A 115,343-nucleotide genomic window follows, 5' to 3' on the forward strand; every position below is an offset into this window, starting at 1 on the left:
TGGAATTCTATTTCTCGATGAGCTGCCCGAGTTTGAGCGCCGCGTGCTGGATGCACTGAGAGAACCTATTGAATCTGGCGAAATACATATCTCGCGCACGCGGGCCAAAATAAGCTATCCCGCGCAGTTTCAGCTGGTCGCGGCGATGAATCCCAGCCCGACGGGCCACTACCAGGGCAACCATAACCGCTGTACGCCGGAGCAAACGTTGCGCTATCTGGGTAAGTTATCCGGCCCGTTCCTTGACCGTTTCGATTTATCCCTCGAAATCCCCCTTCCTCCGCCGGGTCTGCTCAGGCAGACGGGTATCACGGGTGAAAGCTCAGCGGATGTACGCGAGCGGGTGATTGCGGCCCAGACGCGACAGTATGCTCGTCAGAACAGGCTAAATGCCCGGCTGGATAATGCCGGGATCCGGCAGTTTTGTTCCCTTAACAGTGAGGATGCGGGATGGCTTGAGGAGACGTTGACGCGCTTTGGGCTGTCTATACGTGCGTGGCAGCGTTTGCTAAAAGTGGCCAGAACCATTGCTGACGTGGAGGGGTGCACTGACATTGAGAGAAAGCATTTGCAGGAGGCGCTGAGCTACCGCGCTATCGATCGTTTGCTGCTGCATCTGCAGAAGTTGCTGGCATAAAAAAAAGGGGCCGTAGCCCCTTCTCTTCATTTTAATCATCAGACTCGGTGTAGTCTTCTGCACCTTCCATCTGCGGCTTGCCGCCAGACAGCGTATGGAAGCGCTTTGGACGCTTAATGCGTGCCATATACTTGATCCACACACGTTCCGCTTCAGACTGAGGCTCACGCTCACCACGGCAAACGGAAACAAACTGTTTTTCGTCTTCGGTCGCAGGTTCACGCTTACCCAGATCCAGCTCGTTAAAGGCATAACCATGGCGCTCAAGCAGTTGAGCTTCTTTGATGGTGAAATCGCCGTGACGAGAGAACCCGCGCGGATAATGTTTATTGTCGAAAAAACGATTAGTCGTCGTAAAGCTTTCCGCCATCCTACACGCTCCTAATTCTTTGGCCGAGCTATTTATGGCGCGGAGTATTAGTTACGCTTGACAGAGTGTAAAACAAAACATTTAAATCATAACGACAAATAATTTTGCGGAGAAAGATGTGGATACGGAATTGCTTAAAACTTTCCTTGAAGTGAGCAGAACACGCCACTTTGGGCGAGCAGCTGAAGCCCTTTACCTGACGCAGTCAGCAGTCAGTTTTCGTATTCGACAGCTGGAAAATCAACTGGGTGTGAATCTTTTTACTCGCCATCGCAACAATATTCGCTTAACGCCTGCCGGTGAGAAACTGCTGCCGTACGCAGAAACGCTCATGAATACCTGGCAGGCAGCACGTAAAGAGGTGGCGCATACTTCGAGGCATAATGAGTTCTCGATTGGGGCCAGCGCTTCTCTGTGGGAATGTATGCTAAGTCAGTGGCTTACCCGGCTGTATCATTCACACGGCCACCTGCAATTTGAAGCGAGAATTGCGCAACGGCAGTCGCTGGTTAAGCAGCTTCATGAGCGTCAGCTTGATCTTCTGATCACAACTGAAGCCCCCAAGATGGACGAATTTAGCAGCCAGATTGTAGGCCAGTTTGGCCTGGCGCTTTATGCCTCTGAACCTTCGATGATGAAGGCAGATCTGACCTATTTGCGCCTGGAATGGGGGCCAGATTTTCAGCAGCATGAGACTGGATTGATTGCACCTGATGATGTTCCACAGTTAACGACCAGCTCTGCGGAGATCGCCTGTCAGCAACTGCCCTTGCTGAGAGGATGTACCTGGTTACCTGTTCGCTGGGCAGACGCTAAAGCGGGGCTGCATACGGTGATGGATTCCACCACGCTTACCAGACCGCTGTATGCAATTTGGCTGCAAAACAGTGATAAGCAAGCACAGATAAAAGATCTGTTAAAAATCAATGTAATGGATTGATACATCAGCCAGCAGAAATGCTGGCTGAATATTAAGAAGAGGCCTTTTTGCTGGATTTCAGGCAAAAAAAAATCCTTTGCCGAAGCAAAGGATTATATATGGCAGGGGCGGAGAGACTCGAACTCGCGACACCCGGTTTTGGAGACCGGTGCTCTACCAACTGAGCTACGCCCCTAAAGTTTTTTGCCATTAAGCCTGCCAAAAAGGCAGGCTTAATGTCTTAATAAGTGGCGGAACGGACGGGACTCGAACCCGCGACCCCCTGCGTGACAGGCAGGTATTCTAACCGACTGAACTACCGCTCCACCGAAGACTGCTGTAACCACCGGATTTATGCACCGGCTTACTACTTAATTTGATGCCTGGCAGTTCCCTACTCTCACATGGGGAGACCCCACACTACCATCGGCGCTACGGCGTTTCACTTCTGAGTTCGGCATGGGGTCAGGTGGGACCACCGCGCTAAAGCCGCCAGGCAAATTCTGTTAATCTGTATCAGGCTGAAATTTGATTGTTCTGTCTCTTCGCCAAAACACCTTCGGCGTTGTAAGGTTAAGCCTCACGGTTCATTAGTATCGGTTAGCTCAACGCATCGCTGCGCTTACACACCCGACCTATCAACGTCATAGTCTTTAACGTTCCTTCAGGAGACTTAAAGTCTCAGGGAGAACTCATCTCGGGGCAAGTTTCGTGCTTAGATGCTTTCAGCACTTATCTTTTCCGCATTTAGCTACCGGGCAGTGCCATTGGCATGACAACCCGAACACCAGTGATGCGTCCACTCCGGTCCTCTCGTACTAGGAGCAGCCCCCCTCAATTCTCCAGCGCCCACGGCAGATAGGGACCGAACTGTCTCACGACGTTCTAAACCCAGCTCGCGTACCACTTTAAATGGCGAACAGCCATACCCTTGGGACCTACTTCAGCCCCAGGATGTGATGAGCCGACATCGAGGTGCCAAACACCGCCGTCGATATGAACTCTTGGGCGGTATCAGCCTGTTATCCCCGGAGTACCTTTTATCCGTTGAGCGATGGCCCTTCCATTCAGAACCACCGGATCACTATGACCTGCTTTCGCACCTGCTCGAGCCGTCACTCTCGCAGTCAAGCTAGCTTATGCCATTGCACTAACCTCCTGATGTCCGACCAGGATTAGCTAACCTTCGTGCTCCTCCGTTACTCTTTGGGAGGAGACCGCCCCAGTCAAACTACCCACCAGACACTGTCCGCAACCCGGATCACGGGTCTACGTTAGAACACCAGCCATTAAAGGGTGGTATTTCAAGGACGGCTCCACGCAGACTGGCGTCCACGCTTCAAAGCCTCCCACCTATCCTACACATCAAGGACCAGTGTTCAGTGTCAAGCTATAGTAAAGGTTCACGGGGTCTTTCCGTCTTGCCGCGGGTACACTGCATCTTCACAGCGAGTTCAATTTCACTGAGTCTCGGGTGGAGACAGCCTGGCCATCATTACGCCATTCGTGCAGGTCGGAACTTACCCGACAAGGAATTTCGCTACCTTAGGACCGTTATAGTTACGGCCGCCGTTTACCGGGGCTTCGATCAAGAGCTTCGCGTTGCCGCTAACCCCATCAATTAACCTTCCGGCACCGGGCAGGCGTCACACCGTATACGTCCACTTTCGTGTTTGCACAGTGCTGTGTTTTTAATAAACAGTTGCAGCCAGCTGGTATCTTCGACTGATTTCAGCTCCACCCGCAGGGGCTTCACCTACATATCAGCGTGCCTTCTCCCGAAGTTACGGCACCATTTTGCCTAGTTCCTTCACCCGAGTTCTCTCAAGCGCCTTGGTATTCTCTACCTGACCACCTGTGTCGGTTTGGGGTACGATTTCGTGTTACCTGATGCTTAGAGGCTTTTCCTGGAAGCAGGGCATTTGTTACTTCAGCACCGTAGTGCCTCGTCATCACACCTCAGCGTTAATAAACGACCGGATTTACCTGGTCGTTCCGCCTACATGCTTAAACCGGGACAACCGTCGCCCGGCTAACATAGCCTTCTCCGTCCCCCCTTCGCAGTAACACCAAGTACAGGAATATTAACCTGTTTCCCATCGACTACGCCTTTCGGCCTCGCCTTAGGGGTCGACTCACCCTGCCCCGATTAACGTTGGACAGGAACCCTTGGTCTTCCGGCGAGCGGGCTTTTCACCCGCTTTATCGTTACTTATGTCAGCATTCGCACTTCTGATACCTCCAGCATGCCTCACAGCACACCTTCAACGGCTTACAGAACGCTCCCCTACCCAACAACGCATAAGCGTCGCTGCCGCAGCTTCGGTGCATGGTTTAGCCCCGTTACATCTTCCGCGCAGGCCGACTCGACCAGTGAGCTATTACGCTTTCTTTAAATGATGGCTGCTTCTAAGCCAACATCCTGGCTGTCTGTGCCTTCCCACATCGTTTCCCACTTAACCATGACTTTGGGACCTTAGCTGGCGGTCTGGGTTGTTTCCCTCTTCACGACGGACGTTAGCACCCGCCGTGTGTCTCCCGTGATAACATTCTTCGGTATTCGTAGTTTGCATCGGGTTGGTAAGCCGGGATGGCCCCCTAGCCGAAACAGTGCTCTACCCCCGAAGATGAATTCACGAGGCGCTACCTAAATAGCTTTCGGGGAGAACCAGCTATCTCCCGGTTTGATTGGCCTTTCACCCCCAGCCACAAGTCATCCGCTAATTTTTCAACATTAGTCGGTTCGGTCCTCCAGTTAGTGTTACCCAACCTTCAACCTGCCCATGGCTAGATCACCGGGTTTCGGGTCTATACCCTGCAACTTAACGCCCAGTTAAGACTCGGTTTCCCTTCGGCTCCCCTATACGGTTAACCTTGCTACAGAATATAAGTCGCTGACCCATTATACAAAAGGTACGCAGTCACACCACGAAGGTGCTCCCACTGCTTGTACGTACACGGTTTCAGGTTCTTTTTCACTCCCCTCGCCGGGGTTCTTTTCGCCTTTCCCTCACGGTACTGGTTCACTATCGGTCAGTCAGGAGTATTTAGCCTTGGAGGATGGTCCCCCCATATTCAGACAGGATACCACGTGTCCCGCCCTACTCTTCGAGTTCACAGCCTGTGTGCTTTCGTGTACGGGACTGTCACCCTGTACCGTGCGACTTTCCAGACGCTTCCACTAACACACAAGCTGATTCAGACTCTGGGCTGCTCCCCGTTCGCTCGCCGCTACTGGGGGAATCTCGGTTGATTTCTTTTCCTCGGGGTACTTAGATGTTTCAGTTCCCCCGGTTCGCCTCGTTAACCTATGTATTCAGTTAACGATAGTGCAACGAATTGCACTGGGTTTCCCCATTCGGACATCGCCGGGTCAAAGGTTCATATCACCTCGCCGGCGCTTTTCGCAGATTAGCACGTCCTTCATCGCCTCTGACTGCCAGGGCATCCACCGTGTACGCTTAGTCGCTTAACCTCACAACCCGAAGATGTTTCACTTCAAGATTGCGAAAATTTGAGAGACTCGAACACACCATTAAAGATGTGTCGTTTCAATTTTCAGCTTGATCCAGATTTTTAAAGAGCAAAACTTCGCAGTGCACCTTTTCAGGTTCACTCTGAAGTTTTCTTGTGTTTGCAGTAAAAGATGGTGGAGCTATGCGGGATCGAACCGCAGACCTCCTGCGTGCAAAGCAGGCGCTCTCCCAGCTGAGCTATAGCCCCATCGTTTTGCAATCTCTGTACCGGTAATTTTTCCTGAGACAAGGCGTGGTAACGCGAAGCATACATCAGTATGTGAGCGTTGCCGCAACGCAGTATCAGGGAAAATTTGGTAGGCCTGAGTGGACTTGAACCACCGACCTCACCCTTATCAGGGGTGCGCTCTAACCACCTGAGCTACAAGCCTGCAGAGATTTTTACTGCTGTTTTTCATCAGACAATCTGTGTGAGCACTACAAAGGCAGGTTCTTTAAGGTAAGGAGGTGATCCAACCGCAGGTTCCCCTACGGTTACCTTGTTACGACTTCACCCCAGTCATGAATCACAAAGTGGTAAGCGCCCTCCCGAAGGTTAAGCTACCTACTTCTTTTGCAACCCACTCCCATGGTGTGACGGGCGGTGTGTACAAGGCCCGGGAACGTATTCACCGTAGCATTCTGATCTACGATTACTAGCGATTCCGACTTCATGGAGTCGAGTTGCAGACTCCAATCCGGACTACGACGCACTTTATGAGGTCCGCTTGCTCTCGCGAGGTCGCTTCTCTTTGTATGCGCCATTGTAGCACGTGTGTAGCCCTACTCGTAAGGGCCATGATGACTTGACGTCATCCCCACCTTCCTCCAGTTTATCACTGGCAGTCTCCTTTGAGTTCCCGGCCTAACCGCTGGCAACAAAGGATAAGGGTTGCGCTCGTTGCGGGACTTAACCCAACATTTCACAACACGAGCTGACGACAGCCATGCAGCACCTGTCTCAGAGTTCCCGAAGGCACCAATCCATCTCTGGAAAGTTCTCTGGATGTCAAGAGTAGGTAAGGTTCTTCGCGTTGCATCGAATTAAACCACATGCTCCACCGCTTGTGCGGGCCCCCGTCAATTCATTTGAGTTTTAACCTTGCGGCCGTACTCCCCAGGCGGTCGACTTAACGCGTTAGCTCCGGAAGCCACGCCTCAAGGGCACAACCTCCAAGTCGACATCGTTTACGGCGTGGACTACCAGGGTATCTAATCCTGTTTGCTCCCCACGCTTTCGCACCTGAGCGTCAGTCTTTGTCCAGGGGGCCGCCTTCGCCACCGGTATTCCTCCAGATCTCTACGCATTTCACCGCTACACCTGGAATTCTACCCCCCTCTACAAGACTCTAGCCTGCCAGTTTCGAATGCAGTTCCCAGGTTGAGCCCGGGGATTTCACATCCGACTTGACAGACCGCCTGCGTGCGCTTTACGCCCAGTAATTCCGATTAACGCTTGCACCCTCCGTATTACCGCGGCTGCTGGCACGGAGTTAGCCGGTGCTTCTTCTGCGGGTAACGTCAATCGATGAGGTTATTAACCTCACCGCCTTCCTCCCCGCTGAAAGTACTTTACAACCCGAAGGCCTTCTTCATACACGCGGCATGGCTGCATCAGGCTTGCGCCCATTGTGCAATATTCCCCACTGCTGCCTCCCGTAGGAGTCTGGACCGTGTCTCAGTTCCAGTGTGGCTGGTCATCCTCTCAGACCAGCTAGGGATCGTCGCCTAGGTGAGCCGTTACCCCACCTACTAGCTAATCCCATCTGGGCACATCTGATGGCAAGAGGCCCGAAGGTCCCCCTCTTTGGTCTTGCGACGTTATGCGGTATTAGCTACCGTTTCCAGTAGTTATCCCCCTCCATCAGGCAGTTTCCCAGACATTACTCACCCGTCCGCCGCTCGCCGGCAAAGTAGCAAGCTACTTTCCGCTGCCGCTCGACTTGCATGTGTTAGGCCTGCCGCCAGCGTTCAATCTGAGCCATGATCAAACTCTTCAATTTAAGTTTGATGCTCGTGAATTAAACTTCGTAATGAATTACGCATGTTCACTCAGAGACTTGGTATTCATTTATTGTCCGAAGACATTAAGAATCCATGTCACTTTGAGTGCCCACACAGATTGTCTGATAAATTGTTAAAGAGCAGTGCAACGCGGCTTTCGCTCACCGTTGCGAGGTCCCGTATATTACGTTTTCCTCGTTCAGAGTCAAGTGATTATTTTCACTTTTCTCTGCTGGCGTTCATCTCTGAACCCCGCTAACCCGGCGGCCTGTAAGCCGTTGTTCCGTGTCAGTGGAGGCGCATTATAGGGAGTTCTCAGACGTTGACAACCCCTCTTTTAAAAAAAACTTTCAACCGTCTCTTTTTTGCTCAAAACCGTGCTATAGCGCCAGTTTTTCGAGCGTTTCAAAGCCATAACGGCGTAAAACGGGTAAAAGTTGCTCAGTCTCTTTCGTGATAGCCATACAAAACGCGATATTCGCATCGGTAGATTTCGCATCCGGCGCTTCGTGTTCCAGCAGCCAGGCAGTACGACGAGCGATAGCCGCACCCGAATCCACCAGGCGCGTCCCCTCCGGTAACACCTCCAATAACTCTTCCTGTAATAGCGGGAAGTGGGTACAGCCCAGCACAACGGTATCCGGAGGTTCGGGCATCCGCAGCCACGGACGAAGAATACGACGCAGCTCGTCGAGTGATACCGCCTTTCCATGCAGCTTCGCTTCGGCCATCTCCACCAGCTCGGCCGAGCCCAGCATCGCAATCTGACATTCGTTAGCAAAACGGTCGATCAACTCGCGGGTATAAGGACGCTTTACCGTGCCTCGCGTTGCCAGCAAACCCACTATGCCGTTCGCCGTCAGACGCGCGGCAGGCTTTATTGCAGGGACAACGCCCACAACCGGGAACTGGAATTTTTCACGCAGGGCGGGAAGAGAAACGGTGCTCGCCGTATTACAGGCGATGACGGCCAGCGCAAGGGGATAGCGTTTTTGTACCGCAGTGACGATTTCAACCACACGCTCAACAATAAAATCTTCGCTCTTTTCCCCATACGGGAAAGCGACGTTATCGAAGGCGTAGATGTAATGGAGATCCGGCAGGAGATGCCGAATCTCATCATAGACCGAAAGCCCACCGACGCCGGAATCAAACACCAGCACGGTGGGACGCGGATTAGAAGGTGTAGCTGCCAGACAAGGTGTATTCCCGTCCTGCAGTTTGGTAGCCATAAACTGTCTCGTAATCTTTATCGAACAGGTTGGCTATTTTACCACGAACTGTGAGATGTGAGGTGACAGGATACGAAACTGCGACATCCCAAAGGCTGACACCGCCCATTTTCACGCGTTCTGACGAATAGGTGTCAGGATCAATCGCGACATCATAGCGGGTGCCCAGATAACGGTAGGCAAGGTTCCAGTCGAGATCCCATACCTGCCAGTCAAGCTGGTACTTAACCTGCTGCTTAGAACGGCGGGCCAGTACTTCGTTGGTTTTGGCATTACGCGGGTCGACGTAATCATATGAAATCTGATGTCCGACCGGGCCAGTATCGAACTGTGCCGTCGCTTCCACACCTTTAATACGTGCTTCGTCAACGTTGTAGTAACGATACGTATGCGGATCGCTGTTAATAAGATTATCAATGTCATTTCGATAGCCGGTGATACGCCAGTTGACCGGTCCCGTCAGACCTTCAAAGCCCCCTTCCCACTGCTTACTCTCTTCCGGTTTGAGGTCCGGGTTACCATAAGAAGCGCTGTGGATCTGGCTCATGGTTGGTGCTTTAAATGCGGTACCGTAGGAGGCAATCACGCGATAGCCATCCACAAACTCCCACGCCGCGCTGGTTTGCCATGTGCCATGGTTACCAAAGTTGGAGTTGTCGTCATTACGCGCCGCCGCTTCCAGCGTCACGCTGCTGAACAGCTGCATTGCCGAAACAAACACGCCGGTATTGCGTTGCTCGTAACCTTTATCGAGGTAGCCCGTTCCGGCCTGCGTCTTCTGCTTTTGCCAGTCCAAACCTGCGCCAATGTTGCCGTGACCGACTTCCACGGTGTTGAGCCATTGGGTGGTGTACTGCTTCACGTCATCCATGGTGGCGGAATCAGCGTAACGCCCTTTCTTCGGATCATAGTTCTGATCTTTACTGCGACCGTAACCCGCGACCAGCTGCGACTGGAAAATCCCCTGGTTGTAACGCAGACCGGTATCCCAGTTCTGGCTATAGAGCTGGCGAGTATCAGGTCGTCCATCCACCATAAAGTTGTCGTCGTAGTGATCGTAACCGTCGTACGCGGTGCGGTTGTCATAACCAAAGCCACGGAAGAAGCCGCTCACGCTGTCGGTAATCTGCTGTTCCACAGAGCCGTACAGCGATTTACTCATAAAGCCATCGCGGTCCGGCTGGCGCGGAGCATCTTTGGCATCAATATCAAAACCACGGGTATAGGTGTAGTTACCCGCCATGGTGATTTTGGTTTTATCCAGCACCTGCTGGAAAGCGCCGTCATAGGTCTGATAACCCTTAGAGCCGACGCCCGCTGAGATTTCCGCACCCGGCTTGTCACGTCCGGTGATGATGTTGATCACGCCGCCAATCGCATCGGAGCCATACAGGGCCGAACGCGGACCACGGATGTACTCAATACGCTGAATCAGCGAGGTCGGGATTTGGCTTAGATCGGGAACGTTGCTGATCCCGGCGTTATTCAAAGGAATACCGTCAATCAGCACCAGCACATGGCGAGATTCCGTTCCGCGAATAAAAGTCGAAGAGTTCGAGCCCATTCCACCGCTTTGCGCGATATCCACGCCAGGCAGACGTGACATGATTTCCACCACGCTTCTGGCCTGCCAGCGTTCAATATCTTCGCGCGTCACCACGGACGTCGGTGCCAGAACAGTTTTTGCCGGTTGTTCAAAACGATTTGCCGTCACCACCAACGAGTCTGCGCTATCCTGCGCCCAGCCCGAAAATGCCGTGACGGACAACGCCGTCAACAGCGATACTTTTTTAATCATTGTTAAAGCATCCACAATATAAGAAGGATGCCGCAGGCCTCATCGATAGCACGCGATGATGAAACCAAATGCGACGTGATCCCGGCAGGTCTTCGGGCTAGGTGGCTATATAAGGATGAAGACTTCCCATTTTCACAGTGTCTACAACGCTCATCCCGCCAGTCTTTACCGCTGCGCGTCAGCTCCAGATTTACACTGGATTCCCTTTTCACTCTCAGGAGACCGGAAACAGAATGCTACAATTAGACACGTATGGATGTCCAGACAGCTATTGGCCATTAAATCTGGACATCCCCTGAACAATGCCTACAATCGCCGCGTAATTCTTTATCACTCAGGACGCATCATGACCCCAGAACACCTCCCGACAGAACAGTACGACGCGCAGCTGGCAGAAAAAGTTGTCCGCCTGCAAAGTATGATGACGCCTTTCAACGCGCCCGTTCCCGAGGTGTTCCGCTCTCCTGTCAGCCACTACCGCATGCGTGCCGAATTCCGCATCTGGCACGACGGTGACGACCTGTACCACATCATTTTCGATCAGCAGACAAAGTCCCGTATCCGCGTGGACAGCTTCCCGGCAGCGAGTGAGCTTATCAACCAGCTGATGACGCTGATAATGGACGGCGTGCGCAACAATCCGATGCTGCGTAACAAGCTGTTCCAGATTGACTACCTGACCACGCAAAGCAATCAGGCGATTGTCTCTCTGCTATACCACAAAGCGCTGAACGACGAGTGGCGCGAGCAGGCAGAAGCGCTGCGCGATGCGCTACGGGCGCAGAACATCAACGTTCACCTGATTGGCCGGGCGACAAAAACCAAAATCATGCTGGATCAGGACTACGTCGACGAGCGCCTGCCTGTGGCGGGTAAAGAGATGGTCTATCGTCAGGTGGAAAACAGCTTCACCCAGCCGAATGCCGCGATGAACGTGCAGATGCTGGAGTGGGCGCTGAAGGCGACGGAAGGGTCAACGGGCGATCTGCTTGAGCTCTACTGCGGTAACGGCAATTTCTCGCTGGCGCTGGCGCGTAATTTCGACCGCGTCCTCGCAACGGAAATCGCCAAGCCGTCGGTAGCCGCCGCGCAGTACAATATTGCCGCTAACCATATCGACAACGTGCAGATCATTCGTATGGCCGCGGAAGAATTCACGCAGGCGATGAACGGCGTACGCCAGTTTAACCGCCTGGAAGGGATCGATCTGAAGAGCTACCAGTGTGAGACGATTTTTGTAGACCCGCCGCGCAGTGGCCTGGACAGCGAAACCGAGAAGATGGTGCAGGCGTACCCGCGTATTTTGTACATCTCCTGTAATCCGGAGACCCTGTGCAAGAACCTGGAAACGTTAGGCCAGACGCACAAGGTTGAACGTCTGGCACTGTTCGATCAGTTCCCGTATACGCACCATATGGAGTGCGGCGTACTTCTGACGGCTAAGTAAATATCCGGCATTTTGGCAGGTGGCGCTTCGCTTACCTGCCCTACAAAATTCTCTACTCCGGTAACTGGCTCTTGCGGCTACGCATGCGCGAGCCAATCCAGAACACCAGCGCCACAGACAGTACCGCAGGGAAGAAGTTAGAGCCGATATCCGGATACTCCGCGCGAACCACGGTGCTATACAGCAATACGCCCAGAATAAAGCAGGCAGCGGCCAGCCCCGGTAACCCCACCGGCATGGTGCGGTTCAGGTAACGTTGATGCAGGCAGTAAACCGTCAGCACCAGCGCTATAAGCGGGAAAATCGAAAATGGAACGATTGAGCTAAAAATAGCGGCAAACGTACCATTAATGGATAAGCCAGCGATCAATGCCAGCAACAGCGTCCCTTTATCCTGACCTGACTGTTTCATTACTCACCTTCACTCTTCAGTTTGATGTGCCAGTTTCTCTTGTTCACGGCGATACCAGTAGTACGCGCCTTTGGAGATCATCCTGAGCTGCAATACCAGTCGCTCTTCGAGCTGCTTGCGTTGTTCAATGCTGACGTCCAGCGCTTCGGCACCCGCGCTGAACACTATCGTCACCATCGCCTCAGCCTGTGCTTCAGTAAAGGCACGCGGCATATGGTTTTCGAGTTCAAGATAGTCGGCAAGTTCCGCGATGAAATGCTGAATTTCACGCGCGACGGCGGCACGAAACGCCGCCGATGTGCCCGAACGCTCGCGCAGAAGCAGACGAAACGCGTTGGGGTTATTGCCGATAAATTCCATAAAGGTCGATACGGAGGTGCGGATCACGCTGCCCCCTTTGGCGATACGCTGACGCGCCTGGCGCATCAGCTGGCGCAGCATCAGACCGCTCTCGTCGACCATAGTCAGGCCCAGTTCATCCACATCACGGAAATGACGATAGAAGGACGTTGGCGCAATCCCGGCCTCGCGTGCGACTTCGCGCAGGCTCAAACTGGCAAAACTCCGCTCAGCACTCAGTTGACTGAATGCGGCTTCCACCAGCGAACGCCGGGTTTTCTCTTTTTGTTGTGCTCTTACGCCCATCACGATAGTTGAATCCTTCCAAAGGCCTGATGGCACTATACCAGAGAATAAAATTAATCTGTTTGTCTGGCTTTGTGAATGATTGTTTACGTGCGGTTTGTGCTCCACTGCCGGAAAAAAGCACAACGATAATTGGGTTACTCCGGCAATGATGTTATGATTCTGTTGCTTTTATGTATAAGAACAGGTAAGCCTTACCATGCCACATTCCTACGATTACGACGCAATAGTTATTGGTTCCGGCCCCGGCGGCGAAGGTGCTGCTATGGGTCTGGTGAAACAGGGAGCCAGAGTAGCGGTCATCGAGCGCTACCATAATGTCGGCGGCGGTTGCACCCACTGGGGCACCATCCCTTCGAAAGCCCTCCGCCACGCCGTTAGCCGCATTATCGAATTTAACCAGAACCCTCTTTACAGCGACCACTCCCGACTTCTTCGTTCCTCTTTTGCTGACATCCTGAATCACGCGGATACCGTTATTAACCAGCAGACACGCATGCGTCAGGGATTTTATGAGCGTAACCACTGTGAAATTTTGCAGGGCAACGCGCATTTTGTGGATGAACACACCCTGGCACTCGAATGCCACGACGGTTCGGTTGAAACCATCACGGCTGAAAAATTTGTGATTGCCTGCGGTTCACGCCCGTACCATCCCGCCGACGTCGATTTCTCGCACCCACGCGTCTACGACAGCGATTCGATTCTGAGCCTGCACCATGAACCCCGCCACGTCATTATCTATGGCGCAGGGGTCATTGGTTGCGAATATGCGTCGATCTTCCGCGGGATGGACGTCAAAGTTGACCTGATCAACACCCGCGACCGCCTGCTGGCTTTCCTCGATCAGGAGATGTCTGACTCCCTCTCCTACCACTTCTGGAACAGCGGCGTGGTGATTCGTCACAACGAAGAGTACGAGAAAATTGAAGGCTGTGACGACGGGGTGATCATGCACCTGAAGTCCGGCAAGAAGCTGAAAGCAGACTGCCTGCTGTACGCCAACGGCCGTACCGGCAACACCGATTCCCTGCAGCTGGAAAATATCGGGCTTGAGACCGACAGCCGTGGTCAGCTCAAGGTCAACAGCATGTATCAGACCGCCCTGCCGCACGTCTACGCGGTTGGTGACGTGATTGGCTACCCGAGCCTGGCCTCTGCCGCCTACGATCAGGGCCGAATTGCCGCTCAGGCGCTGGTGAAGGGTGAAGCAACGGCGCACCTGATTGAAGATATTCCGACGGGCATCTATACCATCCCGGAAATCAGTTCAGTCGGGAAAACCGAGCAGCAGCTAACGTCAATGAAGGTGCCTTACGAGGTGGGTCGTGCGCAGTTTAAACATCTGGCGCGGGCGCAAATCGTGGGGATGAGCGTGGGAACGCTGAAAATTCTTTTCCATCGCGAGACGAAAGAGATCCTCGGGATTCACTGCTTCGGTGAACGCGCCGCGGAAATCATTCATATCGGCCAGGCAATCATGGAGCAGAAAGGTGGTGGTAACACCATTGAGTACTTCGTCAACACCACCTTTAACTACCCGACCATGGCGGAAGCCTATCGGGTAGCCGCGCTGAACGGCTTAAACCGCCTGTTTTAACGCGCTGTCAAAATGGCCATCCATTGCACCGCGGATGGCCTCTGCCAGCTGCTCATAGCGGCTGCGCAGCGGTGAACCCGGACGATAAACCAGGCCAATCGTACGACGCGGTTCCGGCTTAATGCACGGCAGATAGACCACGCCATCACGTTTACGCTCGTGCGGCACCGCCAGCGCAGGCAGAAGCGTAATACCGCTTCCCGCCGCCACCATATTACGCAGCGTTTCCAGACTGGTTGCCCGGAAATGGGTATCTTCATCGGCACCCGCTTCGAAGCAGAAGCCCATAGCCTGGTCGCGCAGGCAGTGGCCGTCTTCCAGCATCAGCAGCTTTTCACCGGCCAGATCGGCCATCGGCACGCGATCGCGGTTCGCCCACGGGTGATCTTCATAGATCGCCAGCATCATTGGCTCATCGAACAGCGGTACTTCAATAAAGGCTTCACTCTCTTTTACCAGTGCCAGAATAGCGCAGTCGAGCTTGCCGCTGTCCAGCTGCGCCAGCAGCTGATGCGTCTGAGCTTCGTGCAGGTACATTTCGAGTTTCGGGAACGTCTGGTGCAACATCGGAATGATGTGCGGCAACAGGTACGGGCCAACGGTTGGGATCAGGCCAATATGCAGCGGGCCGGACATGGCCTCCCCCTGCTGGCTTGCCATTTCCTTGAGCACTTTGACCTCGCGCAGCACGGTGCGCGCCTGATCCACCAGCAGAAGACCTGCCTGTGTGAACAGAACCTTACGACTGGTGCGCTCCAGCAGCATCACGCCCAGCTCGTCTTCAAGCTTGCGGATCTGGCCGCTCAGCGTGGGCTGGCTGACGTGGCAGGAATCTGCCGCGCGGCGAAAGTGACGATGCTCGGCTAACGCTACCAGGTATTCAAGATCACGAATATTCATTATTCATCCTCCGTCGCCACGATAGTTCATGGCGATAGATAGCATAGCAACGAACGATTATCCCTATCAAGCATTCTGTTGAATAATACACCACATAGACGAGGCGGCACGTGTTTGACCCTTGACGTCCCCGCTCCGTCAGCGAGTTTCTCTCAAAACTCGAACAACTAAAGCCAACGTGAACTTTTGCGGACCCCGTGGTCCGCTTTTTTTTTGCGTAAAAAAGGCCGGATATAAAAACAAAATGGCAACCGAAGCGATCATTTTTAATATTTACTCCCTTTCCCCCATACATTTTCATAAGCATCTCTTATCTGACGCAATGCGAATTAAATTTCGTAAATTGCCCACATTTATTCGTTTGCTGAACCGTTTTCGCAGCAATTGACGACGGGGGTTTTACGTGGCTTTATAAAGGGAGATGACAAAATAATGTCCAGAAAATTTTTGCCTGGGCATAAACAAAAATGATGGGGTGACTGGGTTTTTATGAACGAACAATATTCCGCGTTGCGTAGTAATGTCAGTATGCTCGGCAAAGTGCTTGGAGATACCATCAAAGATGCGTTAGGGGAGAACATCCTCGACCGCGTTGAAACCATCCGCAAGCTGTCTAAATCTTCCCGTGCCGGTAACGAGGCCAGTCGTCAGGAGCTGCTCACCACCTTGCAGAACCTCTCTAACGATGAGCTGCTGCCCGTTGCGCGCGCATTCAGCCAGTTCCTGAACCTGGCCAATACCGCTGAGCAATACCACAGCATTTCGCCTAATGGCGAAGCGGCAAGCAACCCGGAAGTCATTGCCCGCACCCTTCGTAAACTGAAAGACCAGCCAGACCTCAACGAGGCCACCATCAAAAAAGCGGTGGAGTCACTTTCGCTGGAGCTGGTGCTGACCGCACACCCCACTGAAATTACCCGACGCACCCTGATCCACAAAATGGTGGAAGTGAACAACTGTCTGAAGCAGTTGGATAACAAAGACATTGCCGACTACGAACGCAACCAGCTGATGCGCCGTCTGCGCCAGCTGATTGCCCAGTCCTGGCACACCGATGAAATTCGTAAGCATCGCCCAAGCCCTGTGGACGAAGCTAAATGGGGCTTTGCGGTGGTGGAAAACAGCCTGTGGGAAGGGGTGCCGAACTACCTGCGCGAGCTGAACGAACAGCTGGAAGAGAACCTTGGCTACCGCCTGCCGGTCGATTTCGTTCCGGTCCGCTTCACCTCCTGGATGGGCGGCGACCGCGACGGCAACCCGAACGTGACCGCGGAAATTACCCGTCACGTCCTGCTGCTGAGCCGCTGGAAAGCGACCGACCTGTTCCTGAAAGACATTCAGGTGCTGATCTCCGAGCTGTCGATGGTTGAAGCGACGCCGGAACTACGCGCGCTGGCAGGTGAAGAGGGTGCCAGCGAACCGTACCGTTTCCTGATGAAAAAACTTCGCGGTCAGCTGATGGCCACTCAGGCGTGGCTGGAAGCGCGTCTGAAAGGTCAGCGCCTGCCAAAACCAGAAGGCCTGCTCAGCCAGAACGAACAGCTCTGGGAGCCGCTGTACGCCTGTTATAAATCACTCCAGGCCTGCGGGATGGGCATCATCGCTAACGGCGAACTGCTCGACACCCTGCGCCGCGTGAAGTGTTTCGGCGTGCCGCTGGTGCGTATCGACGTCCGTCAGGAAAGTACCCGCCATACCGAAGCGCTGGGCGAGCTGACCCGCTATCTCGGCATCGGCGACTATGAAAGCTGGTCCGAAGCCGACAAACAGGCCTTCCTGATCCGCGAGCTGAACTCGAAGCGCCCTCTGCTGCCGCGCAACTGGGAGCCAAGCAACGAAACCCGCGAAGTGCTCAACACCTGTAAAGCGATCGTGGACGCGCCGAAAGGATCGGTGGCCGCCTATGTGATCTCTATGGCGAAGACCCCTTCCGACGTGCTGGGCGTTCACCTTCTGCTGAAAGAAGCGGGAATCGACTACGCCCTGCCGGTCGCCCCGCTGTTTGAGACCCTCGACGACCTGAATAACGCCAACGACGTCATGACCCAGCTGCTGAATATCGACTGGTACCGCGGCTTTATCCAGGGCAAACAGATGGTGATGATTGGCTATTCCGATTCCGCGAAAGATGCAGGCGTGATGGCGGCATCCTGGGCGCAGTATCAGGCGCAGGATGCCCTGATCAAAACCTGCGAGAAAGCCGGTATTGAGCTGACCCTGTTCCACGGACGCGGTGGCTCAATTGGCCGTGGCGGCGCGCCTGCACATGCAGCCCTTCTGTCACAGCCGCCGGGAAGCCTGAAAGGCGGCCTGCGCGTCACCGAGCAGGGCGAGATGATCCGCTTCAAATACGGTCTGCCGGAAGTGACCATCAGCAGCCTGTCGCTTTATACCAGCGCTATCCTGGAAGCAAACCTGCTGCCGCCGCCGGAGCCGAAAGCATCCTGGTGCCATATCATGGACGAGCTGTCTGATATCTCCTGCGATCTGTACCGCGGCTACGTGCGTGAAAACAAAGATTTCGTTCCTTACTTCCGCTCGGCCACGCCTGAGCAGGAGCTGGGTAAACTGCCGCTGGGCTCACGTCCTGCGAAGCGTCGCCCGACCGGTGGCGTAGAGTCTCTGCGCGCGATCCCGTGGATCTTCGCCTGGACGCAAAACCGTTTGATGCTGCCCGCCTGGCTGGGTGCCGGTGCCGCGCTGCAAAAAGTGGTGGAAGACGGTAAACAGAGCGAGCTGGAGACCATGTGTCGCGACTGGCCATTCTTCTCTACCCGTCTGGGCATGCTGGAGATGGTCTTCTCGAAAGCTGACCTGTGGCTGGCGGAATACTACGATCAGCGTCTGGTGAAACCTGAGCTGTGGGCGCTGGGCAAAGAGCTGCGCGAACTGCTGGAAGGCGACATCAAAGTGGTTCTGGACATCGCCAACGACTCACACCTGATGGCGGACCTGCCGTGGATTGCCGAGTCTATTCAACTGCGTAACATCTACACCGACCCGCTGAACGTCCTGCAGGCAGAGCTGCTGCACCGTTCGCGTCTGGCGGAAGAAGAAGGGAAAGAGCCGGATCCGCGTGTTGAACAGGCGCTGATGGTGACGATTGCGGGCGTTGCGGCGGGTATGCGTAACACCGGCTAATGCTTTACGCCCGGCGGCGCTGCGCTTGCACGGGCCTACGATAAGTAGGCCGGGTAAGCGTCGGCGCCACCCGGCAAAATTCGGTAATCTCCTTATGCATTCCGATATCACCCAAATTTTGACTGACCTGGTGAACCGCACGTTACCGCTGGGTCAGATTCATTTCTCAGCGCTGGCTGAACAGCACCCCCGGACCTCTCCCTGCCTCGGCATTACCCTTGATACCCCCTGCGAGGCTATGTTTTCTTTTTTTGGACAAATCACGCCTCCCGCGCCTCACGCCCTGAGCATACATTTCGGTAAGCAGCTACTGACTATCGAGTTACAGCATGACAATACGCTTTTACAGCAGTTCCAGATTGCCCGACGCGGCCCGCGAACGGGGGCTTTTCTTCTTCAAACGCTTACCGAATTACAGATGCAGCCTGAGGAGCAGGACACAGCAAGGCTGGTGGTTTTAAGCTTGCTCAGCCACTGCCGGGATCTGCTTGGCAGCGAAATTCATACCGACAGCCGTAGCCGGGCACTATTCGAAGCCGTTCGGAGCTATATCGAAGAAAATTATGCCTCTTTGTTAACTCGCGAATCCGTGGCACAGGCGTTCTACATCACACCAAACTACCTTTCCCATCTATTCCAGAAAGTCGGCAGCGTCGGATTCAATGAGTATTTAACAAAAACGCGCTTGGAACATGCGCGCCAGCTGCTGAAAGGCTACGATCTCAAAATTAAAGATATCGCCCCACGCTGCGGATTTACGGACAGCAACTACTTTTGCCGTCTCTTTCGCAAGCACACCGAACGTTCCCCTTCCGAATATCGACGTCAGTACCACAGTCAGCTGATCGCCAAAAAATAGCACTGTGATCGCTCTCGCACTTCGTTAAGGACATTACATTTGTCCAGTATTTAGCAAAATTGGCCTGTATCCGCTCTGCCTGCCCACGCCTTATCCTTTATTCAACCTTTCTGACTTAAGGAAAAATAATGGAACTGTACCTGGATACCGCCAACGTGGCGGAAGTTGAACGCCTGGCGCGCATTTTTCCCATAGCGGGCGTCACCACCAATCCGAGCATCATTGCCGCCAGCCGTGAATCCATTTGGGACGTGCTGCCGCGCCTGCAAAAAGCCATCGGGCCAGAAGGCACGCTGTTTGCTCAAACCATGAGCCGCGACGCAGAAGGCATGGTGGAGGAAGCCAAACGTTTAAGTAACGCCATCCCGGAAATTGTGGTGAAAATCCCGGTGACGGCTCAGGGGCTCATCGCGATTAAAGCATTGAAAAAAGACGGGATAACCACGCTGGGAACCGCCGTTTACAGCGCGGCGCAGGGCTTGCTTGCCGCACTGGCAGGCGCGAAGTATGTCGCGCCGTACGTAAACCGCGTTGACGCTCAGGGCGGTGATGGCATTCGCATGGTCCAGGAGCTGCAATCCCTACTGGAACTGCACGCGCCGGAAAGCAAAGTGCTGGCCGCCAGTTTCAAAACGCCGCGTCAGGCGCTGGACTGCCTGTTGGCGGGATGCGAGGCAATCACGCTTCCCTTAGACGTAGCGCAACAAATGCTCGGCACACCGGCGGTAGAGTCAGCCGTAGAGAAGTTCGAGCAAGACTGGAAAAACGCGTTTGGTAACCTCAATCTCTAAGGGAGAACTGTTATGGACCGTATCATTCAATCGCCGGGAAAATATATCCAGGGCGCTGATGTGCTTACCCGTCTCGGCGACTATCTGAAACCCCTGGCCAATCGCTGGCTGGTTGTCGGCGATAAATTTGTGCTGGGTTTTGCCGAAGAGACCCTGCGTCAGAGTTTTAAAAATGCGGAACTCTATGCCGAAATAGCGCCGTTTGGCGGCGAGTGTTCACAAAATGAAATCGATCGGCTGAAAAAACTGGCCGACGGCGCCGACTGCCTGGCAGTCCTGGGCATCGGCGGCGGTAAAACGCTGGATACCGCCAAAGCGCTGGCTCACTTTATGGACGTGCCCGTCGCCATTGCACCGACTATTGCCTCCACCGATGCGCCGTGCAGCGCCCTTTCCGTTATCTACACCGACAGCGGCGAGTTCGATCGCTACCTGATGCTGCCGCACAACCCGAACATGGTCATTGTGGATACCAAAGTGGTAGCAGGTGCGCCGGCACGTCTGCTGGCCGCCGGGATTGGCGATGCGCTGGCGACCTGGTTTGAAGCACGCGCCTGCTCGCGCAGCGGTGCGACCACCATGGCGGGCGGCAAATGTACGCAGGCTGCACTCGCGCTGGCCGAGCTGTGCTACAACACGCTGATTGAAGAGGGTGAAAAGGCCATGCTTGCAGCGGAACAGCATGTAGTAACACCGGCGCTGGAACGCATTATCGAAGCCAACACCTATCTCAGCGGCGTAGGATTTGAAAGCGGCGGACTGGCGGCGGCACACGCTATTCATAACGGTATGACGGCGGTACCGGACGCGCACCACTTCTATCACGGCGAAAAAGTGGCGTTTGGTACGCTGACGCAGCTGGTGCTGGAAAACGCGCCGGTAGAAGAAATAGAGACCGTCGCGGCGCTTTGCCACAGCGTTGGGCTGCCGATTACGCTGGCACAGCTAAATATTAAACAAGATATTCCGGCCAAAATGCGGCTGATCGCAGAGGCGTCCTGTGCGGAAGGAGAAACCATCCACAATATGCCTGGCGGCGTGTCGCCGGATCAGGTTTACGCGGCGCTGCTGGTGGCTGACCAGTATGGGCAGCGGTTCCTGCAGGAGTGGGAGTAACTGGCATGAATAAAAATCCCCGCATCGGCGGGGATTTTTTTGCCCGTAGGCCGGGTAAGGCGTAGCCGCCACCCGGCACAAGGGTTACTTCACGTCAAACCGGTCCAGATCCATTACCCTCGCCCATGCTGCAACGAAGTCGCGGACAAACTTCTCGTGTGCATCATCACTGGCATAAACCTCGGCCAGCGCGCGCAGCACGGCGTTTGAACCGAAGACCAGATCGGCGCGGGTGGCGGTATATTTCACTTCACCGCTGGCGCGATCGCTTCCGGCAAACAGCTCATTTGATTCGTCGGTCGCCTTCCACTGGGTATTCATGTCCAGCAGGTTCACGAAGAAATCATTGCTCAGCACGCCTTCGCGGTTGGTGAACACGCCGTTCTTACTGCCATCAAAGTTGGCACCCAGCACGCGCAGACCGCCGATCAGCACCGTCAGCTCCGGTGCGGTCAGCGTCAGCTGTTGGGCTTTATCAATCAGCAGGGATTCCGTCGTGGACACATCCACCTGCGCACGGTAGTTGCGGAAGCCATCAGCAACCGGTTCGAGCAGGTTAAACATCTCGATATCCGTCTGATCCTGGCGCGCATCCACGCGGCCCGGCGTAAACGGAACGTTGACGTAAACGCCTGCCGCTTTTGCGGCCTGCTCAACGCCTACCACGCCCGCCAGCACGATAATATCGGCCAGAGAGGCTTTGTTGGTGGTGCGCTGGATAGCCTCCAGAGCCGGCAGCGCACGAACCGCTGCGGCGTTCACGTCCCAGTCACGCTGAGGAGCAAGCGCCAGACGCGCACCGTTGGCGCCGCCACGCTTATCGCCACCGCGGAAGGTCGATGCCGACGCCCAGGCCACAGAAACCAGCTCGCTCACGGAGAGGCCAGAGGCCGCAATTTCCGCCTTCAGACTTTCAATGTCCTCTTTGGTCGGATTGAATACCGCCTCCGGCAGCGGGTCCTGCCAGATCAGATCTTCTTTCGGCACTTCCGGGCCGAGGTAACGCGATTTTGGTCCCATATCGCGGTGGGTCAGTTTGAACCACGCGCGCGCGAAGGCTTCGTTAAAGGCCTGCGGGTCGTTCAGGAAACGGCGGGAAATCTTTTCGAATTCCGGGTCAAAACGCAGCGTCAGGTCGGTAACCAGCATCGTTGGCTTACGTTTTTTGGACGGGTCGAACGGGTCAGGCATGATTTCCGGCGCATCCACGGCTTCAAACTGAATCGCTCCCGCCGGGCTGCGGGTCTGCACCCATTCGAATTTAAACAGGTTCTCGAAGAAGTAGTTGCTCCACTGGGTCGGAGTTTGTGACCAGATGACTTCCAGACCGGAGGTAATGGCATCAGCGCCCACGCCCGTACCGTGCGTGCTCGCCCAGCCGAGGCCCTGCGCTTCAATCGGAGAGGCTTCCGGGTCAGTACCCACGTGGGTGGCTTCACCCGCGCCGTGGGTTTTGCCGAGGGTATGGCCGCCTGCAATCAGCGCCACGGTCTCTTCGTCGTTCATACCCATGTTGCCAAAGGTGGCGCGAATCGCTGCCGCCGCTGACAGCGGTTCGCCGCTGGCGTTTGGCCCTTCCGGATTGACGTAGATCAGGCCCATTTCGGTGGCAGCCAGCGGACGCTTCGCCAGCGCTTCCGGGTCACGGTGGGTCAGCCAGGCTTTCTCATCACCCCAGTTCACGTCCAGATCCGGTTCCCAGACGTCTTCACGTCCAGCACCAAAACCAAAGGTGCGGAAACCCGAGTTTTCCAGCGCCACGTTACCCGCGAGGATAAACAGGTCAGCCCAGGAAATTTTTTGACCGTATTTTTTCTTGATGGGCCACAGCAGACGGCGCGCCTTATCCAGGCTTACGTTATCCGGCCAGGAGTTCAGCGGCGCAAAGCGCTGTTGACCGCGTCCAGCCCCACCGCGTCCGTCAACGGAGCGATAGGTACCCGCGCCGTGCCAGGCCATACGGATAAACAGGCCCGCATAGCTGCCCCAGTCGGCAGGCCACCACGGTTGAGAGTCGGTTAAGAGTGCTTTGAGGTCGCCTTTAAGGGCGGAGTAATCAAGTTTGCTGAATTCTTTGCGGTAGTCGAAGTCTTCACCCAGCGGGTTCGAACGATTGGAATGTTGGTTAAGAAGATCGATGCGGAGTTGTTTTGGCCACCAGTCGCGGCTGCCTGTACCTGCGCCCGCGCTGTGATCGACGCCGCCCTGGTGGAACGGGCATTTGCCGACTGATGCCGCTTTATTGGTCTCGTCTGACGTGCTCATCGCTATGCTCCCTTTTACAGTGTTACCGTTACGATATACACCACTAGCAATAAGTTATAGTTGAATTAATCCACAGATTCGATAGCTGATACCTTTTAACTTTTTGCCCTATTAAAAAGCCCTCAATTTAAGAGGGCTTTTGGTGTTTTACGCGGGGCGAACGCCCAGAGTGTGGCAGATGGCGTAGCTCATTTCCGCACGGTTTAGCGTGTAGAAGTGGAAATCTTTCACTCCTTCACGGCTTAAAATTTTCACCATGTCCATCGCGATATTAGCCCCCACCAGCTTGCGGGTTTCCGGGTCATCGTCCAGCCCTTCGTACATTTTGGACATCCACAGCGGAATGCGGACATTGGTCATATCAGCGAATTTCTTCGCCTGCTTGAAGTTAGAGACCGGCAGAATACCCGGGATAATTTCAACGTCGATGCCCGCGGAGACGCAGCGGTCACGGAAGCGCAGATAGCTTTCGACATCGAAGAAGAACTGGGTAATGGCGCGATTCGCGCCGGCGTCCACTTTACGCTTGAGGTTAAGCAGATCGGCCTGGGCGCTTTTCGCTTCCGGATGCACCTCAGGATAAGCGGCAACGGAGATATCAAAATCAGCCACGTCTTTCAGCAGCGCGACCAGATCGGCGGCATACATGTCCGGCTTACCGCTGCCCGGCGGCAGATCACCGCGCAGTGCGACAATATGACGGATGCCGTTATTCCAGTAATCCTGGGCGATAGCCCGTAACTCGTCGCGGGTCGCGTCGATACAGGTGAGGTGCGGCGCCGCTTCCAGACCGGTACGATCTTTGATGCCTTTGATAATGCTGTGCGTACGATCGCGCTCGCCGGAGTTAGCGCCGTAAGTCACGGAAACGAACTTCGGCTTCAGGCTGCTGAGACGATCGATAGAGCTCCACAGGGTTTGCTCCATTTCACTGGTGCGCGGCGGGAAAAATTCAAAAGAGACGTTAATCTGACCGTTTACTTCGGCCAGGCTCTGATTCAGTGCTTCCCGCTGGTTGGCGTGAAAAAAGCTCATACCTTACCTCTATCAATCACATGTCGTTGTCTGTTGTCTTGTGAACTTCTATACGTTTAGACGTCCAGATGTAAAAATGACGGAAAAGCAGAGGGACGTCAACATAAATAATCAACAATAACGGTGAGGTTTGCTCAGACAAGATGAAGAAAGTTCATGATGGGGAGTGAGACATCCCCTGCCCAGGACCTTACTGCCCTTTGGGTAAAGGGGAAAAGACCGCACCAGGCAGTCTTCTCCCTATGGGGTGTACGGTGCGGTTTTAATGCCAGCAGAAGTGATGCACAACCTGAGTAATCAGTTCGCGGGTTGGCTTGATGAAGCGGGTTTCCAGATATTCATCCGGCTGGTGCGCCTGGTTGATGGAGCCGGGGCCAAGGACCAGCGTAGGGCAAAGCGTCTGAATAAACGGCGCTTCGGTGCAGTAGTTCACCACGTCGGTTTTCTCACCGAGCAGCTTTTCCACCACCTCAACCAGCTGATGGTCCGGCGGGCATTCGTAACCCGGGATCGGCGGATGCAGTTCGGAGACAGTCAGGCGGCCCGGCCAGCGCTCGCTCACCGGGGCCAGCGCCTCATTCAGCAGGCCGTCGAGATCGCTGAGGGTCATACCCGGCAGCGGGCGGATGTCCATATGCAGTTCGCAGCAGGCGCATATACGGTTCGAGGCATCGCCGCCGTGCAGGCTGCCGAGGTTCAGGGTCGGATACGGCACGGTGAACGCGTCATAGTGATAGCGCTCTTTCAGATCGTCGCGCAGGGCCATGATGCGCCCGATGGCGTCATGCATCAGCTCAATGGCGTTCACGCCGCGCGCCGGGTCGCTGGAGTGGCCGGACTGGCCGAGCACGCGCACGGCCGTAGAGATATGGCCTTTGTGCGCGCGAATCGGTTGCAACGACGTCGGCTCGCCGATGATCGCGCAATCCGGGCGAATCGACGTGTTTTCAGAGAAGTAGCGCGCGCCAGCCATGCTGGTTTCTTCATCAGCGGTCGCCAGAATGTAGAGCGGTTTTTTCAGCTTCGTCACGTCCACGTCACGCAGCGCGTCGAGGATAAAGGCGAAGAAGCCTTTCATGTCGGCGGTGCCCAAACCGTAGAGCTTGTTGTCGTGCTCGGTCAGGGTGAACGGATCGCGCGTCCAGCGGCCATCGTCAAACGGCACGGTGTCGGTATGACCGGCCAGCAGCAGGCCGCCCGCACCGGTTCCGGTGCTGGCGAGCAGGTTAAATTTGTGGCGGGTTCCGGGAACGGGCTGAACCTCAACGTTAAAACCAAGATCGCTAAACCAACCCGCCAGCAGATTGATTAAAGACTCATTGCTCTGATCCAGCGCTTCTTCCGTTGCGCTGATGGACGGTGTGGCAATCAGGGCGCGGTAGATCTCGATAAATGGCGGTAAGTTCATTTTCATTGTTGACACACCTTAGGTCGTGATAGTATCAATATTCATGCAATAAATGTGAATAAAAATACATTAACGTTGAGCATAAAGGAACCCGATGTTGAATACGCTGATTGTAGGCGCTAGCGGTTATGCGGGCGCAGAGCTTGTAAGCTACGTGAATCGCCATCCACATATGACCATAACCGCTTTGACCGTGTCAGCGCAAAGCAATGATGCAGGAAAGTTAATTTCCGATTTGCATCCGCAGCTTAAGGGCCAGGTCGATCTGCCGCTGCAGCCCATGTCTGACATCAGCGAGTTTACCGACGGCGTCGACGTGGTGTTTTTAGCCACCGCGCACGAGGTCAGCCACGACCTGGCGCCGCAGTTTCTGGCGGCTGGCTGCGTGGTCTTCGACCTCTCCGGCGCGTTCCGCGTTAACGACGGCGCGTTCTACGAAAAATATTACGGTTTCACCCATCAGCATCCGGATCTGCTGGAAAAAGCGGTGTACGGCCTGGCGGAGTGGAGCGCTGACAAACTGAAAGAAGCTGACCTGATTGCCGTTCCGGGCTGCTACCCGACTGCGGCGCAGCTTTCCCTGAAGCCGCTGATCGACGCAGGCCTGCTGGATCTGAGCCAGTGGCCAGTGATCAACGCCACCAGCGGCGTGAGCGGTGCAGGCCGCAAGGCGGCGATCTCCAACAGCTTCTGCGAAGTGAGCCTTCAGCCGTATGGCGTGTTTAATCACCGTCATCACCCTGAAATCACGACGCATCTGGGCGCGGACGTCATTTTCACCCCGCACCTGGGCAGCTTCCCGCGTGGGATCCTCGAAACCATCACCTGCCGCCTGAAACCGGGCGTGACCAAAGAGCAGGTGAACGAGGCCTTCACGCAGGCGTATGCGGACAAACCGCTGGTGCGCCTGTACGACAAAGGCGTGCCGGCGCTGAAAAACGTGGTCGGTCTGCCGTTCTGCGATATCGGCTTTGCCGTTCAGGGTGAGCATCTCATCGTGGTGGCCGCAGAAGATAACTTACTGAAAGGCGCTGCCGCACAGGCAATGCAGTGTGCAAATATTCGTTTCGGTTTCCCGGAAACGCAGGCTCTTATTTAAGGTGTGATGATGAACCCATTAATTATCAAACTCGGTGGTGTACTGCTGGATAGCGAAGAAGCGCTGGAGCGTCTGTTTACCGCGCTGGTGAACTATCGCGAATCACATCAACGCCCGCTGGTGATTGTACACGGCGGCGGCTGCGTGGTGGATGAGCTGATGAAAGGGCTCAACCTGCCGGTGAAAAAGAAAAACGGCCTGCGCGTGACGCCTGCTGACCAGATTGACATCATTACCGGCGCGCTGGCGGGTACGGCGAACAAAACGCTGCTGGCGTGGGCGAAGAAACACCACATCGCGTCCGTTGGCCTCTATCTGGGCGATGGCGACAGCGTAAAAGTGACCCAGCTCGACGAAGAGCTCGGCCACGTTGGACTGGCGCAGCCTGGTTCGCCTAAGCTGATTAATACGCTGCTGGAAGGGGGTTTCCTGCCGGTGGTGAGCTCAATCGGCGTGACCGAAGAGGGCGAGCTGATGAACGTCAACGCTGACCAGGCAGCAACCGCGCTCGCGGCAACGCTGGGCGCGGATCTGATCCTTCTCTCCGACGTGAGCGGCATTCTGGACGGAAAAGGCCAGCGCATCGCAGAAATGACGGCAGAGAAAGCCGAGCAGCTGATTGCGCAGGGCATCATCACCGACGGCATGATCGTCAAAGTGAACGCCGCGCTGGATGCCGCGCGCACGCTGGGCCGCCCGGTGGATATCGCCTCATGGCGTCACGCTGAACAACTGCCTGCGCTGTTCAACGGTACGCCGATTGGCACGCGTATTCTGGCGTAATCGATTTAACGTTTTGTAAGCCCGGTAAGCGCAGCGCCACCGGGCAATGAAATTCAAAGATATTAAGGAAGCATGTTATGGCACTTTGGGGTGGGCGTTTTACACAGGCAGCGGATCAGCGGTTCAAACAGTTCAACGACTCTTTGCGCTTCGACTACCGCCTGGCCGAACAGGATATTGTCGGCTCTGTGGCCTGGTCCAAAGCGCTGGTGACGGTGGGCGTATTGACCGCAGACGAACAATTACAGCTGGAAGAAGCGCTGAATAATCTGCTGGAAGAGGTGCGTCTTAACCCGCAGCAGATCCTCGAAAGCGATGCTGAAGATATTCACAGCTGGGTGGAAGGCAAACTTATCGACAAGGTCGGCCAGCTGGGCAAAAAGCTGCACACCGGACGCAGCCGTAACGACCAGGTCGCCACCGATCTGAAGCTATGGTGTAAAGATACCGTTGGCGAACTGCTGGCGGCTAATCGTCAGCTGCAGAGCGCACTGGTGGAGACCGCGCAGAACAACCAGGACGCGGTGATGCCGGGATATACCCACCTGCAGCGCGCACAGCCGGTGACCTTTGCGCACTGGTGTCTGGCCTACGTCGAGATGCTGGCGCGTGATGAAAGCCGTCTGCAGGACACCCTAAAACGTCTGGACGTCAACCCGCTGGGCAGCGGCGCGCTGGCCGGAACCGCTTACGAAATCGACCGTGAACAGCTGGCAGGCTGGCTGGGCTTTGCCTCCGCCACCCGTAACAGCCTGGACAGCGTGTCTGACCGCGACCACGTGCTGGAGCTGCTCTCCAATGCCTCGATCGGGATGGTGCATCTGTCGCGCTTTGCCGAAGACCTGATCTTCTTTAACTCTGGCGAAGCGGGCTTCGTCGAACTGTCCGACCGCGTGACCTCAGGCTCATCCCTGATGCCGCAGAAGAAAAACCCGGACGCGCTGGAGCTAATTCGCGGTAAATGTGGCCGCGTGCAGGGCGCGCTGACCGGCATGATGATGACCCTGAAAGGGCTGCCTCTGGCGTATAACAAAGACATGCAGGAAGACAAAGAAGGACTGTTCGACGCGCTCGACACCTGGCTGGACTGTCTGCATATGGGCGCGCTGGTGCTGGACGGCATTCAGGTGAAACGTCCACGGTGCCAGGAAGCGGCGCAGCAGGGCTATGCGAACTCTACCGAGCTGGCGGATTATCTGGTGGCGAAAGGCGTACCTTTCCGTGAAGCGCACCATATTGTGGGTGAAGCGGTAGTGGAAGCTATTCGTCAGGGTAAACCGCTGGAAGATCTGGCGCTGGCCGACCTGCAGAAGTTCAGCGCGGTTATCGGAGATGATGTGTATCCGATTCTTGCGCTGCAGTCTTGCCTGGATAAGCGTGCCGCGAAAGGCGGCGTGTCGCCTAAGCAGGTGGCGCAGGCGATAGCGGATGCGAAAAACCGTTTGGTTTAATCTGTCCTGACTGGAGCCCTCTCCCACTGTGCGGGGAGAGGGCCAGGGTGACGAGTTACAGCAGCTTAGCCAGACGGTTGATGTCGGACTGAATTGCTCCAGCGGTAACATCGCGGCCCGCGCCAGGACCGCGGATCACCAGCGGGTTATCGCGGTACCAGCGGCTTTCGATGGCGAAGACGTTATCACACGGCAGCAGCGCCGCCAGAGGATGCTCAGGACGCACCGCCTCGACGCCGACCCGCGCCTTTCCGTTAGCCTCAAAACGCGCCACATAGCGCAGTACCAGCCCCATCTCGTTCGCCGCTTCCAGACGCTGAACCATCTGCTCGTTAAGCTCTTCACCATTTTCAAAGAAATGGTCCACAGAACCTTCTTCACAGCCGGCTGGCACCAGTGATTCGACGCGTACGGAATCCGGTTCGATGTCGTAGCCGGCTTCACGCGCCAGGATTACCAGCTTACGCATCACGTCTTTACCGGAAAGGTCAACGCGCGGATCGGGTTCCGTTAAGCCCTGCTGCCACGCCTGATCCACCAGGTCGGTGAACGGTACGGTGCCGTCAAACTGCAGGAACAGCCAGGAGAGCGTGCCGGAGAAGATACCGCTCAGCGCCAGAATGCTGTCGCCGCTTTCAATCAGGTCACGCACGGTGTGGTTAACCGGCAGGCCCGCGCCCACGGTGGCGTTATACAGCCAGTGACGGCCAGTTTTTTCAAACGCGTCGTGGATCTGACGGTATTTATCGGTGCTGCTCGCCCCCGCCAGCTTGTTGGCGCTGATGACGTGGAAACCGTGGCTGGCGAAATCAAGGTACTGATCGGCAAGCTGTTCGCTGGCGGTAACGTCCAGCACCACCAGATCGTCATACGGGTGCGCGCGCATCCACAGGAACAGCGACTCTTCATCCTGCTCAACCGCTTCATCGTTAAAGAAGGCAAGCGCGCGGCTGGCGTCCAGCCCTTCGTAGTTCAGCAGGCTGCGACGACTGTCTACCACGCCCGCAAGAATAAATTCAAACCCGGTACGCGCCGAGAGCGTCACCTGTTCGCGGGCAAACAGCTCAAGCCAGCGGGAACCGATATTACCTTTCCCGAACAGCACCAGGCCGATGCGTTTTTCCGCGCGGAACAGGGAGGTATGCAGACCCTGAATCAGGCTTTCGGTTGGCCCTTTGCGCAGAACGGCAACCAGGCTGATGCCCTCTTCCGACTGCCAGGTGAACTCCACCGGCTGGCCTTTCAGCTGCTGCCAGAAGCGGTGGCAGTGCAGCGGGTTACGGGTGACGCCCGCGCCCACCATCGCCACCAGAGCCAGCCCCTGACGCAGGCGAAGTTCGCCCGGCAGGCCTGCTTCATCCAGAATTTTCAGCGCGCTGTCCGCCACTTCTGCGGTATAGCAGAACTGCAGCAGCTGGCGGTCATTGTGAACACCCACGGCCAGCGGACGCACCTGAGCACGTTTCAGGATCGTGTCGATCTCTTTATGCGCCAGCTTGAAGTCCTGCCCCGCAGGCACCTGGAACTCAATCAGGCAGATGTCGTCATGACTGGTGACAATACGTGCCCCGGTACCGGACGCCAGCACGCGCTCAATGCGCGTGGAGCCTTGATCCGGGGTGTAACTGCAGCGCAGCTGGAGGTCGATATCGCTGCCGGAAACCGGCTGCAGCGTGCGCGCGTGCAGTACCGGCGCCGCCAGACGGGCCAGCTCACTGGCTTCATCCAGGCGCAGCAGCGGCAGCAGGCAGGCATCCTTAACTTTACGCGGGTCCGCGCTGTAAACACCGGCCACGTCGCTCCAGATGGTGACGCGGGACACGCCCGCCAGGGCACCAATCTGCGTTGCCGAGTAGTCCGATCCGTTACGGCCCAGCAGCACGGTTTCGCCCGCGTTGCTGCGGCTGATAAAGCCGGTGACGACAATACGTTTGCCCGGGTGCTGCACCAGCAGCTGTTGCAGCAGCGGGTAGGACAACCCTTCATCCACCTGCGGCTGCGCGGCGCGTTCGGCGCGCAGGAAATCACGCGCGTCGAGCCAGGCCGCTTCCACGCCCAGGTGTTGCAGCACGGCGGCCATCAGGCGTGCGGACCACACTTCACCGTGGCCCACCACTTCGGCATACACCGCATCGGTAATACCGCTGTCCAGCAGGGCAGCCAGACGCTCAAGGTCATGGGTGAAGGCGCCGATCAGCCCGTCCGCCACGTCCGCAGGCAGCAGGCCGGCAATCAGCTCGCTCTGGTAACGACGTAAGGACTGTTGCACCTGATGCGCAGAAAGGCGATCGGTCTGGCTCAGTTTCAGCCAGCTAATCAACTGGTTGGTGGTGCTGCCCGCTGCCGAGACAACCATCATGTCACCCGGCTGTGAATATTCCGTCATGATCCCTGCAACGCGCAGGTAACATTTCACATCAGCAAGACTACTACCACCAAACTTGTGCAGTTGACGACCCTTCGCCCCTGCCTGCGCTATCACACTCATGATTACCCCTTGGCTGCGATCCGGAAGCCATTTTCCAGATCGGCAATTAAATCTTCAGAATCTTCAATGCCGGTTGAGATACGCAGCAGCGTCTCAGAAATCCCGGCGGCGGCACGTGCTTCCGGTGCCATACCTGCGTGCGTCATGGTTGCGGCGTGGGAGATCAAGCTTTCAACCCCACCTAAGGATTCCGCCAGCGTAAACAATGACAGCCCGCTCAGGAAGCGACGCAGCGTTTGCTCGTCACCATCCAGTTCAAAACTTAACATCGCGCCAAACCCTTTCTGCTGGCGCGCGGCAATCTCATGCCCCTGATTTTCCGGCAGCGACGGGTGATAAAGCTTTTTCACCAGCGGCTGGGTTTTCAGGAAATCGACAATCGCCTGGGCATTGCGCTGCGCCACGTCCATGCGCGGCGAAAGCGTGCGGATGCCGCGCAACAGCAGATAGCTGTCGAAGGCGCCCGCGGTGACGCCAATGTTATTGGCCCACCATGCCAGTTCGGTGACAACATCCGGATCTTTGGCAATTACCACGCCTGCCACTACGTCAGAATGGCCGTTCAGATATTTAGTGCATGAATGCAATACCAGATCGGCACCCAGTGCGAGTGGGTTCTGAAGGGCCGGACTGAGGAACGTATTATCCACTACACTTATCGCTCCCGCATCCCTTGCGAGCTGACAAATTTTCGCAATATCGACAACGCGCAACAATGGATTGCTTGGACTTTCCACCAGAACCAGCTTTGGTTTCTCTGCCAGAGCCTGTTTCAGCGCCTGTTCGTCGTTTTGATCGACAAACAGCACGCGATAGCAGCCGCGTTTTGCCAGGCTGTCAAACAGACGATAGCTACCGCCATAGCAATCGTGTGGGGCAACCAGCAGATCGCCCGGTTTCAGGAACACGGTGGTCACCAGGTGAATGGCGGACATCCCGGTATTGGTTAATACTGCCCCTGCGCCCCCTTCCAGTTCCGCAAGCGCGCGCTGGGTCACGTCACGCGTAGGGTTGCCACGACGCGAGTAGTCATGCGCGCGGGGTTCATTAAATCCGGTGAAGTTGTAGGTACTGGAAAGATGAATCGGCGGGACAACGCAGCCGTACTGCTCGTCATCATTTAATCCGCTACGCACTGCAATAGTGGCCTGTTTACGCGTCATGGTGAGGGCTTCCTGGCGAATGAGGTGAAAAGTCAGGCACCAGAGTAAACATTGAAAGTATGGACGTCAATACATCTGGACATCTAAACTTCTTTGCGTATAGATTGAGCAATGCGCAAATAGCCGTTAAAATTATATGCTTTAGTGCACGCTGCAGCGGCAATATCCGTGCCACGGTATCGTCTCTACGGTAAACTAGACAAGATTGCGGTTCAAAACGGGTGGTTACAGGTTTTGCACCTTTAGATAAATGACTGAGAGGATTAAAGGTATCTCATGGCTGAATGGAGCGGCGAATATATCAGCCCATACGCTGAGCACGGTAAGAAGAGTGAGCAAGTAAAGAAAATTACGGTTTCCATTCCTCTGAAGGTGTTGAAGATCCTCACCGATGAACGTACGCGTCGTCAGGTGAACAACCTGCGCCACGCGACCAACAGCGAACTGCTGTGCGAAGCGTTTCTGCATGCGTTTACCGGTCAACCGTTGCCGAACGATGAAGATCTGCGCAAAGAGCGTAGTGATGAAATCCCGGAAGAGGCGAAGGTGATCATGCGTGAACTGGGTATTGACCCGGAGACGTGGGAATACTGAGAAGCGGATACAAAAAAGGCACCTTGCGGTGCCTTTTTTCTCGGGAAACTTATTTAGCGCCCGGGATGCTGAAACGCTTGTTGAAGCGGTCAACACGGCCACCGGTTGCAACGTCACGCTGCTTACCAGTGTAGAACGGGTGGCATTTGCCGCACACGTCCAGGTTCAGATCGTGACCCACGGTAGAGCGGATCTGGATAGAGTTACCGCAAGAACAGTTTGCAGTAATCATTTCGTATTTCGGGTGAATATCTTTTTTCATGGGAGAACCTCAGTTAAGGCCGCGTCGCTCTTCCAGCCCTAACGCCAGACACCACGCGATGTTGATTGTAAGTTCTTTGGCGTAAAGTACACCAAAGGCGGCGAATCATACAGAATTTGACCAACGTATGCAAACTGATCCGCACGCCGCTTTTACTAATGTGTATACTAACGCGCCACTTTTCAAGTCAGGAAGATTCGATGCCCGTCGCTCACGTTGCCCTGCCCGTTCCGCTTCCCCGCACCTTTGACTATCTGCTGCCCGACAGCATGAGCGCCAAAGCGGGCTGCCGCGTGACCGTGCCGTTTGGCAAACAGCAGCGCGTGGGGATCGTCGTCTCCGTCAGCGATAAAAGCGAGCTACCGCTTAATGAGCTGAAATCAGTCGTTGAGGTGCTGGACAGCGAGCCGGTTTACTCCACCAGCATATGGCGACTGCTGCTGTGGGCGGCGGATTATTATCATCACCCGATCGGCGACGTCCTGTTCCACGCTCTGCCAATTATGCTGCGTCAGGGCAAGAGCGCCAGCCATGCGCCAATGTGGTACTGGTTTGCCACGGAGGAAGGCCAGGCCGTCGACATCAACAGCCTGAAGCGCTCGCAGAAGCAGCAGCAGGCGCTGGCGGCGCTGCGTCAGGGGAAAATCTGGCGGCATCAGGTCGACGAGCTTGAGGTCAGCGAAACGGCGCTACAGGCATTAAGAAAGAAAGGGCTAAGCGAACTGGCCAGCGAAGCGCCTGCTCTGAACGACTGGCGGGAGAGTTTCTCCGTTTCAGGGGATCGCCTGCGTCTGAATACCGAACAGGCCACCGCAGTAGGCGCGATTCATAGCGCCTCCGATCGTTTCTCTACCTGGCTGCTGGCGGGGGTCACCGGTTCCGGCAAGACCGAAGTCTACCTGAGCGTGCTGGAAAACGTGCTCGCTCAGGGGAAACAGGCGCTGGTGATGGTGCCGGAAATTGGCCTGACGCCGCAAACCATCGCCCGATTCCGCGAACGCTTTAACGCGCCGGTTGAGGTGCTGCACTCCGGCCTGAACGACAGCGAACGCCTCAGCGCCTGGCTGAAAGCGAAAAACGGCGAAGCGGCGATTGTGATCGGCACCCGTTCATCGCTGTTTACGCCGTTTAAAAATCTTGGCGTTATCGTGATAGACGAAGAGCACGACAGCTCCTATAAACAGCAGGAAGGCTGGCGCTACCATGCCCGCGATCTGGCGGTCTATCGCGCGCACAGCGAGCAAATTCCCATTATTCTGGGTTCCGCCACGCCGGCGCTCGAAACGCTGCACAACGTGCGCCAGCGTAAATACCACATGCTGCGCCTGACGCGTCGGGCGGGGAATGCCCGTCCAGCCATTCAGCACGTGCTGGATCTGAAAGGTCAGCAGGTTCAGGCGGGGCTAGCGCCCGCGCTGATTACCCGCATGCGCCAGCATTTGCAGGCGGGGAATCAGGTCATTTTGTTTCTGAACCGCCGCGGATTCGCCCCTGCCCTGCTGTGCCACGACTGCGGCTGGATTGCCGAATGCCCGCGCTGCGACCACTACTATACCTTCCACCAGGCCCAGCGGCATTTGCGCTGCCACCACTGCGACAGCCAGCGTCCGGTGCCGCGCCAGTGTCCGTCATGTGGTTCAACGCATATCGTGCCGGTCGGTCTGGGAACGGAACAGCTTGAACAGGCGCTTGGTCCCTTCTTCCCGGACGTGCCGATTTCGCGTATCGACCGGGACACCACCAGCCGCAAAGGCGCGCTCGAACAGCAGCTGGCGGAAGTGCATCGCGGCGGCGAGCGCATCCTGATTGGTACCCAGATGCTGGCTAAAGGTCACCATTTTCCGGACGTGACGCTGGTCGCCCTGCTGGACGTGGACGGCGCGCTGTTCTCGGCAGATTTTCGTTCAGCCGAGCGCTTCGCCCAGCTTTATACCCAGGTAGCCGGACGTGCAGGACGCGCCGGTAAACAGGGCGAAGTGGTGTTGCAAACGCACCATCCGGAGCACCCGCTGCTGCAAACCTTGCTGCACAAAGGCTATGACGCCTTTGCCGAGCAGGCGCTGGCCGAGCGCCAGACTATGCAGCTACCGCCGTGGACCAGTCACGTCATCATCCGCGCGGAAGATCATAACAACCAGCAGGCGCCACTTTTCCTGCAGCAGCTGAGAAACCTTCTGCAGGCCAGCCCGCTGGTGGATAATCAGCTGTGGATTTTGGGCCCGGTGCCCGCCCTCGCGCCAAAACGCGGTGGCCGTTTCCGATGGCAGATTTTGCTCCAGCACCCTTCGCGTATTCGTCTTCAGCATATCGTCAGCGGCGCGCTGGTGCTGATTAACACCCTGCCCGAAGCGCGAAAAGTAAAGTGGGTGCTGGACGTCGACCCCATCGAAGGCTGAAGCTGGATCGAAAAATTTAACTCTCCTCACATTTTTTATGAAAATTCTGTAACCGATTCCATTAACAATCTGTAAAAATGGTGATGTCAGAAGTTCGGTGTTCAGGCGAGGAGAAGACGTTGAAGTCCAGGAAAGAGGTTGCACCGGCGACCATGAAAGACGTTGCCCAGAAAGCACAAGTCTCTACGGCAACGGTATCCCGCGCATTAATGAACCCGGATAAAGTCTCCCAGGCGACCCGTAACCGGGTGGAGCAGGCTGCGCTGGAAGTGGGCTATTTCCCACAGGCGATGGGGCGTAACGTTAAACGCAATGAGTCGCGCACCATTCTGGTGATTGTGCCGGACATCTGTGACCCCTTTTTCAGCGAGATTATCCGCGGTATTGAAGTCACCGCGGCGGAACAAGGTTACCTGGTGCTGATTGGTGACTGTGCTCATCAGAATCAGCAGGAAAAAACCTTCATCGACCTCATTATCACCAAGCAGATCGACGGCATGCTTTTGCTTGGCTCTCGTCTGCCGTTTGATGCCAGCATTGAAGAGCAGCGTAATTTACCGCCGATGGTCATGGCCAACGAGTTTGCGCCAGAGCTGGAGCTGCCGACGGTCCATATCGATAACCTCACCGCCGCGTTCAACGCCGTAAATTATCTCCAGGAGCTGGGGCATAAGCGTATCGGCTGCATCGCCGGACCGGAAGAGATGCCGCTGTGTCACTACCGTCTGCAGGGCTATGTTCAGGCGCTGCGCCGTACCGGCGTTACCGTCGATCCGCACTACATTGCGCGCGGCGATTTTACCTTCGCTGCAGGTGGACAGGCGCTGGAGAAACTTCTGGACCTGCCTGAGCCGCCAACCGCCGTATTTTGTCACAGCGACGTGATGGCGCTGGGCGCATTATCGTATGCCAAACGCCGCGGTCTTCGCATACCGAAAGATTTATCGATCATCGGTTTCGATAATATTTCGCTTTCGGAATTTTGCGATCCGCCGCTCTCAACGGTCGCTCAGCCGCGCTACCAAATCGGCCGCGAAGCGATGCTTCTTCTGCTGGATCAGCTTCACGGTCAAACAGTTAGCAGCGGCTCGCGGTTGCTGGACTGTGAACTGATCGTCCGCGGTACTACCCAGGCATTGACTTAAAGTAAACGTCTTTCGGATACCCTTATCTGGTCAAAGCACCGCCGCTTAAGTAACATGGCGGACTGACGAACGAATAAATACAGCGAAACGATAGTGGCACAACGAGATTATGTACGTCGCGGCCAGCCGGCACCTTCGCGACGCAAAAAGAGTAGCTCAAGGAAAAAGCAACGTAACCTGCCTGCTGTCTCGCCAGCAATGGTCGCTATTGCTGCGGCTGTAGTCGTCGCCTTTATTGGTGGCCTGTACTTTATCACGCACCATAAAAAAGAAGAGTCTGAGGCGCTTCAGGCAAGCAAAGTGGCCGGAAATGGCCTTCCTCCGAAGCCTGAAGAGCGCTGGCGCTATATCAAAGAGCTGGAAAGCCGTCAGCCTGGGGTACGTGCGCCAACTGAACCTTCTGCGGGTGGTGAAGTGCAGAATGCGAATCAGCTAACGGATGAACAGCGTCAGCTGCTGGCACAAATGCAGGCCGATATGCGCCAGCAGCCTACGCAGCTGAACGAAGTGCCGTGGAATGAGCAGACCCCGGCACAGCGCCAGCAAACGCTGCAGCGACGTCAGGCGCAACAGCAGATCCAGCAGCAACAGCAGCAGTGGGCACAAACCCAGCCGGTGCAGCAGCCTAAGGCACAGCCGCGGGTAACGGAACAGCCGTATCAGCAGCCGACGCGTACGGTGCAGTCTCAGCCTGTCCAGCAGCAGCCGAAAACTCAGCCGCAGAAACAGGCGGCTCAGCCTTATCAGGATCTGCTTCAGACGCCAGCGCATACCACCGCGCAGCAGCCGAAAACTCAGCAGGCTGCGCCGGTGACCAAAGAGACCGAAGCGCCGAAGCAGACGGCTGAGAAAAAAGACGAACGCCGCTGGATGGTGCAGTGCGGTTCGTTCAAAGGCGCGGAGCAGGCGGAAACGGTGCGTGCGCAGCTGGCCTTCGAAGGGTTTGATTCGCGTATTACCACCAATAACGGCTGGAATCGCGTGGTGATTGGGCCGGTGAAAGGCAAGGAAAATGCCGATGGCACCATTTCGCGTTTGAAAATCGCCGGTCACACAAACTGCATTCGACTCGCCTCCGGGGGTTGAAACCCCCAAAATCCCCCCCATCTATCATTTAATTCAGCCCTGAGCACAGGCTCAGGGCTTCTGTTTCCCGATTCTGTAACCAGGGGGTCTGCTCGTGACAACAATAGTAAGTGTACGCCGTAACGGCCATGTGGTAATCGCCGGTGATGGCCAGGCCACGCTGGGTAATACCGTCATGAAAGGCAACGTGAAGAAAGTGCGCCGTCTCTACAACGACAAAGTGATCGCCGGTTTTGCTGGCGGCACGGCGGACGCCTTCACGCTGTTTGAACTTTTTGAACGCAAACTGGAAATGCACCAGGGGCATCTGGTGAAAGCAGCCGTTGAGCTGGCAAAAGACTGGCGTACCGACCGCATGCTGCGCAAGCTCGAAGCGCTGCTGGCCGTGGCCGATGAAACCGCTTCGCTTATCATCACCGGTAATGGTGACGTGATTCAGCCGGAAAATGACCTGATTGCCATCGGCTCTGGCGGCCCGTATGCCCAGGCTGCAGCCCGCGCGCTGTTGGAAAATACCGACATGAACGCGCGTGATATCGCGGTGAAGGCGTTGGATATTGCAGGTGATATCTGCATCTATACCAACCACAATCACACCATCGAAGAATTGACCTCCAAAGCGTAAGGATCTCCCATGTCTGAAATGACCCCACGCGAAATTGTCAGCGAACTGAACAAACACATTATCGGCCAGGATAACGCCAAGCGCTCCGTGGCTATCGCTCTGCGTAACCGCTGGCGTCGTATGCAGCTTGACGAAGAGCTGCGCCACGAAGTCACACCGAAAAATATTCTGATGATCGGCCCGACCGGGGTCGGTAAAACCGAAATCGCCCGTCGACTGGCGAAGCTGGCCAACGCGCCGTTCATCAAAGTTGAAGCCACCAAGTTCACCGAAGTGGGCTACGTGGGTAAAGAAGTGGACTCCATCATCCGCGATCTGACCGACTCGGCGATCAAGATGGTGCGCGTCCAGGCGATCGAGAAAAACCGCTATCGCGCGGAAGAGATGGCCGAAGAGCGCATTCTCGACGTGCTGATCCCACCGGCAAAAAACAACTGGGGCCAGGCAGAACAGCAGGCAGAACCGTCTGCTGCACGTCAGGCGTTCCGCAAAAAACTGCGCGAAGGCCAGCTGGATGACAAAGAGATTGAGATCGATCTCGCTGCCGCGCCAATGGGTGTGGAAATCATGGCACCTCCGGGCATGGAAGAGATGACCAGTCAGCTCCAGTCCATGTTCCAGAACCTGGGCGGACAGAAGCAGAAAACGCGTAAGCTGAAAATTAAAGACGCGATGAAGCTGCTGATTGAAGAAGAAGCGGCGAAGCTGGTGAACCCGGAAGAGCTGAAGCAGGATGCTATCGACGCGGTTGAGCAGCACGGTATCGTGTTTATCGACGAAATCGACAAAATTTGTAAGCGCGGCGGCAACAGCTCCGGCCCGGATGTGTCCCGCGAAGGCGTTCAGCGCGACCTGCTGCCGCTGGTAGAAGGTTGCACCGTCTCCACCAAGCACGGCATGGTGAAAACGGACCACATCCTGTTTATCGCATCAGGTGCCTTCCAGGTTGCCAGCCCGTCGGATCTGATCCCGGAGCTGCAGGGCCGTCTGCCTATCCGCGTTGAGCTGCAGGCGCTGACCACCGAAGATTTCGAACGTATCCTGACCGAGCCAAACGCCTCTGCTACAGTACAGTACAAAGCGCTGATGGCGACCGAAGGCGTGAACCTCGAGTTCACCGAAGACGGTATCAAACGTATTGCCCAGGCCGCATGGCAGGTGAACGAAACCACCGAAAACATCGGTGCGCGTCGTCTGCATACCGTGCTGGAACGCCTGGTCGAAGATATCTCTTATGACGCGAGCGACCTGAACGGCCAAACCGTTACCATTGACGCAGAATATGTGAGTAAACATCTGGATGCGTTAGTGGCAGATGAAGATCTGAGCCGTTTTATCCTATAATCGCGGTTACTGGATTCTCATCACGTTTAATGGGGGCTAATGCCCCCATTTTTATTGGCTAAATACTTATGACTGACATCAGCCGTACGCAGGCGTGGCTCGAAAGTCTGCGCCCTAAAACACTTCCTCTGGCCTTTGCCGCGATTATCGTCGGCACCGCCCTTGCCTGGTGGCAGGGTTATTTCGATCCGCTGGTTGCCGCGCTGGCACTGATTACCGCCGGCCTGCTGCAAATCCTCTCCAATCTCGCCAACGACTACGGCGACGCGGTAAAGGGCAGCGACAAGCCTGACCGCATAGGGCCACTGCGCGGAATGCAGAAAGGGGTGATTACCCAGGCGCAGATGAAACGCGCGCTGATTATCACCGTGGTGCTGATCTGCGTTTCCGGACTGGCGCTGGTAACGGTGGCGTCTAAAACCGCCAGCGATTTTATTGGTTTCCTGGTGCTGGGTTTATTAGCCATTATCGCGGCCATCACCTACACCGTCGGCACGCGTCCTTACGGTTATATTGGACTCGGGGATATCTCCGTACTGGTGTTCTTCGGCTGGCTGAGCGTGATGGGAAGCTGGTACCTGCAGGCGCATACGGTGATCCCTGCCCTGTTCCTGCCTGCGACCGCTTGCGGTCTGCTGGCGACAGCTGTGCTCAACATCAACAACCTGCGCGACATCGACAGCGATCGCGAGAACGGCAAAAATACCCTGGCGGTTCGTCTGGGGCCGGTTAATGCCCGCCGCTATCACGCCTGTCTGCTCATTGGCGCGCTGGTTTGCCTGGCGCTGTTTAACCTGATTTCCTTACAGAGCCTGTGGGGCTGGCTGTTTGTGCTTGCCGCGCCGCTGCTGATTAAGCAGGCCCGCTTTGTGATGCGTGAACTCAGCCCGTCCGCCATGCCGCCGATGCTGGAACGTACTGTAAAAGGCGCGTTGCTGACTAACCTGTTGTTCGTCATCGGGATTGTTTTAAGCCAGACGCTGCGTTAGCTGACAAATATCAATTAACAATTGATGATTTTGCCAACAACGCATTTCGCACGATATACTGAACACATTCGCAGCAACTGAGCGTTAAACCTATGAAATACGATACCTCCGAGCTTTGTGACATCTACCAGGAAGATGTCAACGTCGTTGAACCGCTGTTCTCCAACTTTGGTGGGCGGTCATCATTTGGCGGTCAAATCGTCACGGTGAAATGTTTCGAGGACAACGGGTTGCTGTACGATCTGCTCGAACAGAACGGCCGCGGCCGCGTTCTTGTGGTCGACGGCGGCGGTTCCGTGCGCCGGGCATTAATTGATGCTGAACTGGCCGGCATTGCCGTCCAGAACGAGTGGGAAGGCCTTGTGGTGTACGGTTCCGTGCGCCAGGTGGACGATCTGGAAGACCTGGATATCGGGATTCAGGCCATCGCGGCCATACCGGTAGGGGCGGCGGGTGACGGCATCGGCGAAAGCGACGTGCGCGTCAATTTCGGGGGCGTGACCTTCTTCTCCGGGGATCATCTCTACGCCGATAATACCGGCATTATCCTTTCCGAAGATCCGCTGGATATCGAGTAATTAAACCGTCAGCGTGAACCATAAAAAAACCGCCAACAGCAATGTGGCGGTTTTTTTGTCCCTCGGGATTCGCGGTCCGTTGGGGAGTCTTACAGACTAACACCAAGGGACTTCATCATACTCTCGTCTTCGCCTTGGGCAACCCCTCACAACCTTTATAAAATCCTAATTGCCTATGAAAACCTTAACGCCACGGTTGATGCTCTTTATGATACAGCGTCCCTTTCCGCCATCTCGCAAATGGGCATCGGTCCAGGGAAAGGTGTATTCACTACCGTAAAGCAGGCTAACACCAGGGCTTGTGTCCACCGACTTATCACCGGTGGTGAACGGTGGAGCGGTTAGCTGCAGGGACCGCATAATGAAACGCTATTTATGTATCGCGTTCATTGTCGCCAGCGTACTCGTTGTAAAGAGTGATGAACCGAATGTGTTCGTTACTTTTGCTATGACAGCGCAGGACAAGTAGCGTTAAGGCCGCCTCTGGCGGCCTTTTTTATGGTTGGATGTCAGTTAGCAAGAACCATAAAAAAGCCGGGTGGCGGCATCGCCTTACCCGGCCTGTTCAGTTCATCCCAGTGGGGATCAGACTTCTTCCATACGTCCCAGCAGCGCCTGCAGGCGATCCTGCCAGCCGTTCTGCTGTTCGCGCAGCTGGTTGTTTTCGCGCTCCAGTTCTTCGCGGCCGTGCTGCGCGTTCTGAACTTCCTGCGCCAGGCTGTTGTTCTTCTCTTTCAGCTCTTCAATTTCCATCTGCAGCAGGGTGATGGTGTCAATCGCCTGCTGTACTTTCGATTCCAGTTTCTCAAACACTTCTAAAGACATGATGCTACCTCTCCTGAATTGCAAGGCGACGCTTTAACATAAACGCGCACGACATATACCGTCGATTGTATGGAGCGCGGCGCTCTGTGTCCAGCGACACACCGCGCAGATCGCGGTTTGCAACACTTTTAGGTCTGGTCCTGGTGTGTTCGCGTCATATACCCCTAAATTGTTAGCTGATTCGTTAATGAAATGATTCAGCTCACATTCCGGCACTGATCCTGTACTGCTGCAAAGATGTGCTTTATGGCGCGAAAACGCTCATTTTATTGACGCAGACCACACATTTCGATTTCGATATTTCTCGTTTTTGCTCGTTAACGATAAATTAACACTATGTCTACAGGGCATCGTGGCTGTCACGGGCGGTCATGCTAACAATAAACATCAATTTCTTCAGGATTCCGATTATGAGTCAGACATCAACCTTAAAAGGCCAGTGCATTGCCGAGTTCCTTGGTACCGGGTTGTTGATATTCTTCGGAGTGGGCTGTGTCGCTGCACTGAAAGTGGCGGGTGCCAGTTTTGGTCAGTGGGAAATCAGTATCATCTGGGGTCTGGGCGTGGCGATGGCCATCTACCTGACAGCAGGGGTTTCTGGTGCACATCTTAACCCGGCGGTGACAATCGCACTGTGGCTGTTCGCGTGCTTCGACGGACGCAAAGTAGTTCCTTTCATTCTTTCTCAGTTTGCCGGCGCGTTTTGCGCAGCGGCGTTAGTTTACGGGCTTTATTACAATCTTTTCATCGACTTCGAACAGACGCATCATATGGTACGCGGCAGCGTCGAAAGTCTGGATCTGGCAGGCATCTTCTCAACCTACCCTAACCCGCACATCAATTTTGTGCAGGCGTTCGCAGTTGAAATGGTGATTACCGCTATTCTGATGGGCGTTATCCTGGCGCTGACCGACGACGGAAACGGCATTCCGCGCGGCCCGCTGGCACCCCTGCTGATTGGTTTGCTGATTGCGGTAATTGGCGCATCCATGGGCCCGCTGACCGGCTTCGCGATGAACCCGGCACGTGATATCGGACCAAAAGCGTTCGCCTTTATCGCAGGCTGGGGCGACGTCGCCTTCACAGGTGGCAAAGACATTCCTTACTTCCTGGTACCGCTGTTTGCGCCGGTTGTCGGGGCTGCGCTGGGTGCGTTTAGCTACCGCAAATTAATTGGTCGCCACTTACCGTGCGACACCTGTGTGGAAGAGGAGAAGGAAACGACTTCTACCGCACAACAAAAAGCTTCGCTGTAATCTGACTACGGGACACATACCATGACCGAAAAAAAATATATCGTTGCGCTCGACCAGGGCACTACCAGCTCCCGCGCTGTCGTAATGGATCATGACGCGAACATCGTCAGCGTGTCACAGCGCGAATTTGAGCAAATTTATCCTCGTCCAGGCTGGGTAGAACACGACCCGATGGAGATTTGGGCGTCACAAAGCTCCACGCTGGTCGAAGTGCTGGCGAAAGCCGATATCAGTTCCGACGAGATTGCCGCGATTGGTATCACTAACCAGCGTGAAACGACGATCGTCTGGGAACGCGAAACCGGTAAGCCGATTTACAACGCCATCGTCTGGCAGTGCCGCCGTACCTCTGAAATCTGCGAACAGCTGAAGCGCGACGGTATGGAAGAGTACGTGCGCAGCGCCACCGGCCTGGTGGTTGACCCGTACTTCTCCGGCACCAAAGTGAAATGGATCCTCGACCACGTGGAAGGTTCACGCGAGCGTGCTAAACGCGGCGAGCTGCTGTTCGGTACCGTTGACACCTGGCTTATCTGGAAGATGACCCAGGGACGCGTCCACGTCACCGATTACACCAACGCCTCGCGTACCATGCTGTTCAACATCAACACCCTGGAGTGGGATGACAAGATGCTGGACGCGCTGGATATCCCACGCGCGATGCTGCCTGAAGTGCGCAAGTCTTCTGAGGTTTACGGCCAGACCAACATCGGCGGTAAAGGTGGCACCCGTATTCCTATCGCCGGTATCGCCGGTGACCAGCAGGCGGCGCTGTTCGGTCAGCTGTGCGTCAAGGAAGGGATGGCGAAGAATACCTACGGCACCGGCTGCTTTATGCTGATGAACACCGGTGAGAAAGCGGTGAAATCAGAAAACGGTCTGCTGACCACCATCGCCTGCGGCCCGCGCGGCGAAGTGAACTATGCCCTGGAAGGTGCGGTGTTCATGGCCGGTGCGTCTATCCAGTGGCTGCGTGACGAGATGAAGCTGATCAGCGATGCATTCGACTCCGAGTACTTCGCCACCAAAGTGAAAGACACCAACGGCGTGTACGTGGTGCCTGCATTCACCGGTCTGGGCGCACCCTACTGGGATCCGTATGCACGCGGCGCGATTTTCGGACTGACGCGTGGCGTGAACTCTAACCACATTATTCGCGCCACTCTGGAATCCATCGCCTACCAGACCCGAGACGTGCTGGAAGCGATGCAGGCGGACTCCGGCATTCGTCTGCACGCCCTGCGCGTGGACGGCGGTGCGGTAGCGAATAACTTCCTGATGCAGTTCCAGTCCGACATTCTGGGCACCCGCGTTGAGCGCCCTGAAGTGCGTGAAGTGACGGCGCTGGGTGCGGCGTACCTTGCAGGTCTGGCGGTAGGCTTCTGGCAGAACCTGGACGAGCTGCAGGAAAAAGCGGTTATCGAACGCGAGTTCCGCCCGGGCATCGAAACCACCGAGCGTAACTTCCGCTACAGCGGCTGGAAGAAAGCGGTGAAACGCGCCCTGGCGTGGGAAGAACACGAGGAGTAAGACAAACTTACTCCTCACCCTAACCCTCTCCCCTTTGGGGAGAGGGGACTTAAAACACCCCTCCCCACACTGTGATAAACTTCGTGCAATTCCTTTTAATTGCACGAGTACCTCATGAAACGTGAACTTGCTATCGAGTTTTCCCGCGTCACCGAAGCAGCCGCCCTTGCAGGCTATAAGTGGCTGGGTCGCGGCGATAAAAATACCGCAGACGGTGCAGCCGTCCATGCCATGCGCATTGTGCTTAACCAGGTCAATATCGACGGCACCATCGTGATCGGCGAAGGCGAGATCGACGAAGCGCCGATGCTCTATATCGGTGAAAAAGTCGGTACCGGTAAAGGCGATGCCGTGGATATCGCGGTTGACCCGATCGAAGGCACCCGCATGACGGCAATGGGTCAGGCCAACGCCCTGGCGGTGCTGGCCGTGGGCGATAAGGGCTGCTTCCTTAACGCGCCGGATATGTACATGGAAAAGCTGATTGTCGGTCCTGGCGCGAAAGGCGCAATCGACCTCAGCCTGCCGCTGGAAGAGAACCTGCACAACATCGCCAAAGCCCTGGGCAAACCCCTTAGCGAACTCACCGTGACGATTCTGGCAAAACCGCGCCACGACGCCACCATCGCGCAGATGCAAAAGCTCGGCGTGCGCGTGTTTGCCATTCCGGACGGTGACGTTGCCGCCTCGATCCTGACCTGCATGCCGGACAGCGAAGTGGACGTGCTGTACGGCATCGGCGGCGCACCGGAAGGCGTAGTCTCTGCGGCCGTGATCCGCGCGCTGGACGGCGATATGCAGGCCCGTCTGCTGCCCCGCCACGAGGTGAAAGGCGACAGCGAAGAGAACCGCCGCATCGGGGAAAACGAGCTGGCGCGCTGCGAAGCGATGGGCATCGAGGCCAATAAAGTGCTCGCGCTGGACGAGATGGCCCGTAGCGATAACGTGGTCTTCTCGGCGACCGGCATCACCAAAGGCGATCTGCTGGACGGCATCACCCGCAAGGGCAATATGGCGACCACCGAAACGCTGCTGATCCGCGGTAAATCACGCACCATTCGTCGCATCCAGTCTATCCACTATCTCGACCGCAAAGACCCGGACGTGCAGACGCACATTCTGTAAAACCGTTTGATCGATAGAGCTTTCCGGCCCTGACGGGCTGGAAATTGTCACCACAAGTACGGAAGATAGAACAGAGAAACAGCACAGGAGAAGATCATGGCGGACTGGGTAACAGGTAAAGTCACAAAGGTACAGTTCTGGACCGATGCGCTATTTAGTCTCACCGTACATGCTCCCGTTCACCCGTTTAAAGCCGGGCAATTTGCGAAGCTGGGACTGGATGTCGACGGCGAGCGCGTGCAGCGCGCCTACTCTTACGTTAACGCGCCTGATAACCCGGATCTCGAATTCTATCTGGTTACCGTTCCTGACGGTAAGCTCAGCCCGCGCCTTGCCGCCCTTAAGCCCGGCGACGACGTGCAAATTGTGAGTGAAGCGGCAGGCTTCTTTGTGCTCGAAGAGATCCCGGATTGTGACACGCTCTGGATGCTGGCAACCGGCACGGCCATCGGTCCTTATCTCTCTATTTTGCAGTACGGCAAAGACCTCGAGCGCTTTAAAAACATCGTGCTGGTGCACGCCGCGCGCTACGCTGCAGATCTGAGCTACCTGCCGCAGATGCAGGCGCTGGAGCAACAGTACGGCGGAAAGTTAAAGATTCAGACGGTGGTCAGCCGTGAAACCATAGCAGGAACGCTGACCGGCCGCGTGCCGGCGCTTATTGAAAGTGGTGCCCTGGAAGAGGCGGTGGGTTTGCCGCTGAACGCTGAAACCAGCCACGTCATGCTGTGCGGCAACCCGCAGATGGTACGGGACACGCAGCAGCTTCTGAAGGATACCCGGCAGATGACGAAACATCTTCGCCGCCGGCCGGGCCATATGACCGCCGAACACTACTGGTGATCAGCGGTATTTCACCTCAACGGTGTCTTTACCGTATTTGTTTTCGCTCTGGGTGCCAATAAACGCACCCAGATCGACAATCATCATCACGAAGATGACCGAAGGCAGCAGCCTGCCCACAACCCACGGCAGGATGGACGGAAGCATCGCCCAGTTCCCCGCCACCAGCATCCACGCCAGAATAATCAGAAATGCCCACGCGCCGGAACGACCGCGATCGTGCAGGCGTTTAACAACAACAGCCGCCGTTGGCCATAGCAGGCAGACCAGCGCGAAGGCCGCCGTTTGCGTGCTCAGCCATGCGTTGTAAGCAACGAAAAACAGAAGCAGCATGGCGACAACCCACGTCACCATCCAGATCCAGAAATCACGGCGTCCAATACGCCCTTTGAATGAAAACAGCCACTGCTGTATGGTCATGTAAGGTTCCTTATTATCGTATAGCGCGCATTTTACCCTGGAGTTGTGACCTTTTGACAAGCCGACCAGATATCGTTTTAATCATGAGCACTTACGGCCAGGGGCAATGTTGATGAAAAGTTCGGCACGTTCTCTTTTCCTGTGTTTAGCGCTGATCAGCGCGGGTTATCCCCTGCACGCCGCCGAAACCACAGCCCCGACCACAGCACCGTATCTGCTGGCGGGCGCGCCGTCGTTCGATCAGTCCATCAGCCAGTTTCGTGAAACCTTCAATCAGACCAACCCCACGCTGCCGCTGGATGAATTTCGCGCCATTGATGGCTCACGCGATACCCCCACACTGACCCGTGCGGCAAGCAAGATAAATGAGAATTTGTATGCTTCCACGGCGCTGGAGCGCGGTACTTTAAAAATCAAAAGCATGCAAATCACCTGGCTGCCGATACAGGGGCCAGAGCAGAAAGCCGCTAAGGCGAAAGCGCTGGAGTACATGAGCGCGGTCCTGCAGGCGTTTACCCCGGCACTGACGAAAAAGCAAAGCCAGCAAAAGCTGCAAAAACTCCTCGCTGCCGGTAAAAACAAGCGTTACTACGCCGATACCGAGGGCGCAATCCGCTATGTTGTGGCGGACAACGGCGAAAAAGGACTGACCTTCGCTGTTGAACCGATTAAGCTGGCACTATCTGACACTCTCGGCGGGGCGAATTAATGACAAAAAGCAAAGCCTTTCGAGGGAAAATCTCTATACTGATTCACAGACCATGCTGCCCGACAGGGTGGCCATATTCCTTAATTCGCTTATTTAGCGTGGAGAATTGAAATGCGACATCCTTTAGTGATGGGTAACTGGAAGCTGAACGGCAGCCGCCACATGGTAAACGAACTGGTTGCGAACCTGCGTAAAGAGCTGGCTGGCGTGACCGGCTGCGCGGTTGCGATCGCTCCGCCGGATATGTATCTGGATCTGGCTAAACACGCCGCTGATGGCAGCCACATCATTCTGGGCGCGCAGAACGTTGACGTTAACCTGTCTGGCGCTTTCACCGGTGAAACCTCCGCTGAAATGCTGAAAGATATCGGCGCGAAATACATCATCATCGGCCACTCCGAGCGTCGCACCTATCACAAAGAATCCGATGAGTTCATCGCGAAGAAATTCGCCGTGCTGAAAGAGCAGGGTCTGATCCCGGTTCTGTGCATCGGTGAAACCGAAGCAGAAAACGAAGCGGGCAAAACTGAAGAAGTGTGCGCACGCCAGATCGATGCAGTGCTGAAAACCCAGGGCGCGGCAGCGTTCGAAGGCGCGGTTATCGCTTACGAGCCAGTCTGGGCGATCGGTACCGGCAAATCAGCAACCCCTGCACAGGCTCAGGCTGTTCACAAATTCATTCGTGACCACATTGCGAAAGCTGACGCCAAAGTCGCTGAGCAAGTGATTATCCAGTACGGCGGTTCCGTTAACGCTTCCAACGCTGCTGAGCTGTTCACCCAGCCAGACATCGATGGCGCGCTGGTTGGCGGTGCATCCCTGAAAGCGGACGCTTTCGCGGTGATCGTTAAAGCGGCAGAAGCGGCTAAACAGGCGTAATTGCCTTTGTGGCGGGTGGCGCTTCGCTAACCCGCCCTGCGGTTTTGTAGGCCCGGTAAGCGTCAGCGCCACCGGGCTTTTTTACAGCCGTCCCAGCAGGCTAAACCACAGATAATCCAGCGGCAGCAGCACCAGATACGTTGCAATAGCCAGCGCCAGACAAAGCACCATCCCCGCCCTGGCAGGCACCTTTCCTAACCCCATCGCCACCACAATCGGCGACGCCTGATAGGGCAGCAGCGGCGTGGAATAGCCCAGCACCTGAATCATGATCACCGACAGCAGCGGAAAACCGGTCGCGTCCGAAAAACTCTGCGCCAGAGTGGTATACAGCGCCGGAACGCCGTTGGCGGTCATAATGAAGTTGAGTGCGGTGGTAATACCGGTCAGCGCCAGGAAACTGGTGAACGGTCGGCCTGCATCCAGCGGCATAATGCGGAGCAACGCCTCGCCCACCGCCGTTCCGATACCGGTTTGCGTCACGACGATCGCCAGCCCCAGAATACCGGCAACGTAGATACAGGTGCGCATATTCACCCCCGCAGAAAACTCTTCCCCGGTAATGAAACCAATGCGCGGCAGCATAACGATGATCGACGCCGCCAGCCCCGTCCACGCGGGCCCCACGCCGTGCCAGCTCTCCGTAACCCACATCCCCAGCACCACCGCCAGCAGCCAGGCAAGACGCTTTTCGTCCCGCCCCATAGGCTCAGACGGCGCCTGTTCTTTCGGCGGTTTTGGGCTGCCGGGAAATAGCCAGCAGATGAGGCCAATCAGAATCAGGCCTTTGAGAATGCCCAGCACCGGCGTGTGCAGCAGCAGATAAGGGACATAGTTCAGATGGATGCCGTACGAGCCTTCCGCCGCACCGCTCATCACCAGGTTAGGGACGTTAGCGGGCAGAATCGTCGCCGAAAGCTGGAAAGTCCCAAACCCTACCGCCAGCGCCAGACCAAACCACGCTCGGGAGCCGTCTGCGATACCGGCGCGTTTCGCCATCGCGGCGACAATCGGCATCAGTAGCGCAATACGTCCCATATTCGACGGCATCACAAACGCCAGCGCGTAGCTCAGCAGCACCACGCTCGCCACCATCAACACCCAGGAGTCGGTGAGCCTTGCCGACAGCGCCCTGGCGGCCCTGTCTGCCAGTCCGGTTTTACGGATCGCCACGCCGAGCACGAATCCGCTGAAGACCAGCCAGAAAGCAGACGAGGCAAAACCGCCGAAAATCACCTCCGGCGGGGCGATCTTCGCGGTCATTGCCGCCGTAAAGAACAGCAGCGCGGTGATAAATTCCGGCAACAGCGACGTCGCCCATAGCACGATAGTGACGCCAACGATCAGTGACGGTACCAGCAGAGGATACGTTGACCAGAGCGACATACCTGTCTCCTGTAGAATTTTTCAGCAAGTCTACGGCGACAGGCAGGGCGAGTAAACGCTATTTATGGTGGGGTCAATTCAGAATAGCGCATTGATGATCCTGCAGTTCCTCAGCTGACGCGCGGTTAAGCATCAGCAGGTTACGTTCGGTTGCCAGCAACACAAACGAACCATCGGACTGCTGTGCCATCGCCAGGGCGAAGCGCCCCATATGGTCGCGCGCTTCCGGCAGCTCTTCAGCCAGCATTATAAACGGGCTGCGCTGCACCAACTCATTCTCCGTCACCCGACGAGCAAGATACTCATGCCCTTCCAGCCCGCCGGGAAGCGGCAGCCACTGGGTGCTGATTTCTGCCTGCGCGGCGTTGAGTTTCTCGCGCACGTCCGGGCGAAGGCAGGAGATATGAATATGAAAGTGGTTCTGCGTGCGCCCTGTCGGGGAGTTAATCGTCAGCGAAATGGCGCTGTCAGGCACCTCGGCTCCGCGCTTCAGGGTCATAAAGCTGCGCGACTGCCAGGCCAGCCAGAAAAAGTTCGGCGTATGCGCTTCGGTCAACAGCGGGCTCTCGGTGCCGTTGATGCGATAGGTCGGCATCAGCAGGTATTGCAGCGGCCCGTTGCGGTCTTTAAATATCACATAGCCTGCATCCGTTTTCACCTGCACACACGGTGCCGGGTTACGATTCTGGATCTGATTCGGCACACACTGGTCGAGAACAATATGTCTTAACGCATTCGGATTACCCGCCTTCATCCAGTACACGCCGCCAGCGGCAAGGGCGATGACAATGAGGATCAATAAGATAATTTTTTTCACAACGCGTTCCCTGTTTTCGATTGAGGCAAAAGAGTAACGCAAAATGATGACCAAATAAAAAACCCGGCGGATTTCTCACGCCGGGTCACCGTGTCACAGGCTACTGGTTAGCGCTGGCTGATTTGGTCGAAGGTACCGCCATTAGAGAAGTGCTCTTTCTGCGCTTTCGTCCAGCCGCCGAACTCGTCATCGATGGTGAAGAGTTTCAGTTTAGGGAATACGCTTTCGTATTTCTTCGCAACAGCCGGATCGCGTGGACGATAGAAGTTTTTCGCCGCAATTTCCTGGCCTTCTGGCGAATAGAGATACTTCAGGTAAGCTTCCGCCACCGCTTTGGTATCTTTCTTCTCAACCACTTTATCGACCACGGAAACGGTCGGCTCAGCCAGAATCGATTCGCTCGGGGTCACGATCTCGAATTTGTCTTTACCCAGTTCGTTGGTCGCCAGCAGCGCTTCGTTTTCCCATGCAATCAGCACGTCGCCAATCCCGCGCTCGACGAAGGTGTTGGTGGCACCACGCGCGCCGGAGTCCAGCACCTCAACGTTTTTATACAGCGCCTTCACGAACTCCTGCGCTTTGGCCTGGTCGCCGTTGTTGTGATGCAGCGCGTAACCCCATGCGCCGAGGTAGTTCCAGCGAGCGCCGCCGGAGCTTTTCGGGTTCGGGGTAATCACAGAAACGCCCGGTTTGATCAGGTCGTTCCAGTCTTTAATTTGTTTCGGGTTGCCTTTACGCACCAGGAAGACGATGGTCGAGGTGTAGGGTGCGGAGTTATCCGGCAGGCGTTTGATCCAGTTTTTGTCAATGCGACCGCGCTCGGCGATCGCGTCGACATCGTAGGCCAGCGCCAGGGTCACCACGTCGGCTTCAATGCCGTTGATGACGGAGGTCGCTTGCTTGCCAGAACCTCCGTGAGACTGGCGAACCACGACATTGTCGCCGGTTTCCTGCTTCCAGTGTGCCGCAAACGCTTTGTTGTATTGCTCGTACAGTTCACGCGTCGGGTCGTATGACACGTTCAGTAATTGGATGTCCTTAGCCAGAACGCTGGTCGATGCCAGCAATAATGTTAAACCCACGCCCCATTTATTCATCGCCCAGCTCTCTTGTGTAGTGTTTTGATGAATGCAGCGTGCCAGAAAGCGATTCGAGGATTAAAGAATAAAAAAAGATTGGCTATAACGTAGTGGAATAAAAAAGCGTGCTCGCATAAAAAAGCCGGGTGGCGGCTACGCCTTACCCGGCCTACGAGTCGTGCCTTTGTAGGCCCGGTAAGCGCAGCGCCACCGGGCAACAGAGCCGATCAGTACAGTTTTTTCGCGCAGTCCAGCCAGTCACCTTTGAACGGACGCTTCATGTTTTCAATCGCGTCGATGATGTCGTGGTGAACCAGTTTTTCGTTCTGAATACCGACGCAGCGGCCGCCGTGGCCCTGCAGCAGCAGATCGATCGCGTACGCGCCCATACGGGACGCCAGAATACGGTCGTAAGGGCCTGGGGAACCGCCACGCTGGATGTGACCCAGTACGGTCGCGCGGGTTTCGCGTTTGGTTTCGGCTTCGATGTACTTCGCCAGCTCGTCAACGTCACAGATGTGCTCGGTGATAGCGACGATCGCGTGTTTTTTACCCTTCGCGATGCCCGCTTTGATTTCAGCAACCAGATCTTCACGGCTAAATTCGACTTCTGGCACGACGATAAATTCGCAACCGCCCGCAATGGCAGCCGCCAGCGTCAGGTCGCCACAGTAACGGCCCATCACTTCAACGATAGAGATACGCTGGTGAGAAGACGAGGTGTCACGCAGGCGGTCAATCGCTTCAACAACGGTACCGAGTGCAGTAAAGAAGCCGATAGTGTAGTCAGTACCTTTGATGTCGTTGTCGATGGTGCCCGGCAGACCGATGCACGGGAAGCCCATTTCGGTCAGACGTTTTGCACCCATGTAGGAGCCGTCACCGCCGATAACCACCAGGGCGTCCAGGCCGCGTTTCTTCATGTTTTCGATAGCCACTTCACGAACGTGTTCGTCGCGGAATTCCGGGAAGCGCGCAGAACCGAGGAAAGTACCGCCACGGTTGATCATGTCAGACACGCTGTAGCGGTCGAGCTGAACCATACGATCTTCATACAAGCCCAGATAACCGTCATAAACGCCAAAAACTTCCAGGCCTTCCGTCAGCGCTGCACGGACAACACCACGAATTGCCGCGTTCATGCCCGGCGCATCACCGCCGCTTGTCAACACACCGATTTTCTTAATCATGACTACCTCTGAACTTAGGAATGCAAAATTGAAATCTGTTGCCGGAAGAAACTTATCGACCAACGAATACTGCAAATAGTATATCAATCCCTTCCAGCTGAATTGATTCAGGTCAGACCAAACGGCGGTAATTTATACACAAAATGCTGGCCTGGCTCACTTTTTTACAACGAATTACGAAAGCCCAACATGACCGGGTACAACCGAGCAGGGATCCTGGTGAATGATGACGTCTGAACCAGGAAAACGCTGCAAAATCGCCTGCTCGACCTGCTCAGCAATAACGTGAGCCTGTACCAGTGGCAGGTTGTCTTCCATTTCAATATGAATCTGTATAAAGCGGGTCGGCCCTGACTGCCGCGTTCGAAGATCGTGTGCACCGCTGACGCCGGGCCAGGAGGTCACGATTGAAAAAATTTCATTACGTTCTGAGTCCGGGAGGGCGCGGTCAAGCAGTGATTGCACCGCTTCATACCCCATCCGCAGAGCGCTATATAAAATATAGATACCAATCCCTAACGCAAACAACGCATCGGCGCGATGCCAGCCATACCAGGCCAGACCGAGCGCAATAAGAATAGCCCCATTCATCATAACATCAGATTGATAATGAAGCATATCCGCCCTTACAGCCTGACTTTGCGTTTTGCGAACAACCCAGCGCTGGAACGTTACCAGAACGAGTGTGCATATAAGCGCGACTATCGTCACAACGACGCCCACGCCGGGATCGTTCATCGGTGTTGGCGAGACGAGATGCTGAATGCCGGTTAAAAACAGGAACAGCGCAGAGCCGGAAATGAACATACTTTGCGCCAGCGCGGCCAGCGACTCCGCTTTGCCGTGCCCAAACGTGTGCTCTTCGTCCGCTGGCTGCAGCGAGTAACGCACCACCAGCAGGTTGGTCAACGAGGCGGCAATATCCATCAGCGAGTCCACCAGCGCCGCCAGAATACTGACCGAGCCGGTATACCACCACGCAAAGATTTTAATCAGTAACAGGCTGGAGGCCATGACGGTCGCCGCAATGGCGGCCCGGCTGACCAGTCTTCCATAGGATTGATTCATAAACGCTCCTGTCATGTTATGCCGCTAGTATAACGGAAGCATTGGGAGTCAAAGGATGAATAAACGGTTAACAAAAGAAATGACGAGCAAAAGACCTGTCGCAGATGAAGAGAAATAGATTATGCAGGATTACAATCATACTATTGATATAAATGGTTTTTATAACGAGATATTCGCCCGTGACGTTCATCAATAAGGAAGCCCCGTTTAAAAGGGGCTTTCCTGATTTGAAACCTGAAAATGCTAAGTCAGCACTTAACCATATTTTCTGGCAAAGTCGTCTTCAGAGGTGCACAGATAGATAATAAACTCAATGAAGGCAATGACTGACGGTATGAAGGTCCAGCAAAAGATGAGGTAAAGGAATCCCTGGCCAATCTTACCTAAGTAAAATTTATGTGCGCCCAGGCCTCCTAAGAAGAAAGCGAGCAATGCTGCGGTAAGCTTATTTTTACTTCCTGCTGCAACCTGGCTTGCGCCACAATGCGGACAGGCCTTAGCGGTACTGTGCAACTCCTTGCCACATCCTCGGCAAAAAACCATTCCTGACATGATATCCCCTTTTGTTTCTTATCAGTAGCTTGCATATTTTACAAACAATTCAGAAAAATACTATTTTAAAAAAGAATATATCGTCGGAATGAAAATAATGAGCCCTTGATTTAGGGGGGGTAGAAGAAGGAATAAAAAAAACCCCCACATCATGTGGGGGAAGACAGGGATGGTGTCTATGGCAAGGAAAACAGGGTTTACTGGTTACTACGGGTACTGCTATTGCTACTGAAAAACGTCGTTTCTGAGCTTCGCTGCATCCGTGCAACCTCTCGCAGCTGATCCATACGCTGCTGATGTCTGGTGTTCAAAACCGCTTGCTGCTCGGGCGTTAGCAGATGGAACATCTGGTTGCGGACCTTCGCCATCTCTACCTGGCGGGCAACCTGTTCCTGTGCCATTTTTTCGGCCTGAGCGCGCACAGCGCTTTCGTCAAAATTTTCTGCGGTGACAAGGCGATGCATTGTCTCCATTTCGCTAACATTAACAGGGGGCTGGTCGTGTCTTGCCCTCTGCATCAGATCTCGCATCTGTTGACGCTGATGTTCGGTTAAACTTATGCCGTCAAACATATGGCTTTGGCTGCTGTTCTGCGTTGCGCCCTCTTGTAAGGGACTGTTATCGCTGATGATAGCTTCAGCAGCCTGGCTAAACGCACTGAACGCCAGCGTTGAGGCCATGACGGCAGCGGTAACTTTGCGCATCACTTGCTCCCAAAAATCTTTCGTGTCGCGATTCAACGAGAGACAGTCTACGATTCAGGCTGCAAACATGCGTCAGGGGGTGTAAAACAACGTAAAGTCATGGATTAGACAGCCTTGATGTCGTAATTTCTGCCTCGGAGGTATTTAAACAATGAATAAAATCCTGTTAGTTGATGATGACCGAGAGCTCACATCCCTTTTAAAGGAGTTGCTCGACATGGAAGGTTTCAACGTCCTGGTTGCCCATGATGGCGAGCAGGCGCTGAGTCTCCTTGACGACAGCATCGATTTACTTTTGCTCGACGTGATGATGCCGAAGAAAAACGGTATTGATACGTTGAAAGAACTTCGCCAGACACACCAGACTCCCGTAATCATGCTGACCGCACGCGGCAGCGAACTTGATCGCGTACTCGGCCTTGAGCTTGGCGCGGATGACTATTTACCAAAGCCGTTTAACGACCGTGAACTGGTTGCCCGTATTCGCGCTATCCTGCGTCGTTCCCACTGGAGCGAACAGCAGCAAAATACCGACAACAGCTCACCTACACTAGAAGTCGACTCCCTGAGCCTCAACCCGGGCCGTCAGGAAGCGAGCTTTGATGGCCAGACGCTGGAACTGACCGGCACGGAGTTCACCCTGCTATATCTGCTGGCGCAGCACCTCGGCCAGGTGGTTTCGCGTGAACATCTAAGCCAGGAGGTTCTGGGCAAACGCCTCACCCCGTTTGACCGCGCCATCGACATGCACATCTCTAACCTGCGCCGTAAGCTGCCGGAGCGTAAAGACGGTCACCCATGGTTTAAAACCCTGCGTGGTCGCGGTTATCTGATGGTTTCCGCTTCATGATAGGAAGCTTAACCGCCCGCATCTTCGCCATCTTCTGGCTGACGCTGGCACTGGTTTTAATGCTCGTACTGATGTTGCCAAAACTTGACTCACGCCAGATGACGGAGCTTCTCGACAGCGAGCAACGTCAGGGCGTGATGATCGAGCAGCACGTGGAAGCCGAGCTGGCAAACGATCCGCCAAACGATTTAATGTGGTGGCGCAGGCTGTTTCGCGCTATCGACAAGTGGGCGCCGCCCGGACAACGCCTGCTGCTGGTGACCAGCGAAGGCCGCGTGATTGGGGCCGATCGCAATGAAATGCAGATTATCCGCAACTTCATTGGCCAGGCGGATAACGCCGATCATCCCCAGAAGAAGAAATATGGGCGCGTAGAGATGGTGGGGCCTTTCTCCGTCAGGGACGGAGAGGATAATTATCAGCTCTACCTGATTCGCCCCGCGAGCAGCTCCCAGTCCGACTTCATCAACCTGCTGTTTGACCGCCCTCTCCTGCTGCTGATTGTTACTATGCTGGTCAGCTCGCCGCTGCTGTTATGGCTGGCGTGGAGCCTGGCAAAACCGGCGCGTAAGCTGAAGAATGCCGCCGATGAGGTGGCACAGGGTAACCTGCGACAACACCCTGAACTGGAAGCCGGACCGCAGGAGTTCCTTGCCGCCGGGACCAGTTTTAACCAGATGGTGAGCGCTCTCGATCGCATGATGACCGCACAGCAGCGCCTGCTGTCGGATATCTCGCACGAGCTGCGCACCCCGCTTACGCGCTTACAGCTTGGCACCGCGCTGCTGCGTCGCCGCAGCGGGGAAAGCAAAGAGCTGGAACGTATCGAAACCGAAGCTCACCGCCTGGACAGCATGATCAACGATCTGCTGGTCATGTCCCGCAATCAACAGAAAAACGCGCTGGTTAGCGAAACGGTGAAAGCGAATCACCTCTGGCACGAGGTGCTGGACAACGCGGCATTCGAAGCAGAGCAGATGGGCAAATCCTTCACCGTCAACTTCCCGCCGGGCCCGTGGCCGCTTTACGGTAACCCCAACGCGCTGGAAAGCGCGCTGGAGAATATCGTGCGTAACGCCCTGCGCTACTCGCATACGAAGATTGAGGTGGCGTTCTCGGTGGATAAAGACGGGATCACCGTCATTGTCGACGACGACGGTCCTGGCGTCAGCCCGGAAGATCGCGAGCAGATTTTCCGTCCGTTCTATCGTACCGATGAGGCGCGCGACCGGGAATCCGGCGGCACGGGGCTGGGTCTGGCGATTGTTGAAACCGCCATGCAGCAGCACCGCGGCTGGGTGAAAGCCGACGACAGCCCGCTGGGTGGACTACGGTTAACGCTGTGGCTACCATTGTACAAGCGTTCGTAACCCCCTCACCCTAACCCTCTCCCCGAAGGGGAGAGGGCCGGGATGAAGGGCACTACTTACCCCACAATCTCCGGGAATTATCCTCGATCCTGCTGCTTAAACGTCGCTTCTGCATCGTTCTTGTCCAGCTGGTCGATAGCCCCGCCGCCGAAAGCAGGCGATGATACTGCTCGTCATCAAACGGCATATGCCACGCAATGGCGCAGGCGTCATAAACAGACACCTCACTCAGGCGTGATACCAGCTCGAGCGGCGCATCTGCTGCGACCTGCCCGGCCAGCACCACCCGGTACAGCCAGCCGGTTTTACCCGCGCTTTGCATCTGAGCCGACATGTCATGAATACCGAAATGGAAGTTGAGCTTGAAGCACGGCGAGCGTGGCTGCGTCACCTGAATCAGGGCATCGCCCCAGCGGTAGATATCACCGATAAAAACGTTCTTTTCGGTGAGCCCTTCGGTGGAGAGATTCTCGCCAAACGCGGGGGCGACGAAGAGATCCGCCTGCTCGGGGAACTCGGTTTTCCAGTACTGATAGTGTTCGCGCGGATAGTGGCACAGCGCGCGCTCCGGCCCGCCGTGGATCTTCTTTTCGGCCTGCTCGTCGCCAGCAAGCCCGAGGTCGGTCAACGTCAGCTCACCGTCGACCTGAATTTTGGCGATGGCGCTCGGGCGGCTGCCGTCGTACTCCCTTACCTTGCCTGTAAATACATTCACCGGATAATGCATCGCTGCTCCTTTCTGCAGATACAAAAAAAGCGAGCCATCAGACTCGCTTCTCACAGGCGTCAATGCAACCTTATTTTTTAGCGGCGAAACGCGCTGCTGCTTCGTCCCAGTTCACCACGTCCCAGAACGCTTTAATGTAGTCCGGGCGACGGTTCTGGAATTTCAGGTAGTAAGCGTGTTCCCACACGTCCAGACCCAGGATTGGGAAGCCGGATGCGCCAGAGATCGCTTCACCCATCAGCGGGGAATCCTGGTTAGCAGTAGAAACAACCGCCAGTTTGTCACCTTTCAGTACCAACCACGCCCAGCCGGAGCCGAAGCGGGTTGCAGCGGCTTTCTCGAACTCCGCTTTGAAGTTGTCAACGGAACCGAAGTCGCGCTCGATAGCCGCTTTCAGGTCGCCCTGCAGGGTGGTACCGGTTTTCAGGCCTTTCCAGAACAGGCTGTGGTTTGCATGGCCGCCCGCGTTGTTACGCAGCACGGTTTTCTTGTCCGCTGGCAGCTGGTCCAGCTTGGTGATCAGCTCTTCAACAGGCAGGTTAGCGAACTCTGGCAGGCTTTCCAGCGCGGCGTTCGCGTTGTTCACGTAGGTCTGGTGATGTTTAGTGTGATGGATTTCCATCGTCTGCTTGTCGAAATGCGGTTCCAGTGCGTCGTAGGCATACGGCAGGGATGGCAGTGTATAACTCATAATCCTCTCCATTATTGTCGGGCGGCACAGCTGTTAATGCCGCGTAAGCAGTTGGTTCATTATAGTTAATTAAATGATATTGAAAATGATTATCAATGCCGTAGTTTTTATAAGGTTATTCATTTTTTGACCAACGCAGGAATAGTGAATGTGTTCAGGGCGTTAATGGACTTCCAGCGCCTTATTGCCTGCCGCAATCTCCTCCCTGCTGCTGAGCGTAAACGCCGACACCACCGTAATCGCCAGCACGAAACAGCCCAGCATCAGGTATGTCTCCTGGAAACCGATCCGGTCATACATATTTCCGGCAAACGCGGAGAGGAAGATCGCTGCCGACTGTTTGGCAAACTGGAAGCCAATCAGGTAGATAGTCGCCGAAAGACGCGTATCAAACACCCCGGTGATGTACTTGAAGGCCCCCACCAGCAGGAACGGCACCTCCAGCGCGTGCAGCATCTTCAGGGCAATCACTTCTACGGCGGTGGTGGCAAACGACGAGCCGATAATGCGCGTCGCCATAATCACCCCGGCGATGAGCAGCGTGTTTTTCGCGCCGATGCGGTTAATGATCCACGGTGAACAAAACATGATGATCGCGTTGCAGATTTCCCCGGCAGTGGTCGCAAAACCAAAGGCGCGAGTGCCCTCCTGCGGCGTGGCGAAGAACGTTTTGAAGAAGGTAGCAAACTGCTGGTCAAAGACGTCATAGACGCAGGCCACGCCAATCACGTACAGAATAAACATCCACATCCTGCGCTGACGGAACAGGCTAAAGACCGTTTTCGCGGTGATCTGCGGCTGGTTGGCACCCAGCGCATTCATCACCTGCGCCGTCTGGTTGGGTTTTGGCTTCGCGACCACCAGCAATAGCATCAACAGCAGCGCCGCCGCCGAACCCATCCAGAAAACATACGACGGATCGATGCCGAACAGGATCCCGCCCGTGGAGGCGCATAGCCCCCAGCCGAGGCAGCCAAACATGCGCGCCTTACCGTACTCAAAAAAACTGTTACGGCTCACGCGTTCAATGTAGGCCTCAATGGCCCCTGAGCCCGCCGAAAAGACAAAGCCGATATACATGCCGCCGCTCAGCGCGCCCAGCCAGATGTTGGCTTTTAGTAACGGCGCGAAGACGTAGAGGAAGAAAGGGGCAAACAGGAACAGCAGCACGGAGATGATCCACAGCAGGTGTTTTTTTAGACCCAGTTTATCCGAGATCACCCCAAGCACCGGCTGGAAGGCAATGGCCGAGAGTGAGATGCAGGAAAAGACGATGCCGGTATGGGTTTTGTTCAGGCCGATGATATCCGACAGCCAGATCGGCAGGAACGGAAAGCAGGTGGCCATGATGAAGAAGTAGAGAAAGAAGAACAGCCCGAAAATCCAGAAGTTAGGGTTGTCTTTGTGGGTACAGGGTGTTGTGTTCATTATTTTTATCCTCAACGGAGGGCCGGCAGCGCGGCCCGTCACCTTTACACGCGTTCAACGCCAATCAGAACGGCGGTTTCCGGATCCAGAATCGGCAGCGCAATGCCCGCCTGCATCAGCCACTCGCCGCTCGCCGTTTGCGGTGTTTCCATCCATGCCGGCAGCTTGCGCATGGTATGGCCTCCTTCACCGGTAATGTGAATATCAGGGTGATCGAGCAGCGAAATACGATACTGCGCGCTGGGCTCAAGCCCCGGCATGCGCAGCGGCATCATCAACGTGTAGTCCGGCATGGCGAGCTGGCTGACGATAAACAGCCCCTGCGTTTTATCTTCGCTCACAATACCCTGTGCCAGCGTAGTGGCATCAGGCATATCCACGCGCCATTGTGTGCCCTGATGAATAACCTCGCGCCACTGCCTGTACAGCGCGGCGTAACGGCGATAGCCTTCGCGCTCCTTCTCATCGACGGTGAGGGGATCAAGTTCCAGCCCCATATGGCCAAACAGCGCCGTTAGACCGCGAAATTCAATGCTGTGCTGGCGGAAGGTGGCGTGACATTTATGATGACCGATATGCGCCCCCATCACCTCCGGCGGAAAGAAATAGCTCATGCCGCGCTGGATGGTGTTGCGCTCCAGCGCATCGTTGTTGTCCGAGGCCCAGAAGCGGTGGCAGCGCGTCAGCACCTCATAGTCAATTCGCCCCCCGCCGGATGAGCAGGATTCAAATTCGATGTGCGGAAAACGTTCACCCAGCACGTCCAGCAGGCGATAAAACTGGCGGGTTTGCGCGTCAGCAGCGGCCTTCCCGTCGTGACCCGGCTGTACCAGCTCACGGTTCATGTCCCACTTCACGTAGTCGACTTCATGTTCACCCAGAAGCCAGCTCATGCGTTCCACAAGATAATCAAATGCTTCCGGGATACTCAGATTGAGCACCAGCTGGTGCCGCCCCGTGTGTTGTTTGTAGCCCGGCAGCGCCAGCACCCAGTCAGGGTGCGTGCGGTACAGATCGGAATCCGGGTTGATCATCTCCGGCTCAACCCAGATGCCAAACTCCATACCGAGCCGTTTGACGTGGTCGATCACCGGCGTCAGGCCGTTCGGGTATTTTTTCTCATCCAGATACCAGTCGCCCAGAGCGGCATGGTCGTCATTACGGCCTTTGAACCAGCCGTCGTCAATGATGAAGCGCTCCACGCCCAGGGCGGCAGCCTCGTCGGCCATGCGCATGATGTAGTCCGGATCGTGGTTGAAGTAGATCCCTTCCCAGGTATTGAGGTGCACCGGGCGCGGTTTGTTTTCCGGGAAGCGGATAACGTTGTTGCGCAGGTAGCGATGAAACGGCTGGCTCATGCCGTTCAGGCCATGCATGGAATAGCTGGCATACAGGCGCGGCGTCCAGAGCGTATCGCCCTCCTCAACCGCCATTTCGCCCGGCAGGTAGAGGGCTTCAGCCTGCAGATAGCGGCGGCCGTCGGTTTTGGCTTCCGCACGCAGGCGGTGGTTGCCGCTCCAGCCCAGATGCACGCCCCAGACGTCGCCGTGCATTTCGCTGAACGACGGCGTCCCGGCAATCAGCGCCGGGAAGTGTTCATGGGAGGTTTTACCCCGGCGGTTTTCAATCACAAAGCTGTCGTGTTCAAGCGTCACGCGATGCGGCTGAAATTCCCGGATCCAGCGACCGTGGAAGGCCATCACCTCCTGAGCGCGTTCGGCCACCGGCAGCGTGACGGCGAAACGGTCCACCTGCCACGCCTGCGCTTTCAGGTTCGTTAAACCGTGACGAACCACCAGCACGCCGCTGGCATCCAGCGCCAGCTCGCTGGTCAGACGCAGGCCCGCATGTTCATCTTCCGCCGTCACCGTCAGGGTTTGTCCTGACTGCTGTACGTCTGTGGTGGTGAACATGGGTGAACCGTCCAGCCCCTGCCGATGCCCCTCAATGCCGGGAGCACCAAACAGACCGTGCCCCAGCTCGGCCATCAGCGTGACCGGGGAGTCGACGTCAAGCCTGCCGTTGGCAACAGGGCGCGCGATCATAGCAACATCCTGTGGCGAAAAGTGCTGAAGGTGCGGCCCCCAGTAGAGAATTTCGGCGAACGGGTACGTTTTGATCACCACATCTACCGTGTTGCTTTCAAGTCGTAAAACGGAATCTTGCATCAGACATCTCCTGTCATCGGGATGACCTGAGTGTTGATCCGAAACGTTTCGGATACAAACCAAAACGTTTCGGTTTTGTGATCGGGTTTAGAAAATGGAGAGATTCAGGCCGTTTGGCCGGGAGAAAATTCGGGCTGCCAGAGCACCTGAAGCCGTTCAATATCGTCGCCGTTAATCAGCTGACGCACCATATCGGCAATCTGTTTCCCGACGCCCTGGCGGGTGGACTGGATCACTGCCGCCACGTCGGCATCGACGATACTGTCCTGCGGGAGCCCGTCATAAACAACCAGCGCAACGGCGCTCTCGCCGGTCAGACGGCCCAGCTCTGCCAGCGCCATCGCCGCGCCGTCACCGTGAGTGTTGCAGTCGGTAATGATGGCCGTGGGCGGCTGCGACAGCGAGAGAAGCTCTTTCGTGGTGGCATAACCCACGCGGCGCGAAGGGGGCATGGCGCGCAGCCATTCGCTGGAAAGCCCGGCTTCCCGCAACGCGTCCAGATAGCCCTGACGACGCTGGGTGATGAATGCCTGATTGTTGCTTTCGCCCAGTAGGGCAATGCGCTGATGGCCTTTCCCGATTAGCCAGCGTGTAGCATTGTACGTACCGGCATAGTTGTCGAAGTCGAACCACGCGTACGGCTGCGGTAGCTGGCTGCGACCAAGCGCCAGAAAGGGAAATCCGGCGGCCTGCAGCTGCTCAAGTCGCGGATCGCGATCCAACGTGTGGGCCACAATCAGCGCATCCACGCGGCGGCTTTGCACCATGCGCATATAGCTGTGCTTATCCGCCAGATCGTCGTCGGCGATAAGCAATAAGTCGATCTCATGTCGCGCCAGTTCGTGGCTAATTTCGCCGACCATGTCCATAAATACGCTGTTATTGAGCGGAACAGGATGGACCGGGAACACCAGCCCAACGGCATCAATTTTGCCCATCTTCAGGCGGCGGGCGAAAGTGTTAGGCCGATAGCCGCGTCGCTGGGCTTCCGCTTCTACGCGAGCGCGCGTCTCGGCGGAGACGTCGTCATATCCGTTGAGGGCGCGGCTGACGGTGGTGACTGACAGCCCCAGTTCTTTGGCAATGGCTTTAAGCGACATGAGTTTCCGTATCTCTGTTAGTTTTGTTCCGCCACCAGCAGCGCGTAAGTGTCTGGCTCCAGGGCCTTGAAGATGTGCGGCTGGTCGGCGGGATAACAAATGTAATCCCCTGCGCCGAGCTCTTCCGCCGCGTCGAGCAGGCCGACCAGCGCCCGGCCCTGCGTCACAATAATATGTTCAACAGAGCCCGGCGGATGCGGCTGAGAAATACGATCTGCGCCCGGTTGGGTCATCAGAAGATAGACATCGCGGCGCGCGCCGGGTGGGCATGCCGCCAGTAAAATGGCTTCATAATTAGCCTGTCCGGCGACCACTTTTGTCCCTTCACCACGGCGGATCACCTGCGTGGTCGGCAACTGCGGCTCAAGCAGGCGGGCGAAAGGAATATCCAGCGCCACGCAGAGCGACCACAGCGTTTCCAGGCTAGGGTTACCGTTGCCGGACTCCAGCTGGGAAAGCGTGGATTTAGCGATCCCGGCACGGCGGGCAATTTCCGCCAGCGAAAGCCCGGTGCGCAGACGTTCCCGCACCAGACTTTTAGCGATCAGGCTGATTGGCTGCGTCATATAACGGCCTCTTGTTCTATAAAACGAACGAATCGTTCGCCTTGAAAATCAGTTTCGTTGCGTTCATTATAATGGATACACGTTCGATATGGCTAAAAATGTATGAAGCATCATCTCTCTTGTCTGAAAGGCGACACCATAAAAGCAATCATCCTGGTCTGCCTCGCGGTGGGCGTGGTGGGAATGTCCTACGGCTCGCTGGCGATGGCCTACGGTTTCCCGGTCTGGGTGCCGTTTGTGCTCTCCATCACCGTACTCGCGGGCGCGTCAGAGTTTATGTTTATCGGCATTGTAGCAAGCGGCGGTAACCCGCTGGCGGCTGCAGCCGCGGGTTTGCTGGTCAACGCGCGCCACGTGCCGTTTGGCGTGACGGTGCGTGAGCTGGTCGGTAAGCGCGGTCTGAGCCTGTTGGGCTGCCACATCATGAACGACGAAAGCGTGGTGTTTGGCCTGTCGCAAAAAACCGCCGAGCAGCGTAAAGCCGCCTACTGGCTGTGCGGTTTAGGCGTCGCCATCGTCTGGCCGCTTGGCGCGCTGCTGGGTGCCATGGTCGGCAAACTGCTGCCGGACCCGGAAACCATAGGCCTGGATGCGGTATTCCCGGCGATACTGCTGGCATTAGTGGTTCCCGCATTTAAAAACCGCACCACGCTGATACGCGCCTGCAGCGGTGCCGTTCTGTCGCTGGCCGCCGTGCCGTTTGCCCCGGTAGGTCTGCCGGTACTGCTCTCTTTACTCGGTCTTGCCGCGAGGAAAAAATAATGGAAAACATGACGTTCTTTATTCTCGGCATCGCCATTTTGTCTGCGGGAACCTATTTGATGCGTCTTGGCGGAGCGAAACTGGGCAGCAGGCTGGCATTGTCAGAGCGTTCACAGGCGCTGCTGTCAGATGCGGCAACGGTATTGCTGTTTTCCGTGGCGCTGGCGACCACGTTTTATGAAGGTGACCACTTTGCCGGCATGGCGCGCGTGCTGGGCGTGGCGTTTGCAGTGTTTTTGGCCTGGCGGAAGATGCCGTTAATTGTGGTGATCGTAGCGGCGGCAGTGGTAACCGCGCTGCTGCGCGTGGCGGGCATAAACTAAAAAAGCGCCCCGGGGGCGCTCTTTCGACGGTGTGACAGCTTATTTAGTCAGTTCAGCGGTCATGTGTACGCGGTTACCTGAGAACGCCTGGGTAATTTTGTACGATGACGCGCCGGCTTCCTGAGCCTGAGCCGCGATTTTAGCTTCTGCGCCATCAATGGTAGAGGCGGTTGCGGTTACGGTCTGTGCAGCGAAAGAACCGAAAGAAGTAGCCAGAGCGATTACAGCGACAAAAGTTTTGATGCTTTTCATGATATAAACCCTTTCATTAAGTTGTTTTGGTAAGGCACCGTGCCTTGATGAGATAAATACTAGACCTCATCATGATCAACTAAAAGCGGAAGGATTTGCTATTATCATTCAAAATTACTGATCAACTATCAATCGTTGTGGATGGGTATAAATCGTCGCCCTTCCCGGCTTGCAGAAGCCCACCAGCGTCAGGTTGCAGCGCTCCGCTACCTCTACCGCCAGCGTGGTCGCCGCCGACACCGCAAACAAAATTTCCACACCGCACATGGCGGACTTTTGCACCATCTCGTAGCTGGCCCGGCTGGAAACGAGTGCTGCCCCCTGCTTCCAGACCTCACTTTCACGTGCCCGGCGACCGAGCAGCTTGTCCAACGCCACGTGGCGGCCAACGTCCTCATGTCCCCCGGCAATATCCCCCGACGGCAACACCCATGCCGCCGCGTGCGTGCAGCCGCTCAGCTGGCCGATGGGCTGTACATCATTCAGGTGCTCAAGCGCAGGGTCGAGGTGCGCCAGATTAAAGGTCTGAGTAAACGGCAATGGCGCAACGGGTTTGCCAATATCATTGAGCTGCTCAACGCCACACACGCCACAGCCGGTACGCCCGGCCAGCGCGCGACGGCGCTCTTTCAGCCCCATAAAGCGGCGGCTGGAGAGTTCGATCTGCACTTCAAGACCGTTGCAGGCCTGCACCACGTCCATACCGTAGATCTCCTGCGGATGCTCGATGATGCCTTCCGAGAGGGAAAAACCGATGGCGAACAGCTCAAGATCTTTCGGAGACGCCATCATCACCACATGCGAGATGCCGTTGTAAACGAGCGCAACGGGTACTTCTTCCGCCAGAAAATCCGGCGTGGCATGGGTGATGTGGGGCGGTCGGTATACCGACAGTTCCACAATACCTGCAGGTAGTGGTGACGAGTGGGGAGCACGGTTTTGTTTAGACACAGCGGTATTCCTGAACAACCACGGAGGTGAGCGTGCTATTGCAGCATAAACCACAGGCTGTACGCATAGTATGGATCAACTTTTCGATAACCATTCTCCTACTCATTTAGCAGGGGTGCAACCTGCCACCGGCTACACCGCTTTAACATGCAGAGCTGTTAACGTGATCAATGTCACACTTTATAATCAACATGGTGATAATACGTTCACTTTGTATTAACGCCATTAGAACAGCGGTACCGACAATGTGGTATTCTGATGATATCCCTCGTGGAATTGAGGGATTAACGCAAATTTTTCTCCTTTGCGGTCAATTCTCAACCGCGAAGTCAAAACTACATATGTAAGCAATGTCGAAACAAGGAGTGACCCATGCAGGTCAGCAGAAGGCAGTTCTTTAAGATCTGCGCTGGCGGTATGGCAGGCACCACGGCAGCGGCACTGGGCTTTGCGCCCGGCGTAGCGCTGGCGGAAACGCGGCAGTATAAACTGCTGCGCACCCGTGAAACCCGTAATACCTGTACGTACTGCTCTGTCGGTTGCGGGCTGTTAATGTATAGCCTCGGCGACGGTGCTAAAAACGCCAAAGCGTCTATTTTCCATATCGAAGGCGACCCGGATCATCCGGTTAACCGCGGCGCATTGTGCCCCAAAGGGGCCGGTCTGGTGGACTTTATCCACTCCGAAAGCCGTCTCAAATTCCCTGAATATCGTGCGCCTGGATCCGACAAATGGCAGCAAATCAGCTGGGAAGAGGCGTTTGACCGCATCGCAAAACACATTAAAGAAGACCGCGATGCCAACTTTGTTGAGAAGAATGCCGACGGCGTCACGGTCAACCGCTGGCTCTCCACCGGGATGCTGTGTGCCTCCGCTTCAAGCAACGAAACCGGTTATTTAACCCAGAAATTTACGCGCGCACTCGGTATGCTCGCGGTCGACAACCAGGCGCGTGTCTGACACGGACCAACGGTAGCAAGTCTTGCTCCAACATTTGGTCGCGGTGCGATGACCAACCACTGGGTCGACATCAAGAACGCCAACCTCATTGTGGTGATGGGCGGTAACGCCGCTGAAGCGCACCCTGTCGGGTTCCGCTGGGCGATGGAAGCCAAAATCCACAACGGTGCGAAACTGATTGTGATCGATCCCCGCTTTACGCGTACTGCGTCAGTGGCGGATTTCTACACCCCTATTCGTTCAGGTACTGACATCACTTTCCTGTCAGGCGTATTGCTGTACCTGATGACCAACGAAAAATATAACCGCGAATACACCGAAGCCTATACCAACGCCAGCCTGATCGTGCGTGAGGATTACCACTTCGAAGATGGCCTGTTCAGCGGTTACGACGCCGAAAAACGCAAATACGACAAAACCAGCTGGAACTACGAGCTGGATGAAAAAGGCTTTGCGAAGCGCGACACCACCCTGCAGCACCCGCGCTGCGTGTGGAACCTGCTGAAAGAGCACGTTTCCCGCTACACGCCTGAGGTTGTCGAAAACATCTGCGGTACGCCGAAGGCGGACTTCCTGAAGGTGTGCGAGCTTATCGCCGAAACCAGCGCGAAGGACAAAACCGCGTCGTTCCTGTACGCCCTCGGCTGGACGCAACACTCCATCGGTGCGCAGAACATCCGTACCATGGCGATGGTTCAGCTCCTGCTCGGCAACATGGGTATGGCTGGCGGCGGCGTGAACGCCCTGCGCGGTCACTCCAACATTCAGGGTCTGACTGACCTCGGCCTGCTGTCCCAAAGCCTGCCGGGTTACATGAGCCTGCCAAGCGAGAAACAGACCGACCTGCAAACCTACCTGACGGCCAGCACGCCTAAACCGCTGCTTGAAGGCCAGGTGAACTACTGGGGCAACTATCCGAAGTTCTTCGTCTCGATGATGAAAGCGTTCTTCGGTGATAAAGCGACGGCTGAAAACAGCTGGGGCTTTGACTGGCTGCCGAAGTGGGACAAAGGTTATGACGTTCTGCAGTATTTCGAGATGATGCACCAGGGCAAAGTGAACGGCTATTTGTGCCAGGGCTTTAACCCGGTGGCCTCGTTCCCTAACAAGAACAAGGTTGTTGAGTCGCTGTCGAAACTGAAGTTCCTGGTGACGATTGACCCGCTCAATACCGAGACCTCGACCTTCTGGCAGAATCACGGCGAATCGAACGACGTCGATCCGTCGAAGATTCAGACCGAAGTGTTCCGTCTGCCATCGACCTGCTTCGCGGAAGAGAACGGCTCTATCGTCAACTCCGGACGCTGGCTGCAGTGGCACTGGAAAGGTGCGGACGCCCCGGGCATCGCCATGAACGACGGCGAGATCCTGGCCGGCATCTTCTTACGCCTGCGTAAGATGTATGCGGAAGAAGGCGGCGCGAACCCGGAACCCGTGCTGAACATGACCTGGAACTACTCGACGCCGGAAAATCCTGCGCCAGAAGAAGTGGCGATGGAGAGCAACGGTAAGGCGCTGGCGGACGTTATTGACCCGGCCACCGGCACCGTACTGGCGAAGAAAGGCGATCAGCTCAGCACCTTCGCGCACCTGCGCGATGACGGTACTACCTCCAGCGGCTGCTGGATCTTTGCCGGTAGCTGGACGCCGAAAGGCAACCAGATGGCAAACCGCGATAACGCCGACCCGTCGGGCCTTGGCAATACGCTGGGCTGGGCATGGGCGTGGCCGCTCAACCGCCGTATCCTCTATAACCGCGCATCCGCTGACCCGCAGGGTAACCCGTGGGATCCGAAGCGTCAGCTTCTGAAGTGGGACGGTGCGAAATGGGGCGGCGTGGATATTCCGGACTACAGCACTGCCGCACCGGGCAGCGACGTTGGGCCGTTTATCATGCAGCCCGAAGGGATGGGGCGTCTGTTTGCTATCGATAAGATGGCGGAAGGTCCGTTCCCGGAACACTACGAGCCGTTTGAGACGCCGCTGGGCACCAACCCGCTGCACCCGAACGTGGTCTCAAACCCGGCAGCCCGTATCTTCAAAGGCGACTTTGAAGCGCTGGGTAAAAAGGACAAGTTCCCGTACGTGGGCACCACCTACCGTCTGACCGAGCACTTCCACTACTGGACCAAGCACGCGCTGCTTAACGCGATCGCGCAGCCGGAACAGTTTGTGGAGATCGGTGAGAAGCTGGCGAACAAGCTCGGCATTGCCCATGGCGATACCGTGAAGGTCTCCTCTAACCGTGGCTACATTAAAGCCAAGGCGGTGGTGACTAAGCGTATTCGCACGCTGAACGTTCACGGTCAGCAGGTGGATACCATCGGTATTCCGATTCACTGGGGCTATGAGGGCGTGGCGAAGAAAGGGTTCATTGCGAACACCCTGACGCCGTTCGTCGGTGATGCGAACACGCAGACGCCGGAGTTTAAGGCCTTCCTCGTGAACGTGGAAAAGGTGTAACGGAGACGACTTATGGCTTATCAATCTCAAGACATTATCCGTCGTTCCGCGACTAATGGTTTCACGCCCGCGCCTCAGGCGCGGGACCACCAGCAGGAAGTGGCGAAGCTTATCGACGTGACCACCTGTATCGGCTGTAAAGCCTGTCAGGTGGCCTGCTCTGAGTGGAACGATCTGCGTGACGAAGTGGGTCACAACGTCGGGGTGTACGACAACCCGGCGGACCTGACCGCCAAGTCCTGGACGGTGATGCGTTTCTCGGAAGTTGAGCAGAACGACAAACTGGAATGGCTTATTCGCAAAGACGGCTGTATGCACTGTGCGGATCCGGGCTGCCTGAAGGCATGTCCGTCAGAAGGGGCTATCATTCAGTATGCCAACGGCATCGTCGACTTCCAGTCCGAACAGTGCATCGGCTGCGGCTACTGCATCGCGGGCTGTCCGTTCGACGTACCGCGCCTGAACCCGGAAGACAACCGCGTCTACAAATGCACCCTGTGCGTTGACCGCGTAACCGTCGGCCAGGAGCCTGCGTGCGTGAAGACCTGCCCAACCGGCGCTATCCACTTTGGCTCCAAAGAGGATATGAAAACGCTGGCGGCAGAGCGCGTGGGCGAGCTGAAAACCCGTGGTTACGACAACGCCGGCCTGTACGATCCGGCCGGGGTTGGCGGTACGCACGTGATGTACGTGCTGCACCACGCCGACAAGCCGAATCTGTATCACGGTCTGCCGGAGAACCCGGAAATCAGCGCCACCGTGAAGTTCTGGAAAGGCATCTGGAAACCGCTGGCAGCGGTCGGTTTTGCTGCCACCTTCGCAGCGAGCATCTTCCACTACGTCGGCGTCGGTCCGAACCGCGCGGAAGAGGAAGACGACAACCTGCATGAAGAGAAAGACGAGGTGCGCAAATGAGAAAACGTGACACCATCGTGCGCTACACCGCGCCGGAACGCATCAACCACTGGGTCACCGCCTTCTGCTTCATGCTGGCGGCGATAAGCGGGCTGGGGTTCTTCTTCCCGTCCTTCAACTGGCTGATGCAGATCATGGGGACACCACAGCTGGCGCGCATCCTGCACCCGTTTGTAGGCGTCATCATGTTCGCGTCGTTCATCATCATGTTTTTCCGCTACTGGCACCATAACCTAATCAATCGGGATGATATCTTTTGGGCGAAGAATATTCGTAAGATCGTCGTCAACGAGGAAGTGGGTGACACCGGGCGTTATAACTTCGGCCAGAAATGCGTATTCTGGGCGGCGATTATCTTCCTGGTCCTGTTGCTGGTGAGCGGCGTGATCATCTGGCGTCCGTATTTTGCGCCTGCTTTCTCAATCCCGGTGATCCGATTCGCGCTGATGCTGCATTCATTTGCCGCAGTGGCGTTAATTGTGGTTATCATGGTGCATATCTACGCCGCCCTTTGGGTGAAAGGCACCATTACCGCGATGGTGGAAGGCTGGGTAACCAGTACGTGGGCGAAGAAACATCACCCGCGCTGGTACCGTGAAGTCCGCCAGAAACAGGAAAAGTCATCTGAATGAGTATTCGCATAATCCCGCAAGATGAGCTGGGGTCGAGCGAGAAACGCACGGCGGATTATATTCCGCCGTTGTTATTCCCCAGACTCAAGAACCTCTACAACCGCCGCGCAGAGCGTCTGCGCGAGCTGGCAGAGAACAACCCGCTGGGCGATTTTCTGCGTTTTGCCGCGCTGGTCGCCCATGCGCAGGAAGTGGTGCTGTACGACCACCCGCTGCAAATGGATCTGACCGCGCGTATCAAAGAAGCCAACGCGCAGGGCAAGCCGCCGCTGGACATTCACGTCCTGCCGCGCGACAAGCACTGGCAAAAGCTGCTGCATTCGCTGATTGCCGAGCTGAAGCCGGAGATGAGCGGTACCGCGCTGGCGGTCATTGAGAATCTGGAAAAAGCCTCTGACCTGGAGCTGGAAGAGATGGCGAGCGCGCTGTTTGCCTCCGACTTCGCTCTGGTGAGCAGCGATAAAGCGCCGTTTATCTGGGCTGCGCTGTCGCTTTACTGGGCGCAAATGGCGAGCCTGATCCCCGGCAAAGCTCGCGCCGAATACGGCGAGGCGCGCCAGTTCTGCCCGGTCTGCGGCTCAATGCCGGTTTCCAGCATGGTGCAAATCGGCACCACTCAGGGGCTGCGCTACCTGCACTGCAACCTGTGTGAAACCGAGTGGCACGTGGTTCGCATCAAGTGCAGCAACTGCGAGCAGACCCGCGATCTGAATTACTGGTCGCTGGAAAATGAAGAAGCAGCAGTGAAAGCCGAAAGCTGCGGCGACTGTGGCACTTACCTGAAGATTCTGTATCAGGAAAAAGACCCGAAAGTCGAAGCGGTGGCCGACGATCTTGCCTCGCTGATTCTGGACGCGAAGATGGAGCAGGAGGGATTCGCCCGCAGCTCGATCAACCCGTTCCTGTTCCCGGGTGAAGGGGAATAACTCCCTGTTACAGTGCCGGGCGGCGCGTGCTTGCCCGGCCTGCAGTTCGACAGCATTACCCGCCGTCTTTCATGTCAGATGCTCTCCATTCTCGTTGAGAGACGCGTTATCGCCTTTGCGAGCCGCTTTCCAGATTGTTGCCCTCAACAATATTCTTGTTTTCTTTTGAATCAAACCAGGCTATAAAACTGTTTATCCATACAGTAAAAGGGAATTTTCATGGCGCTGGAACAGGGTATTGCACAGCTGGTTCAGGGATTTATCGCTGCAGGGCGACCCTCGTCACGTCGCCAGAGCGTTGAGGTGCGACGAGCAGGTTATATTGCCAGCACGGGGCTTGCCGGGGAGACCGAAACGCGCGTTCAGGTGGAGACGCTTGTTCTTGAGGGTCTTACCATTCGGGTATTTTCACCTCTCAATGCGCCTGAAATATTGCCTGCTGCCATTTACTATCATGGTGGATGTTTCATCAGCGGCGGCTTTGATACCCATGACAACCAGCTCCGCCAGTTAGCCTGCTACGGCAATTGCCGGGTGATCGCGATTCAGTACAGGCTGGCCCCGGAGCATATTTTCCCCGCAGCACATGACGATGCGGAAAAAGGTGCAGATCTGGTCTGGCAATATGCGGACAAACTGGGCGTGGATAAAAACCGGATCACACTTTGCGGAGACAGCGCAGGAGGCCATCTTGCGCTGGTAACGTCATTGCGGCTCAACGCGAAAGGACGATGGAAACCCGCGCAGCTCATTCTTATCTATCCCATGCTCGACGCCACCGCCAGTTTTGAAAGCTATGCCCTCAATGGCACGGATTACATTATCACCCGCGATACCCTGCTCAGCGGGTATGAAATGTACCTCGCCGACATCGACCGCCAGCATCCCGAAGCGAGCCCGCTATGGCGCGATGATTTTTACGGACTTCCGCCAGTGCACATCATTACCGCAGAGTACGATCCGCTGTGCGATGAGGGAGAAATGTTATATCAGCATTTGACTGAGCAGGGTGTGAAGTGTACCGCTCAGCGCTGGCTGGGCGTCATCCATGGCTTCTTTCAGCTTGGCGGCGTTAGCCAGTCTGCGCGAGACGTTATGCGGGATATCGCCGGGCGGATTCAGCACGCCCGGATAACGTGAACAGAAGATTACTCCTCCTCGTTCCCGCCCTCTTCATACGCGCCAAAAGGCTTCGCCGGAAGAACAATGTAGGTGCCTTCAAACACCGCGCCCGGTGTTTTATCGCCAAATAGTTCAACCTGCATTTGTACGCGAGCCTTGCGGCCGCGTGCCAGGCGATCCAGATCGCCGCCCAGCGATCCCAGATCGGCCACCGCGCTCGGTTTACCGCTGATCGGTGCGCTATAGCGGATATGAGCATCAGCAAGAATGATGGTGCCACCCAGATGGCGCTCGCGCAGCATCAGCCAGATAAGTCCCCAGCCGGTAAGCGTGGCCAGTGAGAACAGACTTCCGGCAAAGAGGGTGTGGTGGGGGTTCTGATTGCCAGTTTCCGGCATGGTGGTAATAAATTTTTGTCCGGTGTACTGCTGAATGCGCACGCCCATTTTTTCGCTGAGCGGAATGTGCTGATACCAGGCCTGCTGCAGCTGTCCGCACCAGTCGGCGCGATGCAGAATATCGTCCAGCGTGGCGATGGGTTTGATCATCAAAAAATGACGAATCGGGGTGGTTTGCGGGGTTGTGATCTCCCCCTGATTCACAAAACCGAGTTTAGCGAAGAATTCCACGGCATCTTCGCGGGCGCTACAGGTAACGCGCTTAACGCCTTCCTGACGGGCGACGGATTCCAGGGTCATCGCCATAAGCGTCCCCAGACCTTTGTCCTGCACGGAGGGATGAACCGCCATAAAGCGAATAGACGCTTCGTTATCGGCGTTGATATACAAACGCCCGACGGCCACGAGGTTGCCCTCTTCGTCCATCACCATCTGATGGTGGGCCATCGCGTCCCAGGCGTCGCGCTCAGAGCCTTTTGGCTGATGTAATGGCTTGCGTAGCATTTCCCAGCGGAACTGGTAATAGGCTTCTAACTCTTCTTCCGTTTGCGGTACTCGAAGGTGATACATAGCTGTACTCTCTCTTGTTACCCGCGGCCATGCCGTAAGTATGCTCATACCTGGAGCCAGAATGTGACGGGGCCATCGTTCACCAGCGATACCTGCATATCTGCAGCGAATCGTCCGGTTTGCGTATTCATTTCCTGCTGGCGACAACGCTCAACAAAGTACTCGTAAAGTGCTTCTGCACGATCCGGCGCGGCGCCTTTCGAGAAACTCGGGCGCATGCCGCGCTCGGTATCCGCTGCCAGCGTAAACTGGGAAACCACCAGCACGCTGCCGCCCGCCTGCTGGACGTTCAGGTTCATCTTGCCTTCCGCATCGCTGAAAATACGGTAGCCCAGTACGCGCTCACACAAGCGGTTGGCTTTTTGCTCGTCGTCATCCTTTTCGACACCTAACAACACCAAAAGTCCTGGGCCAATTTCACCCGTCACCTCTCCCTCCACGGTGACGCTGGCACGGGTTACGCGCTGTATCAATGCAATCATGGTTGGTCTGCTTCTTGTTGTTTTTCAGCTTCTGCTGCTTTTTTAAGTTCGCGGTATACACCGAGAGTGACAGTTATTTCAGCACCAAGCAAGACGATACACCAGGTCCAGTAGACCCAGACAAACAAAATGGGGATCACCGCCAGCACGCCGTAAATCAGCTGATAGGACGGAAACATGGTGATGTAGAGGGCAAACCCTTTCTTACCGAGCTCAAAAAGCAATGCCGCCACCAGCGCCCCCACGACCGCATCGCGGTTGGGCACGCGCGTGGTCGGCACCACGCTATAGAGCAGCCAGAACGAGAGCCACGACAGGATCAACGGAAAGATGCGAAGCACATTATCAATAGCGCCGTTTAAATCACTCGCCCAGCGCAGGGAGAGCAGATAAGAACTGATTGCCAGGCTCGCCCCGGCCAGCAGCGGCCCCAGCGTGAGGATCATCCAGTACACGGCAAAGGAATAGACCTTTGGCCGCGCTTTTTTACTCCGCCAGATCGTGTTTAGCGCGTTATCGATGGCGTACATCAACAGCAGCGCGGTGACGATAAGACCGCACGCCCCCACTGCCGTCATCTTGCTGGAATTGGCAACAAACTGCTCAATGTAGTTCTGGATAACATCCCCGGTTGCCGGAATGAAATTCGCGAAGACAAAATGACGAAGCTGCACGCTGACGTCCGCAAACATCGGAAAGGCGGAAAACAGGGCAAAGATAACCGCCACCAGCGGCACTAACGAGAGCAATGACACGTAGGCGAGGTTACCCGCCAGCGTGGTCATATTGTCCTCATCAATCCGGTGCCAGAGCAGTTTCAGCCAGGCCCGCAGCGGGCGAGTATGGTGCGTGGCTTTTTGATGAACGGTTTTTAGCATAGCTGCTTCGCAAAGTAGTCAGGTATCGTCTCTTTTCCGGTCACCAGAATTGACGTAATACCCAACTGGTTAGCTCCCTCTATATTATCGGCGTTGTCGTCGAAAAAGACCGCATCGGCCGCGGTGAATCCTTCTGACTGCAGAACAGCCTGATAAATTCGCGCTTCAGGCTTACGCATGCCCATCTCCTGCGAGAGATAGATTTTATCAGCCGCCGCCTTAACTTCAGGGTATTCTTCAGGCCAGAACGTGGTATGCAGGCGGTTGGTATTTGATAGCACAACGACACGATGCCCCTGCTCGCGCAGTTTGTGCATGATGTCGATCACTTCAGGCCGGATGGCGACAAATACCGCCTGCCAACCGTGGGAAAACTGTTCATAGCTTAACGAAAGCCCCATCTCCTGACAGAAACGATCAGCGAATGCTTCATCGCTAATCTCACCGCGCTCATGCTGGTGGAAGGTCTCGCCCATCGCGAAATTCTGCTTTAAGGTCGCCAGCGGCACGCGGCTAAAATCGCTCCATGCGCCCAACACGCGATTAAAATCGATATCGACGATGACGTTTCCTAAATCAAAGATATAAAGCATGTTTATCTCCTGCTCGCCGTGGAGAGGTAACTGTAGCGGGAAAGATAAAGTTTGGCTATGCATGAGATTCAGCTTAGAGGGAGCAGTATGAAGAACACAAATTTAGCCAGGAAGATGATATTGGCTTACGGGCGATAGGCAGGGATGAGTTTTATTTAAGTTCGATTTTGCGAAGATATACGTTTTAGTTCATTCTGCAAAAAATTATAGAAAAACGCTTCCGTAATATTTTTTCTCATCACCATATTCCCCCATTTTTGCCATGGCAATCCCATTTCGCGCGGCTTTGCTCGAAATCGCAACAAGTTCACTTTACTTAAATTTACATTTAGATACAAATACTCTATTTATCTTCTTTTTTATAATGATAAGTTTACATTACTTTACACATGGAGCTGCACTTTCGTGAAGATTAAAAAGGGATACGTCCTCAGTGCCGTTTTAATAGCTTTACTCTGCGCTTTCGCTATTTATTCATACAATGCCTACCGATTTAAAAAAGCCAGCAGAGATATTTTATATCAACTCTCTAGCCAACTGATTGTGAAGCAAGGGCTTGAACCAAAACTTTCAACCCACCTCGTTTTTGATACGTTATATATCGACGGAAACATATCCAAAGATGATGACAAAATCATTGTGGGGCTTATCAGAAAAAACCTTATCCCTGTCAGAACGATATCCATAAACAGTGGTGGCGGCGATGTCGAAACTGCAATAAAAATAGCAAAAGTTATTCATGATAAAGAAATTAACATTGAGGTCAGGCGATTATGCCTTTCTTCCTGTGCTAACTATCTTTTCCCAGCGGCAAAAAACAAAATCATCAACTATGGTTCCATTATTGGTTTCCATGGGTCGCCTAATTCTGATGACAATAAGTTAACAACTACGGTTAACGGAGAAATCAATACAGACACAACGATAACAGATCGCATTTTCTCAGAAATAAGAAAAACGGATAAAGCATTCTACAAAGATATAAATGTGTCATGGATGATGCCACTTTGCGGGCAAAAAGAAAATATTGGTGATCCAGACACAGGTCTGTCGACGTACAGCGAAAAGGATTTTACGCGTTTTGGCGTAAAAAACATTTCATTCACGGATGGTGAAATGGTATGGAAAAAGTCTATGGATATTATGGGTATACCTTTTGCTCACTATTGCAAGGAAAATTAATAATGCGTGAACTCAATGAAAGTGAATTAAGTAACGTCAGCGGTGCAGGAATGTGGGGTTCTATCGGTAGTGCGATTGGTGGGATGTTCGGTGGTGGTAGCGCTGGTTGTAATGGCAGCTATTCTCACACCAGCACCACTAACAAAGATGGTTCTCACTCTGAAAGCACATCCTTTAGCGGTGGTTGCTCGGTTAACGTTGGTGGTAAAAGCGGTGGTTCATCAAAAGGTAATGGTGGTTCGAAAAGTGGCGGTGGCCGCCAGGGTAATGATCACGGTAGACATTAATTCCTGAACCATTATAACTCATAGCCGCTGATATTTGGCGGCTATTTCCACCCCGCATGAGGCCAGAAATGTTTCGCAAGGAAGCTATTGAATATCAGAGTACACGGTGGGAAGGGAAAGCTGTTCTTCTGCCGGGCATCCCTTTTGCTCTTATCATATTGCTCAGCATTTTTTTTATTGCTTCCATTTCTATTTTTATTACCAAAGGTTCCTACACCCGTCGCGTCATCGTTCACGGTGAAATAACCACTTTCCCTGGCTCAGTGAATATCTCTGCATCAATGCAGGGTACAGTCGTGCAGAGTTTTGTTAATGAAGGCGATCGCGTAAAAAAAGGTGATGCTCTCTTTCTCATTCATTCGGGTGTATCGACGCAATCAGGCCTGGTTGATGAGAATAAAAAAAAGGAGATCGCGCTACAGATAAAGAGTATCAGCGTAATGATGGCAAATTTGAACTCTTCGAAAAACCGTACGCTCAACGCGCTGACGACTCAAAAAGATCATTATCAGTCCAGTTTTAATACCTCATCTGGGCTACTGGTGCAGGCTGAGCGGGAACTGCATCAGATTGAGAAGAACGTTAACGATTACCGTGGTTATCAGGAAAAAGGTCTGGTCACCAAAGACCAGATGAGTAGCCAAAACGCACTACTCTACCAACAGCAGAGCAATGTTTCTGACCTGGTCGCCAGAAAATCACAGGACCAGGTTCAGATCGATGCGCTCAATCAGCAAATCCAATCCCAGAGCGCTGATTATGACCAACAGGTTTACCAGCTTGAGCAACAAATATACGAACTGCAAAAAGAAAAGTTAAATACAGAAGCGGAAGGTAATTATGTCATCGTGGCAACAGCCGATGGCTTAATCGACTCCATCAATACGGCGCAAGGTAAGATGATCGGCGCAGGCGATGTACTGGCGCGAGTTCAGCAGAATATCCATTCTCCATGCTATCTCGAAACCTGGGTTCCGGATGAAGTTCTTCCTTATCTGGCGATTGGCCAGCGCGTTAATGTTAGTTACGACGCCTTTCCTTATGAAAAATTTGGTCAGTTCAGGGCATCAATATCAGCAATATCCAGGCTTCCGGCATCGAAGCCAGAACTCCTGTCAAAGCAGACCATCGCACATGAATTCTATGACGATAAAAAGTCCTGGTACAAAATCATGATCAAACCTGACCTACAGTCTGTGCAAGTCCATGGAAAACAACTCTCACTGAGCCAGGGAGCCAAAGCGCAGATTTCTCTTTTCCTTGAAAAGAGACATATCTATGAGTGGTTATTATCGCCATTTTACGAAATGAAAATGAGCGTAACGGACGCAGGTAATGAATAATCTTTATACACTTGAGACGCTGCTGCGCAAGTTGGATCTGAAAATATTTAAACGCATCCCAGTTGTCTTTCAAACCGAAGCGTCCGAATGTGGCCTGGCCTGTCTTTCAATGATATGCAGTTTTTATGGCAAGCAGGTGGATCTACTGCAACTCCGGCAACAATTCAATTTGTCATCACGTGGGGTCAACCTCAATGCGATAAAAGCAATTGCCAGTGAACTGGAGATGTCGTCACGCGCATTGTCCGTGGACCTTCAGGAATTACATGACGTGCGTAAGCCCTGCATATTGCATTGGGATTTTAACCATTTTGTCGTACTGATTAAGGTCGATAAGAACAGCGCGGTGATCCACGACCCTGCGTTTGGACGACGAGTGATTAGCATGCCCGAATTGTCCCAACATTTTACTGGTGTTGTGCTTGAGGTATGGCCGGGAACCACTTTCTCAGTTCAAAAGAAGCAAAACAGGTTAAAAGCGACCACGTTATTAAAGAATATCAATGGACTGATAACTTCACTGACGAAGGTATTTTTCTTATCGCTGGTGATTGAGTTGATCAGCCTGCTAATGCCAGTGGGGACACAATTAGTCACGGATAATGTGATTGCATCCGGAGATTACGGTTTACTTAATATCATCTGTCTTGGGTTGTTTATTCTGATTCTGTTACGTTTGACGGTCAGTGTCATACGCTCCTGGACCACGCTGATACTGGGAACACTCATCGACGTCCAGTGGAGTTTTAGCCTCTTTTCTCACCTTATTAAGCTACCGACCACCTATTTTGAAAGACGCAAACTGGGGGACATTCAGTCTCGCTTCCACTCGCTTGATGTTATACGGGCCACTTTTACCACAGGTTTAACTGGTAGCATTATTGATACGCTAATGCTCATGGGTTTGCTGGTAATGATGTTTTTATACAACCTGCAGCTCAGCATGATAGTGGTCTCTTTTACCGCAATATACACCTTCATTCGGTTTGCTACCTATCGATACTATCGCCAGCTATCAGAAGAAGAGTTAATCAAGGAAGCACGCCTTAACTCTTATTTTATGGAAACCCTGTACGGTATCGCGACGATTAAGATTCAGGGGATGACTGACCTGAGAATCAATAACTGGTTTAATCTTTTTTCAGATAAGGTCAATACAGGCATTCGTTTGACGCGAATGGATCTTTTCTTTGGTGGCGTCGTCTCTTTTATCGCCGCCTGCGACCAAATTGTTATCCTGTGGGTTAGCGGCAGGCTGATGATGGATAGTCATTTAACCATCGGTATGTTTATCGCATTTAACACCTTCAGGAGTCAGTTCTATGACCGAATAAATGCCCTGATCAACTTTATCATTCAGCTGAAGATCATCAACTTACACAATGAACGCGTTGCCGATATTGCGCTGCAGGAAGCATCTTCTTCAACGGCCACCAGCCCGCTGCGTTTACCACACGGAGCCTTAACGCTCGAAACTCAGGATCTGACTTACCGTTATGATAACCATGCGGACCCTATCTTCAGCAAACTGAATCTGACCATTCATGCCGGAGAGAGTATTGCTATTACGGGCGTATCGGGTTCAGGTAAAAGCACCTTGATGAAAGTGTTGTGCGGTTTATTCGAACCGTCGAACGGCTGCGTCCGAATTAATGGCATTGATATTAAGCAACTTGGTTTCGAGCATTATGCTGAACGCATTGCCTGTATCATGCAGGAAGATAAGCTGTTTTCAGGCTCAATCAAAGAGAATATCGCCGGTTTTCGGCCTGACATTGACGAGCAGTGGATGGTGCAATGCGCTATCGCAAGCCATATTCATAATGACATTTTAAAGCTACCAATGGGTTACGAGACACTGATTGGTGAACTTGGGGAAGGGTTGTCCGGCGGTCAAAAACAGCGGATTTATATTGCCCGGGCATTATACCGTAAACCGGGTATTTTATTCATGGACGAGGCGACCAGCCACCTTGATAAAACCAGTGAAAGTCAGGTCAATCAGTCTATACAGGCGATGAACATTACGAGGATTATTATCGCGCATCGCGAAACCACGATTTCATCGGCAGATCGGGTGTTCGTGATAAATGGAGCAGAGTTACCCTAATCCGTGAATTTCGCAGGAAAAAGATAGCGTTGGGACATAACTCCCCCGGCTAATGAAGAATTCTGGCGATCATCCAATAAAAAAGCCGCTGAGGGATCAGCGGCTTTTTACCGGCCGGGTGGTACATGCGCTTACCCGACCTATAGATTGACCGTATTACTCTTCTTTCGCACCGCGCATTGCACGTTTACGATCGTTCTCGGTCAGGTGACGTTTACGGATACGGATAGACAGCGGAGTCACTTCTACCAGTTCGTCGTCATCGATGAATTCCAGAGCCTGCTCCAGGGTCATCTTGATCGGTGGAACCAGAACCGTTGCTTCGTCAGTACCGGACGCACGCATGTTGGTCAGTTTCTTACCGGTCAGGCAGTTTACGGTCAGGTCGTTAGAACGGCTGTGAATACCGATGATCTGGCCTTCGTAAACTTCAGCACCGTGACCCAGGAACAGCTTACCGCGATCCTGCAGACCGAACAGCGCAAACGCAACCGCTTTACCCTGACCGTTGGAGATCAGCACGCCGTTGTTACGCTGGCCCACTTCGCCCGGACGCACGTCGTCGTAGTGGCTGAAGGTGGAGTACAGCAGACCGGTACCGGAGGTCATGGTCATGAACTCAGAACGGAATCCGATCAGGCCACGGCTTGGGATCACGTAGTCGAGACGTACGCGGCCTTTGCCATCTGGATTCATGTTTTTCAGGTCGCCTTTACGCTCACCCAGCGCCTGCATCACAGAACCCTGGTGCTGCTCTTCAACGTCCAGCGTCACGTTTTCGAACGGCTCTTGTTTACGGCCGTCGATTTCGCGGAAGATAACTTTCGGACGGGAAACCGCCATTTCGAAACCTTCACGACGCATGTTTTCGATCAGAACAGACAGGTGCAGCTCACCACGACCAGAAACGCGGAATGCATCAGCATCTTCGGTTTCTTCAACGCGCAGCGCAACGTTGTGCACCAGCTCTTTGTTCAGGCGGTCAAGGATCTGACGAGAGGTAACGAACTTACCTTCTTTACCACAGAACGGAGAGGTGTTGACGTTGAAGAACATGGTAACGGTTGGTTCATCAACAGACAGGGCTGGCAGCGCTTCCACGTTCTGCGGGTCGCAGATGGTGTCAGAGATGTTCAGCTCGCCCAGACCGGTGATAGCGATGATGTCGCCCGCTTCAGCCAGATCGCTGTCGATACGCTCCAGACCCAGGTGAGTCAGCACTTTGCCAACTTTACCGTTACGGGTTTTGCCTTCGCTATCGATGATAGTAACCTGCTGGTTTGGCTTCACTTTACCGCGTTTGATACGACCGATACCGATGACGCCAACGTAGTTGTTGTAGTCCAGCTGGGAGATCTGCATCTGCAGTGGACCATCCAGATCAACATCCGGTGCCGGTACGTGATCGACAATCGCCTGATACAGCGGGGTCATGTCTTCCGCCATATCTTCGTGGTCCAGACCCGCGATACCATTCAGCGCCGAAGCGTAAATGATAGGGAAGTCCAGCTGTTCGTCGGTCGCGTCGAGGTTAACGAACAGGTCGAATACCTGATCAACAACCCAGTCAGGACGTGCGCCAGGACGGTCAACCTTGTTGATAACAACAATTGGTTTCAGGCCATGGGCAAATGCTTTTTTGGTCACGAAGCGCGTTTGCGGCATTGGGCCGTCAAATGCGTCAACCACCAGCAGCACGGAATCCACCATGGACATCACGCGCTCAACTTCACCACCGAAGTCGGCGTGCCCTGGGGTATCAACGATGTTGATACGGTAGTCATTCCATTTAATCGCGGTGTTTTTCGCGAGGATGGTAATCCCACGCTCTTTCTCCAAATCGTTGGAGTCCATCACACGCTCTTGAGTTTCGGCACGCGCATCAAACGTACCGGATTGCTGCAGCAGCTTATCAACCAGGGTAGTTTTACCATGGTCAACGTGCGCGATGATGGCGATGTTACGCAAATTTTCGATCACAACTTTGCCTCAGGCATTAGAAATAGCGCGTTATTGTACACGGATTAATCGCACTACAAAACAGGATCACAAACATCCTCCGCAAACAAGTATTGCAGAGATGCTTTGTGATCGCTTTCACGGAGCGAAAAAGGGCACTTTAACGTAAATTGCACCAATATGGTGCTCAATGTTCACATTGAAGCACTATACTGGTGCAACAAATCCATCGTGGTGCAGCCCTTTTGCACTATGGTGCGCATGATAACGCCTTTTTGGGGTGATTTAAAAGTTGGCACAGATTTCGCTTTATAAAAATTACATGGCAACAGCCAGTACAAACAGAAACTGAAGACCTCGTTACCACGACGACAATGACCAATCTGGAGAGTTAAGTATGTCCGCTGAACACGTTTTGACGATGCTGAACGAACATGAAGTGAAGTTTGTTGATCTCCGCTTCACCGACACCAAAGGTAAAGAACAGCACGTCACAATCCCTGCTCATCAGGTGAACGCCGAATTCTTTGAAGAAGGCAAAATGTTTGACGGCTCCTCCATTGGTGGCTGGAAAGGCATTAACGAATCCGACATGGTTCTGATGCCAGATGCAACCACTGCGGTCATTGATCCGTTCTTCGAAGAACCAACCCTGATCATCCGTTGCGACATCCTCGAGCCAGGCACGCTGCAGGGCTACGACCGCGACCCACGTTCTATCGCGAAACGCGCTGAAGAGTACCTGCGTTCTACCGGCATCGCAGACACCGTTCTGTTCGGGCCAGAGCCAGAATTCTTCCTGTTCGATGACATCCGTTTCGGTGCTTCTATTTCTGGCTCCCACGTTGCTATCGACGACATCGAAGGTGCATGGAACTCCTCCACCAAATATGAAGGTGGTAACAAAGGTCACCGTCCTGGCGTTAAAGGTGGTTACTTCCCGGTTCCTCCGGTCGATTCTGCACAGGACATTCGTTCCACCATGTGTCTGGTGATGGAAGAGATGGGCCTGGTTGTTGAAGCTCACCACCACGAAGTGGCGACTGCGGGTCAGAACGAAGTGGCAACCCGCTTCAACACCATGACCAAAAAAGCGGACGAAATTCAGATCTACAAATACGTTGTGCACAACGTTGCGCACCGTTTCGGTAAAACCGCGACCTTCATGCCAAAACCAATGTTTGGCGACAACGGTTCCGGTATGCACTGCCACATGTCTCTGTCCAAGAACGGTACCAACCTGTTCTCTGGCGACAAATATGCTGGCCTGTCCGAGCAGGCGCTGTACTACATCGGCGGCGTAATCAAACACGCTAAAGCGATCAACGCCCTGGCGAACCCAACCACCAACTCCTACAAGCGTCTGGTCCCGGGCTACGAAGCGCCAGTGATGCTGGCCTACTCTGCACGTAACCGTTCTGCTTCTATCCGTATCCCGGTAGTAGCGTCTCCTAAAGCGCGTCGTATCGAAGTACGCTTCCCGGATCCAGCGGCTAACCCATACCTGTGCTTCGCAGCACTGCTGATGGCCGGTCTGGACGGTATCAAGAACAAGATCCACCCGGGCGAAGCGATGGACAAAAACCTGTACGACCTGCCGCCAGAAGAAGCGAAAGAGATCCCACAGGTTGCTGGCTCTCTGGAAGAAGCCCTGCAGGCGCTGGACGCAGACCGCGAGTTCCTGACTGCAGGTGGCGTATTCACTGACGACGCTATCGATGCCTACATCGCCCTGCGTACTGAAGAGAACGACCGCGTGCGTATGACTCCGCACCCGGTTGAGTTCGAACTGTACTACAGCGTTTAATTAAGTTGTTTTACCCGGCGTGACAAGCGCCGGGAGTAGTTGCCGTGGAAACTTTTAGCCCATCTCCGGATGGGCTTTTTTCTCCACCAACAATCTGATCTCACGCGCTTTTTACGCCGAAAACGCTATACTGCACTAAATTAGTGCAAACGACTCCAGGAGACTGCTGAATGGCAACTGGCACGCTGCCCGATGCTGGGCAGATCCTCAATTCTTTGATTAACAGCATTTTGCTGGTCGATGACGAGCTGGCCGTTCATTACGCCAACCCGGCGGCACAGCAGCTGCTTGCCCAAAGCGCACGTAAACTATTCGGTACCCCGCTTCCGGAACTCCTGAGCTATTTTTCGCTGAATATTGGCCTGATGCAGGAAAGCTTACAGGCAGGCCAGGGTTTCACCGATAACGAAGTGACGCTGGTGATCGACGGGCGCTCGCACATTCTGTCGCTAACCGCGCAACGTCTTCCCGAAGGCCTGATCCTGCTGGAAATGGCGCCGATGGATAATCAGCGTCGACTGAGCCAGGAGCAGCTTCAGCATGCGCAGCAGATTGCAGCCCGTGACCTCGTGCGCGGTCTGGCGCATGAAATCAAAAACCCGCTGGGTGGGTTACGCGGCGCGGCGCAGCTTCTGACCAAGGCGCTGCCTGACCCTGCGCTGGCGGAATATACCAACGTCATCATTGAGCAGGCTGACCGTCTGCGGAATCTGGTAGACCGTCTTCTCGGTCCGCAGCAGCCGGGAATGCACGTCACTGAAAGCATCCATAAAGTGGCTGAGCGGGTGGTGAAGCTCGTCTCAATGGAGCTGCCGGAGAACGTCACGCTGGTACGTGATTACGACCCAAGCCTGCCGGAACTGGCCCATGACCCGGACCAGATTGAGCAGGTCCTGTTGAATATTGTGCGTAATGCTCTGCAGGCGCTGGGACCTGAAGGCGGCGAGATTATTTTACGCACCCGCACCGCCTTCCAGCTCACGTTACACGGCGTGCGCTACCGGCTGGCCGCCCGAATCGACGTTGAGGATAACGGGCCCGGCATTCCATCGCATCTGCAGGACACCCTGTTCTACCCGATGGTCAGCGGCCGTGAAGGCGGAACCGGCCTGGGCTTATCCATTGCCCGCAGTTTGATCGACCAACACTCTGGAAAAATTGAATTTACCAGTTGGCCGGGACATACCGAGTTTTCGGTTTTCCTGCCGATTAAAAAATAAAGGTGACGTTTATGCAACGAGGGATAGTCTGGGTAGTCGATGACGATAGCTCCATCCGTTGGGTGCTTGAACGCGCGCTCACAGGGGCGGGATTAAGCTGCACGACGTTTGAGAGCGGCAGCGAAGTGCTCGACGCACTCACCACTAAAACGCCCGATGTTCTGCTGTCGGATATCCGTATGCCGGGCATGGACGGGCTGGCGCTGTTAAAGCAGATCAAACAACGCCACCCTATGCTACCGGTCATCATAATGACGGCTCATTCCGATCTGGATGCCGCGGTGAGCGCCTATCAGCAAGGGGCGTTCGATTACCTGCCCAAACCGTTTGATATCGACGAAGCGGTGGCGCTGGTTGAACGCGCGATTAGCCATTATCAGGAGCAGCAACAGCCACGCCACGCGCCCGATTTTGGGCCAACCACCGACATCATTGGCGAAGCGCCGGCGATGCAGGACGTGTTTCGCATTATTGGCCGTCTGTCCCGCTCGTCCATCAGCGTCTTGATTAACGGCGAATCGGGCACCGGTAAAGAGCTTGTAGCGCATGCACTGCATCGCCATAGCCCGCGGGCAAAAGCCCCGTTCATCGCCCTGAATATGGCGGCGATCCCGAAGGATTTAATTGAGTCCGAACTGTTCGGCCATGAAAAAGGGGCATTTACCGGCGCAAATACCATTCGCCAGGGCCGCTTCGAACAGGCTGACGGCGGCACGCTGTTCCTGGATGAAATCGGTGATATGCCGCTGGATGTCCAGACCCGCCTGCTGCGCGTGCTGGCCGACGGGCAGTTTTATCGCGTGGGCGGCTATGCGCCGGTGAAAGTGGACGTGCGTATTATCGCCGCGACCCACCAGAACCTGGAGCAACGCGTGCAGGAAGGAAAATTCCGTGAGGATTTATTCCATCGTCTGAACGTCATTCGCGTTCATCTGCCGCCGCTGCGTGAACGACGGGAAGATATTCCCCGCCTGGCGCGTCATTTTCTGCAGGTGGCTGCCCGCGAGCTGGGCGTGGAAGCCAAGCAGCTTCACCCGGAAACCGATGCCGCTCTGACGCGTCTGGCGTGGCCGGGCAACGTGCGTCAGCTGGAAAACACCTGCCGCTGGCTAACCGTGATGGCTGCCGGTCAGGAAGTGCTGATTCAGGATTTACCGGCCGAACTGTTTGAGGCGACCGCGCCGGAAAGCAGTAGCGGACACGCGCTGCCGGACAGCTGGGCGACGCTGCTGGCGCAGTGGGCCGACCGCGCGCTGCGTTCCGGTCATCAAAACCTGCTGTCTGAGGCTCAGCCTGAGATGGAGCGTACGCTGTTGACCACCGCGCTTCGTCATACGCAGGGTCACAAGCAGGAAGCCGCTCGCCTGTTGGGATGGGGTCGCAATACCCTGACGCGCAAGCTGAAAGAGCTGGGAATGGAATGATCTCACGCCGCTGTGTAAAGGTTATTAATTGAACGCAAATCGTCGTTATTTTGCGCTTTACTGTTCCGATGAGTTTTGTATGATCGTGCCCGGAAATTGGGGGTGAACATCATGCTGGAAACATTCGTGAATATGCTCTCTAGCGGAGCCGCTGAAAGCCACACGCCACAAACAGCCGTTGCGGCTATGTTGTGCGCGGCGCTGGTTGGGCTGTTTAGCTAGCGAGTTGGCGATGAAAAGCCGGGTGACGCTTCGCTTACCCGGCCTACATTTCGCACTTTTGTAGGCCGGGTAAGGCGAAGCCGACACCCGGCATTACAGTTTAAATCACTCGCGAGAACTGCTGCATTCGCGCTTTCTGACGCAGATACGCGTCAAAGCACATGCAGATATTACGGATCAACAGACGCCCTTTCGGGGTGACCTCTATCGCTCTCTCCGACACATCCACCAGCCCGTCTTTCGCCAGCGGCGCCAGAAGCTTCAGATCTTCCGCGAAATAATCGCTGAAGTTCAGTTCCCACTGCGCTTCCACATCGCTGAAATCGAGACGGAAGTTGCAGATAAGCGCCTTAATCACATCGCGACGGATACAGTCATCACGCGTTAACGCAATGCCGCGCCACAGCGCGTTGCCAGTCTCATCAACCTGCTGGTAATACAGCTTCAGCTCTTTCTGGTTCTGCGCGTAGCAGTCGCCAATCATGCTAATGGCGGAGACACCCATTCCCAGTAAATCGGTATCGCCCTGGGTCGTGTAGCCCTGGAAGTTACGGTGCAGGACCCCTTCGCGCTGAGCAACGGCCAGCTCGTCATCCGGGCGGGCAAAGTGATCCATGCCGATAAACTGATAGCCGGTGTCGGTCAGCGAGGTGATGGTTTCCTGCAGAATATCCAGCTTCTGCTGGGCAGAAGGAAGATCGGCATCTTTGATTTTGCGCTGGGCGGCAAAGAGCGTTGGCAGATGCGCATAGTTAAAGACGCTCAGGCGGTCCGGGTTAAGTTCAGCCACGCGCTTCAGCGTGAAGGCGAAGCTTTCCGGCGTTTGCTTTGGCAGGCCGTAAATCAGGTCAATATTGGTCGAGGTGAAACCAATCTCACGCGCGTGATTGAGTAAGGCAAAGATAAATTCTTCGTCCTGCTCGCGGTTCACCAGACGCTGAACCTCTTTATTGAAATCCTGTACGCCCATGCTCAGACGGTTGAATCCTTCTGCGCGTAAATGATCCAGGACATCCAGCTGAATTTCACGCGGATCGACTTCGATCGAGATCTCAGCGTCAGCATTAAAACTGAAATTGCCGCGCAGAAGCGCCATCAGGCGGCTTATTTGCGCTTTGTTCAGATAGGTTGGCGTACCGCCGCCCCAGTGAAGCTGGCTCACGTGACGGCCTTTAAACAGCGGCGCGCGATGCACAATTTCCTGTTCGAGCGCATCAAGATACTGGTCGGCTTTATGCTGCTGGCGGGTCACGATTTTATTGCAGCCGCAGAAGTAGCAAAGCTTGTGGCAGAACGGAATATGGACGTAGAGCGACAGCGGACGCTCAGGATAACGCGCGACAGCCTGCTGGAAATCACGCTCTCCGAAGGCATCGGAGAACTCCAGCGCGGTGGGGTATGACGTATAACGCGGCCCGGAATAGTTATATTTCTGGATTAGGGCCAAATCCCAGTCGATAGTTGATGCTGACATGCTCACTCCTTCCGTTGGTGTCGCGTTCGTATACGGCGGCCCGTTCTGACCCCATTGCGGGCCATCATTCGGGTGCGCAGCCACTTCTGTCGCCGCGACAACCGCCGTAGTTTAACGAATAACCACACCAGATAACATATAACCGGAAGGGTTATAAGCAGGACTATCGTGCCTGCCGGGTGCAAATGTTAGTTTCCACCCTTCAGAAGACGCATCATATCTTCCTGCTTCTCGTCTTCTTCTTCATCTTCGTCATCGTCGTATGACAGGCCCAGCTTCTGCATCAGTTCATCAATACGATCCAGTTTGGCATCCACCCATGACTGCTCTTCAGCGGTCAGGGTTTCACCCTCTTCAAGACGTTCCAGCAGCGCGTCCAGGCGCTCATCGTTCTCCAGCAAATCCAGCTCAGCCTGCGGTGAAAGCATAGGTTTCTCGCTCTTTGGTTTGTGCTGCTTAGTGACCGGGGTGTCTGTCACGCCCAGTGGAATGGGAGTTTTACTGCCGATACGAGGATCTTTCTGCTGCTTGCCTTTTGCAGAAGCGCCCGCTGCACCACCACCGTTGGCACGGCTACCCGCAGCATGACCGCGATGTTTTTTGTCGCGTTTGCGGTCGCGCGCTTCCTGGTTCAGTTCTTCGCGCGTTTTGCGGCGTGCTTTTGCAGGGCGTTTCGCGCCCGCAGCGGAGGTTGGTTTTTTCATGATGTTTTATCTTTAAGTCGTTTTCTTCAGTATAGAATTGCGGCGAAATCTAGCAGAAAGCAAGCAAAGAAAAAAGGCGACAGAGCAATCTGTCGCCTTTTTTCCTGACTCACAACCCTTAGCGGGTCAGACATTCCATGTTTGCCAACAACAAACCCTGTTTATCCTTTGGCTAATACCGTCCGTGATACGGTTCCATTTCCTTTTAAAACGCCTCCAGGCGCTGGTCGTCCTGACAATCCTGCGTCTTCGCCTCCTGGCGCTCCTGACCCTAATCCTTAAGTCGATTTCCTGTTGGCTTCCTCGCCCTGACGCACACTTTACCTTGTTCCGTTAAACTAACAAGCAACGAAACGGCATAAAAAGAGATTTTCAGACAATTACCCGAAAATAAGATTATGATTTAAAACAGTTTGCATTTTTTAACGCCTGCGAATTCTCTGAAATCTCCCATAGCATCACTGGCCGATCTCTCACACCGATGGGGGCATTCGCCTACACGGCATAGTAATCAGAAAAGCCTTTTGCCTGCATTCGGGTATAATCCCCCTCAGATTACGATTTTGGAGACGACCACGTGACTACCTGGAACTACCAACAGACGCATTTTGTCACCAGTGCGCCCGATATTCGCCACCTGCCTTCTGATACAGGTATTGAAGTGGCCTTTGCTGGCCGCTCCAATGCGGGGAAATCCAGCGCCCTGAATACGCTGACCAATCAGAAGAGCCTGGCGCGTACCTCAAAAACACCTGGCCGTACCCAGCTGATCAACCTGTTTGAAGTCGCAGAGGGCAAACGCCTGGTCGACTTACCGGGCTACGGTTACGCGCAGGTACCAGAAGAGATGAAAATCAAGTGGCAGCGTGCGCTGGGTGAATACCTGGAAAAACGTCTGTGCCTGAAAGGTCTGGTGGTGCTGATGGATATTCGTCACCCGCTAAAAGATCTCGATCAGCAGATGATCGACTGGGCTGTAGCAAGCGATATCGCCGTACTGGTGCTGCTGACGAAAGCCGATAAGCTGGCGAGCGGCGCGCGTAAAGCGCAGGTGAATATGGTTCGCGAAGCGGTGCTGGCTTTCAACGGTGATGTGCAGGTTGAGCCGTTCTCCTCGCTGAAAAAGCAGGGCGTGGACAAGTTGCGTCAGAAACTCGATACCTGGTTTAGCGAGCTGGAACCCGCGACGGAAGCGGAAGAAGAGTGATACCGGGCGCGGCGATGGCCGCGCTTTTTTTGCCTGAACATTTCTTTGCCGCAATAAAAAACGCCCCAGTCATTACTGACTGGGGCGGCTAAAATATTCAGCCAAATCCGATTACGTGAAGTAAAAGGTCTGAAAGATAGAACATCTTACCTCTGTACCCTACGCCGATAACTCTACCCCTTTTTGTGCTGCAGAAAAAGCACTTTTTGTAGTTTTTTTTCATTCTTTACATAGGGAATTCTAATGATCGTCACAAAACGCGCGTTCTAATGTTGCAAACTTACATAAATAGCGCGTTATGCGAAGAATCGTTAGTGAGCCTGATCCCAGTTTTCACCACTTCCCACTTCCACCAGCAACGGCACATCAAGCGTCATGCTGCTTTCCATCAGTTCGTGGATCTTCTTCGACACGGCGTCGAGGTCGTCCTTGTGCACTTCAAATACCAGTTCATCGTGTACCTGCATGATCATTTTCACGCGAGGTTTCTCTTCTTGCAGCCAGGCATCAACAGCGATCATTGCACGCTTAATAATGTCCGCCGCGGTACCCTGCATCGGGGCGTTGATCGCCGCACGCTCTGCGCCAGCGCGGCGCGCCGCGTTGCTGGATTTGATGTCCGGTAGGTAGAGACGGCGGCCATCCAGGGTTTCGACGTACCCTTTTTCCTTCGCCTGCGCGCGTGTGCGTTCCATATATTCCAGCACGCCCGGATAACGCTCGAAGTAGAGATCCATATACTTCTGCGACTCTTTACGCGGAATGTTGAGCTGGCGTGAAAGGCCGAACGCGCTCATGCCGTAGATCAGACCGAAGTTGATCGCCTTAGCGCTGCGGCGCTGTTCGTTGGTCACGCTGTCCAGCGGCAAGCCGAAGACTTCCGCCGCGGTTGCCCGGTGGATATCCTTCCCTTCGGCAAACGCGGTAAGCAGGCCTTTGTCACGGGACAGATGCGCCATAATGCGCAGTTCGATTTGCGAGTAGTCAGCAGAGACAATCAGATAATCCTCTGGTGCGATGAAAGCCTGGCGAATACGACGGCCCTCTTCGTTACGTACCGGGATGTTCTGCAGGTTGGGATCGGTTGACGAGAGACGACCGGTCGCCGCAACAGCCTGATGATACGACGTGTGCACGCGACCCGTTTTCGGGTTGATCATAAGCGGAAGCTTGTCGGTGTAGGTCGACTTCAGCTTCGCGAGACCACGGTACTGCAGAATCACTTTTGGCAGCGGGTAATCCAGCGCCAGCTCTTCCAGCACCTCTTCAGAGGTTGACGGTGCGCCGCCAGGGGTTTTCTTCAGCGGCTTGATACCCTGCTTTTCAAACAGAATGGTTTGCAACTGCTTCGGTGAAGAGAGGTTAAACGGCTCGCCTGCAAGCTCATGCGCTTTTTGCTCAAGCTCGGTCAGGCGCTGCGCCAGCTCCCCGGAGTGGTTATGCAGCACCGTTGGGTCGATTTTCACGCCGTTGCGTTCAATGCGGGATAGCACGGGCACTAGCGGCATCTCGATATGCTGGAACACGTTCAGCGGACCTTCGTGCTTCTGCAGTTTTGGCCACATCTTCAGATGCAGCTGCAGCGTGACGTCAGCATCTTCCGCCGCGTAGCGACCCGCCTCTTCAAGAGCAATCTGGTTAAAGGTGAGCTGATTTTTCCCTTTTCCGGCAATCTCTTCGAAGGTAATCGTTTTGTGCTTAAGCCAGCGGTCAGATAAGGAATCCATATCATGGCGGCCCGCGACGCTGTCCAGAATGTAGGATTCGAGCATGGTGTCGAAGGCGATCCCACGCAGTTCAATGCCGTAGTTTTGCAGAATGCCGCGGTCGTACTTGAGGTTTTGCCCAACCTTGAGCGCCTTTTCGTCTTCCAGGATCGGCTTCAGCAGCTCAAGCACGCGTTCACGGGAGAGCTGCTCCGGCGCATCCAGGTAATCGTGCGCCACAGGAACGTAGGCTGCAATACCCGGCTCTGTCGCAAATGACAGGCCAACCATATTGGCTGAGATGTTATCGAGACTGTCAGTTTCGGTATCAAAGGCAAAGACCGGCGCCTTTTTCAGTTTCTCGATCCAGGCGATCAGCTGTGACTCTTCAAGAATGGTTTCGTAGTTGTCGAATGAAAGCACCACGGCTTCTTCTTCAGCCTGATCTTCTGCTTCAACAACAATCGTCTCCTTCGGCTTTGCAGCAGGTTTGGCCCCTTTTGCCTGTAGCCATTTACCGGCTTCCACGTCGGTGATCCAGCGCTTGAATTCGTATTTCTTAAACAGGCTCAGCAGATCGTCAGCAGAAGGCTGTTGCACCTCAAGCTGCTCACAGCCCAGCTCCAGTTCGACATCGGTTTTGATTGTAGCCAGCTTATAGGAGAGATAAGCCACCTCTTTGTTCTCTTCCAGTTTTCCGGCCATGGTTTTTGCGCCACGGAAGGAGAGCCCGGCGATTTTGTCTGATTCCGCGTAGAGCGTATCCAGCCCGCCCAGCCCCTGAAGCAGAGCCTGCGCGGTTTTCTCACCAACGCCAGGGACACCCGGGATGTTATCCGAGGAGTCGCCCATCAACGCAAGGAAGTCGATAATCAGCTCAGGCGGCACGCCATACTTAGTGACAACCTCTTCAGGCCCCAGAATGGTATTGGTCATGGTATTAATCAGGGTGATACCTGGCGTCACCAGCTGCGCCATATCTTTATCACCGGTGCTGATCAGTACAGGACGACCCATCTTTTCTGCTTCACGCGCCAGCGTACCGATGACGTCATCGGCTTCAACGCCAGAGACGGCCAGCAGCGGCAGCCCCATCGCTCTTACCATGGTGTGCAGCGGTTCAATCTGCGCACGCAGATCGTCAGGCATTGGCGGACGGTGAGATTTGTAATGCTCAAACAGCTCATCGCGGAACGTTTTGCCTTTCGCATCAAAGACCACAGCCGCATGGGTTGGCTGGTACTGAAGGATCAGGCTGCGCAGCATGTTCAGCACGCCGTACATTGCGCCGGTGGGTTCCCCTGCGCTATTGGTCAGAGGAGGAAACGCATGGTATGCCCGATACAGGTAAGAAGAGCCATCGACGAGAATAAGAGGGTTTTCTGGGATCTGAACCATAATGTCCGTGCCTTTAATCAATTTATGGGTAAAGGATGCCACAGAAGGATGAAAACATCAGTTATTAGCGCCTGATACAGGAAAAGATTTTGCGATCGTGAGGATCGCTCGCAAAATTCAAACTGTGGATAAGTTTGTGCATATTTTCAGTTCATATGAATAACAGACACAAAATACACATATGAGTTATATTTTAGATCTTAATTATCATGCTGTTATGGCATTAGATCTTATCTATATGGCCAACTGATGGCAATTTAGTCTATGTGGATATAAGCCTTGATAAGCGCGGAATCACAGTGAAATCGTCTACGACAGGGTAAAAGCGGTCAAATCATCACATGAAAGCGCCATTAATTTGTCCGTTTTCTGGTAAAATCAGCGCCCAGCGTCGAATAGCTGGCCGCTAACTTAAAGCTAACTACCTGAAAAAGCTCATCATGTCGAGATTGCTCGCTGCAATAACATTACTGTTAAGCATCATTTTAACTATTCTGGTGACTGTCGCATGTTCTGTGCCGATCATCGTAGCCGGGATCATTAAACTGCTGCTGCCTGTCCCCATGGTGTGGCGAGCCGTGTCCGCATTTTGTAATTTCATGATGTACTGCTGGTGCGAAGGGCTGGCGATCCTGCTGTGCCTGAACCCGCATCTGAAGTGGGATATCAAAGGGCTGGAGAGTCTTAACAAGAAAAACTGGTATCTGCTGATCTGCAATCATCACAGCTGGGCGGACATCGTGGTGTTATGCGTGCTTTTTCGCAAACACATCCCGATGAACAAATATTTTCTGAAACAGCAGCTCGCCTGGGTACCTTTTATTGGGCTGGCCTGCTGGGCGCTAGATATGCCGTTTATGAAACGCTATTCGCGCAGCTATTTGATTCGTCATCCCGAGCGTCGCGGCAAAGATGTGGAGACCACGCGCCGTTCCTGCGAAAAGTTTCGCGCGCATCCAACGACTATCGTGAACTTTGTTGAAGGTTCCCGGTTTACGGAAGAGAAGCGCCAGCAAACTCGCTCTCCTTATCAGCATCTGTTGCCGCCAAAGGCAGCGGGGATTGCGATGGCGCTTAACGTGCTGGGAGCACAGTTCGATAAACTTCTTAACGTCACGCTCTGCTATCCGGAAAACGACAGGACGCCATTCTTCGACATGCTCAGCGGCAAACTGACGCGCATTGTCGTGCATGTCGACCTGGTTCCGATTGACGCTGAACTGCACGGTGATTACGTTAACGACAAGAACTTCAAACGTCGTTTCCAGCAGTGGCTTAATACGCTTTGGAAAGAGAAAGACGAACAGATAGGCAAGATTAAATCTTCATACAAAAACGCCGGTCAATGACCGGCGTTTTTACATCAGTGAAATTACTTCTTCTCAACCAAGTATTTCACGGTATCAGCATACTGTTGTACGAAGATATCCATGCTGCTGGTGTCCATGCCCTGCATGTTCAGCTGATATTTGCCGTTAACAAACATCGCCGGAACGCCCTGAAGCTGGAGGTCAGCAGCCGCTTTTTCCTGCTGGGCAACCAGTGATTTCACCACGAAGCTGTTCCACGCGGCATCATACTCTTCACCTTTCACGCCGGCATCAACGAACACTTTACGGATATCCGCAGTGGTCTGAACGGTCTGTGTTTTCTGTACGGCTTCAAACATTGGCGAAGTGATCTTATCTTCCACGCCCAGTGCCATCGCCACCGCCCATGCCTGAGTCAGGTCTTTACCCAATGGGCCCAGGAACTCGACGTGGTACTTGGTCATTTTTGTGCCTTCCGGCAGCTTTTTCTTCACGTTGTCAGAAACATGCAGCACCTGCTCGAACTGATAGCAGTGTGGGCAATAGAACGAGAAGAACTCCAGAACCTGTGGCTCGCCAGCGACCGGCTTGTCCAGCGTGATGTACTGTTTACCGTCGGTAAACTGCGCAGCAGAAGCGCTAAATGCCAGAATCATACCTGCCAGCGCCAGCCAAATTTTTTTCATGATTAACTCTCTCCTGGGTGTGTCCATTAATACATCGGCGTTAATTGCAGAGGGGGCTCCTGAAGAACCTTAACCTGCTCAGTAAATGTAGATATCTGGCTACGCCAGTAATCCTCTCCGGTAAGCCACGGGAAATTGCGAGGAAATGCCGGATCGTCCCAACGCCTGATTAACCATGCGAGATAATAAACAAAACGCATCGCACGTAAAGGCTCAATCAGGGCAATTTCGTCTGAATTAAACGGGCTAAATTCTTCATAAGCTTCAATAATGGTTTCAAGCTGCATGCGCTGCTCGGCTTTATCGCCATTGAGCAGCATCCACAGGTCCTGAACCGCTGCCCCCATGCGCGCATCGTCGAGATCGACAAAGAGCGGGCCGTCACGCCAGAGAATATTCCCGGCGTGACAATCGCCATGCAGGCGCAGGACGGAAATATCATCGCGCCAGCAGGTTTTCACTGCAGCAATAAGCTTATCGGTGGCGTTGAGGAAATCATCCTTTAGCGCTGCGGGGATCATTGCAGACGTTTCGAATACTTGGCGCGGTTCAAGAAGGTATTCCTGAATCCCGATAGTCGGGCGGGCAATAAAGGCTTTTTTGCGTCCCGTCTGGTGTATACGCCCAAGATAGCGGGCAACCCACTCCATCTGATCGATATTATCCGCTTCAAACTGGCGCCCCCCCAGGCTCGGGAATACAGCGTAGTAAAACCCTTCGTGCGTGAGGAGCGTTTGGTTATTGAATTTCAGCGGTGCGGCAACGGGAACATCGTCACCCAGCAGATCGTGAGCAAACTGATGCTCTTCCTGAATTTGTTCTGCGGACCAGCGTTCAGGGCGATAGAACTTTACAACGAAGCGCTGACGATCCTCGTCCTGAAATTGATAGACGCGGTTTTCGTAGCTGTTTAACGGTGTTAGCCCGGAATCCACCCGAATACCCTGTTCAAACAGGGCATCCATAATGGTGTCCGGGTGTAATGTCTGGAAAGTAAAAGCCTGGTCGTTCATCCGATCATCCGGAAATTATACGAATGATTCAGGATATCATCTTGTGGCGATTTCGGTGCCGCCGCTTACAAGCTTTTACTCTTTAATTACGCCTCGTGCGCGCAATAATGCGGTCTTAAAATCTTCCTCATAATCTTTCTGAATACCAGGAATAACAGCATCTTTGGCAGAGTCGCGCATTTTAAGGTGGTAGATCAGGATGTCGTCAGAAAGGTCAGCCAGATCGCCGTCAAAACCTGACTCTTTCGCCAGTTTCTGTAAAAATTGCATCAGATTTAGCTCTGGCTCTTTTTGCCAGGCGGGCTGGAGGAGTTCAATAACTTCATTCAGACGCTTACATTTCATGGTGGTGCTCCTTTCATTTAGAGTGACACGTTAGCAGGGTCAATCCCACAATAAAAGAGGCGATATTCGTGAATCTTAGCCAGGAAATCATCGGGGTCGTTCTGGCAGGCGGCAGAGCAACGCGAATGGGCGGAAAAGATAAGGGGCTTCAGCTTCTTAATGGAAAACCCTTGTGGCAGCATGTCGCCGATACGCTCTCAGGCCAGGTGTCGACAATGGCCATCAGCGCTAACCGGCATATCGACACTTACCGAAGCAGCGGGTACGCCGTCTACCAGGATATCGTTGAGGATTACCCAGGACCGCTGGCCGGTATGCTTTCGGTCATACAACAGTCTCAAGGAGAGTGGTTTATCTTCTGCCCCTGCGATACCCCGTTTATTCCGTCCTGTCTTGCCGAGCGTTTATTACAGCTTCGCGGTACAGCTCCTGTGGTTTGGGTACATGACGGCGAGCGTGACCATCCTGCTATCGCATTAATGCACCGATCGCTAGCGCCTGCTCTGCAGAGCTATCTGGCTGGGGGAGAGCGCAGGGTAATGGTCTTCATGCGTGAGTCTGGCGGCCATTCCGTTGATTTTAGCGATGTGAAATCAGCGTTTGTGAATGTGAATACGCATGAAGATTTGCAGATGATGCAGGAGAAAAAATGATACCTGTTGTAGCCATATCCGCCTGGAGTGGAACCGGGAAAACCACGCTGCTGAAAAAGCTCATTCCTGCGCTGTGTACCCGAGGTATCCGTCCAGGATTGATTAAGCATACCCACCATAATATGGATGTCGATAAACCGGGAAAAGACAGCTTTGAGCTGCGTAAAGCGGGTGCAGCGCAAACGATGGTGGCAAGTTCTCAACGCTGGGCGTTAATGACAGAAACGCCGGACGAGGCGCCGCTGGATCTCGCTTATCTTGTCAGTCGGATGGATCACTCCACCCTGGATCTGGTGCTGATTGAGGGATTTAAGCATGAGGCCGTGCCTAAGATCCTGCTATTCAGAAGCGATGCCGGGCATGATTTTAGTGAGTTAACGCTGGATGAGCATGTGATTGCGGTGGCAAGTGATGTTGTATTGCCACTTGAAGTTCCGGTACTGGATTTAAATGATGTGGATGGGATTGCGGAGTTTATTATGGAGTGGAGTGCGATCTGACGACTTGCCGGGTAGCGGCTTCGCCTTATCCGGCCTACCATTTTTTGACTCATAAACGCAAAAAGGCCATCCTTTCGGATGGCCTCTTCACTTGTTTGATGCCTGGCAGTTCCCTACTCTCACATGGGGAGACCCCACACTACCATCGGCGCTACGGCGTTTCACTTCTGAGTTCGGCATGGGGTCAGGTGGGACCACCGCGCTAAAGCCGCCAGGCAAATTCTGTTAATCTGTATCAGGCTGAAATTTGATTGTTCTGTCTCTTCGCCAAAACACCTTCGGCGTTGTAAGGTTAAGCCTCACGGTTCATTAGTATCGGTTAGCTCAACGCATCGCTGCGCTTACACACCCGACCTATCAACGTCATAGTCTTTAACGTTCCTTCAGGAGACTTAAAGTCTCAGGGAGAACTCATCTCGGGGCAAGTTTCGTGCTTAGATGCTTTCAGCACTTATCTTTTCCGCATTTAGCTACCGGGCAGTGCCATTGGCATGACAACCCGAACACCAGTGATGCGTCCACTCCGGTCCTCTCGTACTAGGAGCAGCCCCCCTCAATTCTCCAGCGCCCACGGCAGATAGGGACCGAACTGTCTCACGACGTTCTAAACCCAGCTCGCGTACCACTTTAAATGGCGAACAGCCATACCCTTGGGACCTACTTCAGCCCCAGGATGTGATGAGCCGACATCGAGGTGCCAAACACCGCCGTCGATATGAACTCTTGGGCGGTATCAGCCTGTTATCCCCGGAGTACCTTTTATCCGTTGAGCGATGGCCCTTCCATTCAGAACCACCGGATCACTATGACCTGCTTTCGCACCTGCTCGAGCCGTCACTCTCGCAGTCAAGCTAGCTTATGCCATTGCACTAACCTCCTGATGTCCGACCAGGATTAGCTAACCTTCGTGCTCCTCCGTTACTCTTTGGGAGGAGACCGCCCCAGTCAAACTACCCACCAGACACTGTCCGCAACCCGGATCACGGGTCTACGTTAGAACACCAGCCATTAAAGGGTGGTATTTCAAGGACGGCTCCACGCAGACTGGCGTCCACGCTTCAAAGCCTCCCACCTATCCTACACATCAAGGACCAGTGTTCAGTGTCAAGCTATAGTAAAGGTTCACGGGGTCTTTCCGTCTTGCCGCGGGTACACTGCATCTTCACAGCGAGTTCAATTTCACTGAGTCTCGGGTGGAGACAGCCTGGCCATCATTACGCCATTCGTGCAGGTCGGAACTTACCCGACAAGGAATTTCGCTACCTTAGGACCGTTATAGTTACGGCCGCCGTTTACCGGGGCTTCGATCAAGAGCTTCGCGTTGCCGCTAACCCCATCAATTAACCTTCCGGCACCGGGCAGGCGTCACACCGTATACGTCCACTTTCGTGTTTGCACAGTGCTGTGTTTTTAATAAACAGTTGCAGCCAGCTGGTATCTTCGACTGATTTCAGCTCCACCCGCAGGGGCTTCACCTACATATCAGCGTGCCTTCTCCCGAAGTTACGGCACCATTTTGCCTAGTTCCTTCACCCGAGTTCTCTCAAGCGCCTTGGTATTCTCTACCTGACCACCTGTGTCGGTTTGGGGTACGATTTCGTGTTACCTGATGCTTAGAGGCTTTTCCTGGAAGCAGGGCATTTGTTACTTCAGCACCGTAGTGCCTCGTCATCACACCTCAGCGTTAATAAACGACCGGATTTACCTGGTCGTTCCGCCTACATGCTTAAACCGGGACAACCGTCGCCCGGCTAACATAGCCTTCTCCGTCCCCCCTTCGCAGTAACACCAAGTACAGGAATATTAACCTGTTTCCCATCGACTACGCCTTTCGGCCTCGCCTTAGGGGTCGACTCACCCTGCCCCGATTAACGTTGGACAGGAACCCTTGGTCTTCCGGCGAGCGGGCTTTTCACCCGCTTTATCGTTACTTATGTCAGCATTCGCACTTCTGATACCTCCAGCATGCCTCACAGCACACCTTCAACGGCTTACAGAACGCTCCCCTACCCAACAACGCATAAGCGTCGCTGCCGCAGCTTCGGTGCATGGTTTAGCCCCGTTACATCTTCCGCGCAGGCCGACTCGACCAGTGAGCTATTACGCTTTCTTTAAATGATGGCTGCTTCTAAGCCAACATCCTGGCTGTCTGTGCCTTCCCACATCGTTTCCCACTTAACCATGACTTTGGGACCTTAGCTGGCGGTCTGGGTTGTTTCCCTCTTCACGACGGACGTTAGCACCCGCCGTGTGTCTCCCGTGATAACATTCTTCGGTATTCGTAGTTTGCATCGGGTTGGTAAGCCGGGATGGCCCCCTAGCCGAAACAGTGCTCTACCCCCGAAGATGAATTCACGAGGCGCTACCTAAATAGCTTTCGGGGAGAACCAGCTATCTCCCGGTTTGATTGGCCTTTCACCCCCAGCCACAAGTCATCCGCTAATTTTTCAACATTAGTCGGTTCGGTCCTCCAGTTAGTGTTACCCAACCTTCAACCTGCCCATGGCTAGATCACCGGGTTTCGGGTCTATACCCTGCAACTTAACGCCCAGTTAAGACTCGGTTTCCCTTCGGCTCCCCTATACGGTTAACCTTGCTACAGAATATAAGTCGCTGACCCATTATACAAAAGGTACGCAGTCACACCACGAAGGTGCTCCCACTGCTTGTACGTACACGGTTTCAGGTTCTTTTTCACTCCCCTCGCCGGGGTTCTTTTCGCCTTTCCCTCACGGTACTGGTTCACTATCGGTCAGTCAGGAGTATTTAGCCTTGGAGGATGGTCCCCCCATATTCAGACAGGATACCACGTGTCCCGCCCTACTCTTCGAGTTCACAGCCTGTGTGCTTTCGTGTACGGGACTGTCACCCTGTACCGTGCGACTTTCCAGACGCTTCCACTAACACACAAGCTGATTCAGACTCTGGGCTGCTCCCCGTTCGCTCGCCGCTACTGGGGGAATCTCGGTTGATTTCTTTTCCTCGGGGTACTTAGATGTTTCAGTTCCCCCGGTTCGCCTCGTTAACCTATGTATTCAGTTAACGATAGTGCAACGAATTGCACTGGGTTTCCCCATTCGGACATCGCCGGGTCAAAGGTTCATATCACCTCGCCGGCGCTTTTCGCAGATTAGCACGTCCTTCATCGCCTCTGACTGCCAGGGCATCCACCGTGTACGCTTAGTCGCTTAACCTCACAACCCGAAGATGTTTCACTTCAAGATTGCGAAAATTTGAGAGACTCGAACACACCATTAAGATGTGTCGTTTCAATTTTCAGCTTGATCCAGATTTTTAAAGAGCAAATATCTCAAACATGACTCGCAAGTCAGTTTTGAGATATGACGGCAGGTGACTTTCACTCACGAACCAGCAAGTGGCGTCCCCTAGGGGATTCGAACCCCTGTTACCGCCGTGAAAGGGCGGTGTCCTGGGCCTCTAGACGAAGGGGACGTGTAGTCTCAATCGCAAGACGCCTTGCTATTTACTTTTCATCAGACAATCTGTGTGAGCACTACAAAGGCAGGTTCTTTAAGGTAAGGAGGTGATCCAACCGCAGGTTCCCCTACGGTTACCTTGTTACGACTTCACCCCAGTCATGAATCACAAAGTGGTAAGCGCCCTCCCGAAGGTTAAGCTACCTACTTCTTTTGCAACCCACTCCCATGGTGTGACGGGCGGTGTGTACAAGGCCCGGGAACGTATTCACCGTAGCATTCTGATCTACGATTACTAGCGATTCCGACTTCATGGAGTCGAGTTGCAGACTCCAATCCGGACTACGACGCACTTTATGAGGTCCGCTTGCTCTCGCGAGGTCGCTTCTCTTTGTATGCGCCATTGTAGCACGTGTGTAGCCCTACTCGTAAGGGCCATGATGACTTGACGTCATCCCCACCTTCCTCCAGTTTATCACTGGCAGTCTCCTTTGAGTTCCCGGCCTAACCGCTGGCAACAAAGGATAAGGGTTGCGCTCGTTGCGGGACTTAACCCAACATTTCACAACACGAGCTGACGACAGCCATGCAGCACCTGTCTCAGAGTTCCCGAAGGCACCAATCCATCTCTGGAAAGTTCTCTGGATGTCAAGAGTAGGTAAGGTTCTTCGCGTTGCATCGAATTAAACCACATGCTCCACCGCTTGTGCGGGCCCCCGTCAATTCATTTGAGTTTTAACCTTGCGGCCGTACTCCCCAGGCGGTCGACTTAACGCGTTAGCTCCGGAAGCCACGCCTCAAGGGCACAACCTCCAAGTCGACATCGTTTACGGCGTGGACTACCAGGGTATCTAATCCTGTTTGCTCCCCACGCTTTCGCACCTGAGCGTCAGTCTTTGTCCAGGGGGCCGCCTTCGCCACCGGTATTCCTCCAGATCTCTACGCATTTCACCGCTACACCTGGAATTCTACCCCCCTCTACAAGACTCTAGCCTGCCAGTTTCGAATGCAGTTCCCAGGTTGAGCCCGGGGATTTCACATCCGACTTGACAGACCGCCTGCGTGCGCTTTACGCCCAGTAATTCCGATTAACGCTTGCACCCTCCGTATTACCGCGGCTGCTGGCACGGAGTTAGCCGGTGCTTCTTCTGCGGGTAACGTCAATCGATGAGGTTATTAACCTCACCGCCTTCCTCCCCGCTGAAAGTACTTTACAACCCGAAGGCCTTCTTCATACACGCGGCATGGCTGCATCAGGCTTGCGCCCATTGTGCAATATTCCCCACTGCTGCCTCCCGTAGGAGTCTGGACCGTGTCTCAGTTCCAGTGTGGCTGGTCATCCTCTCAGACCAGCTAGGGATCGTCGCCTAGGTGAGCCGTTACCCCACCTACTAGCTAATCCCATCTGGGCACATCTGATGGCAAGAGGCCCGAAGGTCCCCCTCTTTGGTCTTGCGACGTTATGCGGTATTAGCTACCGTTTCCAGTAGTTATCCCCCTCCATCAGGCAGTTTCCCAGACATTACTCACCCGTCCGCCGCTCGCCGGCAAAGTAGCAAGCTACTTTCCGCTGCCGCTCGACTTGCATGTGTTAGGCCTGCCGCCAGCGTTCAATCTGAGCCATGATCAAACTCTTCAATTTAAGTTTGATGCTCGTGAATTAAACTTCGTAATGAATTACGCATGTTCACTCAGAGACTTGGTATTCATTTTTCGTCTTGCGACGTTAAGAATCCATGTCACTTTGAGTGCCCACACAGATTGTCTGATAAATTGTTAAAGAGCAGTGCCGCTTCGCTTTTCGCTGCGGCGCGGGGTGTGCATATTACGCCTTCCCGCTTCAGAGTCAAGCGTTTATTTACGCTATTCTCTGCTGACCTGGCGGCGTGTGTGCCGTTGTTCCGTGTCAGTGGAGGCGCATTATAGGGAGTTATTCCGACGTGACAAGAGGAAATTTAAAAAAAGTTTTCATCCGCGTTTTTTTTCACCACCCGAGGTGAAATCAAGCTACAAATTGTTCTATTTGATGTATCTGCAACCACAATCACATTCGAGGTGGCATAATTATCAGCATGTATCTTTAAGGAATAAAAGCGATGCCATTAAGCGCACAACAGCTGGCCGCCCAAAAAAACCTGTCGTACGTGCTGGCAGAAAAGCTGGCGCAGCGGATTTTAGCGGGTAAATATGCCCCCGGTAGCATCCTGCCGGGTGAAATGGAGCTGGGTGAGCAGTTTGGAGTGAGTCGTACCGCGGTTCGCGAGGCGGTAAAAACCCTGACGGCAAAAGGTATGGTGCTTCCACGTCCTCGCATTGGCACACGCGTAATGCCACAGAGTAACTGGAATTTTCTCGATCAGGAGCTGCTCTCCTGGTGGATGACGGAAGATAACTTTCATCAGGTCGTCGATCACTTTCTGGTGATGCGCAGCAGCCTTGAACCTCAGGCATGTCTGCTTGCCGCTACGCTGGGAACAGCAGAGCAGAAAGCGCAGCTTAACGCGTTGATGGAAGAGATGGTGTTCCTGAAAAAACACTTCAACCGCGAACGCTGGGTTGAGGTCGATATGGCCTGGCATGAACACATCTATATGATGAGCGCCAATCCGTTCCTTACCTCTTTTGCCTCTTTATTTCATTCGGTGTATCACACCTACTTTACCTCTATTACACAAAACGAAGTGGTAAAACTGGATTTGCATCAGGCGATAGTGGATGCCATCCAGGAAAGCGACGGGCAACGAGCCCTGAGTGCGTGCCAGGCATTGCTGGCCGCGCCAACCCACCAGCAGGTAAATAAATGACAAAGAAAAAAGCGCGCAGCATGGCCGGATTGCCGTGGATTGCAGCCATGGCGTTTTTTATGCAGGCACTGGATGCTACCATCCTCAACACCGCGCTTCCCGCTATTGCGCAAAGCCTCAACCGTTCCCCACTGGCGATGCAGTCCGCCATCATCAGCTACACCCTGACGGTGGCAATGTTAATACCGGTCAGCGGCTGGCTGGCCGACCGCTTTGGCACCCGCAGAGTTTTCATGCTGGCCGTAACGCTCTTTACGCTCGGTTCACTGGCCTGTGCGCTCTCCTCATCATTAACAGAGCTGGTTATCTTCCGCGTATTGCAGGGTATCGGCGGCGCGATGATGATGCCCGTGGCGCGCCTTGCCCTACTGCGAGCCTACCCGCGCAGCGAGTTACTTCCCGTGCTCAACTTCGTTACCATGCCAGGCCTTGTTGGCCCGATACTTGGCCCGGTACTCGGTGGCGTGTTTGTCACATGGGCAAGCTGGCACTGGATCTTCCTGATTAATATCCCAATTGGCGTTGCGGGGCTGCTGTATGCCCGCAAATATATGCCGAACTTCACCACGCCAAGGCGCAGCTTCGACATGGGCGGCTTTTTCCTGTTCGGCCTGAGCCTGGTATTATTCTCCAGCGGGATGGAGCTGTTTGGCGAGAAGATCGTCGCAACGTGGATAGCGCTCTCCATTATCCTGGGCGGTATTCTGTTATTTCTTCTTTATATACGTCACGCGCGCCGCCATCCGACACCGTTAATCTCCCTGGGGCTCTTTAACACCCGAACCTTTTCCGTAGGGATTGCAGGCAACATTGCGTCTCGTCTGGGGACGGGTTGTGTGCCGTTCCTGATGCCATTGATGCTGCAGGTGGGTTTCGGCTACCCGGCCCTGATTGCTGGCTGCATGATGGCGCCCACGGCAATGGGCTCGATTTTGGCAAAATCAACCGTTACGCAGGTGCTGCGCTGGTTTGGCTATCGTAAGACGCTGGTTGGCGTGACGGTCTTTATCGGTTTGATGATTGCGCAGTTTTCGCTGCAGTCCGCCGCGTTACCCGTCTGGATGCTGATCCTGCCGCTGTTTGTGTTGGGCATGGCGATGTCGACGCAGTTCACATCGATGAACACCATCACCCTCGCCGATCTGACTGACGAGAACGCCAGTAGCGGCAACAGCGTGCTGGCGGTAACGCAACAGCTGTCGATCAGTTTAGGGGTTGCCGTGAGTGCAGCGGTGCTGAGGTTTTATGAGGGTTTTGACAACGCAAATACCGTTGAGCAGTTCCACTATACCTTTATCACCATGGGCGCACTTACCGTGGTATCGGCGCTGGTCTTTATGCTGTTAAAACCGAAAGACGGCAGAAACCTGATTAAAGAGCGTCATAAAGAGAAAGCTAAACCGAACCGCGTTCCATCAGAACAGGAGTAAGCTGCAGGCGTTGTTGCTGCAGCGTGGGCTGCGCCATACGGTGGATCAACACATCTATGGCCAGCTCTCCCAGTTCATCCTTCGGCTGATGAATAGTAGTCAGCGGCGGCGTCATGTAGCGGGCAAGTTCAATATCATCGTAGCCAATCACCGCCATATCGTCCGGCACGCGTAGCCCCGCCTGGTACAACGCCTGATAGGCACCAAACGCCATCGCATCATTACCAATAAAGACCGCCTGCGGGCGCTGCGCTTGCGTCAGCAGTTTCTGCATTGCCTCGAAGCCACCGTTAAATTCGAAATCACCAGTGATCCGGTAGCCATCAGGAATGGCGAGCCCTGCTCGATCCATGGCGGAGAGATACCCTTCCAGACGCAAACGCGCCGGGGTTTTATCCAGCGGACCGGTAATACAGGCGATGCGGGTATAGCCTTTATCAATCAGATACTGAGTCGCCATATCACCACCCAGCAGGGAGTTATCCTGAATGAGATCGCTGGTTCCGTCGAATGGGGCCCAGTCCATCATCACGGTGGGAATAGAAGGATAGCGCTGGATGATCTCTTTCGAGGGCTGGTGCGTTTCGGTGCAGAGCAACAGTAGCCCGTCGACGCGTTTTTGCATCAGCGTCTCCAGGTTACGATTCATGCGCTGCTCGTCACCTTCGGTGTTACACAGCACCAGGCTGTAGCCGCGCTCGAAGCAGCTGCGCTCCACGCCGCGAACCAGTTCTGAATAAAAGGGGTTGGTACTTGCGGTGATCAGCATACCGATGGTGCGCGTCTGATTGAGCTTAAGGCTGCGCGCCAGCGCAGACGGCGCATAGTTGAGTTCTTTTACCGCAGCTTCGACTTTTTCCCGAATCGCCTCGCTGACGAAGCGATCTTTATTAATGACGTGGGAGACCGTCGAGGTAGAAACGCCCGCCATACGGGCGACATCTTTCATTGTAGCCAAGCGTTACCCCTGCTGACTTAAAAATTCATCGATCTCTTTACGCCACGGAACGGAAGGCTGGGCGCCCTTGCGCGTCACCGCAATCGCGGCAGCGGCGTGAGCGAAGCGAATAGCGTCATCCATTTTCTTGCCTTCCAGCAGCGCGGTCACCAGTGCACCATTGAAGGTGTCTCCCGCTGCAATGGTATCAATCGCTTTGACCTTAAAGCCCGGCACGCGACGGCCTTCGCCATTGACGCTTGCCCACACCCCACGGCTGCCAAGGGTGATAATTACGGTGCCGATGCCCTTATCATGCAGTGCACGCGCGGCTCGTGCGGCATCGTCATCATTTTCTACGCGAATGCCCGTCAGCTTTTCGGCTTCGGTTTCGTTCGGCGTAATGATGTCCACCAGCGCCAGCAGCTCGTCTGATAATACACGTGCTGGGGCCGGGTTCAGTACAACAGTGGTATGATTTTCATGCGCAATTTTTGCGGCGGCCAGCACGCATTCAACCGGTGATTCCAGCTGCATGAGCAGGGCTTCCGCTCCGGCGATGATTGCACGTTGCGCTTCTACGCGCTCCGTCGTCAGCGCAGCGTTAGCCCCAGCATGAATACCGATGACATTCTCACCTTCAGCGTTGACGAAAATCAGCGCCACGCCGGTAGATTCCCCTGCAACAACGCTGACCGGTGCGATATCAATGTTGTCGCTCGCGAGCTGCTTGCGTACACGCTCACCGGTATCGTCATCACCCGTGCAGGCGATAAACGCAATATTCGCCCCGCTACGACCGGCAGCCACGGCCTGGTTGGCACCTTTACCGCCAAATGCCACCTGATACTGATTACCCGTGACGGTTTCGCCCGGTGCAGGGAACGATTCAAGGTTAAGAATGTGATCGGCATTGATACTGCCAAGGACGACGAGGTTGCCTGCGGTTTTCATGGTTGGGTTGTCCATCTGAGAGCGCCACCGGTGTTACCCGGTGGCGTATGCCACACTTTTCTTTTATTGGTGTCCCTCAGGCAGCCAGCGACTGCCTGATTCGCCTTTTACTGCTTGATGACCAGCTTCAGGTCAACCGGGTATTTAGCCTGAACTTTTTCGCCCTTCAGCACTTTGTCGGCAGTTTCAACGCCAGTGGCGCCAATCTGCTCAGGCAGCTGAGCGATGGTCGCAGCCAGTTTGCCATCGTTTACTGCTTTTTCACCATCCGGCGTGCCGTCAAATCCGACAACCATCACATCAGATTTACCTGCAGTCTGCAGAGCACGCAGCGCACCGAGCGCCATTTCGTCGTTCTGCGCGAAGACCGCCTGCACATCAGGGTGTGCGGTCAGCAGGTTCTGCATGACGTTCAGACCTTTGGTACGATCGAAGTCTGCTGGCTGGCTCGCCAGCACGTTGAATTTGTGTGCAGCCACAGCCTGCTGGAAGCCTTCGCCACGCTCGCGGGCGGCAGACGTACCGGCAATCCCCTGCAGTTCGATAACTTTCGCGCCTTCGCCAGCTTTCTTCGCGATGTAATCACCCGCGATTTTGCCGCCCAGCACGTTATCAGACGCAATGTGGCTCACCACGTCGCCTTTGGTTGCCTGACGGTCCAGGGTGATCACCGGAATTTTCGCCTGGTTTGCCATTTTAACGGCGTTACCTACGGCGTCAGAGTCGGTTGGGTTGATCAGCAGAATCTTGGTGCCACGAACGGTTAAGTCCTGAACGTTAGCCAGCTCTTTCGCCGGGTTGTTCTGTGAATCCAGCACCACCAGGTTGTAGCCCAGCTTGTCAGCTTCTTTCTGCGCACCGTCCTTCAGGGAGACGAAGAACGGGTTGTTCAGGGTTGAGACAACCAGCGCGATGGTATCTTTCGCCATGGCGTTAGCACTTACGGTTGCGCTCAGCGCGACAGCGGAAACCAGGGTAGCCAGTTTTTTCATGTTCATATCTAAGATGTCCTGTAGTGTCGTCAGTTACTGTTTTTTGTTGTCTACCAGTACCGCCAGCAAAATCACCACTGCCTTAACGATCATCTGGTAATAGGAGGAAACACCTAACAAATTCAAACCATTATTCAGGAAACCGAGAATCAGTGCGCCGATCAATGTCCCAACAATGCGACCTTTACCGCCCGCAAGACTCGTACCGCCCAGAACCACTGCCGCGATAGCATCCAGCTCATACCCCGTACCCGCCGTCGGCTGCGCGGAAGAGAGGCGCGCCACTTCGATAATGCCCGCCAGTGACGCCAGCAGACCGCACAGGGAGTAGACGATAACTTTGACTTTATTAACGCTGATACCGGACAGGCGCGTTGCCGCTTCGTTACCGCCCAGCGCATAAATATAACGGCCCAGACGGGTATGGTGCAGCATGTACCACGCCGCCAGGAAGACGATAGCCATGATCCAGACCGGTGTCGGAACACCCAGCGGGCGACCGATACCGAACCAGCCAAACAGATCGGCGTTATCGGTGAAGCCGGTATTGACCGGGCTGCCGTTGGTATAAACCATGGTCACCCCGCGCAGCAGCAGCATCATCACCAGCGTGGCGATGAATGCCTGAACGCGACCTTTTGCCACAATCACGCCGGTGACGGCGCCAATCGCGGCCCCTGCCGCCAGGGCCGCGGCCACAGCCACCAGCGCGTTGACTTCAATCCCGACAAGCGAAGCGGCGATCGCGCCGGTAAGGGCCAGCAGGGAACCGACGGACAGATCGATACCTGAGGTCAAAATTACCAGCGTCATGCCGACCGCCATAATGGCATTCACCGACGTCTGCTGCAGAATGTTGAACAGGTTATTAACGGTGAAAAAGTTCGGGCTCATGGTCGATACAATCGCGATCAGCACCAGCAGGGCAATCAGCGATTTTTGCTCCATGAGCCACGCCTTTGTGAAATAGCGGCGACCAGAAACAGCCTGGGTAGTCATCTTCTTACTCCTGATTCACGCGATTAAGCTTGCCCACAGCGGCAGCCATCAGAACTTCCTGGGTGGCCTGCTCGCGAGTGAATTCACCGCCGAGATGCCCTTCATGCATAACGATAATGCGATCGCTCATGCCTAATACTTCTGGCATCTCGGAAGAGACCAGAATGATGCTCAGACCGTCGGCCTTAAACTGGTTAATCAGCTGATAGATCTCTTTCTTCGCGCCCACGTCCACGCCGCGGGTTGGCTCGTCGAGGATCAGCACTTTCGGGCGCGTCATCAGCCCGCGCGCAATCGCCACTTTCTGCTGATTCCCGCCGGATAACAGGCCAATCGCCTGCTCCATCGACGGGGTTTTGACGTTAAAGAGGCGGATAAAATCGCTGACCGCCTGCTGTTCGTCTTTATGCTTCAGGCTTCCACCGCTATGGCTGAAATAGCGCAGCGCGGTCAGGGACATGTTCTCTTTTACCGACATGCCCAGCACCAGGCCATCGCGTTTGCGGTCTTCGGAGATATAGACGATGCCGTTCGCCAGACCATCCTGCGGAGAGCGGGTGACCACTTCATGGCCGTCAAGGGTGACATAACCGCTGGTGCGCGGCAGTGCGCCGTACAACACTTTCATCAGCTCGGTACGTCCCGCCCCCATCAGGCCCGCCACGCCCAGGATCTCGCCCTGGCGCAGGGTAAAGGTCACGTCGTTCACGCCCGGACCGCAGAGGTTGTCTACCTTCAGGCGGATCTCTCCCGGCGCTTTATCCAGATGCGGATATTGATCTTCAAGCTTACGTCCCACCATCATTTCAATGAGCGTATCTTCGGTCAGCGTGGCCACTTCGCGCTCGGCAATAAACTGCCCGTCGCGGAAAACGGTGACGTCGTCGCAGATCTCGAAGATCTCTTTCATGCGGTGAGAGATATAGACAATCCCGCGCCCCTGCGACTTCAGCTCGCGGATGACGCGGAACAGGGATTCGGTTTCAGTATCGGTCAGGGCGTCGGTCGGTTCATCCATAATGATGACCTTAGACTCAAAGCTCAGCACCTTCGCGATTTCCACCATCTGCTGATCGCCAATCGACAGATCGCCTACCAGACGGTCGCTCTTAAAGCGCAGGTTCAGCTTCGCCAGCAGCTTGTCCGCTTCAGCATACATAGTTTTCCAGTCGATTTTGCCGAACCGGTTAACAAACTCGCGGCCGAGGAAGATGTTTTCCGCAATGGTGAGCTGCGGGATCAGGTTCAGTTCCTGGTGAATAATGCCGATACCCGCTTCCTGAGAAGATTTCGGGCCAGTGAAGGTGGTTTCTTTACCCAGCCAGAGGAGTGAACCGGCATCGCGTTGATAGATACCGGTTAGCACTTTCATCATGGTGGATTTGCCGGCGCCGTTTTCCCCCACCAGCGCCATTACGCGCCCGGGGTAGACGTTCAGCGCCGCGCCGGAGAGGGCTTTTACGCCCGGGAACGACTTATCGATCCCTTTGAGTTGCAGTAATGCGTCCATGATGGCCTCAGAAGGTGACGCCAGCACAGAGAATGATATTCGCATACGGGGAACACTCCCCGCTGCGAATTACCGCCTGACTGTCTGCGGTTTGTTGTTTGAACTGCTCGTGCGTTGTGTAACGAATTTCTATGGTGTTTCCCTGGTGTTGTTGCAGTTGCTCAATATGGCTGAGCAACGTTTCGTGGAGTTGCGGATTATGTTGTTTGATTTCCGCCGCGAGAATGGCTGCCTCAACCTGCATCTCCGCCGTCACGACTTCCAGTACCTGCATAAACGAAGGAACACCCTGCGTTAACGCCATATCAATACGGGTTGTGCTGCGCGGAACCGGTAAGCCTGCATCGCAAACCACCAGCGTATCGGTATGCCCAAGGCGGGAAATAACCGATGAGATTTCTGAGTTGAGTACCGTGCCTTTCTTCATTTTCTTGCTCCACTAGCGAAACGTTTCGCTAAAAGTAGTGTAGCGCCAGAAATGTTCAGAAAACCATCATGACGTAACAGATTTGTGATCGACGTCGAAACGTTTCGCTAAGTGAAATATTGATGGGAGAAATAGCCCGACGGCGCTTCGCTTGCAAGGGCCTACGGGTTTGGTAGGCCGGGTAAGCGCAGCGCCACCCGGCATTTTCGAAAGGACTTAAATCTCGACCTGCGTACCCAGCTCTATCACGCGGTTAGGCGGGATCTCAAACTGGTCAGGCGCGCGCAGGGCGTTACGCTGCAGGATCAGGTACAGTTTGCCGCGCAGGCGCAAATACCAAGGGCGCTTGCCGATGATAAGCGATTCGTGAGACATAAAGAACGACGTCTCCATCATCCGGCAGCTCAGCCCTTCAAGACCGCAGCGGTGGAACACCTCTTCCACGTTTGGCGTTTCACGCCAGCCGTAGCTCGCCACCACGCGCCAGAATGTCGGGGAGAGCTGCTCGATTTGCACACGACGCACGTTGTGAACGTAAGGCGCATCTTCGGTACGCAGCGTCAGCAGAATCACGCGCTCGTGCAGCACTTTGTTGTGCTTGAGGTTATGCATCAGCGCGAAGGGAATGACGTTCAGGGCGCGAGACATGTACACCGCGGTGCCCGGCACGCGGACCGGCGGGGATTTCTCCAGAGAAGCGATCATCGCCTCAAGAGAGTTCCCGTGCTCGTGCATACGGCGCAGCAGACGGAAACGCTCGCTTTTCCAGGTGGTCATGACGATGAACATCACCAGACCCAGCGTCAGCGGCAGCCAGCCGCCGGAGACAATCTTGTCGAGGTTTGCGGAGAACAGCGGCACGTCAATGCACAGGAAGCCCACCAGAATCATCGCCACGAGGAATTTATTCCAGTGCCAGTTTCGGTACGCCACCGTGGTGGAGAGAAGCGATGTCAGCACCATCGTACCGGTTACCGCAATACCGTACGCCGCCGCCAGGTTGCTGGAGTGCTCGAAGCTGACGATAACAATCACAACAGCGAAGTAGAGCAGCCAGTTAACGAACGGGATGTAGATCTGGCCCGACTCCATCTCAGAGGTATGGATGATGCGCATCGGAGAGAGATACCCCAGACGCACGGCCTGGCGCGTCAGAGAAAACACGCCGGAAATCACCGCCTGAGAGGCAATGACGGTCGCCAGCGTCGCCAGGATCAGCATCGGCACCAGCGCCCAGTCAGGTGCCAGCAGGAAGAACGGGTTCTTGATCGCTTCCGGGTTTTTAAGTAACAGCGCACCCTGGCCGAAATAGTTCAGCACCAGCGACGGCAGCACCACAATAAACCAGGCCACGCGGATAGGCAGTTTCCCGAAGTGCCCCATGTCAGCATATAGCGCTTCCACACCGGTGATGGAGAGCACGACGGCACCCAGCGCCACGAAGGAAACCACTTTGTATTCAAGGAAGAAATGCACGGCCCAGTAAGGGTTCAGCGCATGCAGCACTTCCGGGTTAGCAATAATGCTGCGCAAACCAAGCGCCGCCAGGATCAGGAACCAGGCCAGCATAATCGGCGCAAACAGTTTGCCCACCAGCCCGGTACCGTGCTTCTGGATCATAAACAGCAGCGTCAGGACAATAATGGCCAGAGGAACAACCCATGAATCGAGCTGCGGGGCAATAATTTCCAGCCCC

Annotated in this window: 96 protein-coding genes, 5 tRNA genes, 6 rRNA genes and 1 riboswitch (2 of these 108 cut by a window edge); of the genes, 48 read left to right on the plus strand and 59 right to left on the minus strand. The window is 54.7% G+C overall.

Annotated elements, in window-relative coordinates; genetic code table 11:
* Positions 1-637 carry the end of a YifB family Mg chelatase-like AAA ATPase gene (locus tag PUP35_RS21220; protein ID WP_127732614.1) on the plus strand. The gene continues 884 nt to the left of window position 1, outside the view, so 637 of the gene's 1,521 nt are visible here — the last part of the coding sequence; the start codon falls outside the window, past its left edge; it ends in the stop codon at positions 635-637.
* 31 nt (positions 638-668) lie between these two features.
* Here the strand turns inward: PUP35_RS21220 and PUP35_RS21225 are convergent, their stop codons facing one another.
* Positions 669-1,007, minus strand: a complete 339-nt coding sequence (locus PUP35_RS21225) for a DUF413 domain-containing protein (RefSeq protein ID WP_008501577.1) — start codon at positions 1,005-1,007, stop codon at positions 669-671.
* 118 nt (positions 1,008-1,125) lie between these two features.
* Here PUP35_RS21225 and hdfR point away from each other — a divergent pair, with 118 nt between their 5' ends.
* Positions 1,126-1,947, plus strand: coding sequence for an HTH-type transcriptional regulator HdfR (gene hdfR / locus PUP35_RS21230; RefSeq protein ID WP_133295337.1), 822 nt, complete (start codon positions 1,126-1,128; stop codon positions 1,945-1,947).
* Between the two features lie 99 nt (positions 1,948-2,046).
* Here hdfR and PUP35_RS21235 read toward each other — a convergent pair.
* The 9 genes from PUP35_RS21235 to btuB all read right to left on the minus strand — a co-directional run bounded on the left by PUP35_RS21235 (position 2,047) and on the right by btuB (position 10,475).
* Positions 2,047-2,122: transfer RNA gene (locus PUP35_RS21235), tRNA-Trp, on the minus strand.
* Between the two features lie 53 nt (positions 2,123-2,175).
* Positions 2,176-2,252 (minus strand) — tRNA-Asp (locus PUP35_RS21240).
* 55 nt (positions 2,253-2,307) lie between these two features.
* A 5S ribosomal RNA gene (rrf, locus tag PUP35_RS21245) occupies positions 2,308-2,423 on the minus strand.
* A 72-nt stretch (positions 2,424-2,495) separates the two neighbouring features.
* Positions 2,496-5,401, minus strand: a 23S ribosomal RNA gene (locus PUP35_RS21250).
* A 172-nt stretch (positions 5,402-5,573) separates the two neighbouring features.
* Positions 5,574-5,649, minus strand: a tRNA-Ala gene (locus PUP35_RS21255).
* A gap of 107 nt (positions 5,650-5,756) precedes the next feature.
* Positions 5,757-5,833: transfer RNA gene (locus tag PUP35_RS21260), tRNA-Ile, on the minus strand.
* A 69-nt stretch (positions 5,834-5,902) separates the two neighbouring features.
* Positions 5,903-7,444: ribosomal RNA gene (locus PUP35_RS21265) — 16S ribosomal RNA — on the minus strand.
* Together the 16S, 23S and 5S rRNA genes with 4 tRNA genes alongside form the textbook arrangement of a ribosomal RNA operon.
* 381 nt (positions 7,445-7,825) lie before the next feature.
* The gene (gene murI, locus PUP35_RS21270; RefSeq protein ID WP_023309660.1) at positions 7,826-8,677 is read right to left on the minus strand and encodes a glutamate racemase; all 852 of its coding nucleotides are present in this window, start codon (positions 8,675-8,677) and stop codon (positions 7,826-7,828) included.
* Positions 8,622-10,475 carry a TonB-dependent vitamin B12 receptor BtuB gene (btuB, locus tag PUP35_RS21275; protein ID WP_274241289.1) on the minus strand — a complete coding sequence of 618 codons (1,854 nt, stop codon included), beginning with the start codon at positions 10,473-10,475 and terminating at the stop codon, positions 8,622-8,624. The genes murI and btuB overlap by 56 nt, the downstream gene beginning before the upstream one ends.
* Positions 10,476-10,541: 66 nt before the next feature.
* A riboswitch (cobalamin riboswitch) is annotated at positions 10,542-10,717 on the minus strand.
* A gap of 104 nt (positions 10,718-10,821) precedes the next feature.
* Between btuB and trmA the strand changes: the two genes are divergently transcribed.
* Positions 10,822-11,922: a tRNA (uridine(54)-C5)-methyltransferase TrmA gene (gene trmA / locus PUP35_RS21280; RefSeq protein WP_111963978.1), complete on the plus strand. Its 1,101-nt coding sequence runs from the start codon at positions 10,822-10,824 to the stop codon at positions 11,920-11,922.
* Between the two features lie 52 nt (positions 11,923-11,974).
* Here trmA and PUP35_RS21285 read toward each other — a convergent pair whose 3' ends face one another.
* Positions 11,975-12,334, minus strand: coding sequence for a YijD family membrane protein (locus PUP35_RS21285; protein ID WP_008501783.1), 360 nt, complete (start codon positions 12,332-12,334; stop codon positions 11,975-11,977).
* A gap of 9 nt (positions 12,335-12,343) precedes the next feature.
* Complete coding sequence (gene fabR / locus PUP35_RS21290; RefSeq protein ID WP_008501784.1) at positions 12,344-12,982, minus strand: HTH-type transcriptional repressor FabR; 639 nt, start codon at positions 12,980-12,982, stop codon at positions 12,344-12,346.
* A 196-nt stretch (positions 12,983-13,178) separates the two neighbouring features.
* On the opposite strand from fabR, the gene sthA reads away from it, so the two are divergent.
* Positions 13,179-14,579 carry a Si-specific NAD(P)(+) transhydrogenase gene (gene sthA, locus PUP35_RS21295; RefSeq protein WP_008501785.1) on the plus strand — a complete coding sequence of 467 codons (1,401 nt, stop codon included), beginning with the start codon at positions 13,179-13,181 and terminating at the stop codon, positions 14,577-14,579.
* Here the strand turns inward: sthA and oxyR are convergent.
* Complete coding sequence (gene oxyR, locus PUP35_RS21300) at positions 14,562-15,479, minus strand: DNA-binding transcriptional regulator OxyR (protein ID WP_008501786.1); 918 nt, start codon at positions 15,477-15,479, stop codon at positions 14,562-14,564. The two genes, sthA and oxyR, sit on opposite strands and share 18 nt — an antisense overlap.
* 489 nt (positions 15,480-15,968) lie before the next feature.
* Here oxyR and ppc point away from each other — a divergent pair, with 489 nt between their 5' ends.
* The 4 genes from ppc (at position 15,969) to gldA (ending at position 21,386) form a co-directional block, all read left to right on the plus strand.
* Positions 15,969-18,620 (plus strand): phosphoenolpyruvate carboxylase, encoded by a 2,652-nt coding sequence (gene ppc / locus PUP35_RS21305; protein WP_047653049.1) that lies wholly within the window; start codon positions 15,969-15,971, stop codon positions 18,618-18,620.
* Positions 18,621-18,714: 94 nt separating this feature from the next.
* Positions 18,715-19,479, plus strand: a complete 765-nt coding sequence (locus tag PUP35_RS21310) for a helix-turn-helix transcriptional regulator (RefSeq protein ID WP_133295341.1) — start codon at positions 18,715-18,717, stop codon at positions 19,477-19,479.
* A 128-nt stretch (positions 19,480-19,607) separates the two neighbouring features.
* Entirely contained in the window at positions 19,608-20,270 is a 663-nt protein-coding gene (fsa, locus tag PUP35_RS21315) for a fructose-6-phosphate aldolase (RefSeq protein WP_274241298.1), read from the plus strand.
* A gap of 12 nt (positions 20,271-20,282) precedes the next feature.
* A complete protein-coding gene (gldA, locus tag PUP35_RS21320) occupies positions 20,283-21,386 on the plus strand; it encodes a bifunctional L-1,2-propanediol dehydrogenase/glycerol dehydrogenase (RefSeq protein ID WP_115876991.1) in 1,104 nt (367 codons plus the stop codon).
* 84 nt (positions 21,387-21,470) lie between these two features.
* Here the strand turns inward: gldA and katG are convergent, their stop codons facing one another.
* The 3 genes from katG to argE form a co-directional block, all read right to left on the minus strand.
* A complete protein-coding gene (gene katG, locus PUP35_RS21325; RefSeq protein ID WP_223580761.1) occupies positions 21,471-23,651 on the minus strand; it encodes a catalase/peroxidase HPI in 2,181 nt (726 codons plus the stop codon).
* A 147-nt stretch (positions 23,652-23,798) separates the two neighbouring features.
* Positions 23,799-24,686, minus strand: a complete 888-nt coding sequence (metF, locus tag PUP35_RS21330) for a methylenetetrahydrofolate reductase (RefSeq protein WP_023309676.1) — start codon at positions 24,684-24,686, stop codon at positions 23,799-23,801.
* Positions 24,687-24,948: 262 nt separating this feature from the next.
* On the minus strand, positions 24,949-26,100 hold the full coding sequence (argE, locus tag PUP35_RS21335; protein ID WP_047653031.1) for an acetylornithine deacetylase: 1,152 nt from the start codon (positions 26,098-26,100) through the stop codon (positions 24,949-24,951).
* A gap of 88 nt (positions 26,101-26,188) precedes the next feature.
* On the opposite strand from argE, the gene argC reads away from it, so the two are divergent.
* The 3 genes from argC to argH all read left to right on the plus strand — a co-directional run bounded on the left by argC (position 26,189) and on the right by argH (position 29,427).
* Positions 26,189-27,193: an N-acetyl-gamma-glutamyl-phosphate reductase gene (gene argC, locus PUP35_RS21340; RefSeq protein ID WP_111963965.1), complete on the plus strand. Its 1,005-nt coding sequence runs from the start codon at positions 26,189-26,191 to the stop codon at positions 27,191-27,193.
* A gap of 6 nt (positions 27,194-27,199) precedes the next feature.
* A complete protein-coding gene (gene argB, locus PUP35_RS21345) occupies positions 27,200-27,976 on the plus strand; it encodes an acetylglutamate kinase (protein ID WP_090420882.1) in 777 nt (258 codons plus the stop codon).
* A 77-nt stretch (positions 27,977-28,053) separates the two neighbouring features.
* Positions 28,054-29,427 carry an argininosuccinate lyase gene (gene argH / locus PUP35_RS21350; protein WP_274241308.1) on the plus strand — a complete coding sequence of 458 codons (1,374 nt, stop codon included), beginning with the start codon at positions 28,054-28,056 and terminating at the stop codon, positions 29,425-29,427.
* Positions 29,428-29,482: 55 nt separating this feature from the next.
* On the opposite strand, the gene PUP35_RS21355 is transcribed toward argH, so the two are convergent.
* Positions 29,483-31,915 (minus strand): bifunctional aspartate kinase/homoserine dehydrogenase II, encoded by a 2,433-nt coding sequence (locus PUP35_RS21355; RefSeq protein ID WP_115876989.1) that lies wholly within the window; start codon positions 31,913-31,915, stop codon positions 29,483-29,485.
* A gap of 2 nt (positions 31,916-31,917) precedes the next feature.
* Entirely contained in the window at positions 31,918-33,078 is a 1,161-nt protein-coding gene (gene metB / locus PUP35_RS21360; RefSeq protein ID WP_045909121.1) for a cystathionine gamma-synthase, read from the minus strand.
* Between the two features lie 276 nt (positions 33,079-33,354).
* Between metB and metJ the strand changes: the two genes are divergently transcribed.
* The gene (gene metJ, locus PUP35_RS21365; protein WP_015966498.1) at positions 33,355-33,672 is read left to right on the plus strand and encodes a met regulon transcriptional regulator MetJ; all 318 of its coding nucleotides are present in this window, start codon (positions 33,355-33,357) and stop codon (positions 33,670-33,672) included.
* Positions 33,673-33,721: 49 nt separating this feature from the next.
* Here metJ and rpmE read toward each other — a convergent pair whose 3' ends face one another.
* Positions 33,722-33,934, minus strand: a complete 213-nt coding sequence (gene rpmE, locus PUP35_RS21370) for a 50S ribosomal protein L31 (RefSeq protein ID WP_003862040.1) — start codon at positions 33,932-33,934, stop codon at positions 33,722-33,724.
* A 200-nt stretch (positions 33,935-34,134) separates the two neighbouring features.
* Between rpmE and priA the strand changes: the two genes are divergently transcribed.
* The 7 genes from priA to rraA all read left to right on the plus strand — a co-directional run bounded on the left by priA (position 34,135) and on the right by rraA (position 42,097).
* A complete protein-coding gene (gene priA / locus PUP35_RS21375; protein WP_274241315.1) occupies positions 34,135-36,330 on the plus strand; it encodes a primosomal protein N' in 2,196 nt (731 codons plus the stop codon).
* A gap of 119 nt (positions 36,331-36,449) precedes the next feature.
* A complete protein-coding gene (gene cytR / locus PUP35_RS21380; RefSeq protein ID WP_023309683.1) occupies positions 36,450-37,475 on the plus strand; it encodes a DNA-binding transcriptional regulator CytR in 1,026 nt (341 codons plus the stop codon).
* A gap of 93 nt (positions 37,476-37,568) precedes the next feature.
* Entirely contained in the window at positions 37,569-38,561 is a 993-nt protein-coding gene (ftsN, locus tag PUP35_RS21385) for a cell division protein FtsN (protein WP_271369675.1), read from the plus strand.
* Between the two features lie 94 nt (positions 38,562-38,655).
* The gene (hslV, locus tag PUP35_RS21390; protein WP_008501802.1) at positions 38,656-39,186 is read left to right on the plus strand and encodes an ATP-dependent protease subunit HslV; all 531 of its coding nucleotides are present in this window, start codon (positions 38,656-38,658) and stop codon (positions 39,184-39,186) included.
* A gap of 9 nt (positions 39,187-39,195) precedes the next feature.
* The gene (hslU, locus tag PUP35_RS21395; RefSeq protein ID WP_008501803.1) at positions 39,196-40,530 is read left to right on the plus strand and encodes an HslU--HslV peptidase ATPase subunit; all 1,335 of its coding nucleotides are present in this window, start codon (positions 39,196-39,198) and stop codon (positions 40,528-40,530) included.
* Between the two features lie 68 nt (positions 40,531-40,598).
* Positions 40,599-41,519 (plus strand): 1,4-dihydroxy-2-naphthoate polyprenyltransferase, encoded by a 921-nt coding sequence (gene menA, locus PUP35_RS21400; RefSeq protein ID WP_127732633.1) that lies wholly within the window; start codon positions 40,599-40,601, stop codon positions 41,517-41,519.
* 92 nt (positions 41,520-41,611) lie between these two features.
* On the plus strand, positions 41,612-42,097 hold the full coding sequence (rraA, locus tag PUP35_RS21405) for a ribonuclease E activity regulator RraA (RefSeq protein ID WP_023309687.1): 486 nt from the start codon (positions 41,612-41,614) through the stop codon (positions 42,095-42,097).
* Positions 42,098-42,682: 585 nt separating this feature from the next.
* Here the strand turns inward: rraA and zapB are convergent.
* Positions 42,683-42,922: a septal ring assembly protein ZapB gene (gene zapB, locus PUP35_RS21410; RefSeq protein ID WP_010436935.1), complete on the minus strand. Its 240-nt coding sequence runs from the start codon at positions 42,920-42,922 to the stop codon at positions 42,683-42,685.
* Between the two features lie 410 nt (positions 42,923-43,332).
* On the opposite strand from zapB, the gene PUP35_RS21415 reads away from it, so the two are divergent.
* The 4 genes from PUP35_RS21415 (at position 43,333) to fpr (ending at position 47,676) form a co-directional block, all read left to right on the plus strand.
* On the plus strand, positions 43,333-44,178 hold the full coding sequence (locus PUP35_RS21415; protein ID WP_014885705.1) for an MIP/aquaporin family protein: 846 nt from the start codon (positions 43,333-43,335) through the stop codon (positions 44,176-44,178).
* Between the two features lie 21 nt (positions 44,179-44,199).
* Positions 44,200-45,708, plus strand: a complete 1,509-nt coding sequence (gene glpK / locus PUP35_RS21420; RefSeq protein ID WP_023309688.1) for a glycerol kinase GlpK — start codon at positions 44,200-44,202, stop codon at positions 45,706-45,708.
* A 114-nt stretch (positions 45,709-45,822) separates the two neighbouring features.
* Positions 45,823-46,833: a class II fructose-bisphosphatase gene (gene glpX / locus PUP35_RS21425; RefSeq protein WP_032662725.1), complete on the plus strand. Its 1,011-nt coding sequence runs from the start codon at positions 45,823-45,825 to the stop codon at positions 46,831-46,833.
* 96 nt (positions 46,834-46,929) lie between these two features.
* Positions 46,930-47,676, plus strand: coding sequence for a ferredoxin--NADP(+) reductase (gene fpr, locus PUP35_RS21430; RefSeq protein ID WP_148244647.1), 747 nt, complete (start codon positions 46,930-46,932; stop codon positions 47,674-47,676).
* On the opposite strand, the gene PUP35_RS21435 is transcribed toward fpr, so the two are convergent.
* Positions 47,677-48,096: a DUF805 domain-containing protein gene (locus PUP35_RS21435; RefSeq protein ID WP_023293600.1), complete on the minus strand. Its 420-nt coding sequence runs from the start codon at positions 48,094-48,096 to the stop codon at positions 47,677-47,679. It abuts the gene before it with no gap.
* Positions 48,097-48,208: 112 nt separating this feature from the next.
* Here PUP35_RS21435 and PUP35_RS21440 point away from each other — a divergent pair, with 112 nt between their 5' ends.
* On the plus strand, positions 48,209-48,805 hold the full coding sequence (locus PUP35_RS21440) for a DUF1454 family protein (RefSeq protein ID WP_115876982.1): 597 nt from the start codon (positions 48,209-48,211) through the stop codon (positions 48,803-48,805).
* A gap of 111 nt (positions 48,806-48,916) precedes the next feature.
* On the plus strand, positions 48,917-49,684 hold the full coding sequence (gene tpiA / locus PUP35_RS21445; RefSeq protein WP_014172206.1) for a triose-phosphate isomerase: 768 nt from the start codon (positions 48,917-48,919) through the stop codon (positions 49,682-49,684).
* An 81-nt stretch (positions 49,685-49,765) separates the two neighbouring features.
* On the opposite strand, the gene PUP35_RS21450 is transcribed toward tpiA, so the two are convergent.
* From PUP35_RS21450 to cpxP, 7 genes are all read right to left on the minus strand, one after another.
* Positions 49,766-51,070, minus strand: coding sequence for an SLC13 family permease (locus PUP35_RS21450; protein ID WP_127732639.1), 1,305 nt, complete (start codon positions 51,068-51,070; stop codon positions 49,766-49,768).
* Positions 51,071-51,143: 73 nt separating this feature from the next.
* Entirely contained in the window at positions 51,144-51,887 is a 744-nt protein-coding gene (locus tag PUP35_RS21455; RefSeq protein ID WP_115876979.1) for a CDP-diacylglycerol diphosphatase, read from the minus strand.
* A gap of 107 nt (positions 51,888-51,994) precedes the next feature.
* Positions 51,995-52,984 (minus strand): sulfate ABC transporter substrate-binding protein, encoded by a 990-nt coding sequence (locus PUP35_RS21460; protein WP_029741703.1) that lies wholly within the window; start codon positions 52,982-52,984, stop codon positions 51,995-51,997.
* A gap of 209 nt (positions 52,985-53,193) precedes the next feature.
* Entirely contained in the window at positions 53,194-54,156 is a 963-nt protein-coding gene (gene pfkA, locus PUP35_RS21465) for a 6-phosphofructokinase (RefSeq protein WP_023309696.1), read from the minus strand.
* Positions 54,157-54,330: 174 nt separating this feature from the next.
* Positions 54,331-55,224: a CDF family cation-efflux transporter FieF gene (gene fieF, locus PUP35_RS21470; protein WP_023309697.1), complete on the minus strand. Its 894-nt coding sequence runs from the start codon at positions 55,222-55,224 to the stop codon at positions 54,331-54,333.
* Positions 55,225-55,479: 255 nt separating this feature from the next.
* Positions 55,480-55,776, minus strand: coding sequence for a TM2 domain-containing protein (locus PUP35_RS21475; RefSeq protein ID WP_115876978.1), 297 nt, complete (start codon positions 55,774-55,776; stop codon positions 55,480-55,482).
* Positions 55,777-55,973: 197 nt separating this feature from the next.
* Complete coding sequence (gene cpxP / locus PUP35_RS21480) at positions 55,974-56,480, minus strand: cell-envelope stress modulator CpxP (protein WP_024909200.1); 507 nt, start codon at positions 56,478-56,480, stop codon at positions 55,974-55,976.
* A gap of 151 nt (positions 56,481-56,631) precedes the next feature.
* On the opposite strand from cpxP, the gene cpxR reads away from it, so the two are divergent.
* Positions 56,632-57,330 carry an envelope stress response regulator transcription factor CpxR gene (cpxR, locus tag PUP35_RS21485; RefSeq protein ID WP_006179159.1) on the plus strand — a complete coding sequence of 233 codons (699 nt, stop codon included), beginning with the start codon at positions 56,632-56,634 and terminating at the stop codon, positions 57,328-57,330.
* Positions 57,327-58,700 carry an envelope stress sensor histidine kinase CpxA gene (gene cpxA, locus PUP35_RS21490; RefSeq protein ID WP_045329509.1) on the plus strand — a complete coding sequence of 458 codons (1,374 nt, stop codon included), beginning with the start codon at positions 57,327-57,329 and terminating at the stop codon, positions 58,698-58,700. The genes cpxR and cpxA overlap by 4 nt, the downstream gene beginning before the upstream one ends.
* A gap of 52 nt (positions 58,701-58,752) precedes the next feature.
* On the opposite strand, the gene yiiM is transcribed toward cpxA, so the two are convergent.
* The 6 genes from yiiM to PUP35_RS21520 all read right to left on the minus strand — a co-directional run bounded on the left by yiiM (position 58,753) and on the right by PUP35_RS21520 (position 65,380).
* Positions 58,753-59,427: a 6-hydroxyaminopurine reductase gene (gene yiiM / locus PUP35_RS21495; RefSeq protein WP_407719103.1), complete on the minus strand. Its 675-nt coding sequence runs from the start codon at positions 59,425-59,427 to the stop codon at positions 58,753-58,755.
* A 70-nt stretch (positions 59,428-59,497) separates the two neighbouring features.
* Positions 59,498-60,118 (minus strand): superoxide dismutase [Mn], encoded by a 621-nt coding sequence (sodA, locus tag PUP35_RS21500; RefSeq protein WP_003861999.1) that lies wholly within the window; start codon positions 60,116-60,118, stop codon positions 59,498-59,500.
* A gap of 162 nt (positions 60,119-60,280) precedes the next feature.
* The gene (locus PUP35_RS21505; RefSeq protein WP_127732645.1) at positions 60,281-61,546 is read right to left on the minus strand and encodes an MFS transporter; all 1,266 of its coding nucleotides are present in this window, start codon (positions 61,544-61,546) and stop codon (positions 60,281-60,283) included.
* Between the two features lie 44 nt (positions 61,547-61,590).
* Complete coding sequence (locus tag PUP35_RS21510) at positions 61,591-63,714, minus strand: alpha-galactosidase (protein ID WP_274241356.1); 2,124 nt, start codon at positions 63,712-63,714, stop codon at positions 61,591-61,593.
* Between the two features lie 104 nt (positions 63,715-63,818).
* On the minus strand, positions 63,819-64,814 hold the full coding sequence (locus tag PUP35_RS21515) for a LacI family DNA-binding transcriptional regulator (RefSeq protein WP_127732649.1): 996 nt from the start codon (positions 64,812-64,814) through the stop codon (positions 63,819-63,821).
* Between the two features lie 17 nt (positions 64,815-64,831).
* Positions 64,832-65,380: a helix-turn-helix domain-containing protein gene (locus PUP35_RS21520; RefSeq protein ID WP_023309744.1), complete on the minus strand. Its 549-nt coding sequence runs from the start codon at positions 65,378-65,380 to the stop codon at positions 64,832-64,834.
* A 102-nt stretch (positions 65,381-65,482) separates the two neighbouring features.
* Here PUP35_RS21520 and PUP35_RS21525 point away from each other — a divergent pair, with 102 nt between their 5' ends.
* Both PUP35_RS21525 and PUP35_RS21530 read left to right on the plus strand, forming a co-directional pair.
* Positions 65,483-66,142 carry an AzlC family ABC transporter permease gene (locus tag PUP35_RS21525; RefSeq protein ID WP_008501825.1) on the plus strand — a complete coding sequence of 220 codons (660 nt, stop codon included), beginning with the start codon at positions 65,483-65,485 and terminating at the stop codon, positions 66,140-66,142.
* Positions 66,142-66,465 (plus strand): AzlD domain-containing protein, encoded by a 324-nt coding sequence (locus PUP35_RS21530; protein ID WP_111963949.1) that lies wholly within the window; start codon positions 66,142-66,144, stop codon positions 66,463-66,465. The genes PUP35_RS21525 and PUP35_RS21530 overlap by 1 nt, the downstream gene beginning before the upstream one ends.
* Positions 66,466-66,504: 39 nt before the next feature.
* Here PUP35_RS21530 and PUP35_RS21535 read toward each other — a convergent pair whose 3' ends face one another.
* Together PUP35_RS21535 and fdhD are read right to left on the minus strand one after the other, a co-directional pair.
* Positions 66,505-66,717, minus strand: a complete 213-nt coding sequence (locus PUP35_RS21535) for a DUF1471 domain-containing protein (protein WP_023309747.1) — start codon at positions 66,715-66,717, stop codon at positions 66,505-66,507.
* A 114-nt stretch (positions 66,718-66,831) separates the two neighbouring features.
* The gene (gene fdhD / locus PUP35_RS21540; RefSeq protein WP_274241364.1) at positions 66,832-67,668 is read right to left on the minus strand and encodes a formate dehydrogenase accessory sulfurtransferase FdhD; all 837 of its coding nucleotides are present in this window, start codon (positions 67,666-67,668) and stop codon (positions 66,832-66,834) included.
* Between the two features lie 372 nt (positions 67,669-68,040).
* Here fdhD and fdnG point away from each other — a divergent pair, with 372 nt between their 5' ends.
* From fdnG to PUP35_RS21565, 5 genes are all read left to right on the plus strand, one after another.
* Complete coding sequence (fdnG, locus tag PUP35_RS21545) at positions 68,041-71,091, plus strand: formate dehydrogenase-N subunit alpha (RefSeq protein ID WP_164850642.1); 3,051 nt, start codon at positions 68,041-68,043, stop codon at positions 71,089-71,091.
* A 12-nt stretch (positions 71,092-71,103) separates the two neighbouring features.
* The gene (gene fdxH / locus PUP35_RS21550; protein ID WP_008501831.1) at positions 71,104-72,006 is read left to right on the plus strand and encodes a formate dehydrogenase subunit beta; all 903 of its coding nucleotides are present in this window, start codon (positions 71,104-71,106) and stop codon (positions 72,004-72,006) included.
* The gene (fdoI, locus tag PUP35_RS21555; RefSeq protein ID WP_008501832.1) at positions 72,003-72,638 is read left to right on the plus strand and encodes a formate dehydrogenase cytochrome b556 subunit; all 636 of its coding nucleotides are present in this window, start codon (positions 72,003-72,005) and stop codon (positions 72,636-72,638) included. The genes fdxH and fdoI overlap by 4 nt, the downstream gene beginning before the upstream one ends.
* A complete protein-coding gene (fdhE, locus tag PUP35_RS21560; protein WP_023309751.1) occupies positions 72,635-73,564 on the plus strand; it encodes a formate dehydrogenase accessory protein FdhE in 930 nt (309 codons plus the stop codon). The genes fdoI and fdhE overlap by 4 nt, the downstream gene beginning before the upstream one ends.
* A 219-nt stretch (positions 73,565-73,783) precedes the next feature.
* Entirely contained in the window at positions 73,784-74,704 is a 921-nt protein-coding gene (locus PUP35_RS21565) for an alpha/beta hydrolase (protein ID WP_115876971.1), read from the plus strand.
* A gap of 8 nt (positions 74,705-74,712) precedes the next feature.
* Here PUP35_RS21565 and fabY read toward each other — a convergent pair whose 3' ends face one another.
* From fabY to yihX, 4 genes are read right to left on the minus strand one after another with little or no spacing between them, the layout of a single operon-like run.
* Positions 74,713-75,654, minus strand: coding sequence for a fatty acid biosynthesis protein FabY (gene fabY / locus PUP35_RS21570; protein WP_025759561.1), 942 nt, complete (start codon positions 75,652-75,654; stop codon positions 74,713-74,715).
* Between the two features lie 44 nt (positions 75,655-75,698).
* The gene (gene dtd / locus PUP35_RS21575; protein ID WP_008501836.1) at positions 75,699-76,136 is read right to left on the minus strand and encodes a D-aminoacyl-tRNA deacylase; all 438 of its coding nucleotides are present in this window, start codon (positions 76,134-76,136) and stop codon (positions 75,699-75,701) included.
* A complete protein-coding gene (locus PUP35_RS21580) occupies positions 76,133-77,014 on the minus strand; it encodes a virulence factor BrkB family protein (RefSeq protein WP_115876970.1) in 882 nt (293 codons plus the stop codon). The genes dtd and PUP35_RS21580 overlap by 4 nt, the downstream gene beginning before the upstream one ends.
* Complete coding sequence (gene yihX, locus PUP35_RS21585; RefSeq protein WP_143345679.1) at positions 77,008-77,607, minus strand: glucose-1-phosphatase; 600 nt, start codon at positions 77,605-77,607, stop codon at positions 77,008-77,010. Before yihX ends, PUP35_RS21580 begins: the two co-directional genes overlap by 7 nt.
* Positions 77,608-78,012: 405 nt before the next feature.
* Between yihX and PUP35_RS21590 the strand changes: the two genes are divergently transcribed.
* The 4 genes from PUP35_RS21590 (at position 78,013) to PUP35_RS21605 (ending at position 82,529) form a co-directional block, all read left to right on the plus strand.
* The gene (locus PUP35_RS21590) at positions 78,013-78,789 is read left to right on the plus strand and encodes a hypothetical protein (protein WP_115876968.1); all 777 of its coding nucleotides are present in this window, start codon (positions 78,013-78,015) and stop codon (positions 78,787-78,789) included.
* A 2-nt stretch (positions 78,790-78,791) separates the two neighbouring features.
* Positions 78,792-79,076: a hypothetical protein gene (locus PUP35_RS21595; protein WP_023309759.1), complete on the plus strand. Its 285-nt coding sequence runs from the start codon at positions 78,792-78,794 to the stop codon at positions 79,074-79,076.
* A gap of 68 nt (positions 79,077-79,144) precedes the next feature.
* Positions 79,145-80,419 (plus strand): HlyD family secretion protein, encoded by a 1,275-nt coding sequence (locus PUP35_RS21600; protein ID WP_181899777.1) that lies wholly within the window; start codon positions 79,145-79,147, stop codon positions 80,417-80,419.
* Positions 80,412-82,529, plus strand: coding sequence for a peptidase domain-containing ABC transporter (locus PUP35_RS21605; protein WP_024909216.1), 2,118 nt, complete (start codon positions 80,412-80,414; stop codon positions 82,527-82,529). The genes PUP35_RS21600 and PUP35_RS21605 overlap by 8 nt, the downstream gene beginning before the upstream one ends.
* A 156-nt stretch (positions 82,530-82,685) precedes the next feature.
* Here PUP35_RS21605 and typA read toward each other — a convergent pair whose 3' ends face one another.
* Positions 82,686-84,509 (minus strand): ribosome-dependent GTPase TypA, encoded by a 1,824-nt coding sequence (typA, locus tag PUP35_RS21610; protein WP_008501854.1) that lies wholly within the window; start codon positions 84,507-84,509, stop codon positions 82,686-82,688.
* A gap of 376 nt (positions 84,510-84,885) precedes the next feature.
* Between typA and glnA the strand changes: the two genes are divergently transcribed.
* The 4 genes from glnA (at position 84,886) to PUP35_RS21630 (ending at position 89,161) form a co-directional block, all read left to right on the plus strand.
* Positions 84,886-86,295, plus strand: a complete 1,410-nt coding sequence (glnA, locus tag PUP35_RS21615; protein ID WP_008501856.1) for a glutamate--ammonia ligase — start codon at positions 84,886-84,888, stop codon at positions 86,293-86,295.
* A 170-nt stretch (positions 86,296-86,465) separates the two neighbouring features.
* Positions 86,466-87,515, plus strand: coding sequence for a nitrogen regulation protein NR(II) (gene glnL, locus PUP35_RS21620; protein WP_008501857.1), 1,050 nt, complete (start codon positions 86,466-86,468; stop codon positions 87,513-87,515).
* Between the two features lie 11 nt (positions 87,516-87,526).
* The gene (gene glnG / locus PUP35_RS21625) at positions 87,527-88,939 is read left to right on the plus strand and encodes a nitrogen regulation protein NR(I) (RefSeq protein WP_008501858.1); all 1,413 of its coding nucleotides are present in this window, start codon (positions 87,527-87,529) and stop codon (positions 88,937-88,939) included.
* Positions 88,940-89,050: 111 nt separating this feature from the next.
* A complete protein-coding gene (locus tag PUP35_RS21630) occupies positions 89,051-89,161 on the plus strand; it encodes a YshB family small membrane protein (protein ID WP_136196048.1) in 111 nt (36 codons plus the stop codon).
* A gap of 100 nt (positions 89,162-89,261) precedes the next feature.
* On the opposite strand, the gene hemN is transcribed toward PUP35_RS21630, so the two are convergent.
* Complete coding sequence (hemN, locus tag PUP35_RS21635) at positions 89,262-90,635, minus strand: oxygen-independent coproporphyrinogen III oxidase (protein WP_115876966.1); 1,374 nt, start codon at positions 90,633-90,635, stop codon at positions 89,262-89,264.
* A 188-nt stretch (positions 90,636-90,823) separates the two neighbouring features.
* Complete coding sequence (gene yihI, locus PUP35_RS21640) at positions 90,824-91,339, minus strand: Der GTPase-activating protein YihI (protein ID WP_032644299.1); 516 nt, start codon at positions 91,337-91,339, stop codon at positions 90,824-90,826.
* A 577-nt stretch (positions 91,340-91,916) separates the two neighbouring features.
* Between yihI and yihA the strand changes: the two genes are divergently transcribed.
* On the plus strand, positions 91,917-92,546 hold the full coding sequence (yihA, locus tag PUP35_RS21645; RefSeq protein ID WP_023309768.1) for a ribosome biogenesis GTP-binding protein YihA/YsxC: 630 nt from the start codon (positions 91,917-91,919) through the stop codon (positions 92,544-92,546).
* A 97-nt stretch (positions 92,547-92,643) separates the two neighbouring features.
* On the opposite strand, the gene PUP35_RS22070 is transcribed toward yihA, so the two are convergent.
* A complete protein-coding gene (locus tag PUP35_RS22070; protein WP_071892919.1) occupies positions 92,644-92,691 on the minus strand; it encodes a spot 42 RNA, inhibition of DNA synthesis in 48 nt (15 codons plus the stop codon).
* A gap of 166 nt (positions 92,692-92,857) precedes the next feature.
* The gene (gene polA, locus PUP35_RS21650; protein ID WP_248175561.1) at positions 92,858-95,650 is read right to left on the minus strand and encodes a DNA polymerase I; all 2,793 of its coding nucleotides are present in this window, start codon (positions 95,648-95,650) and stop codon (positions 92,858-92,860) included.
* A 440-nt stretch (positions 95,651-96,090) separates the two neighbouring features.
* On the opposite strand from polA, the gene PUP35_RS21655 reads away from it, so the two are divergent.
* On the plus strand, positions 96,091-96,999 hold the full coding sequence (locus PUP35_RS21655; protein WP_133295371.1) for an acyltransferase: 909 nt from the start codon (positions 96,091-96,093) through the stop codon (positions 96,997-96,999).
* Between the two features lie 23 nt (positions 97,000-97,022).
* On the opposite strand, the gene dsbA is transcribed toward PUP35_RS21655, so the two are convergent.
* From dsbA to PUP35_RS21670, 3 genes are all read right to left on the minus strand, one after another.
* Positions 97,023-97,646: a thiol:disulfide interchange protein DsbA gene (gene dsbA / locus PUP35_RS21660; protein ID WP_045285687.1), complete on the minus strand. Its 624-nt coding sequence runs from the start codon at positions 97,644-97,646 to the stop codon at positions 97,023-97,025.
* 26 nt (positions 97,647-97,672) lie between these two features.
* Positions 97,673-98,659 (minus strand): serine/threonine protein kinase, encoded by a 987-nt coding sequence (locus PUP35_RS21665; RefSeq protein WP_274241384.1) that lies wholly within the window; start codon positions 98,657-98,659, stop codon positions 97,673-97,675.
* Positions 98,660-98,734: 75 nt separating this feature from the next.
* The gene (locus PUP35_RS21670; protein WP_008501866.1) at positions 98,735-99,004 is read right to left on the minus strand and encodes a YihD family protein; all 270 of its coding nucleotides are present in this window, start codon (positions 99,002-99,004) and stop codon (positions 98,735-98,737) included.
* A gap of 68 nt (positions 99,005-99,072) precedes the next feature.
* On the opposite strand from PUP35_RS21670, the gene mobA reads away from it, so the two are divergent.
* Both mobA and mobB read left to right on the plus strand, forming a co-directional pair.
* Positions 99,073-99,657, plus strand: a complete 585-nt coding sequence (mobA, locus tag PUP35_RS21675) for a molybdenum cofactor guanylyltransferase MobA (protein WP_248175560.1) — start codon at positions 99,073-99,075, stop codon at positions 99,655-99,657.
* Complete coding sequence (mobB, locus tag PUP35_RS21680) at positions 99,654-100,157, plus strand: molybdopterin-guanine dinucleotide biosynthesis protein MobB (RefSeq protein WP_127732679.1); 504 nt, start codon at positions 99,654-99,656, stop codon at positions 100,155-100,157. The genes mobA and mobB overlap by 4 nt, the downstream gene beginning before the upstream one ends.
* A 100-nt stretch (positions 100,158-100,257) precedes the next feature.
* Here the strand turns inward: mobB and rrf (PUP35_RS21685) are convergent.
* The 4 genes from rrf (PUP35_RS21685) to PUP35_RS21700 form a co-directional block, all read right to left on the minus strand.
* Positions 100,258-100,373 (minus strand): 5S ribosomal RNA (gene rrf / locus PUP35_RS21685).
* Between the two features lie 72 nt (positions 100,374-100,445).
* Positions 100,446-103,351: ribosomal RNA gene (locus PUP35_RS21690) — 23S ribosomal RNA — on the minus strand.
* 183 nt (positions 103,352-103,534) lie between these two features.
* A tRNA-Glu gene (locus PUP35_RS21695) sits at positions 103,535-103,610 on the minus strand.
* Positions 103,611-103,694: 84 nt separating this feature from the next.
* A 16S ribosomal RNA gene (locus PUP35_RS21700) occupies positions 103,695-105,236 on the minus strand.
* 454 nt (positions 105,237-105,690) lie between these two features.
* Here PUP35_RS21700 and PUP35_RS21705 point away from each other — a divergent pair.
* Positions 105,691-106,398: a FadR/GntR family transcriptional regulator gene (locus PUP35_RS21705; protein WP_023309775.1), complete on the plus strand. Its 708-nt coding sequence runs from the start codon at positions 105,691-105,693 to the stop codon at positions 106,396-106,398.
* Complete coding sequence (gene mdtD, locus PUP35_RS21710) at positions 106,395-107,828, plus strand: multidrug transporter subunit MdtD (RefSeq protein ID WP_274241389.1); 1,434 nt, start codon at positions 106,395-106,397, stop codon at positions 107,826-107,828. The genes PUP35_RS21705 and mdtD overlap by 4 nt, the downstream gene beginning before the upstream one ends.
* Here the strand turns inward: mdtD and rbsR are convergent.
* The 7 genes from rbsR to kup all read right to left on the minus strand — a co-directional run.
* Positions 107,794-108,786 carry a ribose operon transcriptional repressor RbsR gene (gene rbsR / locus PUP35_RS21715; protein ID WP_111964226.1) on the minus strand — a complete coding sequence of 331 codons (993 nt, stop codon included), beginning with the start codon at positions 108,784-108,786 and terminating at the stop codon, positions 107,794-107,796. The two genes, mdtD and rbsR, sit on opposite strands and share 35 nt — an antisense overlap.
* Before the next feature lie 3 nt (positions 108,787-108,789).
* On the minus strand, positions 108,790-109,719 hold the full coding sequence (rbsK, locus tag PUP35_RS21720) for a ribokinase (RefSeq protein ID WP_274243353.1): 930 nt from the start codon (positions 109,717-109,719) through the stop codon (positions 108,790-108,792).
* A gap of 107 nt (positions 109,720-109,826) precedes the next feature.
* Positions 109,827-110,717 carry a ribose ABC transporter substrate-binding protein RbsB gene (gene rbsB / locus PUP35_RS21725; protein ID WP_008503498.1) on the minus strand — a complete coding sequence of 297 codons (891 nt, stop codon included), beginning with the start codon at positions 110,715-110,717 and terminating at the stop codon, positions 109,827-109,829.
* 27 nt (positions 110,718-110,744) lie between these two features.
* The gene (rbsC, locus tag PUP35_RS21730) at positions 110,745-111,710 is read right to left on the minus strand and encodes a ribose ABC transporter permease (protein ID WP_021242657.1); all 966 of its coding nucleotides are present in this window, start codon (positions 111,708-111,710) and stop codon (positions 110,745-110,747) included.
* Between the two features lie 4 nt (positions 111,711-111,714).
* The gene (gene rbsA / locus PUP35_RS21735; RefSeq protein ID WP_021242658.1) at positions 111,715-113,220 is read right to left on the minus strand and encodes a ribose ABC transporter ATP-binding protein RbsA; all 1,506 of its coding nucleotides are present in this window, start codon (positions 113,218-113,220) and stop codon (positions 111,715-111,717) included.
* Between the two features lie 7 nt (positions 113,221-113,227).
* Positions 113,228-113,647, minus strand: coding sequence for a D-ribose pyranase (gene rbsD / locus PUP35_RS21740; RefSeq protein ID WP_003862392.1), 420 nt, complete (start codon positions 113,645-113,647; stop codon positions 113,228-113,230).
* 216 nt (positions 113,648-113,863) lie between these two features.
* Positions 113,864-115,343, minus strand: the 3' portion of a protein-coding gene (kup, locus tag PUP35_RS21745) for a low affinity potassium transporter Kup (protein ID WP_023309781.1). The gene runs 389 nt beyond the window's last position; the window shows 1,480 of its 1,869 coding nt (coding positions 390-1,869); the start codon falls outside the window, past its right edge; its stop codon occupies positions 113,864-113,866.

The organism is Enterobacter sp. S-33 (assembly GCF_028735835.1).
GTDB lineage: Bacteria > Pseudomonadota > Gammaproteobacteria > Enterobacterales > Enterobacteriaceae > Enterobacter > Enterobacter vonholyi.

Excerpts from the sequence above, each read along its gene's own strand:
- rbsC (WP_021242657.1), bottom strand. The coding sequence starts at position 111,710 with ATGACTACCCAGGCTGTTTCTGGTCGCCGCTATTTCACAAAGGCGTGG.
- rbsA (WP_021242658.1), bottom strand. The coding sequence starts at position 113,220 with ATGGACGCATTACTGCAACTCAAAGGGATCGATAAGTCGTTCCCGGGC.
- yiiM (WP_407719103.1), bottom strand. The coding sequence starts at position 59,427 with ATGCATTATCCGGTGAATGTATTTACAGGCAAGGTAAGGGAGTACGAC.
- fpr (WP_148244647.1), top strand. The coding sequence starts at position 46,930 with ATGGCGGACTGGGTAACAGGTAAAGTCACAAAGGTACAGTTCTGGACC.
- PUP35_RS21565 (WP_115876971.1), top strand. The coding sequence starts at position 73,784 with ATGGCGCTGGAACAGGGTATTGCACAGCTGGTTCAGGGATTTATCGCT.
- fabY (WP_025759561.1), bottom strand. The coding sequence starts at position 75,654 with ATGTATCACCTTCGAGTACCGCAAACGGAAGAAGAGTTAGAAGCCTAT.
- oxyR (WP_008501786.1), bottom strand. The coding sequence starts at position 15,479 with ATGAATATTCGTGATCTTGAATACCTGGTAGCGTTAGCCGAGCATCGT.
- cpxP (WP_024909200.1), bottom strand. The coding sequence starts at position 56,480 with ATGCGCAAAGTTACCGCTGCCGTCATGGCCTCAACGCTGGCGTTCAGT.
- argH (WP_274241308.1), top strand. The coding sequence starts at position 28,054 with ATGGCACTTTGGGGTGGGCGTTTTACACAGGCAGCGGATCAGCGGTTC.
- PUP35_RS21475 (WP_115876978.1), bottom strand. The coding sequence starts at position 55,776 with ATGTCAGGAATGGTTTTTTGCCGAGGATGTGGCAAGGAGTTGCACAGT.
- ppc (WP_047653049.1), top strand. The coding sequence starts at position 15,969 with ATGAACGAACAATATTCCGCGTTGCGTAGTAATGTCAGTATGCTCGGC.
- PUP35_RS21600 (WP_181899777.1), top strand. The coding sequence starts at position 79,145 with ATGTTTCGCAAGGAAGCTATTGAATATCAGAGTACACGGTGGGAAGGG.
- glpX (WP_032662725.1), top strand. The coding sequence starts at position 45,823 with ATGAAACGTGAACTTGCTATCGAGTTTTCCCGCGTCACCGAAGCAGCC.
- sodA (WP_003861999.1), bottom strand. The coding sequence starts at position 60,118 with ATGAGTTATACACTGCCATCCCTGCCGTATGCCTACGACGCACTGGAA.
- hslU (WP_008501803.1), top strand. The coding sequence starts at position 39,196 with ATGTCTGAAATGACCCCACGCGAAATTGTCAGCGAACTGAACAAACAC.
- mdtD (WP_274241389.1), top strand. The coding sequence starts at position 106,395 with ATGACAAAGAAAAAAGCGCGCAGCATGGCCGGATTGCCGTGGATTGCA.
- PUP35_RS21505 (WP_127732645.1), bottom strand. The coding sequence starts at position 61,546 with ATGAACACAACACCCTGTACCCACAAAGACAACCCTAACTTCTGGATT.
- fdxH (WP_008501831.1), top strand. The coding sequence starts at position 71,104 with ATGGCTTATCAATCTCAAGACATTATCCGTCGTTCCGCGACTAATGGT.
- rpmE (WP_003862040.1), bottom strand. The coding sequence starts at position 33,934 with ATGAAAAAAGATATTCACCCGAAATACGAAATGATTACTGCAAACTGT.
- PUP35_RS21665 (WP_274241384.1), bottom strand. The coding sequence starts at position 98,659 with ATGAACGACCAGGCTTTTACTTTCCAGACATTACACCCGGACACCATT.
- menA (WP_127732633.1), top strand. The coding sequence starts at position 40,599 with ATGACTGACATCAGCCGTACGCAGGCGTGGCTCGAAAGTCTGCGCCCT.
- PUP35_RS21525 (WP_008501825.1), top strand. The coding sequence starts at position 65,483 with ATGAAGCATCATCTCTCTTGTCTGAAAGGCGACACCATAAAAGCAATC.
- PUP35_RS21580 (WP_115876970.1), bottom strand. The coding sequence starts at position 77,014 with ATGCTAAAAACCGTTCATCAAAAAGCCACGCACCATACTCGCCCGCTG.
- argE (WP_047653031.1), bottom strand. The coding sequence starts at position 26,100 with ATGAAAATGAACTTACCGCCATTTATCGAGATCTACCGCGCCCTGATT.
- yihI (WP_032644299.1), bottom strand. The coding sequence starts at position 91,339 with ATGAAAAAACCAACCTCCGCTGCGGGCGCGAAACGCCCTGCAAAAGCA.
- cpxA (WP_045329509.1), top strand. The coding sequence starts at position 57,327 with ATGATAGGAAGCTTAACCGCCCGCATCTTCGCCATCTTCTGGCTGACG.
- PUP35_RS21285 (WP_008501783.1), bottom strand. The coding sequence starts at position 12,334 with ATGAAACAGTCAGGTCAGGATAAAGGGACGCTGTTGCTGGCATTGATC.
- PUP35_RS21225 (WP_008501577.1), bottom strand. The coding sequence starts at position 1,007 with ATGGCGGAAAGCTTTACGACGACTAATCGTTTTTTCGACAATAAACAT.
- murI (WP_023309660.1), bottom strand. The coding sequence starts at position 8,677 with ATGGCTACCAAACTGCAGGACGGGAATACACCTTGTCTGGCAGCTACA.
- PUP35_RS21440 (WP_115876982.1), top strand. The coding sequence starts at position 48,209 with ATGAAAAGTTCGGCACGTTCTCTTTTCCTGTGTTTAGCGCTGATCAGC.
- glnA (WP_008501856.1), top strand. The coding sequence starts at position 84,886 with ATGTCCGCTGAACACGTTTTGACGATGCTGAACGAACATGAAGTGAAG.
- argB (WP_090420882.1), top strand. The coding sequence starts at position 27,200 with ATGATGAACCCATTAATTATCAAACTCGGTGGTGTACTGCTGGATAGC.
- tpiA (WP_014172206.1), top strand. The coding sequence starts at position 48,917 with ATGCGACATCCTTTAGTGATGGGTAACTGGAAGCTGAACGGCAGCCGC.
- PUP35_RS21435 (WP_023293600.1), bottom strand. The coding sequence starts at position 48,096 with ATGACCATACAGCAGTGGCTGTTTTCATTCAAAGGGCGTATTGGACGC.
- glnL (WP_008501857.1), top strand. The coding sequence starts at position 86,466 with ATGGCAACTGGCACGCTGCCCGATGCTGGGCAGATCCTCAATTCTTTG.
- polA (WP_248175561.1), bottom strand. The coding sequence starts at position 95,650 with ATGGTTCAGATCCCAGAAAACCCTCTTATTCTCGTCGATGGCTCTTCT.
- fieF (WP_023309697.1), bottom strand. The coding sequence starts at position 55,224 with ATGAATCAATCCTATGGAAGACTGGTCAGCCGGGCCGCCATTGCGGCG.
- glnG (WP_008501858.1), top strand. The coding sequence starts at position 87,527 with ATGCAACGAGGGATAGTCTGGGTAGTCGATGACGATAGCTCCATCCGT.
- rraA (WP_023309687.1), top strand. The coding sequence starts at position 41,612 with ATGAAATACGATACCTCCGAGCTTTGTGACATCTACCAGGAAGATGTC.
- PUP35_RS21310 (WP_133295341.1), top strand. The coding sequence starts at position 18,715 with ATGCATTCCGATATCACCCAAATTTTGACTGACCTGGTGAACCGCACG.
- PUP35_RS21355 (WP_115876989.1), bottom strand. The coding sequence starts at position 31,915 with ATGAGTGTGATAGCGCAGGCAGGGGCGAAGGGTCGTCAACTGCACAAG.
- katG (WP_223580761.1), bottom strand. The coding sequence starts at position 23,651 with ATGAGCACGTCAGACGAGACCAATAAAGCGGCATCAGTCGGCAAATGC.
- PUP35_RS21705 (WP_023309775.1), top strand. The coding sequence starts at position 105,691 with ATGCCATTAAGCGCACAACAGCTGGCCGCCCAAAAAAACCTGTCGTAC.
- dtd (WP_008501836.1), bottom strand. The coding sequence starts at position 76,136 with ATGATTGCATTGATACAGCGCGTAACCCGTGCCAGCGTCACCGTGGAG.
- fdoI (WP_008501832.1), top strand. The coding sequence starts at position 72,003 with ATGAGAAAACGTGACACCATCGTGCGCTACACCGCGCCGGAACGCATC.
- glpK (WP_023309688.1), top strand. The coding sequence starts at position 44,200 with ATGACCGAAAAAAAATATATCGTTGCGCTCGACCAGGGCACTACCAGC.
- fdhE (WP_023309751.1), top strand. The coding sequence starts at position 72,635 with ATGAGTATTCGCATAATCCCGCAAGATGAGCTGGGGTCGAGCGAGAAA.
- PUP35_RS21670 (WP_008501866.1), bottom strand. The coding sequence starts at position 99,004 with ATGAAATGTAAGCGTCTGAATGAAGTTATTGAACTCCTCCAGCCCGCC.
- PUP35_RS21605 (WP_024909216.1), top strand. The coding sequence starts at position 80,412 with ATGAATAATCTTTATACACTTGAGACGCTGCTGCGCAAGTTGGATCTG.
- PUP35_RS21415 (WP_014885705.1), top strand. The coding sequence starts at position 43,333 with ATGAGTCAGACATCAACCTTAAAAGGCCAGTGCATTGCCGAGTTCCTT.
- metF (WP_023309676.1), bottom strand. The coding sequence starts at position 24,686 with ATGAGCTTTTTTCACGCCAACCAGCGGGAAGCACTGAATCAGAGCCTG.
- btuB (WP_274241289.1), bottom strand. The coding sequence starts at position 10,475 with ATGATTAAAAAAGTATCGCTGTTGACGGCGTTGTCCGTCACGGCATTT.
- fsa (WP_274241298.1), top strand. The coding sequence starts at position 19,608 with ATGGAACTGTACCTGGATACCGCCAACGTGGCGGAAGTTGAACGCCTG.
- pfkA (WP_023309696.1), bottom strand. The coding sequence starts at position 54,156 with ATGATTAAGAAAATCGGTGTGTTGACAAGCGGCGGTGATGCGCCGGGC.
- PUP35_RS21460 (WP_029741703.1), bottom strand. The coding sequence starts at position 52,984 with ATGAATAAATGGGGCGTGGGTTTAACATTATTGCTGGCATCGACCAGC.
- PUP35_RS21520 (WP_023309744.1), bottom strand. The coding sequence starts at position 65,380 with ATGACGCAGCCAATCAGCCTGATCGCTAAAAGTCTGGTGCGGGAACGT.
- mobB (WP_127732679.1), top strand. The coding sequence starts at position 99,654 with ATGATACCTGTTGTAGCCATATCCGCCTGGAGTGGAACCGGGAAAACC.
- PUP35_RS21450 (WP_127732639.1), bottom strand. The coding sequence starts at position 51,070 with ATGTCGCTCTGGTCAACGTATCCTCTGCTGGTACCGTCACTGATCGTT.
- rbsK (WP_274243353.1), bottom strand. The coding sequence starts at position 109,719 with ATGAAAACCGCAGGCAACCTCGTCGTCCTTGGCAGTATCAATGCCGAT.
- yihX (WP_143345679.1), bottom strand. The coding sequence starts at position 77,607 with ATGCTTTATATCTTTGATTTAGGAAACGTCATCGTCGATATCGATTTT.
- argC (WP_111963965.1), top strand. The coding sequence starts at position 26,189 with ATGTTGAATACGCTGATTGTAGGCGCTAGCGGTTATGCGGGCGCAGAG.
- rbsD (WP_003862392.1), bottom strand. The coding sequence starts at position 113,647 with ATGAAGAAAGGCACGGTACTCAACTCAGAAATCTCATCGGTTATTTCC.
- metB (WP_045909121.1), bottom strand. The coding sequence starts at position 33,078 with ATGACGCGTAAACAGGCCACTATTGCAGTGCGTAGCGGATTAAATGAT.
- priA (WP_274241315.1), top strand. The coding sequence starts at position 34,135 with ATGCCCGTCGCTCACGTTGCCCTGCCCGTTCCGCTTCCCCGCACCTTT.
- dsbA (WP_045285687.1), bottom strand. The coding sequence starts at position 97,646 with ATGAAAAAAATTTGGCTGGCGCTGGCAGGTATGATTCTGGCATTTAGC.
- PUP35_RS21515 (WP_127732649.1), bottom strand. The coding sequence starts at position 64,814 with ATGTCGCTTAAAGCCATTGCCAAAGAACTGGGGCTGTCAGTCACCACC.
- trmA (WP_111963978.1), top strand. The coding sequence starts at position 10,822 with ATGACCCCAGAACACCTCCCGACAGAACAGTACGACGCGCAGCTGGCA.
- hemN (WP_115876966.1), bottom strand. The coding sequence starts at position 90,635 with ATGTCAGCATCAACTATCGACTGGGATTTGGCCCTAATCCAGAAATAT.
- rbsB (WP_008503498.1), bottom strand. The coding sequence starts at position 110,717 with ATGAACATGAAAAAACTGGCTACCCTGGTTTCCGCTGTCGCGCTGAGC.
- gldA (WP_115876991.1), top strand. The coding sequence starts at position 20,283 with ATGGACCGTATCATTCAATCGCCGGGAAAATATATCCAGGGCGCTGAT.
- PUP35_RS21530 (WP_111963949.1), top strand. The coding sequence starts at position 66,142 with ATGGAAAACATGACGTTCTTTATTCTCGGCATCGCCATTTTGTCTGCG.
- PUP35_RS21655 (WP_133295371.1), top strand. The coding sequence starts at position 96,091 with ATGTCGAGATTGCTCGCTGCAATAACATTACTGTTAAGCATCATTTTA.
- cpxR (WP_006179159.1), top strand. The coding sequence starts at position 56,632 with ATGAATAAAATCCTGTTAGTTGATGATGACCGAGAGCTCACATCCCTT.
- PUP35_RS21510 (WP_274241356.1), bottom strand. The coding sequence starts at position 63,714 with ATGCAAGATTCCGTTTTACGACTTGAAAGCAACACGGTAGATGTGGTG.
- zapB (WP_010436935.1), bottom strand. The coding sequence starts at position 42,922 with ATGTCTTTAGAAGTGTTTGAGAAACTGGAATCGAAAGTACAGCAGGCG.
- PUP35_RS21630 (WP_136196048.1), top strand. The coding sequence starts at position 89,051 with ATGCTGGAAACATTCGTGAATATGCTCTCTAGCGGAGCCGCTGAAAGC.
- PUP35_RS21535 (WP_023309747.1), bottom strand. The coding sequence starts at position 66,717 with ATGAAAAGCATCAAAACTTTTGTCGCTGTAATCGCTCTGGCTACTTCT.
- metJ (WP_015966498.1), top strand. The coding sequence starts at position 33,355 with ATGGCTGAATGGAGCGGCGAATATATCAGCCCATACGCTGAGCACGGT.
- sthA (WP_008501785.1), top strand. The coding sequence starts at position 13,179 with ATGCCACATTCCTACGATTACGACGCAATAGTTATTGGTTCCGGCCCC.
- PUP35_RS21595 (WP_023309759.1), top strand. The coding sequence starts at position 78,792 with ATGCGTGAACTCAATGAAAGTGAATTAAGTAACGTCAGCGGTGCAGGA.